The organism is Streptococcus equinus, assembly GCF_049393735.1.
Taxonomy (GTDB): Bacteria; Bacillota; Bacilli; order Lactobacillales; family Streptococcaceae; genus Streptococcus; species Streptococcus equinus_G.
Genome location: NZ_CP185946.1, coordinates 461,372 through 576,714 on the forward strand (window position 1 = coordinate 461,372; position 115,343 = coordinate 576,714).

109 protein-coding genes and 1 riboswitch (2 of these 110 running past the window's edge) are annotated in these 115,343 nt (G+C 37.0%); of the genes, 93 read left to right on the forward strand and 16 right to left on the reverse strand.

Annotated features, from left to right (window positions below):
• From ACNTMY_RS02440 to recX, 3 genes are all read right to left on the reverse strand, one after another.
• Positions 1 to 257, reverse strand: the 5' portion of a protein-coding gene (locus ACNTMY_RS02440; RefSeq protein WP_423216506.1) for a DUF960 domain-containing protein. 55 nt of this gene lie to the left of the window's left edge; the window shows 257 of its 312 coding nt (coding positions 1-257); it begins with the start codon at positions 255 to 257; its stop codon lies beyond the left edge, outside the window.
• A 55-nt stretch (positions 258 to 312) separates the two neighbouring features.
• Positions 313 to 846: a nucleoside tri-diphosphate phosphatase gene (gene ntdP, locus ACNTMY_RS02445; protein ID WP_021141809.1), complete on the reverse strand. Its 534-nt coding sequence runs from the start codon at positions 844 to 846 to the stop codon at positions 313 to 315.
• An 84-nt stretch (positions 847 to 930) separates the two neighbouring features.
• Entirely contained in the window at positions 931 to 1,707 is a 777-nt protein-coding gene (gene recX, locus ACNTMY_RS02450) for a recombination regulator RecX (RefSeq protein ID WP_423216507.1), read from the reverse strand.
• Positions 1,708 to 1,766: 59 nt separating this feature from the next.
• Here recX and ACNTMY_RS02455 point away from each other — a divergent pair, with 59 nt between their 5' ends.
• The 15 genes from ACNTMY_RS02455 to ACNTMY_RS02525 all read left to right on the forward strand — a co-directional run bounded on the left by ACNTMY_RS02455 (position 1,767) and on the right by ACNTMY_RS02525 (position 21,506).
• On the forward strand, positions 1,767 to 2,663 hold the full coding sequence (locus tag ACNTMY_RS02455; RefSeq protein WP_423216508.1) for a tetratricopeptide repeat protein: 897 nt from the start codon (positions 1,767 to 1,769) through the stop codon (positions 2,661 to 2,663).
• Positions 2,663 to 4,015 carry a 23S rRNA (uracil(1939)-C(5))-methyltransferase RlmD gene (rlmD, locus tag ACNTMY_RS02460; RefSeq protein WP_423216509.1) on the forward strand — a complete coding sequence of 451 codons (1,353 nt, stop codon included), beginning with the start codon at positions 2,663 to 2,665 and terminating at the stop codon, positions 4,013 to 4,015. Before ACNTMY_RS02455 ends, rlmD begins: the two co-directional genes overlap by 1 nt.
• A 135-nt stretch (positions 4,016 to 4,150) precedes the next feature.
• Complete coding sequence (locus ACNTMY_RS02465; RefSeq protein ID WP_423216510.1) at positions 4,151 to 4,714, forward strand: GNAT family N-acetyltransferase; 564 nt, start codon at positions 4,151 to 4,153, stop codon at positions 4,712 to 4,714.
• Between the two features lie 142 nt (positions 4,715 to 4,856).
• The gene (locus ACNTMY_RS02470) at positions 4,857 to 7,277 is read left to right on the forward strand and encodes a helix-turn-helix domain-containing protein (RefSeq protein ID WP_423216511.1); all 2,421 of its coding nucleotides are present in this window, start codon (positions 4,857 to 4,859) and stop codon (positions 7,275 to 7,277) included.
• Positions 7,278 to 7,505: 228 nt separating this feature from the next.
• Complete coding sequence (locus ACNTMY_RS02475; RefSeq protein ID WP_423216512.1) at positions 7,506 to 9,368, forward strand: glycoside-pentoside-hexuronide (GPH):cation symporter; 1,863 nt, start codon at positions 7,506 to 7,508, stop codon at positions 9,366 to 9,368.
• Positions 9,369 to 9,499: 131 nt separating this feature from the next.
• Positions 9,500 to 11,761 (forward strand): helix-turn-helix domain-containing protein, encoded by a 2,262-nt coding sequence (locus tag ACNTMY_RS02480; protein WP_423216513.1) that lies wholly within the window; start codon positions 9,500 to 9,502, stop codon positions 11,759 to 11,761.
• 153 nt (positions 11,762 to 11,914) lie between these two features.
• Positions 11,915 to 13,291: a PTS transporter subunit EIIC gene (locus ACNTMY_RS02485; RefSeq protein ID WP_423216514.1), complete on the forward strand. Its 1,377-nt coding sequence runs from the start codon at positions 11,915 to 11,917 to the stop codon at positions 13,289 to 13,291.
• A 39-nt stretch (positions 13,292 to 13,330) separates the two neighbouring features.
• Entirely contained in the window at positions 13,331 to 14,737 is a 1,407-nt protein-coding gene (locus tag ACNTMY_RS02490) for a glycoside hydrolase family 1 protein (RefSeq protein ID WP_423216515.1), read from the forward strand.
• A 253-nt stretch (positions 14,738 to 14,990) separates the two neighbouring features.
• Complete coding sequence (locus tag ACNTMY_RS02495; protein WP_423216516.1) at positions 14,991 to 16,091, forward strand: Gfo/Idh/MocA family protein; 1,101 nt, start codon at positions 14,991 to 14,993, stop codon at positions 16,089 to 16,091.
• Between the two features lie 50 nt (positions 16,092 to 16,141).
• Positions 16,142 to 17,212 (forward strand): Gfo/Idh/MocA family protein, encoded by a 1,071-nt coding sequence (locus tag ACNTMY_RS02500; RefSeq protein WP_423216517.1) that lies wholly within the window; start codon positions 16,142 to 16,144, stop codon positions 17,210 to 17,212.
• A 63-nt stretch (positions 17,213 to 17,275) separates the two neighbouring features.
• Positions 17,276 to 18,190: a sugar phosphate isomerase/epimerase family protein gene (locus tag ACNTMY_RS02505; RefSeq protein ID WP_423216518.1), complete on the forward strand. Its 915-nt coding sequence runs from the start codon at positions 17,276 to 17,278 to the stop codon at positions 18,188 to 18,190.
• A gap of 21 nt (positions 18,191 to 18,211) precedes the next feature.
• Positions 18,212 to 19,216, forward strand: coding sequence for a sugar phosphate isomerase/epimerase family protein (locus tag ACNTMY_RS02510; protein WP_423216519.1), 1,005 nt, complete (start codon positions 18,212 to 18,214; stop codon positions 19,214 to 19,216).
• A gap of 11 nt (positions 19,217 to 19,227) precedes the next feature.
• Positions 19,228 to 19,620: a C-glycoside deglycosidase beta subunit domain-containing protein gene (locus ACNTMY_RS02515; protein WP_423216520.1), complete on the forward strand. Its 393-nt coding sequence runs from the start codon at positions 19,228 to 19,230 to the stop codon at positions 19,618 to 19,620.
• 68 nt (positions 19,621 to 19,688) lie between these two features.
• On the forward strand, positions 19,689 to 20,498 hold the full coding sequence (locus ACNTMY_RS02520; protein ID WP_423216521.1) for a Cof-type HAD-IIB family hydrolase: 810 nt from the start codon (positions 19,689 to 19,691) through the stop codon (positions 20,496 to 20,498).
• A 39-nt stretch (positions 20,499 to 20,537) separates the two neighbouring features.
• A complete protein-coding gene (locus ACNTMY_RS02525; RefSeq protein WP_423216522.1) occupies positions 20,538 to 21,506 on the forward strand; it encodes an ROK family glucokinase in 969 nt (322 codons plus the stop codon).
• Positions 21,507 to 21,574: 68 nt separating this feature from the next.
• Here ACNTMY_RS02525 and ACNTMY_RS02530 read toward each other — a convergent pair whose 3' ends face one another.
• From ACNTMY_RS02530 to ACNTMY_RS02540, 3 genes are all read right to left on the reverse strand, one after another.
• A complete protein-coding gene (locus ACNTMY_RS02530; protein WP_423216523.1) occupies positions 21,575 to 22,306 on the reverse strand; it encodes a nicotinamide mononucleotide transporter family protein in 732 nt (243 codons plus the stop codon).
• Between the two features lie 6 nt (positions 22,307 to 22,312).
• Positions 22,313 to 22,951 (reverse strand): deoxynucleoside kinase, encoded by a 639-nt coding sequence (locus ACNTMY_RS02535; RefSeq protein ID WP_423216524.1) that lies wholly within the window; start codon positions 22,949 to 22,951, stop codon positions 22,313 to 22,315.
• A gap of 373 nt (positions 22,952 to 23,324) precedes the next feature.
• Complete coding sequence (locus ACNTMY_RS02540) at positions 23,325 to 24,092, reverse strand: nucleoside phosphorylase (RefSeq protein WP_423216525.1); 768 nt, start codon at positions 24,090 to 24,092, stop codon at positions 23,325 to 23,327.
• A 213-nt stretch (positions 24,093 to 24,305) separates the two neighbouring features.
• Between ACNTMY_RS02540 and ACNTMY_RS02545 the strand changes: the two genes are divergently transcribed.
• The 6 genes from ACNTMY_RS02545 (at position 24,306) to asnA (ending at position 31,774) form a co-directional block, all read left to right on the forward strand.
• Positions 24,306 to 24,560 carry a DUF1912 family protein gene (locus tag ACNTMY_RS02545; RefSeq protein ID WP_004230643.1) on the forward strand — a complete coding sequence of 85 codons (255 nt, stop codon included), beginning with the start codon at positions 24,306 to 24,308 and terminating at the stop codon, positions 24,558 to 24,560.
• Positions 24,561 to 24,562: 2 nt separating this feature from the next.
• On the forward strand, positions 24,563 to 24,880 hold the full coding sequence (locus tag ACNTMY_RS02550; protein ID WP_004230644.1) for a helix-hairpin-helix domain-containing protein: 318 nt from the start codon (positions 24,563 to 24,565) through the stop codon (positions 24,878 to 24,880).
• Between the two features lie 345 nt (positions 24,881 to 25,225).
• Complete coding sequence (locus ACNTMY_RS02555; RefSeq protein ID WP_423216526.1) at positions 25,226 to 27,877, forward strand: valine--tRNA ligase; 2,652 nt, start codon at positions 25,226 to 25,228, stop codon at positions 27,875 to 27,877.
• 185 nt (positions 27,878 to 28,062) lie between these two features.
• Positions 28,063 to 29,145, forward strand: coding sequence for an MmcQ/YjbR family DNA-binding protein (locus tag ACNTMY_RS02560; protein WP_423216527.1), 1,083 nt, complete (start codon positions 28,063 to 28,065; stop codon positions 29,143 to 29,145).
• A gap of 104 nt (positions 29,146 to 29,249) precedes the next feature.
• Positions 29,250 to 30,464 (forward strand): MFS transporter, encoded by a 1,215-nt coding sequence (locus tag ACNTMY_RS02565; protein ID WP_423216528.1) that lies wholly within the window; start codon positions 29,250 to 29,252, stop codon positions 30,462 to 30,464.
• Positions 30,465 to 30,781: 317 nt separating this feature from the next.
• Positions 30,782 to 31,774 (forward strand): aspartate--ammonia ligase, encoded by a 993-nt coding sequence (gene asnA, locus ACNTMY_RS02570; RefSeq protein WP_021141821.1) that lies wholly within the window; start codon positions 30,782 to 30,784, stop codon positions 31,772 to 31,774.
• A gap of 108 nt (positions 31,775 to 31,882) precedes the next feature.
• On the opposite strand, the gene ACNTMY_RS02575 is transcribed toward asnA, so the two are convergent.
• Both ACNTMY_RS02575 and ACNTMY_RS02580 read right to left on the reverse strand, forming a co-directional pair.
• A complete protein-coding gene (locus ACNTMY_RS02575) occupies positions 31,883 to 32,611 on the reverse strand; it encodes a hypothetical protein (protein ID WP_423216529.1) in 729 nt (242 codons plus the stop codon).
• Between the two features lie 132 nt (positions 32,612 to 32,743).
• Positions 32,744 to 33,589 (reverse strand): hypothetical protein, encoded by an 846-nt coding sequence (locus tag ACNTMY_RS02580; protein WP_423216852.1) that lies wholly within the window; start codon positions 33,587 to 33,589, stop codon positions 32,744 to 32,746.
• A 132-nt stretch (positions 33,590 to 33,721) separates the two neighbouring features.
• On the opposite strand from ACNTMY_RS02580, the gene rsmD reads away from it, so the two are divergent.
• The 18 genes from rsmD to trpA all read left to right on the forward strand — a co-directional run bounded on the left by rsmD (position 33,722) and on the right by trpA (position 51,666).
• A complete protein-coding gene (rsmD, locus tag ACNTMY_RS02585) occupies positions 33,722 to 34,261 on the forward strand; it encodes a 16S rRNA (guanine(966)-N(2))-methyltransferase RsmD (protein ID WP_033153640.1) in 540 nt (179 codons plus the stop codon).
• Between the two features lie 31 nt (positions 34,262 to 34,292).
• On the forward strand, positions 34,293 to 34,790 hold the full coding sequence (coaD, locus tag ACNTMY_RS02590) for a pantetheine-phosphate adenylyltransferase (RefSeq protein ID WP_423216530.1): 498 nt from the start codon (positions 34,293 to 34,295) through the stop codon (positions 34,788 to 34,790).
• Positions 34,768 to 35,853, forward strand: coding sequence for a SepM family pheromone-processing serine protease (locus ACNTMY_RS02595; protein ID WP_423216531.1), 1,086 nt, complete (start codon positions 34,768 to 34,770; stop codon positions 35,851 to 35,853). Before coaD ends, ACNTMY_RS02595 begins: the two co-directional genes overlap by 23 nt.
• A 113-nt stretch (positions 35,854 to 35,966) precedes the next feature.
• Positions 35,967 to 36,212: a DUF3923 family protein gene (locus tag ACNTMY_RS02600; protein ID WP_423216532.1), complete on the forward strand. Its 246-nt coding sequence runs from the start codon at positions 35,967 to 35,969 to the stop codon at positions 36,210 to 36,212.
• Positions 36,213 to 36,297: 85 nt separating this feature from the next.
• Positions 36,298 to 37,629 (forward strand): bifunctional metallophosphatase/5'-nucleotidase, encoded by a 1,332-nt coding sequence (locus ACNTMY_RS02605; protein WP_423216533.1) that lies wholly within the window; start codon positions 36,298 to 36,300, stop codon positions 37,627 to 37,629.
• A 29-nt stretch (positions 37,630 to 37,658) separates the two neighbouring features.
• The gene (locus tag ACNTMY_RS02610; protein ID WP_423216534.1) at positions 37,659 to 38,219 is read left to right on the forward strand and encodes a YutD family protein; all 561 of its coding nucleotides are present in this window, start codon (positions 37,659 to 37,661) and stop codon (positions 38,217 to 38,219) included.
• Between the two features lie 20 nt (positions 38,220 to 38,239).
• Positions 38,240 to 39,340 carry a 23S rRNA (adenine(2503)-C(2))-methyltransferase RlmN gene (gene rlmN / locus ACNTMY_RS02615; RefSeq protein ID WP_021141827.1) on the forward strand — a complete coding sequence of 367 codons (1,101 nt, stop codon included), beginning with the start codon at positions 38,240 to 38,242 and terminating at the stop codon, positions 39,338 to 39,340.
• 10 nt (positions 39,341 to 39,350) lie between these two features.
• Complete coding sequence (locus ACNTMY_RS02620; protein WP_423216535.1) at positions 39,351 to 39,860, forward strand: VanZ family protein; 510 nt, start codon at positions 39,351 to 39,353, stop codon at positions 39,858 to 39,860.
• Positions 39,861 to 39,968: 108 nt separating this feature from the next.
• Positions 39,969 to 41,714, forward strand: coding sequence for an ABC transporter ATP-binding protein (locus ACNTMY_RS02625; RefSeq protein WP_423216536.1), 1,746 nt, complete (start codon positions 39,969 to 39,971; stop codon positions 41,712 to 41,714).
• Positions 41,704 to 43,449, forward strand: a complete 1,746-nt coding sequence (locus ACNTMY_RS02630; protein ID WP_423216537.1) for an ABC transporter ATP-binding protein — start codon at positions 41,704 to 41,706, stop codon at positions 43,447 to 43,449. The genes ACNTMY_RS02625 and ACNTMY_RS02630 overlap by 11 nt, the downstream gene beginning before the upstream one ends.
• 99 nt (positions 43,450 to 43,548) lie before the next feature.
• Positions 43,549 to 44,706, forward strand: a complete 1,158-nt coding sequence (locus ACNTMY_RS02635) for a permease (RefSeq protein WP_423216538.1) — start codon at positions 43,549 to 43,551, stop codon at positions 44,704 to 44,706.
• 699 nt (positions 44,707 to 45,405) lie between these two features.
• On the forward strand, positions 45,406 to 46,764 hold the full coding sequence (gene trpE, locus ACNTMY_RS02640; RefSeq protein WP_423216539.1) for an anthranilate synthase component I: 1,359 nt from the start codon (positions 45,406 to 45,408) through the stop codon (positions 46,762 to 46,764).
• The gene (locus tag ACNTMY_RS02645) at positions 46,761 to 47,330 is read left to right on the forward strand and encodes an aminodeoxychorismate/anthranilate synthase component II (RefSeq protein ID WP_423216540.1); all 570 of its coding nucleotides are present in this window, start codon (positions 46,761 to 46,763) and stop codon (positions 47,328 to 47,330) included. The genes trpE and ACNTMY_RS02645 overlap by 4 nt, the downstream gene beginning before the upstream one ends.
• Before the next feature lie 14 nt (positions 47,331 to 47,344).
• On the forward strand, positions 47,345 to 48,349 hold the full coding sequence (gene trpD / locus ACNTMY_RS02650; protein ID WP_423216541.1) for an anthranilate phosphoribosyltransferase: 1,005 nt from the start codon (positions 47,345 to 47,347) through the stop codon (positions 48,347 to 48,349).
• Complete coding sequence (gene trpC / locus ACNTMY_RS02655; RefSeq protein ID WP_423216542.1) at positions 48,346 to 49,113, forward strand: indole-3-glycerol phosphate synthase TrpC; 768 nt, start codon at positions 48,346 to 48,348, stop codon at positions 49,111 to 49,113. Before trpD ends, trpC begins: the two co-directional genes overlap by 4 nt.
• Positions 49,100 to 49,681: a phosphoribosylanthranilate isomerase gene (locus tag ACNTMY_RS02660; RefSeq protein ID WP_423216543.1), complete on the forward strand. Its 582-nt coding sequence runs from the start codon at positions 49,100 to 49,102 to the stop codon at positions 49,679 to 49,681. The genes trpC and ACNTMY_RS02660 overlap by 14 nt, the downstream gene beginning before the upstream one ends.
• Positions 49,678 to 50,880 carry a tryptophan synthase subunit beta gene (trpB, locus tag ACNTMY_RS02665; RefSeq protein WP_423216544.1) on the forward strand — a complete coding sequence of 401 codons (1,203 nt, stop codon included), beginning with the start codon at positions 49,678 to 49,680 and terminating at the stop codon, positions 50,878 to 50,880. The genes ACNTMY_RS02660 and trpB overlap by 4 nt, the downstream gene beginning before the upstream one ends.
• Before the next feature lie 3 nt (positions 50,881 to 50,883).
• Positions 50,884 to 51,666: a tryptophan synthase subunit alpha gene (trpA, locus tag ACNTMY_RS02670; RefSeq protein WP_423216545.1), complete on the forward strand. Its 783-nt coding sequence runs from the start codon at positions 50,884 to 50,886 to the stop codon at positions 51,664 to 51,666.
• Positions 51,667 to 51,702: 36 nt separating this feature from the next.
• On the opposite strand, the gene ACNTMY_RS02675 is transcribed toward trpA, so the two are convergent.
• The gene (locus ACNTMY_RS02675) at positions 51,703 to 53,043 is read right to left on the reverse strand and encodes an Nramp family divalent metal transporter (RefSeq protein ID WP_423216546.1); all 1,341 of its coding nucleotides are present in this window, start codon (positions 53,041 to 53,043) and stop codon (positions 51,703 to 51,705) included.
• Between the two features lie 94 nt (positions 53,044 to 53,137).
• Positions 53,138 to 53,788 (reverse strand): prepilin peptidase, encoded by a 651-nt coding sequence (locus ACNTMY_RS02680; protein WP_423216547.1) that lies wholly within the window; start codon positions 53,786 to 53,788, stop codon positions 53,138 to 53,140.
• A gap of 140 nt (positions 53,789 to 53,928) precedes the next feature.
• Here ACNTMY_RS02680 and ACNTMY_RS02685 point away from each other — a divergent pair, with 140 nt between their 5' ends.
• The 17 genes from ACNTMY_RS02685 to ileS all read left to right on the forward strand — a co-directional run bounded on the left by ACNTMY_RS02685 (position 53,929) and on the right by ileS (position 71,537).
• A complete protein-coding gene (locus tag ACNTMY_RS02685) occupies positions 53,929 to 54,453 on the forward strand; it encodes a Dps family protein (protein WP_423216548.1) in 525 nt (174 codons plus the stop codon).
• Between the two features lie 127 nt (positions 54,454 to 54,580).
• The gene (locus tag ACNTMY_RS02690; protein WP_024344227.1) at positions 54,581 to 54,790 is read left to right on the forward strand and encodes a YqgQ family protein; all 210 of its coding nucleotides are present in this window, start codon (positions 54,581 to 54,583) and stop codon (positions 54,788 to 54,790) included.
• A complete protein-coding gene (locus ACNTMY_RS02695; RefSeq protein ID WP_423216549.1) occupies positions 54,783 to 55,751 on the forward strand; it encodes an ROK family glucokinase in 969 nt (322 codons plus the stop codon). The genes ACNTMY_RS02690 and ACNTMY_RS02695 overlap by 8 nt, the downstream gene beginning before the upstream one ends.
• An 11-nt stretch (positions 55,752 to 55,762) precedes the next feature.
• Positions 55,763 to 56,143 carry a rhodanese-like domain-containing protein gene (locus ACNTMY_RS02700; RefSeq protein WP_021141851.1) on the forward strand — a complete coding sequence of 127 codons (381 nt, stop codon included), beginning with the start codon at positions 55,763 to 55,765 and terminating at the stop codon, positions 56,141 to 56,143.
• 185 nt (positions 56,144 to 56,328) lie between these two features.
• Entirely contained in the window at positions 56,329 to 58,173 is a 1,845-nt protein-coding gene (gene typA / locus ACNTMY_RS02705; RefSeq protein ID WP_004230714.1) for a translational GTPase TypA, read from the forward strand.
• Between the two features lie 198 nt (positions 58,174 to 58,371).
• Positions 58,372 to 58,644: a DUF3165 family protein gene (locus tag ACNTMY_RS02710; RefSeq protein ID WP_423215294.1), complete on the forward strand. Its 273-nt coding sequence runs from the start codon at positions 58,372 to 58,374 to the stop codon at positions 58,642 to 58,644.
• A gap of 142 nt (positions 58,645 to 58,786) precedes the next feature.
• Complete coding sequence (gene murD / locus ACNTMY_RS02715; RefSeq protein WP_423216550.1) at positions 58,787 to 60,142, forward strand: UDP-N-acetylmuramoyl-L-alanine--D-glutamate ligase; 1,356 nt, start codon at positions 58,787 to 58,789, stop codon at positions 60,140 to 60,142.
• A 2-nt stretch (positions 60,143 to 60,144) separates the two neighbouring features.
• The gene (locus ACNTMY_RS02720; protein WP_423216551.1) at positions 60,145 to 61,221 is read left to right on the forward strand and encodes a UDP-N-acetylglucosamine--N-acetylmuramyl-(pentapeptide) pyrophosphoryl-undecaprenol N-acetylglucosamine transferase; all 1,077 of its coding nucleotides are present in this window, start codon (positions 60,145 to 60,147) and stop codon (positions 61,219 to 61,221) included.
• Complete coding sequence (locus ACNTMY_RS02725) at positions 61,222 to 62,448, forward strand: cell division protein FtsQ/DivIB (protein WP_423216552.1); 1,227 nt, start codon at positions 61,222 to 61,224, stop codon at positions 62,446 to 62,448.
• Between the two features lie 135 nt (positions 62,449 to 62,583).
• Positions 62,584 to 63,951, forward strand: a complete 1,368-nt coding sequence (ftsA, locus tag ACNTMY_RS02730) for a cell division protein FtsA (RefSeq protein ID WP_423216553.1) — start codon at positions 62,584 to 62,586, stop codon at positions 63,949 to 63,951.
• 20 nt (positions 63,952 to 63,971) lie between these two features.
• Complete coding sequence (gene ftsZ, locus ACNTMY_RS02735; protein WP_024344231.1) at positions 63,972 to 65,297, forward strand: cell division protein FtsZ; 1,326 nt, start codon at positions 63,972 to 63,974, stop codon at positions 65,295 to 65,297.
• Entirely contained in the window at positions 65,297 to 65,971 is a 675-nt protein-coding gene (locus ACNTMY_RS02740; RefSeq protein WP_423216554.1) for a YggS family pyridoxal phosphate-dependent enzyme, read from the forward strand. The genes ftsZ and ACNTMY_RS02740 overlap by 1 nt, the downstream gene beginning before the upstream one ends.
• Positions 65,972 to 65,983: 12 nt before the next feature.
• Positions 65,984 to 66,589, forward strand: coding sequence for a cell division protein SepF (locus ACNTMY_RS02745; RefSeq protein WP_423216555.1), 606 nt, complete (start codon positions 65,984 to 65,986; stop codon positions 66,587 to 66,589).
• Between the two features lie 3 nt (positions 66,590 to 66,592).
• A complete protein-coding gene (locus tag ACNTMY_RS02750; RefSeq protein WP_423216556.1) occupies positions 66,593 to 66,850 on the forward strand; it encodes a YggT family protein in 258 nt (85 codons plus the stop codon).
• Positions 66,847 to 67,632, forward strand: a complete 786-nt coding sequence (locus tag ACNTMY_RS02755) for an RNA-binding protein (RefSeq protein ID WP_423216557.1) — start codon at positions 66,847 to 66,849, stop codon at positions 67,630 to 67,632. The genes ACNTMY_RS02750 and ACNTMY_RS02755 overlap by 4 nt, the downstream gene beginning before the upstream one ends.
• 10 nt (positions 67,633 to 67,642) lie before the next feature.
• Positions 67,643 to 68,407 carry a DivIVA domain-containing protein gene (locus ACNTMY_RS02760; protein WP_021141864.1) on the forward strand — a complete coding sequence of 255 codons (765 nt, stop codon included), beginning with the start codon at positions 67,643 to 67,645 and terminating at the stop codon, positions 68,405 to 68,407.
• A 331-nt stretch (positions 68,408 to 68,738) separates the two neighbouring features.
• On the forward strand, positions 68,739 to 71,537 hold the full coding sequence (gene ileS, locus ACNTMY_RS02765; protein ID WP_423216558.1) for an isoleucine--tRNA ligase: 2,799 nt from the start codon (positions 68,739 to 68,741) through the stop codon (positions 71,535 to 71,537).
• A gap of 88 nt (positions 71,538 to 71,625) precedes the next feature.
• Here ileS and ACNTMY_RS02770 read toward each other — a convergent pair whose 3' ends face one another.
• The 3 genes from ACNTMY_RS02770 to ACNTMY_RS02780 all read right to left on the reverse strand — a co-directional run bounded on the left by ACNTMY_RS02770 (position 71,626) and on the right by ACNTMY_RS02780 (position 74,907).
• Positions 71,626 to 71,928 carry a DUF1827 family protein gene (locus tag ACNTMY_RS02770; RefSeq protein WP_423216559.1) on the reverse strand — a complete coding sequence of 101 codons (303 nt, stop codon included), beginning with the start codon at positions 71,926 to 71,928 and terminating at the stop codon, positions 71,626 to 71,628.
• 72 nt (positions 71,929 to 72,000) lie between these two features.
• Positions 72,001 to 72,447 carry an NUDIX hydrolase gene (locus ACNTMY_RS02775; RefSeq protein ID WP_423216560.1) on the reverse strand — a complete coding sequence of 149 codons (447 nt, stop codon included), beginning with the start codon at positions 72,445 to 72,447 and terminating at the stop codon, positions 72,001 to 72,003.
• A gap of 174 nt (positions 72,448 to 72,621) precedes the next feature.
• Entirely contained in the window at positions 72,622 to 74,907 is a 2,286-nt protein-coding gene (locus ACNTMY_RS02780) for an AAA family ATPase (RefSeq protein WP_423216561.1), read from the reverse strand.
• Between the two features lie 372 nt (positions 74,908 to 75,279).
• Between ACNTMY_RS02780 and argF the strand changes: the two genes are divergently transcribed.
• The 23 genes from argF to ACNTMY_RS02895 all read left to right on the forward strand — a co-directional run bounded on the left by argF (position 75,280) and on the right by ACNTMY_RS02895 (position 95,306).
• Complete coding sequence (gene argF / locus ACNTMY_RS02785) at positions 75,280 to 76,254, forward strand: ornithine carbamoyltransferase (RefSeq protein WP_423216562.1); 975 nt, start codon at positions 75,280 to 75,282, stop codon at positions 76,252 to 76,254.
• 122 nt (positions 76,255 to 76,376) lie between these two features.
• The gene (locus ACNTMY_RS02790; RefSeq protein ID WP_004230761.1) at positions 76,377 to 76,607 is read left to right on the forward strand and encodes a DUF1797 family protein; all 231 of its coding nucleotides are present in this window, start codon (positions 76,377 to 76,379) and stop codon (positions 76,605 to 76,607) included.
• A gap of 229 nt (positions 76,608 to 76,836) precedes the next feature.
• Positions 76,837 to 77,523: an amino acid ABC transporter permease gene (locus ACNTMY_RS02795; RefSeq protein ID WP_423216563.1), complete on the forward strand. Its 687-nt coding sequence runs from the start codon at positions 76,837 to 76,839 to the stop codon at positions 77,521 to 77,523.
• On the forward strand, positions 77,523 to 78,257 hold the full coding sequence (locus tag ACNTMY_RS02800; RefSeq protein ID WP_004230766.1) for an amino acid ABC transporter ATP-binding protein: 735 nt from the start codon (positions 77,523 to 77,525) through the stop codon (positions 78,255 to 78,257). The genes ACNTMY_RS02795 and ACNTMY_RS02800 overlap by 1 nt, the downstream gene beginning before the upstream one ends.
• A 361-nt stretch (positions 78,258 to 78,618) precedes the next feature.
• Positions 78,619 to 79,095, forward strand: a complete 477-nt coding sequence (locus tag ACNTMY_RS02805) for a FeoA family protein (RefSeq protein WP_423216564.1) — start codon at positions 78,619 to 78,621, stop codon at positions 79,093 to 79,095.
• Entirely contained in the window at positions 79,092 to 81,230 is a 2,139-nt protein-coding gene (gene feoB, locus ACNTMY_RS02810; protein WP_423216565.1) for a ferrous iron transport protein B, read from the forward strand. The genes ACNTMY_RS02805 and feoB overlap by 4 nt, the downstream gene beginning before the upstream one ends.
• A gap of 4 nt (positions 81,231 to 81,234) precedes the next feature.
• Complete coding sequence (locus ACNTMY_RS02815) at positions 81,235 to 81,366, forward strand: FeoB-associated Cys-rich membrane protein (RefSeq protein ID WP_004230772.1); 132 nt, start codon at positions 81,235 to 81,237, stop codon at positions 81,364 to 81,366.
• A gap of 140 nt (positions 81,367 to 81,506) precedes the next feature.
• Positions 81,507 to 82,361: a bifunctional methylenetetrahydrofolate dehydrogenase/methenyltetrahydrofolate cyclohydrolase gene (locus tag ACNTMY_RS02820; protein ID WP_074863378.1), complete on the forward strand. Its 855-nt coding sequence runs from the start codon at positions 81,507 to 81,509 to the stop codon at positions 82,359 to 82,361.
• Positions 82,358 to 83,191, forward strand: a complete 834-nt coding sequence (locus ACNTMY_RS02825; RefSeq protein ID WP_423216566.1) for an NAD(P)H-hydrate dehydratase — start codon at positions 82,358 to 82,360, stop codon at positions 83,189 to 83,191. Before ACNTMY_RS02820 ends, ACNTMY_RS02825 begins: the two co-directional genes overlap by 4 nt.
• A 232-nt stretch (positions 83,192 to 83,423) precedes the next feature.
• Entirely contained in the window at positions 83,424 to 84,044 is a 621-nt protein-coding gene (locus ACNTMY_RS02830) for a DUF6287 domain-containing protein (protein WP_423216567.1), read from the forward strand.
• A 226-nt stretch (positions 84,045 to 84,270) separates the two neighbouring features.
• Positions 84,271 to 84,840: a L,D-transpeptidase gene (locus ACNTMY_RS02835; RefSeq protein WP_423216568.1), complete on the forward strand. Its 570-nt coding sequence runs from the start codon at positions 84,271 to 84,273 to the stop codon at positions 84,838 to 84,840.
• A 189-nt stretch (positions 84,841 to 85,029) separates the two neighbouring features.
• Positions 85,030 to 86,358, forward strand: coding sequence for an exodeoxyribonuclease VII large subunit (xseA, locus tag ACNTMY_RS02840; protein WP_423216569.1), 1,329 nt, complete (start codon positions 85,030 to 85,032; stop codon positions 86,356 to 86,358).
• Positions 86,348 to 86,563 (forward strand): exodeoxyribonuclease VII small subunit, encoded by a 216-nt coding sequence (locus ACNTMY_RS02845; RefSeq protein ID WP_021141880.1) that lies wholly within the window; start codon positions 86,348 to 86,350, stop codon positions 86,561 to 86,563. The genes xseA and ACNTMY_RS02845 overlap by 11 nt, the downstream gene beginning before the upstream one ends.
• Positions 86,563 to 87,432, forward strand: a complete 870-nt coding sequence (locus ACNTMY_RS02850) for a polyprenyl synthetase family protein (protein WP_423216570.1) — start codon at positions 86,563 to 86,565, stop codon at positions 87,430 to 87,432. The genes ACNTMY_RS02845 and ACNTMY_RS02850 overlap by 1 nt, the downstream gene beginning before the upstream one ends.
• Positions 87,425 to 88,249: a TlyA family RNA methyltransferase gene (locus ACNTMY_RS02855; RefSeq protein WP_423215318.1), complete on the forward strand. Its 825-nt coding sequence runs from the start codon at positions 87,425 to 87,427 to the stop codon at positions 88,247 to 88,249. Before ACNTMY_RS02850 ends, ACNTMY_RS02855 begins: the two co-directional genes overlap by 8 nt.
• On the forward strand, positions 88,236 to 88,706 hold the full coding sequence (locus ACNTMY_RS02860; RefSeq protein WP_021141884.1) for an arginine repressor: 471 nt from the start codon (positions 88,236 to 88,238) through the stop codon (positions 88,704 to 88,706). The genes ACNTMY_RS02855 and ACNTMY_RS02860 overlap by 14 nt, the downstream gene beginning before the upstream one ends.
• 12 nt (positions 88,707 to 88,718) lie before the next feature.
• Positions 88,719 to 90,377: a DNA repair protein RecN gene (gene recN, locus ACNTMY_RS02865; RefSeq protein WP_423216571.1), complete on the forward strand. Its 1,659-nt coding sequence runs from the start codon at positions 88,719 to 88,721 to the stop codon at positions 90,375 to 90,377.
• 124 nt (positions 90,378 to 90,501) lie between these two features.
• Entirely contained in the window at positions 90,502 to 91,344 is an 843-nt protein-coding gene (locus tag ACNTMY_RS02870) for a DegV family protein (RefSeq protein WP_423216572.1), read from the forward strand.
• Entirely contained in the window at positions 91,337 to 92,185 is an 849-nt protein-coding gene (locus ACNTMY_RS02875) for an SGNH/GDSL hydrolase family protein (RefSeq protein WP_423216573.1), read from the forward strand. The genes ACNTMY_RS02870 and ACNTMY_RS02875 overlap by 8 nt, the downstream gene beginning before the upstream one ends.
• The gene (locus ACNTMY_RS02880) at positions 92,154 to 92,756 is read left to right on the forward strand and encodes a YpmS family protein (protein WP_423216574.1); all 603 of its coding nucleotides are present in this window, start codon (positions 92,154 to 92,156) and stop codon (positions 92,754 to 92,756) included. The genes ACNTMY_RS02875 and ACNTMY_RS02880 overlap by 32 nt, the downstream gene beginning before the upstream one ends.
• 94 nt (positions 92,757 to 92,850) lie before the next feature.
• A complete protein-coding gene (locus tag ACNTMY_RS02885) occupies positions 92,851 to 93,126 on the forward strand; it encodes an HU family DNA-binding protein (RefSeq protein WP_009853724.1) in 276 nt (91 codons plus the stop codon).
• A gap of 145 nt (positions 93,127 to 93,271) precedes the next feature.
• On the forward strand, positions 93,272 to 93,472 hold the full coding sequence (locus ACNTMY_RS02890; protein ID WP_423216575.1) for a hypothetical protein: 201 nt from the start codon (positions 93,272 to 93,274) through the stop codon (positions 93,470 to 93,472).
• Positions 93,473 to 93,815: 343 nt separating this feature from the next.
• Positions 93,816 to 95,306 (forward strand): peptide MFS transporter, encoded by a 1,491-nt coding sequence (locus ACNTMY_RS02895; RefSeq protein WP_423216576.1) that lies wholly within the window; start codon positions 93,816 to 93,818, stop codon positions 95,304 to 95,306.
• 150 nt (positions 95,307 to 95,456) lie between these two features.
• On the opposite strand, the gene ACNTMY_RS02900 is transcribed toward ACNTMY_RS02895, so the two are convergent.
• A complete protein-coding gene (locus ACNTMY_RS02900; RefSeq protein ID WP_423216577.1) occupies positions 95,457 to 96,392 on the reverse strand; it encodes a dihydroorotate oxidase in 936 nt (311 codons plus the stop codon).
• 316 nt (positions 96,393 to 96,708) lie between these two features.
• On the opposite strand from ACNTMY_RS02900, the gene ACNTMY_RS02905 reads away from it, so the two are divergent.
• The 9 genes from ACNTMY_RS02905 (at position 96,709) to ACNTMY_RS02945 (ending at position 107,081) form a co-directional block, all read left to right on the forward strand.
• A complete protein-coding gene (locus ACNTMY_RS02905) occupies positions 96,709 to 97,023 on the forward strand; it encodes an ArsR/SmtB family transcription factor (RefSeq protein ID WP_423216578.1) in 315 nt (104 codons plus the stop codon).
• A gap of 2 nt (positions 97,024 to 97,025) precedes the next feature.
• Positions 97,026 to 98,909 (forward strand): heavy metal translocating P-type ATPase, encoded by a 1,884-nt coding sequence (locus ACNTMY_RS02910; protein ID WP_423216579.1) that lies wholly within the window; start codon positions 97,026 to 97,028, stop codon positions 98,907 to 98,909.
• A gap of 360 nt (positions 98,910 to 99,269) precedes the next feature.
• Entirely contained in the window at positions 99,270 to 99,962 is a 693-nt protein-coding gene (locus tag ACNTMY_RS02915; protein ID WP_020916409.1) for a phosphoglycerate mutase, read from the forward strand.
• 188 nt (positions 99,963 to 100,150) lie between these two features.
• The gene (locus ACNTMY_RS02920) at positions 100,151 to 100,672 is read left to right on the forward strand and encodes a transcription repressor NadR (protein ID WP_021141895.1); all 522 of its coding nucleotides are present in this window, start codon (positions 100,151 to 100,153) and stop codon (positions 100,670 to 100,672) included.
• 180 nt (positions 100,673 to 100,852) lie between these two features.
• Positions 100,853 to 101,401, forward strand: coding sequence for a hypothetical protein (locus ACNTMY_RS02925; protein ID WP_423216580.1), 549 nt, complete (start codon positions 100,853 to 100,855; stop codon positions 101,399 to 101,401).
• Positions 101,402 to 101,572: 171 nt separating this feature from the next.
• A complete protein-coding gene (gene pbp2b, locus ACNTMY_RS02930) occupies positions 101,573 to 103,648 on the forward strand; it encodes a penicillin-binding protein PBP2B (protein WP_423216581.1) in 2,076 nt (691 codons plus the stop codon).
• 60 nt (positions 103,649 to 103,708) lie between these two features.
• Complete coding sequence (gene recR, locus ACNTMY_RS02935) at positions 103,709 to 104,305, forward strand: recombination mediator RecR (protein WP_021141898.1); 597 nt, start codon at positions 103,709 to 103,711, stop codon at positions 104,303 to 104,305.
• Positions 104,306 to 104,420: 115 nt separating this feature from the next.
• Entirely contained in the window at positions 104,421 to 105,767 is a 1,347-nt protein-coding gene (locus tag ACNTMY_RS02940) for a DUF3329 domain-containing protein (protein WP_423216582.1), read from the forward strand.
• 267 nt (positions 105,768 to 106,034) lie between these two features.
• Positions 106,035 to 107,081 (forward strand): D-alanine--D-alanine ligase, encoded by a 1,047-nt coding sequence (locus ACNTMY_RS02945; RefSeq protein WP_423216583.1) that lies wholly within the window; start codon positions 106,035 to 106,037, stop codon positions 107,079 to 107,081.
• Between the two features lie 78 nt (positions 107,082 to 107,159).
• Here ACNTMY_RS02945 and ACNTMY_RS02950 read toward each other — a convergent pair whose 3' ends face one another.
• Positions 107,160 to 107,717: a folate family ECF transporter S component gene (locus ACNTMY_RS02950; RefSeq protein WP_423216584.1), complete on the reverse strand. Its 558-nt coding sequence runs from the start codon at positions 107,715 to 107,717 to the stop codon at positions 107,160 to 107,162.
• A 41-nt stretch (positions 107,718 to 107,758) separates the two neighbouring features.
• A riboswitch (THF riboswitch) is annotated at positions 107,759 to 107,849 on the reverse strand.
• Between the two features lie 114 nt (positions 107,850 to 107,963).
• On the opposite strand from ACNTMY_RS02950, the gene ACNTMY_RS02955 reads away from it, so the two are divergent.
• The 4 genes from ACNTMY_RS02955 to ACNTMY_RS02970 all read left to right on the forward strand — a co-directional run bounded on the left by ACNTMY_RS02955 (position 107,964) and on the right by ACNTMY_RS02970 (position 114,107).
• Entirely contained in the window at positions 107,964 to 109,331 is a 1,368-nt protein-coding gene (locus tag ACNTMY_RS02955; protein WP_423216585.1) for a UDP-N-acetylmuramoyl-tripeptide--D-alanyl-D-alanine ligase, read from the forward strand.
• Between the two features lie 6 nt (positions 109,332 to 109,337).
• The gene (locus ACNTMY_RS02960; RefSeq protein WP_423216586.1) at positions 109,338 to 110,486 is read left to right on the forward strand and encodes a polymerase; all 1,149 of its coding nucleotides are present in this window, start codon (positions 109,338 to 109,340) and stop codon (positions 110,484 to 110,486) included.
• Positions 110,487 to 110,634: 148 nt separating this feature from the next.
• The gene (locus ACNTMY_RS02965; protein ID WP_024344266.1) at positions 110,635 to 112,179 is read left to right on the forward strand and encodes a peptide chain release factor 3; all 1,545 of its coding nucleotides are present in this window, start codon (positions 110,635 to 110,637) and stop codon (positions 112,177 to 112,179) included.
• A gap of 353 nt (positions 112,180 to 112,532) precedes the next feature.
• Positions 112,533 to 114,107 (forward strand): DEAD/DEAH box helicase, encoded by a 1,575-nt coding sequence (locus ACNTMY_RS02970; protein WP_027967940.1) that lies wholly within the window; start codon positions 112,533 to 112,535, stop codon positions 114,105 to 114,107.
• A gap of 76 nt (positions 114,108 to 114,183) precedes the next feature.
• Here ACNTMY_RS02970 and ACNTMY_RS02975 read toward each other — a convergent pair whose 3' ends face one another.
• Positions 114,184 to 115,074 carry an alpha/beta hydrolase gene (locus tag ACNTMY_RS02975; RefSeq protein WP_423216587.1) on the reverse strand — a complete coding sequence of 297 codons (891 nt, stop codon included), beginning with the start codon at positions 115,072 to 115,074 and terminating at the stop codon, positions 114,184 to 114,186.
• Positions 115,075 to 115,333: 259 nt separating this feature from the next.
• On the opposite strand from ACNTMY_RS02975, the gene ACNTMY_RS02980 reads away from it, so the two are divergent.
• Positions 115,334 to 115,343: the 5' end (the start) of an MFS transporter gene (locus ACNTMY_RS02980; RefSeq protein WP_423216588.1), read on the forward strand. 1,190 nt of this gene lie beyond the right edge of the window; the window shows 10 of its 1,200 coding nt (coding positions 1-10); its start codon is at positions 115,334 to 115,336; its stop codon lies beyond the right edge, outside the window.

Below are 115,343 nucleotides of genomic sequence, written 5' to 3' on the forward strand. Positions count from 1 at the left end.
TAGACTATATTTGGAAAGAATGGATCAAATGGGTAGTCATAGTCAAATTCAATCCTAGTTTGTTGATTTTGGTTACTGTATAGAATTGTCAGTTTCTTATTTTTTTCGATTAGGTGGAAAGTTAAAATTGAGTCGAGTTCAAATACTCCTTTGAGATAATTGTCTAGAATATCCCAAAATGTGTCAATAATTTCATTTGGAAGGTTTGTTGCTGCTCCAAAACTTGCATATCTTTCTTTACTAAATTCAAATGCCATTAATTGTTCTCCTTTCTGTAGCGTAAAAGCACCCCAGTTGGAGTGCTTTGCAACTTTAACGATTCTTAAGTTCAAGATAACGTTTGTACCAAATATTAATATACGCTTCTGAGAATGGACCTTTGCCGTTGTTGATCCAGTCAACAAGTATTTTTACATTCTCTTTTAGAATAAAATCAATGTCTGGAGAGTAGCCCATTTCTTCTTTGTGTACTTCGTATTCATCGACGTCGAGTAGTCTTTTTTCGCCGTCTGCAAAGACTTTGACATCTAAATCATAATCAATGTACTTTAGAGCTTCCTCGTCCATGACGTATGGACTAGCAAGATTGCAGTAGTATGAAACACCGTTATCTCTTATCATCGCAATGATATTGAACCAGTATTTTTTATGGAAATAAACAATGGCTGGCTCACGCGTAACCCAACGTCGTCCGTCACTTTCCGTTACTAATGTATGGTCATTAACTCCTATGACAGCATTGTCTGTTGTTTTTAGTACCATAGTATCGCGCCATGTACGGTGCAAACTACCATCATGCTTATAACTTTGAATTGTAATAAAGTCGCCTTCCTTAGGTAATTTCATGCCTTACCAACTTTCTACAATTAAACTTATCTGTTATAGTTTATCATAATTTTCTGAAAAAAACACTTAGAAAAGTAAAATATTTCACAAATAATCTCGTAAAGCGCTATTAATATCGTCGTAAGAGAATCCTTTTCTTGCTAAATTTTGAGTTAGTCGTTGTTTTAGTTCATAGCCTGCGTATTTTTTACTAAATTTTCGATATTGCTTTTCAAGTTCTTTGTTCAAGAGATAAAGTTCTTGGTCTTCGTCTTTTTCAATTTCGAGTGTGTTGAAGGCATTTTGGGCTTCTGAATAAGAGAAGCCCTTAGTCATCATTGTTTGTATAATTTTGTCTTTGAGTGTTTTTGTTGATAATTTGTTCTGATATTTTCGTAAAAGTTTCTCCGCTACTTTTTCAGCAAGATTTGAAAAGTCAAGACTTGCTAATTTTTGGTCAATAAGCTCTGCATCGACACCTTTTTGTAGTAATTTTTGTTTTAGAACGTAGCCACCTTTATCACCTGATGTTAGGTTTTGTGACAAATATGTTTCAACATACTGAGCATCATTAATCCAATTTTCTTTTTTGAGGTTTTCAATGATTTCTGGGATGTATTTGTCTTCGATTTCGTGTTTTTCAAGATATTTTTTGACTTCATCAGCTGTTCGTTGTTTAAAAGAGATTTGATAAAGTGCTAGATTTTTTCCGTATGAAAACTGAGCGTACTTTTGGATTTTTTTTAAGGTTTTGTCATCAATTTCCATATTTTTACTTAACATGAAGTGCACAATTGTGTCTTCTGTTACGTAAAGTTTATCATTTTCATCGATTTCTAGAAGATAGAGTCTTTTTTTCTTTTCTATTTTAGTAATTTTCATATATTCATTATAACAAAAATGATAAAATAGAAGTGATTAAAGTATAGGGAGGTGAAGTGGTGAAAGATAGTAAAATTGTTGATTTGGCTGAATATCGTTATCTAAAAGAGTTAAGTGAACTTGAGTTAATTGGTGATACGGCAGATGATTTTTTTGATGATGTGGATGATGATTTTGAATCCATGAATTGGAATTTATTTGAAGATTTGTCAGAGTTAAAAAAGCGTGTTGACTATTATCAAGTGCTTTACGAAAAGAGTGAGATTTCTGATAAAGATTATTATTTTTCAAAGGTGAATCTTGGCATGCTTTACAAGCAAAATGGGCTTTATCAGAAGGCGCTTGAGCAGTTCAAAGAGGTTTATCAAATGGATACTGAGGATAAATTTTCTTGTCGGTATGAGATGTTGTCTCTTTATGTTTTGATGTCCCAGTATGACTGTGCTTTGGCATTTTTTAAAGAAATTTCTCTTGCCGGACACGATATTTTACTTGAAGTGCCTTTACTTGTCGGGGCAATTTTAAATGGTGATGATGAGATGGCGCATTATTTGTTAGAAATCCTGAATGCTGATATCAAGGATTTTACTGCTTTTTGCCAATCGCCTGAGTTTATGATGGATAAAATTGCTGCTGTTGGTGCAGCTGGCATTCATCGTCGAGAAGGTCTTGAAATAGTTTATAATGGCTTTTATTATGTCTTGCCCTTGCTAATGACGGCAGGAAATTATGTTCAAGCTTATCTGAATGATTATTTTTCTGAGCGTGATGAGGAAAATGAAATTGAGTCTTTACCATTTCTGTCAGAATATCAAATAGAAGTCTTAATGGCGCATGATATCTATGATTTACAGGATTTTCAACTTTGGACAGAATATGAGATTTTAGCTTTTCCTCAGTTTGGTAAAGATACTTTAGAGAAATTAAAAGAAGTAGGAGTTATATTTAGTCACTAATGAATTTGAAAGTAAAACAACGAATTCCTTTGAAAATTAAGCGAATGGGCATTAATGGTGAGGGAATTGGTTTTTATAAGAAAACTTTGGTTTTTGTGCCAGGTGCTTTGAAGGGTGAAGATATTTTTTGTCAGATTACTGCTGTTAAGCGTAATTTTGCTCAAGCGAGACTTTTGACAATTAACAAAAAATCAAAATTTCGTGTGGAGCCGAAGTGCCCGATTTATAAGAAGTGCGGCGGTTGTCAGATTATGCACTTGCGTTATGACAAGCAGTTAGAGTTTAAGGATGATTTGATTGCACAATCATTGAAGAAATTTAAACCAGCTGGTTATGAGAACTATGAGATTCGCCATACGCTTGGTATGGAAGTGCCTTATCATTACCGTGCAAAATTGCAATTCCAAACACGTTCATTTAAGGGAAGTGTAAAAGCTGGGCTTTTTGAGGAAGGTAGTCACCGCCTTGTAGATATTAAAGAATGCTTTGTTCAGGATGAATTAACGCAAAATATTATTAATCGTGTTGCAGAGCTTTTGGAAAAAAATCATGTACCAATTTATGATGAACGCAAGATTGCTGGAATTCGTACGGTTATGATTCGTAAAGCTAAGGCAACTGGAGAAGTTCAGATTATCTTTATTACAAGTCGTGACGTCTTTTTAGCACCAGTAATTAAGGCTTTAACGGCTGAATTTGAAGCTATTAAGGGAATTGCTCTAAACATCAATCGCTCAAAATCAAGTGAGATTTATGGTGAGAAAACAGAGGTTATCTGGGGAAATGCTGATATTTCAGAAGAAGTTTTGGATTATCAATTTTCTCTTTCTCCACGTGCATTCTATCAGCTAAATCCTGAGCAAACGCAAGTTCTATATAGTCAAGCTGTTGCTGCACTTGATGTGACTGAAAATGATAATATCATTGATGCCTATTGTGGTGTTGGAACGATTGGTTTTGCTTTTGCAGATAAGGTAAAAAGTGTTCGCGGAATGGATATTATTCCCGAAGCGATTGCTGACGCTAAGAAAAATGCACAGCGTATGGGATTTGATAACACCTATTATGAAGCAGGTCGTGCTGAGGACATTATTCCAAAATGGTATAAGGAAGGTTATCGTGCGGATGCTTTAATTGTTGATCCACCGCGTACAGGTCTCGATGATAAGCTTTTGGATACTATTTTGAAATATCAACCAGCTAAAATGGTTTACGTTTCATGTAACACAGCTACGCTGGCACGTGATTTAGTTAAATTGAGTAAAGTTTATGATGTAAATTACATTCAGTCAGTGGATATGTTTCCACATACAGCAAGAACAGAAGCAGTGGTTAAGTTGGTCAAAAAATAAATCATAAGCTTACTAGCGTAGGATGCTTGTCCTGCGCTTTTTTGCTTCTTAACAAGGAATGTGATTTAAGTTTTGACAGTTATGATTTTTATCGTTATACTAGCGATATTATTTCATTTTGGAGGAGTGTCGAGAATGACGGTTACTGTCCGTTTTGCAGAACTTGATGATGCAGAAAAATTGCTTGATATTTATACTTATTACGTTGAGGAGACAGCTATTACTTTTGAATATGATGTGCCATCTTTAGAGGAGTTTACTGAGCGTATGCGCTCAATTATGGCCTTTTTTCCGTATTTAGTAGCAGAAGAAGGTGGTAAGATTCTCGGCTATGCCTATGCTTCTAAGTTTCATCCTCGAGCAGCCTATGCTTGGTCAGCTGAAGCGACAGTTTACCTAGATAAAAATGTGCGTGGTAAAGGACTAGGCAGGATGATTTATACTGATTTAGAAGAGTATTTAAAGCAAATGGGAATTCTAAATCTCAATGCTTGTATCGCGTCAACTGATGTGGAAGATGTTTATTTGACTAATGGAAGTGAGAAATTTCATCGTGCTCTCGGTTATCAATTAGTTGGGAAATTCCACCATTCTGGTTATAAATTTAATCGCTGGTACGATATGATTTGGATGGAGAAAATGCTTGGAGACCATACTGAAAATGTTCAAGCAGTGAAATCAATTCATGAGATTAAGTAATTAGACTTTTCAGCAGGGTTGAATTTTAAAAGAACTGTAGTGGTTTACTATAGTTCTTATTTTTAGTTTATTTTGAAAACGTTTTAAAATATGATATAATATTTCTTTGTTGGAAAACGCATACAACAAAAGAGGTGATTAAATGGATTTTTTAAATCCTTGGGATAATATAAAAATTAGATTGTTAAATCATTCAGAGGAGATTCAGTATTTCGATTCAAGAATTCATATTATTTACGTTTTATTTGGTGAAGTGTCTATAAAAAATCAGTCTAATCAGTTAACTCTGGGCAAAGATGATTTTTTTATTTTATCAAAAACTGATAAATTTGAATGCCAAGTAAAGAATAATTCAAAAGTTTTTTACTTTACATTGGATTATTTTGCAAAAAATGCGAATGATAGTTATGTTCTTGCTTTTAAAGGCGACAGCATCAACAAGCCACGTGCCATGGACAATGATTTGGTTTATCAGCTGCGTCAGTTACTGTTAATGAAAATTTTAAAGGATAAGAGTGATTATTCAAAAATTTATAAACAGTATTTTTCTTTGATTACTTTACTTGAGGATTATTATCAAGTAAAACTTCGTAGTAACCAGCAAAAAAATATTCGTGGTCAAATTGAGGATTTAAAATTTTATATTGATAATAATTTTGAAAAAGATATTAGATTGTCGGACTTGGCTGAGCAACTTTATGTCACAGAGCAGTACTTGTCGCGTGTGTTTAAAGAGCAAAATGGCTTAGGGGTTTCTGAGTATCTTATCCGACGTAGGCTTGCTAAGGTACGTCAATTATTGTTAGAAAGTGATGACAGCATAACAGATATTGCTTATTTGGCAGGATTTTCAAATATTAATTCCTTTAACCGAATTTTTAAAAAGTATCAAGGGATGACTCCAAGTGAATATCGTTTGGAAATAAAAAATGATTTGAGGGTTGCTTCATCAAATCACGATGAAGATAACGACAATTATGATGATATTCAAGAGTATCTACAAGAAAGTGTTAGTCAAACTACTGATAAAGTGGTTGAATTTGATTTTGACAAGGCTTTATTTTTTGATAAAAATAAATTACTTTTAAATTTGGGTTATGCTGGTGATTTGTTACAGACATCATTGGTTAAAGAAATTGGTTTTACCATTGGTTACACGTCGTTTGGCTATGGCCGTATTTGGGGATTGTTAAGTGACAGGATTTTAAAGCAAAATGGTGATTATTTTGATTTTAGTAAGGTAGATGAAATCATTCAAAATATCTTGGATTTGAATTTGATTCCATTTTTAGATTTGGGATTTAAAGGAAAACAAATTCATGAATCAGTAGAGAAAATTATCAGTTGTGAAGAGTTTAGGCTTTCTTCAAATGATTTCTCTGAAGTGTTAAAAAGGTATAGAAACTTATTGAAGCATTGCCGAGATAGATTTGGTTATGATGAAGTTGCGAGATGGAAAATAGAGCTCTGGAAGCCAAATGCTCAAGTTTTAAAGACAATCGGGCAAGAAAATTTAGCTGTTATCAAATCTGACATGGATTCTTTAGATATTCGTAAAGATGATGATTATTTTACTTTCTTTAGTCAAGTAAAAAGAGAAATTCAAGATGTGATTCCAGATATTGAAGTGGGTGGAAGTGGGATTACTCTTAATCTTGAGAAGGAAAATTATAAAGAGTTTATTGAAAAATGGTCTATTCAGGAAGAAAAGCCTGATTTTATTACATTTACGGCGTATTCATTAGATATCTTGAAACAAAGTTTTGAAAAGGATAATAATCAAGCTTTGATTTCTTCGGACAGTAATTTTTTGAAGAGTAGTTTAAAGGTAGCTAAGCAAACTATTGAGCAATGTAAGCTTTGTTCACAAGTTATTGTTTCAGAGTTTAATTTAACGAACAGTGCGCGTGATATTATCAATGATTCTGCATTTAAAGGGCCATATATTATCAAAAATATTTTAGATCTTTTAGAAATCTGTGATTTAGTGGGATATTGGCAGCTTTCTGACCGTTCATTTACGAGTTTTGATGTTAATGATAGGGAAATTTTTGGAGGAAGTGGTCTTATTTCAAAAAGTGGTATAGCAAAGCCAAGTTTCTACGCTTTTGATTTTCTTAATAGTCTTGGAGATGAGTTACTTTATCTTTCAGAAGGAATTGTTGTGACGAAAAGACGACGTAAAGTTATTATTTTACTTTATCATTATTGTCATCTTAATAGTTTTTATTATTATTCTGATAATGAAAAAATTACGTCTAAAAATCTTTCTTCGATTTTTGAAAATGATGGAAATAGAAAATTCCAAATTAAAATGCCAAGCTATGGCGATAAGAAGGTTTACAAGTTGAAGACAAGACGAATTGGAAATAGTGAGGGTGCTTTTTTGCCAGAGGCTGAAAAAGTTAGCCTCGAGGACAATTATAATCGTGAAGAGATTAATTATCTCAGATATCGTTGTATTCCAAGTCTGAAGTCTGAGAAATTGACTGCAAGAAATGGCTTTTTAGAATTTCGAGCAGAATTGCATCCACATGATATGGTGGTTATTGAAATTAGTTAATCAGCGCTAAAAAATATTTTAAGCACTTCTAGTGAAATAGAGGTGCTTTTATGATTTAAAATCATATGGTATTTTTTTACACACAAACTAAAAAGACATTTGAAGAAGACAAAAAAGTGCCATCAGGAAAGCAAAACAGCATAAGTAAAACGTTTACATTTCTGATTAAATAGGAATTGTAAATAAGGTTGCAACACTTACAAGAAAGAATTTCTGGAGGCGAATCAAATGGATAATCAGAAACAAAAACTGAGTAAATTCAGCATCGTGATGTATGGGATGGGAGATTTGGCAAGTCAGTTTGTTTGGACTTTTGTAGGGACTTACTTGACGGTTTACTATACCGATATTGTTGGTTTAGTTCCTGCGGCAGTGTCAGCGATTATGCTGGGGGCTCGCTTATTTGATGCCTTTAATGATCCGATTATGGGGATGCTTGCTGAGCGTACTGATTCAAAATGGGGACGTTTTAGACCATATATTCTTTTTGGTTCACCATTTTTAGCTATTTTCAGTGTTTTAACCTTCACGGGTCCATTTGGAAATGGCTCTGCAGGAGTTATGTGGGCCGCATTTACTTATATCATAGCGGGGATGCTTTATACTTTGGTTAATATTCCGTATGGTGCAATGGCTGCCGTGATGACAAGTGATGAAAATGAACGTAATAGCTTAAATGCCTTTCGTTCAGTCGGTATGAATGTCGGTATGGTTATCGTCAACTCGCTATCAGCAGTTATCATGCTTGCCTTTTCGGGAGGCTCAAAAGTAGCCACTCAATCCGGTTATTTAACAACAGCTGCTATTTATGCAATTATTTCACTTCCAATTTTTTACGGCGTGTTTAAAACTTCACGAGAAGTTATCAAACCTATCCGTAGTGAGAAAGTGTCATTTGGAACTACCGTAAAAAATGTACTTGGTAACAAATATTTGATGATTTTGTTGGCCATCATGATTTTACAAATGACAGCTTTCATGGGTCGTATTGCTTTGACAACTTATTATGTTATTTATTGCTTAGGAGCATTTACTTTAATCGCTCTTTTAATGACGTTACCTTCTATTGGCGGGGCTATTGGCTCATTTTTGGTGGTACCATTGGTTAAGCGTTTTGGGAAACGCGCAGTACTAGCAACATCATTATTTATTCAAGGACTTGGATTGTTGCTTATTTATTTTACAGATTTTTCAAATATTCCTCAGGTTGTAGTTGGACATGTTATTTATGGCTTTTCTAGTATTGGTTTTCCGATTACATTGACAATGGTGGCAGATGCTGTTGACTATCAAGAATGGAAAACAGGTGTTCGTACAGATGGTACAGCTTATGCTACTTATGGTCTGGCAACTAAAATTGGTAATGCTGTTGGAGCGTCAGTTGGAGTCCTTGTTCTTGGTGCAATGGGCTACCAACCGAATGCACAACAAAGTGTAGCAGTGCAAAATGGAATCAATCTGGTTGTTAATTTAGCGCCAGCAGTTCTTTTCATTTTGGCAGCTCTTGTGACGTTTACATTCTGGAAACTTTCAGAGAAACGCATGGCTGAAATTCATTTTGAATTGGAAGATAAACGCATTATTCGTGCAAATCTCGACCAAGTAGCCGAAGATTCAAATGATGTTAAAGCCGAAAAACTCTACGCACCAGTACCTGGTCAAGTTATAGCTCTTGATGCTATTAATGATAATGTATTTGCCAGTGGAGCTTTAGGACTCGGTGTTGGTATTAAACCGACAGCTAATATGCTTGTGGCGCCCGCAGCAGGTGAGGTGACAACTATCGCACCGACTGGGCATGTTTATACCTTGAGGACAGAAAGTGGTGCTGAGATTTTACTTCATATTGGTATTAATACAGTTAATCTTGGCGGTAAAGGATTTGCTAAGATGGCAAAAATCGGTGACAAAGTCCAAGTTGGTGATCAATTAGGAGCTTTTGATCGTGATCTTATTTTAGAAGAAAATTTGGATGATACAGTTATGGTTCTTGTGACTAATACAGTAGATTATGCTGAAGTAAAAGACTTGGACCTTGGACAGGTTGCTTCAGGTGACGACCTTCTTCTTTTGAAGAGCAAAGAAAAGTAATCATTCAAAGCAAGTAAACTAAATTTAAATGGCTCATCTAGCTAGAAAGATGGGCTATTTTGGTGCTTTTGGAAATTCTAAAAAATGTTTCAAGTTTTCTGAAAGCCCTTTTTAAGCTATAATGAAATAAAATGAGTGCTTTTTGGAATGGAGAAATAATGCTTAGTGTACGTATTTTTGATAAGGGAGTGCAGATAAATAATCGAAAAATAAAAATTTTATATAATCTCTCATCACCATTGGAAGTTAATGGTCACACAATTGATAATATGGATATCATTTTAGTTAATGCTGCTGATACCTTAACTGTAAAAGAATTTAAGAATAGTTCGATATGTTACGCAATTTTTTGCATTGATGAATTGGGGATGACTAGACTTTTTCAAGACAAGCAGCTCCTTTTTTCATGCAATAGTAGTCAGGAATTAAATGATAATTTTACTCCATTGAGAGAGTGTTTGACGAAGCTTTTATTGGCTAATTCAGAAGAAGATGCTTTTGCTAAAGTCTCATTTCAAGAGTATACTTATAGACTCTATCTTTTGTTAATGAACCATTTTAGGATAAGTAAGTTGTCATTAGGAAATCTCTCTCTTCCTGAAAGATTTGAACAATATATAGCAGAACATTTTCAGTCTGATTTGAGTTTGGCAAAAATTAGTGAGGATTTTTATATGACTCCTCAGTATTTTTCAAAGTTATTCAAGGAACAAATGGGAGTAACTTTTTATAAATATTTAACTTCTGTGCGTTTGAAATATGCTCACGACTTATTAGATGATTCAGATAAGACAATCTTAGAAATAGCTTTAGATAGTGGCTTTGCAAATGTTAATGCATTTAATCGTGCCTACAAAGAGAAATACCAAGAATTACCAAGTGATTTTAAGAAAAGACAATCTAGCCAAGATGTAGATTATATAAAACCAGATTTTCTGGTATTGAGTCAGCTTTTAGGTGGTCAAATTAAAGATAGTAATCAAGAGAACAAACATAGTTTAGTCTTTGATGTTAGCAATAGAAAAACAACAGAAGCTTATTGGCAAAAGGTGATTAACATTGGTGATGTTGATAAACTCAATCAAAAGAAAGCAGAAGAGCAATTTTTAGAATTCCAGTCAGAAATGCATTTTGAATATGTTAGGCTTAAGTTGAATTTTCCTGATGATTATTCTCAGATGTATCCTTATTTTCTTGAGGAATCTTATATGGATTTTTTAGTGAAATTGGATCTTAAATTGCAAATTGTCATTGATTTTAGGGAATTCACCAGATATCCGAATTATATGGACTACTTGAAAGGTTTGATTTCTCATTTTTCAAATCGATATAGCATTGATCGATTAAGACAGTGGCGCTTTGAGCTTGATTATGTGACGATTTTTGATAATAATAAGTGCCAGCTCTATGCAACTGCTTATCAGATGATTTCAAATCTTTTGAAACAATATAGAGTTTCTGAGAGTTTGTATGGTCCAGGGTTTATTTTGGGGGATACAGCAAGTTTTCATTTATTCATGTCAATGACTAAAAAGCAGAAAAATGTAAAAATCGAACATATTACGTTTCATGCATTACCAAATATTACTAACAAAGATACTGAAGATAATCTTATTTTTCAAACTGTGACAGACGTTAACTATATTAAAAATCAGTTGGAAATGGTTCAAAATGAACTAGGAATGTCAGATTATTTCTATCACATTGTGGAGTGGCGAGATTATTTACCATATCACCTTTGGGTTAATGATTCGACTTTCAAAGCAGCATCAATCATTAAGAATACTTTGGCATGTATTGGAATATTAGAAGATTTAGCTTGGAGTCCGCCTTTGGATTTCTTACTTGAAAATAGAAATGGTGGATTAGTTTTTGGTGGTGAGGGCTACATGACTCAGCATGGCATTAAAAAGCCTTCTTATTTTGCTCATTCTTTCTTGGCACATCATGGTCGTGATATGATTGCACATGATGAACAATCACTTGTGACTGCTTCAGGTCATAATATCAGCATTGTTAGTCATAATTGTTGTCAATTGAATTATCGCTATTATTCTCAATCAGATGATAACCATAAATATCGTTATGAAGATTATTTTGATCATCTAGAAAAAGTGGTTTTGAATTTTGATATTCAAGGGATGAAACAGGGAACCTATCGTATTAAAACACGCGTTATAAATACAGAATCTGGTAGCGTTCAAGATTTAATGGCTAAGGTATTCCTGGATGGTGTGACTACCTTTGGAGAATCAGAAATTGAATATCTCAAATCTCAGGCTACTCCGAGCTTGACTTTATCTCAAGTGACTGTTAGTGATGGTCACTTGAATTTAAAAATTGAATTACAGCCTAATGAGATTTGCTATAGTCACATTATTTATTTATACTAGAAAAAATCTTAAAAATTATTTCAAATAATTAATCTGATAAGTTCTGTGCATTTGTCAGGTTAATTATTTTTATTTTTTCTCATAATAATTAGCAAGAAAGCCTTATCATTTTTTCGTAAAATTGACTTATCAAAAATAAAGAGGAGATAAGCCATGGATTACAATAAGCTTAGTCAAGAAATTCTTACTCATGTTGGAGGGGAATCAAACATTGAATCAGCTACACACTGTGTGACAAGATTACGTCTAAAATTAAAAGATGAATCTAAGGCAGATACGGCATTTATTGAGAAAATTGAAGGTGTTATTGGTGTAGCTAAAGCAAGTGGACAATATCAGATTATTATTGGAAATGAAGTAGCAAATGTCTATAAAGCATTTTCGGCTTTATTTGAACATTCAAAACTTCAAGGAAAAGTAGAAGAACATGATTCTGAAAATGTAAAAGGCTTCAAAGGACGTTTGAACAATGCTTTGGATGTTTTTATTAGCTGCTTTACACCTTTGATTCCAGTTATTGCTGGTAGTGGGATGATTAAAGTTGTTCTTTATTTATTATCAACATTTAATATTTTGTCAGCTGATAGCTCGACTTACAAGTTACTTTTTATGATAGCTGATACAGTCTTTTATTTCCTTCCTGTTATGGTTGGTTACACTGCTGCTAAACGTATGGAAGTAGATACGTTTATTGGTATGGTTTTAGGAGCCATTCTTCTTCATCCTACATTTTCAAATTTGGCAGGTGATGGAAATGCAGCATATACTAGTCTAGCTGGGCTTCCAGTAAAAATCGTTGATTATAGTGCACAGGCTCTTCCAGTTATTTTGACTGTTTGGTTAGCAAAATATGTAGATAAGTTTTCATCAAAAATTTCACCAAGTGTGGTTAAAATTTTCTTGCGTCCAATGCTAACTTTGTTGATTACGGCACCGGTTATGTTGGTTGTTATTGCACCTTTAGGTAGTCTTTTAGGAGATTATTTCCAAATCTTTGCTAATTTAATGAACCAATGGGGTTGGTTGGCAGTTGGGTTAAATGCTGCTTTATTCCCTTTGTTAGTTTTAACTGGTATGCACAATGCTCTAATTCCTTTGATTATTACGATGTTTGCTAGTAAAGGATTTGATGCTGTGTTAATTCCATCAGGTTTGGTCGCTAATATTGCTGAAGGCGGTGCAGCAGCAGGTGTAGCTGCGCGTGCTAAAAATAACTCAACTAAAAGTATTGCTGCCTCAGCTGCTATTTCTGCAGTACTTGGCATCACTGAGCCCGCACTTTACGGTGTTAATCTAAGATTTAAACGACCTTTTTATGCTATGTTATTAGGATCATTCATTTCAGGATGTATTGCTGGTCTTCTTCATTTAACTGCTTATAGCTTTGTCAGTCCTAGTTTGCTTTCATTACCAATTTTTATTGGTGAAAATAGTAACTTAATTTTAGCTTTGATGACATCGGCTATTTCATTCATCATTACATTTGTGATTACTTATATTATCGGTTTTGATGAAGAGCAAAATACTTAGAAAAAAGTCGAAAATCTTATGAAAGAAAGGAATTTGACTATGAAAAACGATTTTTTCTGGGGGGCTTCAACGGCAGCCAATCAAGTAGAAGGTGGTTGGAATCAAGATGGAAAAGGTGTTAGTGTAATTGATGTTTTAGCTCAAACAGAGCATTTTCGTCAAGAAACGGATGGAGTTAAAGCTGGTTACTATTATTCATCGCATCAAGCAGTGGATTTTTACCATCATTATGAGCAAGATATCGCGATGATGGCAGAAATGGGACTAAATTCTTATCGAATGTCGATTGCATGGACACGTATTTTTCCAAATGGTGTAGAAGATGAACCTAATAAAGCTGGTCTTGCTTTTTATGATAAGGTGTTTGATTTATTGGCAAAATATGGAATTGAGCCGATTGTTACGATTTCACACTACGAGCCACCTTTTGAATTAGCTAAAAGAGGTGGTTGGTCAAGACGTAATATGATTGATTCCTATTTAAAATATTGTCAAACGATTTTTGAACACTACAAAAATAAAGTCAAATATTGGATTACATTTAACGAGATTAATTGCCTACTGGTGCCATTTGGCATCATGACAGCTGGAGGAGTTTTCAGTTCTATAAAGTCACCTGAAAATACACTTCAGCTTCGTCTTCAATGTCTTCACCATCAATTTGTAGCAAGCGCAAAGGCTGTACAATTAGCTAAATCAATCAATCCTGATTTTCAAGTAGGTTGTATGATTGCTTCTATGCTAAACTACCCATTGACTCCAAATCCAGAAGATGTGCGTCTGGCTGATAAAGAAAATTTGATTAAAAATATGTTTTGCAGTGATGTCATGATTAGAGGCAGATATCCTTACTATATTAAGGAATATTTTGCTGAAAATCATATTCAGTTAGATATTTTAGAAGGTGACGAAAACATCTTAAAAAATGGAACAGTTGATTTTTATTCTTGTTCATACTATATGTCTTCTTGTATTGGTATTAATCCAAATGCTGAAACTGTGAGTGGTAATTTATTGTCTGGTCTTAAGAATCCCTACCTCACTGAGAGTGAATTTGGTTGGCAGATTGATCCAAAGGGAATGGAAATCTTCCTGCATCGTGTTTATGATCGTTACCAGCTTCCAATTATGATTGTGGAAAATGGTCTTGGGGCAAAAGATGAATTGGTTGATGGAAAAATTCATGATGATTATCGAATCGCTTATCTTAGAGAACATATTAAAAGTCTTAAGAAAATAATTTCTCAAGGAGTAGATGTGATTGGTTATCTTCCATGGAGTGCCATTGATTTGATGGCTTTATCTACTGGTACAATTGATAAGCGTTATGGCTTTATTTATGTTGATGTCGATAGTCAAGGAAATGGTAGCTTTAGACGTTATCGTAAAGATTCGTTCTTCTGGTATAAAAAGGTAATTGCCTCAAAAGGTGAGGATTTAGAGTAATTTTATTTTGAACAAAACATTAGTGCCTACAATTTTTGAGTGTAGGTGCTTTTTTTGTCAAGGTTTTAACTTTATGTAGCATTAATAAAAAAGTGTTATATCTGATAGTACTTTTTTGTTTTTGAAAAAAATTTTAAAAAAAAGTCTGCAAAAATGATGAATAAGAGAGGTTAAAAGTGACAAGTCTTTTTTTAACGTGAGTTCTATAATAATAAATGTAAACGATAACAAAACAAAAACGGAGGAAATCTCAATGACTAAACTAAAATTCGGTATCATCGGATGTGGTGGTATTGCTAACAGCAAACATTTTCCTGCTCTAGCTAAATTATCAGATAAACTTGAAATCGTTGCTTTTTGTGACATTATCGAAGAACGTGCACGAAAAGCTGCTGAAGAATATGGTGTAGAAGGTGCACTTGTAACAACAGATTATCATGACATTGCTAATCACCCTGATATCGATGTTATCCACGTCTTGACACCGAACGTTTCTCACTCAGAAATCACAGTAGCTTCACTTGAAGGTGGCAAACACGTAATGTGTGAAAAACCAATGGCTATCAATTATAAAGAAGCTAAAGCAATGCTTGATGCAGCAAAACGTACAGGTAAAAAATTGACTATTGGTTATCAAAATCGTTTCCGTGCAGACTCATTGGCGACTAAAGATGCTTGTGAAGCTGGTGAACTTGGTGATATTTACTTTGCAAAGGCTCATGCCATTCGTCGTAAAGGTGTTCCAACTTGGGGTGTATTCCCAGATAAATCTAAACAAGGTGGTGGACCACTTATTGATATCGGTACACACGCACTTGACCTCACTCTTTGGTACATGGATAATTACGAACCAGCAATGGTATTGGGATCTACTTACCAAAAATTAAAAGATAATCCAATGGGGAATATGTTTGGTCCATGGGATCCTGATACATTTGAAACTGAAGATTCAGCATTTGGTTTAATCAAAATGAAAAATGGTGCAACTATCTTCCTTGAAGCAGCGTGGGCTCTTAATATGATTAATCCAAAAGAAGCACAAGTGACACTTTGTGGTGACAAAGGTGGTGCCGAAATGTTTGGCGCAGCCTTCATGGATCAAGGTTATGTAGTCTTTAATAGAGCCGCTCATGGTCAATTGGAGGAAACAAAACCTTCTGAAGCAGGTGGTGTTTTTGGATTTGCAGGCGAAAGTCTTGAACAACGTGATGCAGAAGCGCAACAATGGGTGGATGCCATTATCAATGACAAAGAACCATTGGTTAAACCAGAACAAGCTATTGTAGTTACACGCATTCTTGAAGCTATTTACAAATCAGCTGAAACTGGTGAAGTTGTTGTATTTGACGATTAATTGCTAATTTAAGAAGATATCTGAATGAAAATTGGCATGAGGTAAAGAACATGACAGAAAAGAAATTACATTTTGGAATTATCGGTTTTGGTTTTATGGGGCAAACTCATGCCAAAATGATTACAGAAGAATTAGATTATGCTGACTTGATTGCGGTTTGTGATATTAATAAAATGCAATTGGAAAATGCAGTTGAAGGATATGATACTTATCTAAAAGCAGATGATCTATTAAAAGACGATCGTATTGACACAGTGATTATTGCAGTCCCTAATCATCTTCATTTAGAAATGGTTAAAAAAGTTGCAGCAGCGGGTAAAGATGTCATTTGTGAAAAACCAGCAGCACTGAACGCCAAAGAATTTGAAGAGATGCAAAAAGCTGTCGCGGCAGCGGGTGTGCGTTTTACTATTCATCATCAACGTCGTTGGGATAAAGATTATCGAATTGCGCGTGAGGTTTATCAAAGTGGTACATTAGGTGACACTTACACTATTCAAAATAGTTTATATGGATTTAACGGAAACATGCATGACTGGCACATTTACCCAGAATTCGGTGGTGGTATGTTGTACGACTGGGGAATTCACTTGCTAGACCAAATGCTATTTATGGTCGATAGTGAAATTGAAACAGTTTATGCGACCGTTAAAAATGTCATTAACAAAGAGGTGGACGATTACTTCAATATTCAATTGCAGTTTAAAAATGGTGTGACTGGTCAAGTTGAATTGGGAACATATTTCTTAAGTGATGAAGATGGCTGGTTTGAACGCCATTGGTTCCTTGGTGGTAATGAAGGTAGTGCTAAAATTGATGGTTTCCATCCAGAAGGAAAAATCACTCGCACAACAGATTTATTGCGAAATGTTCCTGGGCAAATCACAATGACAGCAGCAGGTCCTACACGTTCATTTGGTCCTGCGCCAGCAGGTCGTATTGTAACAGAGCCTCTTCCAGTAGTAAGTACAGCTCACCGTAATTATTTTGATGAGTACTATGATTATGTCACTGGTAAAGGTGAACTTGTTGTTAAACCAGAAGAAATTCTTCGTTTGATGAAATTGATGGATGCTATTCGTATTTCTGCCAAAGAACATCGCAGCATTGCATTTGAATAATGAATTTTAACGTGAGGAGGGTTCACAAAATGTGAACTCTCAATTTTAGAAAGAGTGATAAGTATGAAACTAGGTTTGGTGTCAGCCATTTTGGATAAATCAGATTTTTATGAATTGATTGATGTTGTTGCTGAAAATGGATTGGAATGTGTCGAAGTGGCATGTTGGCCACAAGAAAAAGCGGCTCGTCGTTATGCTGGGGTTTCACATATTGATGTGGTAAATTTGACAGCAGAAAAAGCAGCTGACTTAAATGCTTATGCAGCAGATAAAGGTGTTGAAATATCATCTCTTGCTTACTATCCAAATCCACTTGATGAGGATTTAGAAAAACGTCAAACGGTGATTGACCATCTTTATAAAGTGATTGATGCGTCTGCTTTGATGGGAGTTAATATGGTGACAACTTTCATTGGACGTATGCCAAGTAAATCAGTTTCTGAAAACTTGGAAGAAGTGAAAAAAGTCTGGCCACCAATTATTGAATACGCAGCAACAAAAGGCGTAAAAATTGCTATTGAAAATTGTCCAATGCTCTTTACTGAAGATGAATGGCCTGGTGGGCAAAATCTTTTTACAACACCAGCTATCTGGCGACAAGTTTTTGACATTTTGCCATATGATAACTTTGGTATCAACTATGATCCATCGCATTTTGTTTGGCAACAAATTGATTACATTGCACCGCTTTATGAATTTAAAGATAAAATTTTCCACGTTCATTATAAAGATATCAAAGTTTTCGAAGATAAGCTAAAAGATGTCGGTGTGATGGCAACGCCACTTCAATACATGAGTCCAAAACTTCCAGGACTTGGCGATGTAGATTGGGGTAAATACGTTTCAGCGCTTACTGATATTGGTTTTGATGGTTATACTTGTATCGAAGTTGAAGATAAATCTTTTGAAAAAGACAATCAAGCCGTACGTGATTCAATCACACTAAGCACACGTTATTTGAGAAATTTTGTAATTTAAAAATGGAAATGGGAGAAAATCATGAGTATTAAAACTGCAGTCAGTCTTTATAGTTTACAAGATGAATTTATGAATGGTCGTATGTCACTTGAGGAAATCATGGAATACCTCGATGACAATCAAGTTCAAGGTATTGAAATGTTGCCAGACCAAAATCTACATGGCACACCACATCCTACTGAAGAAACGTTGACTGAGTGGGATCGTATCATGGCAAAAACAAAAGCAAAACCTGTTTGTGCCGATGTTTTCTTGAATACAAACCTCTATAATAACCGTACTTTAACTGAAAAAGAATGTGTTGATCTTTTAATTGACGAGATTAAATTGGCGCACCGACTTGGTTTCAAGTTGATTCGCTTAGTATCTATGGTTCCAAGTTTTGTGATTGAGCCACTTTTGCCATATGCTGAAAAATACGATGTTGCTTTTGCACTTGAAGTTCATGCAGGGATGAGTTTTGATGAACCAGCTACAGCCAAATTCATTGAAGAAATGAAACGTGTTAACTCTCCTTATTGCGGTCTTGTTATTGATACAGGCATTTTCTGTGATCGCATTCCACGTGTGTTTAATGATTTCAATGAAAAAGTTTTAGGTGTTGATCCAGAAGTTATTGCTTTGTTTAATGAGCAATTTGATAAAGGACTTGACGGTACTCATCTTATCTCTCGTGATCGCAAGATGGTTCCTGAATTAGAAAAATTTGCAACTCCTAAAAATATGCCTTACATCATGCTAGCTGATGGCTATGAAAACACACCTTTATCAGCACTTGATGATTTGATTCCTTATATCAAACATTTCCATTTCAAACTTTGGGAAATGACAGATGAAGGAGTAGAGTATTCAATTGATTATAAGAAAATTTTACAATACCTTCATGATAAAGGTTACGACGGCTATGTAGCAACAGAATACGAAGGAAATCGCTGGATTCTTCCTGGAAACCCAATGGTTGAAAAAGAACAAGTTGCTGCTCACCAAAAACTTTTGCGTGAAGCCATTGCAGAGATTGAAGGCTAGGAGGATAAGACATGTTTGATAATAACGTTTTTAAAAAAGATTCATGTAAAAATACAGTTGTAGATGACAAAGTTGTTGGATTTGAACTTGAGACATTTATTACTTACTATCGTGCGATTCCATTGTCAATGGTTAATGATATTGCTGTAAAAGTAGATGGTAAAGAAGTTCCACGTGAAGCGATTCGTTGCAGTGCAGAAGGCAAAGATTGGTTCACTCTTGATGAAATGACTACTGTTACAACTTATAAATGGGAATATGATGTGCCATTAAAAATTCGTGTGATTCAAGATGGTGGTTTACCTACAGGAGAACACGATGTTGAATTGACAGTTATTACACGTACAGCGTATATTCCAATTCCAATCAAAGGAGTAAATTCACGTAAAGTCGTGATTAGCTAGAACATTGTAACTAAAAAATCCTGCGGCAATCTCCTTGCAGGATTTTCTTGTATTTAGAAAGGAAGTTTATGATGACTAAAATCCAAATCGTTGCAACTGACTTGGACGGGACTTTGTTAAACAGCCACTTGGAGTTGACGGATAAGAACAAGCAGGCACTTCGTCGGTTGAAACAGTCAGGTGTGCATGTGGTACTTTGCACAGGACGTCCATTTAATGGAATGGCTCATTTGATTGATGAAATAGGTTTGGATGATAGTGATTACACAATTTCTTATAATGGCTCTTTGGTTCAAACGTGCGATGGTCAAGAGATTTTACATCGAGCTAATTTGAGTACATCGGATTTTAAATGCATTAGCGATTTTTTTGGTCAGTATGGCTTAGGTGTACATGCCATGACAATGACAAAAATGTTTACGTACAATAAAACCATACATCCATTGACTGTTCGAGAGGCCTATCTTGGTAATCTTGACTTGACAGTTTTACAAGCTGAAGAAGAGGTTCCTGATAATATTATCAAACTAATGGCTGTAGGTGATCCTTGGCAACTTGATCAAGCAATCAACGACTTTTCACATGCTTTTGGAGAAGCTTATTCGTTAAATAAAAGTGAAGCATTTTATCTTGAGATTATGCAAAAAGGGGACAATAAGGCTAGAGCACTTCAGATTCTGTTAGAAAAATTACGTTTGAGCTCAGATAATCTTATGGCTTTTGGCAATAACAACAATGACTTAGATATGATACGTTTAGCAAAAATTGGTGTGGCAGTTGACAATGCGTCTGCAAGTTTGAAACGAGAGAGCGACTATGTTACTGAAAGTAATGACAATGATGGCGTAGCTGTCTTTTTAGAGCATTATTGTGCTTGAAAACTGACATCAAAACTGTAACATTCGAAAGGAAATATAATGACACAAAAAATAATTGGTATTGATTTAGGAGGAACTAGTATCAAACTGGCCATTATTTCACAAGCAGGAGAAATCCTTGAAAAATGGTCTATCAAAACAAATGTTCTCGAAAATGGTAAACACATTGTGCCGGATATTATCGCATCCATTCAAGATAAATTGGCTTTATTTCAATTGACTACTGATGATTTTATTGGAATTGGTATGGGTTCACCTGGTAAAGTTGATAGTGATGCTGGTACGGTTGTGGGCGCATATAATCTTGGCTGGACTGATGTTCAAGAAATCAAAAAGGCATTCGAAGCTGCTTTTTCTCTTCCGTTTTTTATCGGAAATGATGCCAATGTTGCAGCTCTTGGTGAGCAGTGGCAAGGTGCTGGAAATGGAAATTCAGACGTTGTCATGATGACACTTGGAACTGGTGTTGGTGGCGGTATTGTAGCAAATGGTCAGCTCGTTACAGGTGAAGGTGGCGCGGCTGGAGAAATTGGGCATTTGACAGTTGATACAGAAAATGGCTTTGCTTGCACTTGTGGTAAAAATGGTTGCTTAGAAGCTGTAGCTTCAGCGACTGGAATTGTTAACCTGGCACAACGTTTCTCGAGTGAGTATGAAGGTGATTCAGCTATAAAAGCAGCGATTGATAATGGAGATGACGTTACTTCAAAAGAAATTTTTGCTGCAGCAAAATCGGGTGATGTTTTTGCTAATATGATTGTCGATAAGTTTGTCGCATATCTTGGACTGGCTGTTTCTCATATTGCAAATACTCTTAGCCCAAGTCGTATTGTCATTGGCGGCGGAGTATCAGCAGCTGGAGAATTTTTACGTAGTAAGATTGACGCACAAGCTAAAGAGTACATCTTCCCACAAATAAGAAAGACTTGCCAGATTGTTTTAGCGCAACTTGGAAACGATGCTGGAGTCATTGGAGCAGCTCGTTTAGTGATGCTGTCTTTATCGTAATCAATGAAGAACTCAGGTTGATATGATACAAAAAAAGTAGAGACTCTTGATAGAATCTCTACTTTTAATTATGCAAGTGTTTCTTGTCCCACTGTTTCTTCGCTTTGGCTTTTCTTCCAAATCATAATACCAACGAAACCTTGTGCAATCATACCAAGGTAACTAAAGGCAACGATTGGATTTCCGACTGATAAGAATAGCAAGAAGCTGAGGAAGTCAACGACTAGCCAGATGTAGTAACCATCTAGGTGTCCTTTGACTTGTCGTTGTTGGGCAGTAAATGAAAGACCATTTGTCATGGCGTCAAGGATGATTTTTTGTCCACCCATCCAGTATGAAAGGAAGCCAAGTCCGATTGTCCAAAAGAAGATAGCGATAAGGACGTCTTTTAGACTGAAGTTTTTATCAACGATTAATTGTCCGTCATCGCTACGACGTTTTTTCCAGTTATAGTGACCGATAAATTCGGTAGCAAGGTAATAACAACTTTTGAACATATCGCCGTAAACTCCTTGAATCCCAGCAACTAAAATCCCAGCGACGTTTTGAACACCATTGGCTTTAAAAGTGTGCTGCCACTGAATAGCTAATGTCCATGTCCCGATAAAACCAAAAACTGCCATGATGATTGACAAAATATTTAGTAGGTCAAAATCTCTTGAAGTCAGTGTCGGCAATATCCCATAAAGGTTAAATCCAAGAGAAACAAGAAATGCAAAGATAACAAAAATCTTTTCCTTTAAGTCAAAACGATTCCAAGCGATGTTAAATGATTCTTTAAGCGAAAGTTGTTTTTTCAAAAAATGTTAATCTCCAATTCCAATTAATTTCATTTCTTGACGGATCATTTGGTACACTTTATCCCAGTCCTCAGCTTTTGTAACGTCAAAGCTGTCTGTGTTAATTTTCATTTTAGGACTATATTGGTAATTTTCATACCATTTTGTATAGTGTTTGTGAAGGAGTTTGTAATAATCTGTGAGTCCATTTTCATTATCTGGTTGCTCAAAATCACGTCCACGTTTTTTGATGTTATTCATGATGTGGTCGAAACTACCTTCAAGGTAGATTAGCAAGTCAGGAGCTTTTTTAGGAAGTCCGTCAATTTCCTCCATCATGTTGTCTAGCAATTCCAAATAGATATTGTATTCTTGATCGCTGATACTTCCTTGAAGAGTGTTGATATAAGTAAATAGAGCATCTTCGTAGATTGAGCGGTCTAGGACATTGTTATCTGCTTCATAAGCTTCTTTGATAGATTTGAAGCGTTTGTTCAAGAAGTAAATTTGCAATGCAAACCCGTATTTTTCAGGGTCTTCATAATATTTATCTAAGATTGGGTTGTTGTCAACAGGTTCAAAGAAAGCTGTTGTGCCAAGTTCTTTGGCTAAAAGAGAAGTGTAGGTAGTTTTTCCGACTCCTATCATTCCTGCTAGAATAATCACGATGGTAATGCACCTCCAATATGCTAATTAAAAAATTTATGAAATGTGTAAATGTATAGTTGTGATAGCAAAGCTATCTGTCTAGAAATAGGCAAGTAAACAGATGTTTTATTTGAAAATAGTAGTGTCGTTTCTATCTTTTCAAAATAATATCTATATGTGACAAAGCTGAGGCCTCGACTTGTCATATTAAAAATAGTTAGGCACAATATCTTGTGCCCGGATAAAATAGTAGCACTATATTTTGTGTTTGACAAGAGATAAAAATTGACTTTTTTTGTCGAAAAAGTCAAAGATACCTTAATATCAGGGCTTGAGCAATGATAAAAAATTTTCAAAAAAACTCAGCTATTGTAGCTGAGTGAAAAAATTATTAATCAAATAATTCGGTAGCAAAATTTAAGGCAATATTTGCAATGCGGTCTTTGGTTTCTAGGTCAGCGTCGTTTGCTAGTGTACGTGGATCCCAACTTTCGGTATCTAGATTATCTGCCGAGTAGAAAAATTGAAAGTGATTAATGTTTCGAAAATCTGCTAGCGCAGCAATAGCAGAGCATTCCATATCAACAGCGATTGCTCCTTGAGCTTTTCGCTTAGCCATTTTTTGCTGCGTTTCACGATAAATGCCGTCAGTTGTCCAGACTTTTCCTTCAGTGTATGAGATATTTTTTTGTTTGAGAAATTCTTTGAAAAGATTGCGATGACTGACATTTAGTGATATTTCCTGACCAGCAGGAGCGTAGTGATAGCTAGTTCCTTCGTCACGAATAGCAGCGCTTGGAATGATGATTGAAGTTTCTTTGATATTGCTATCAAGGACGCCACAAGTTCCAAAAATAAGCAGATTTTCAGCGCCCATGGCAATGATGTCTTCTAAGATAGCAACACAGCCACTAGCACCTACATAAGAGTTGAAAAATCCAATTTTTTGTCCTTTAAACTCTAATTCATAAATTGGAATCTCGAGATTTGCAACGCTAGTTTTGGCAATTTGACGATGAGGGACGTCAGCTAAAATTCTTGCAAAAGTAGCTCTTGCAAAACAAGTGACGACCGTTTTTGGAAAATCAGGTAGACTTGCGACCACATCATTTGGATTGATTATGGCAGTTTTAGTTGGGTCGAATTGAGATAAAATCATATCAGCACCTCTTTCTCAAGTGATAATGTCAAAATATTTTTAATATTCTACCTTATATAGTAGAAGAAGGCAAGGTAATTTGTCATATTTTCAGAAAAAATCATTGCAAACGTCAATAATTCTCGGAAATCATGTTACAAATCCTTTACAAACTTCTCTTTTCACCATGGTTTGTGTTATAATATGAGCTAGGAAATCAGACGAGAGGTATTTATGACTTACGAACAAGAATTTTTAAAAGAATTTGAAGCTTGGGTAGATTCACAAATTACAGTTAATGAAATGGCTATGGAAGCCAGTCGTAAAATTGTGGAAGAAGATAAGGATGAACGAGCTGCTGATGCTTACATCCGCTATGAAAGCAAACTAGATGCTTACCGTTATATCCAAGGCAAATTTGCTAATTATAAAGCCGGAAAAGGTTTCCACGAATTACCAGATAATCTTTTAGGGGAGAGAAATTACTAAAAATGGCAAAGAAAAAGAATCGTAAAAAAGAGTATTTATTGAAATTAAAACGTGCAGGTATCATCAAAACAGCTGCCACTTCAACTGTTAAAGCTGCTGCTAACGTTGTTTCAAAAGCAACTCTTAGTTTGGAAGAATTTTCAGCGATTTCTGCCGTAGAAGGCATCCGACCAAAACTTGTTGAAACACTTTACAACGAAGGTATCAAATCAGTATCAGATTTCCAAAAATTCACTGAAAAAGAAGTTTTGGCCTTTAAAGGAATTGGCCCAGCAACTGTTAATAAACTTAAAGAAAATGGCGTAGCTTTCAAAGCCTAAACCATTTGCGTTAGCTGACCAAATCTGTTAAAATAAAAACATTCAGAGGTGTCTTGAAGACCATTTGTTACAGAAAGCGGTGGCGCTGAGAAATCCGCACAAATGTCAGGACTAGTTGCTGAGTGTTGTAACTAAATATCAAAGTCGCGAGTGCTAGTCACTCGAATGTGGGTGGTACCGCGGATTTATACAAGTTCGTCCCTGTCGAAAGACAGGGGCGATTTTTTGTTTGATATTGAATCATATGGTTACGATATTTATATTCACTAAATGCGCGTGAGTAGCAAGGCACCTGATAATTTGAATTAATTAACTTACTGAAAAAAATTGTAGAAAGGACACATTATGTCAAAAGAACTTTCACCAAAATATAACCCAGCTGAAGTTGAAGCTGGTCGTTATCAAAAATGGTTAGACGAAGATGTTTTCAAGCCTTCAGGCGATAAGAAAGCACATCCGTATTCAATCGTTATTCCACCACCAAACGTTACAGGTAAACTTCACCTTGGTCACGCTTGGGATACAACTTTGCAAGATATTATCATCCGTCAAAAACGTATGCAAGGTTTTGATACTTTATGGCTTCCGGGTATGGACCACGCTGGTATCGCAACACAAGCAAAAGTTGAAGCACGTCTTGCTGAAGATGGTATCTCACGTTACGACCTTGGTCGTGAAAAATTCCTTGATAAAGTTTGGGAATGGAAAGATGAATACGCATCAACAATCAAACAACAATGGGGTAAAATGGGTATCTCTGTAGATTACTCACGTGAACGTTTCACCCTTGATGAAGGTTTGTCAAAAGCAGTTCGTAAAGTCTTTGTTCAACTTTACAAAAAAGGTTGGATTTACCGTGGTGAATTTATCATCAACTGGGATCCAAAAGCTCGTACAGCTCTTTCTGATATCGAAGTTATCCACAAAGATGTTGAAGGTGCATTCTACCACATGAACTACATGTTGGAAGATGGTTCACGTAGCCTTGAAGTGGCAACAACTCGTCCAGAAACAATGTTTGGTGATGTTGCCGTTGCGGTTAACCCAAATGATGACCGTTACAAAGATTTGATTGGTAAAAATGTTATCCTTCCAATCGTTAACAAAGCTATTCCAATCGTTGGTGACGAACACGCTGACCCAGAATTTGGTACTGGTGTGGTTAAAATCACTCCAGCACATGACCCTAACGACTTCCTAGTTGGTCAACGTCACAACTTGCCACAAATCAACGTTATGAACGACGATGGTACAATGAACGAACTTGCTGGTGAATTTGCTGGTATGGATCGTTTTGAAGCACGTAAAGCTGTCGTTAAAAAATTGGAAGAAATCGGTGCGCTTGTTGAAATCGAAAAAATGGTTCACAGCGTTGGTCACTCAGAACGTACTGGTGTACCAGTTGAACCTCGCTTGTCAACACAATGGTTCGTTAAAATGGATCAATTGGCTAAAAATGCCATTGCTAACCAAGACACTGATGACGAAGTGAAATTCTACCCACCACGTTTCAACGATACTTTCCTTCAATGGATGGAAAATGTTCACGACTGGGTTATTTCTCGTCAATTATGGTGGGGTCACCAAATCCCAGCATGGTACAATGCTGAAGGTGAAATGTACGTCGGTGAAGAAGCTCCAGAAGGTGACGGATGGACTCAAGACGAAGACGTGCTTGATACTTGGTTTAGTTCAGCTCTATGGCCATTCTCAACAATGGGTTGGCCTGATACAGAAGCAGAAGACTTCAAACGTTACTTCCCAACTTCAACATTGGTAACTGGTTATGATATCATCTTCTTCTGGGTATCACGTATGATTTTCCAATCATTGGAATTCACAGGACGCCGTCCATTTGAAAACGTGCTTATCCATGGTCTTATCCGTGATGAACAAGGACGTAAAATGTCTAAATCACTTGGTAACGGTATTGACCCAATGGACGTTATCGAAAAATATGGTGCCGATGCCCTTCGTTGGTTCTTGTCAAACGGTTCTGCACCAGGTCAAGACGTTCGTTTCTCTTACGAAAAAATGGATGCTGCTTGGAACTTCATTAACAAAATCTGGAACATTTCTCGTTACATCTTGATGAACAATGAAGAACTTACACTTGAACAAGCTAGCGCTAACGTTGAAAAAGTTGCTGCTGGTACAGCTGGTAACGTTACTGACCGTTGGATCCTTCACAACTTGAACGAAACAATCGCTAAAGTCACTGAAAACTTTGATAAATTTGAATTTGGTGTAGCTGGTCACATTCTTTATAACTTCATCTGGGATGAATTTGCTGACTGGTACGTTGAGTTGACTAAAGAAGTTCTTTACAGCGACAACGAAGACGAAAAAGTTATCACTCGTTCAGTTCTTCTTTACACACTTGATAAAATCCTTCGTTTGCTTCACCCAATCATGCCATTCGTAACTGAAGAAATCTTTGAACAAATTTCTGAAGGTTCAATCGTAACAGCTGAGTACCCAACTGTTAACCCAGCATTTGAAAATGAAGCTGCACACAAAGGTGTTGAAAGTCTTAAAGACCTTATCCGTGCTGTCCGTAACGCACGTAGCGAAGTGAATGTTGCTCCAAGTAAACCAATCACACTTCTTGTTAAGACAAGCGACAAAGAATTGGAAGACTTCTTCAACAGCAATGTGAACTACATCAAACGTTTCACTAACCCTGAAAAACTTGAAATTTCTTCTGATATTGAAGCTCCAGAATTGGCAATGTCTAGCGTTATCACTGGTGCTGAAATCTTCTTGCCACTTGCTGACCTTCTTAACGTTGAAGAAGAATTGGCACGTCTTGACAAAGAACTTGCTAAATGGCAAAAAGAATTGGACATGGTTGCTCGTAAACTTGGTAACGAAAAATTCGTCGCTAACGCTAAACCAGAAGTTGTCCAAAAAGAACGTGATAAACAAGTTGACTACCAAGCCAAATACGACGCAACAGTTGCTCGTATCGAAGATATGAAAAAATTGGTGAAATAAGTTAAGGTTTCTTCAAGAAAAAATTAAGATTGCCTTAAGTAAGGACAACTATACTATAAACAATCCTAGTTAACTTTCTTTTTCATAGATACCTACTTTTCAAAGAGTATCACAATTAAAACCACCTCAACTAATAGGTTGAGGTGGTTTTTTGTTATAATTAAACTGAAACGAAAGGAGTTCCTATGTCATTTGAATCGGATATTTTTAGAAAAAAGCGCGTGATATTTGAACGCTTGGTGGCGTTTGGATTTGTGAAATCTCAGGCTGGTTATGACTATACGGAGCTGATTTTGAATGGCGATTTTGAGGTGCGAGTTCATGTTTCATTGGCTGGTCAGGTGTCAGCAAGGGTGATTGATACCGATTTAAATGAAGAGTATCTTGCTCTTCATGTGGCTGGTGTGAGTGGCAATTTTGTTGGGAAGGTTCGTGAAGCTTATCAAGAGGTTCTTGAAAGAGTGGCTGAAGCTTGCTTTGAAGCTCTGCCATTTGCCAGTGACCAAATGAATCGTCTTGCAACTCACCTAAAGGATACTTATGGCGATGATTTTGATCATCCTTTTGAGAAATATCCTGAGTTCTCTTCTTTTCGCTATCCTGAAAATCAGAAGTGGTATGGTCTTGTGATGACGCTTGAGCGTGGCAAATTAGACCTTGGTGAGGAGCAGTGGTCGCAAGAAGAGCTAGACGAAAAAGTTGAAATCATTAACATCAAGGTTGACAAAGAAGCTCTGCCAGAACTGCTTGCGACAAAAGGGATCTATCCCTCATATCATATGAATAAAAAATCTTGGGTGACACTGGTTTTCGATGACGCTTTATCTGATGAGCAGTTATTTTCTTTGGTGGAAAATAGCAGAGCTTTGGTCGCTGGAAAGCAATTAGGGAGCTCATCCGGACCTGATTATTGGTTAATTCCAGCCAACCCTAAGTACTATGATATTGATGCTGAGTTTGCAGAAAGTAAGACTATTTTATGGACGCAGAAAGCGAGCCTTAAAAAAGGTGATTTTGTGGCGATTTATATCACTGCACCGACGAAAGCAGTTCGTTATTTTTGTCAGGTCTTAGAAGTTGATTTGCCAAATGATGCTTATCGAGATGAACCCTCCATCAAAAAATTAATGAAGATTCAGCTACTCCACACTTTTTCTGATGAGCAAGTGACGTTTGATATCTTAAAATCCTGTGGTGTCAGAGCAGTTCGTGGCCCACGTCGTATGACAAAAGAATTAATTGAAAAAATTGATTCACTCAGAAACTAATAGATAAGCCGTGCCGTTAGGTGCGGTTTTTTGAAAATAAAATTGAAAGAATATTGCAAAAATAGTTTTTGAAGAGTATACTATCTAACAATCGGGAGGTGCTTATGAGAAAAATTGAGCGGAAAAACACAAATTTTCTAGTAGCGAGTAGTACGATTTCAAGAATCGGTGATACCTTATTTGATTATGTCAATAATTCTTTTCTTGTAAGTATGAACATGAAATCCATGGTTTTGGTAGGAATTTATCAGGCACTTGAAAATATCATCGGAGCAGTATTTAACTTATTTGGAGGAGTGATAGCAGACCGTTTTCGTCGCAAGAAAATTATCATTTTGACTGATTTTTTGAGTGGTGTTATTTGCATTTTTCTTTCTTTTGTGACCAGTCAAGCTTGGTTGATGTATGCCATCATTCTTGCTAATGCGGTCTTGGCGCTTTTGTCAGCATTTGCAACACCAGCTTACAATGCATTTACTAAAGAGATTGTAGAAAAAGATGAGATTACTTTGGTGAATTCGTATCTTCAAACATCGACGACTCTTGTAAAAATCATTGTTCCTGTACTTTCAGTAGCTATTTATAAATGGATTGGCATTCACGGTGCACTTCTGTTAGATGGTGTTTCATTTTTATTTTCAGCTATTATTATTGTATTGATTCAGCCGATTTTAGAAGAGACACGGAAAAATGATAATTTTTCGGCTAAGTCAGTCATCGATGATTTGATTAGTGGTTTTGGGTATGTGGCTAAAAATCGTCAGATTTATCTGCTGATTGCTCTTTCTGCAGGGGTTAATTTTTTCATGGCTGGCTACAGTTTGTTGTTGCCTTATAGTAATCAAATGTTCCCTAAAATTGCTGAAAATGTTTATGCAACTTTTTTGACTGCAGAAGCACTTGGAGGTCTTATCGGTGCTGTGATTAGTGGAAGGATTTCCCGCAAACTCTCAACTACTCAGTTGATGCTTTTGCTAGTAACTTTTGGGTGTTTTGTTGCAGTTGCTCCTATTTTTTACATTATCAGACCGAGCATTTTTCTTTTAGCTTTGTCTCCAATTGGTTCAGGAATTTTTATGACCTTATTTAACATTCATTCGTTTTCCTTAATTCAAAGAGAAGTGGCAAGTGATTATTTAGGGCGCGTACTTGGCATTATTTTTACGGTAGCCATTTTATTTATGCCGTTAGGAACAGCTCTTTTTACGATTTTATTGCAGCCTGATAATTCTTTTAATTTTTTATTTATCGGAGTTGCTGTTATTGTACTAGCTCTTATTTTCTTGCAGATTTTACGCAGTGAAAAACAAGCATCATAAATTGTCTTTATCGATAAAAAATTTTAAAAAGATTAAAAAATATTTTTTCATTTTTGTGTATTTGTAAAGTGAAATCTCATTTTTGAAAATAAATGTTCTAATATGAAAACTTTATTTCATTGAATAATCGTGATGCTGTCAGCTTTTCTAACATAAAATTCAAAAATATTGCGAAAATTTGCAAAAAAGTGTTTATTTTTTCAAGGCATAGGTGTATAATATCTCTATCGTTGCAAAGCGATCATGAAATACAAAGTTTTATTATTGTTCGTTATGATTTTGGTATTTCAATTAAAAATTTTTTAAAGGAGGAGCATATGAAGAAAAGCTTTATTCATCAACAGCAGGAGATTTCTTTTGTCAAGAATACTTTTACTCAATATTTGATTGATAAACTTGACATTGTTGAAGTGCAAGGACCTATTCTTAGCCAGGTCGGGGATGGTATGCAAGATAATTTGAACGGCGTTGAACACCCTGTATCTGTGCACGTCAAACGTATTCCTGATGCTGAATATGAAGTTGTTCATTCACTTGCTAAGTGGAAACGTCATACCTTAGCACGTTTCGGCTTTAATGAAGGAGAAGGGCTTTTCGTACATATGAAAGCTCTTCGCCCCGATGAAGATGATTTGGATCCTATTCATTCTATTTATGTTGACCAATGGGATTGGGAAAAAGTTATTCCAAATGGTCGTCGTAATATTGAATACTTGAAAGAAACAGTTGAACAGGTTTACAAAGCTATCCGCTTGACTGAATTAGCAGTTGAAGCTCGCTTTGATATTGAAGCTGTTTTGCCTAAGAAAATCACTTTTATCCACACTGAAGAATTGGTAGAACGTTATCCAGATTTGACACCAAAAGAACGTGAAAATGCAGTAGCCAAAGAATTTGGTGCAGTGTTCTTGATTGGTATTGGTGGTATTTTGCCAAATGGTGAACGTCATGATGGCCGTGCACCGGACTACGATGACTGGACTTCTGAATCTGAAAATGGTTACCATGGTCTAAATGGTGATATCATTGTTTGGAATGATGTTCTTGGCTCTGCTTTCGAATTGTCTTCAATGGGGATCCGTGTTGATGAAGAAGCTCTTAAACGCCAAGTCAAAATTACAGGCGATGAAGATCGTTTGCAATTAGAATGGCATAAAGCTCTTCTTAATGGACTCTTCCCACTTACAATTGGTGGTGGTATTGGTCAATCACGTATGGCAATGTTCTTACTTCGTAAAAAACATATCGGAGAAGTTCAATCAAGCGTTTGGCCAAAAGAAGTTCGTGATTCTTACGAAAACATTCTTTAATGAAAGAAGCTTTGTTTTAAGGACAAAAAAGTCGACTGGAGTTCAGTCGGCTTTTTAAATATAAAAAACTGAGATAACGTTATCTCAGTTTGCCATTACTTACTTAAATTACCATTGTAATCCAGCTTCGGCTATTTCAGCCTTAGAAGCATATTGACCGTTAGATCTATGCCATCTACCACGATAGTCTTTGGTATAACCACCGGCAGCTTGTTGATTTGCTTGTTCTTGGGCTTGTCTAGCAGCCTCTTCAGCAGCAGCTTGCTCTTGAGCTTGACGTGCCGCTTCGGCTTCCTGTGCTTTTCTAGCTTCTTCAGCTTGACGTGCCGCTTCAGCTTCCCTTGCTTCGATAGCTGAAACAACGGCATTGATACGGTTATTAAAGGCATCTTTCTTACTTGAATCAGAAACAGCGTTGACTTTATTTTTAGCATCGTCAACATTTTCGCGAGTTTGATTTGCTTCTAAGTTTGCAACAGCCGCCTCAGCAGTAGCTTGCGCTGCTTGTTCCTGTTTTTTAGCCTCTATTGCAACTTTAACAGATGTGATACGTTTTTTTAGTTGTTTTTTAACTTTTTTGTTTTTGACCGCACTGACTTTTTTGATAGCTGCGTCAAGATTTTCTTGGGTTTGGTTGTTTTCGAGTTTTTTAACTGCTTTTTTAGCAGTTATTGTCAATTTATCTTCTTTTTTGGAAGTCTTGGCTTTTGACTTGGTATCAGCTAAGACAATATGGCTATTTCCAAAAGTTGTAGGTGCAAAGATTCCTTGATCTTGAGATGTTCCAATAAGAATAGCTGACATCAACAGTAGGGCAAGTTTTAACTTCTTTTTCATAGTATCCTCCATAATGCTTTAAATTATAAAATAATTTTATATTAGAAGAATACCATTTTAAAACCATCTTGTAAACGCTTCCTATATATTGGAAATAAAAAATGCTAGAAAAATTCTAGCAAATTAGATGAATTATTCAAATTTACAGCGTGTATATCCTGCTGCAATAGCATTTGATAATGTTGTTGGGGTAGTACTGTTTGAACGATTAAGACCACGGCAATAAGGGTTTAGGTGATAGCGATGACCGGTATTTGTGATATAAACAGTAGTTGCATCACCTTGTTGTGCAGCGGCTGCAGCTTGTTCTTGAGCTTGACGTGCCGCTTCGGCTTCCTGGGCTTTTCTAGCTTCTTCAGCTTGACGTGCCGCCTCAGCTTCCTTTGCGTCAATAGCTGAGACTACAGCATTGATACGGTTATTAAAGGCATCTTTCTTATTTGAATCAGAAACAGCGTTAACTTTATTTTTAGCATCATCAACATTTTCTCGTTTTTGATCGGTTTCAAGTTTTTTAACAGCAGTTTCGGCTGCATTGATAGCTTCTTGCTGTTTTTTAGCTTCGATAGCTGTTTTTACAGTAGTGATTCGTTTTTGAAATTTTTCTTTAACTTTTGAATCGCTAACAGCATTGACTTTCTTTGTCGCTGCGTCAAGATTTTCTTGAGTTTGGTTGCTTTCCAGTTTTACGACAGCAGCTTCAGCTTCGTCTTCGATAGCTTTTACTTTTTGATATTCTTTTTTACCAAGCTCAATGTATTTAGCATTTTCTTCTTTGAAATCGCTAAGCTCATCTTGGCTATCAATTAAATCTGATTTTGTGTCGTCAATTTCTTTGTTTAACTGCTCAATTTTTGATTCAGCTTTGGCAAGTTCATGATTTTTAGTTCCTTGTGCAGTGAAACTACCAATCAACAAGATTGACAAGACAGTGAGGGCAATATTTTTCTTGTCTTTAAAGAATTTTTTAAAATCCATCATAACTCCTTTATCCTAAAAAACTTTGATAGTTAAAATTATCTTAACTATCATATCAAATCTCATTTTTTGTGTAAACCTAATCGATAATTTTTTAAGGCAATTTACTTGAAATTTGCTATAATGGTTGTTATGAGAGTTGTAGCAGGAAAATTTGGTGGGCGTCCTTTGAAGACGCTCGATGGTAAGATTACTCGCCCAACAACTGATAAGGTTAAGGGTGCTATTTTTAGTATGATTGGTCCATTTTTTGATGGTGGACGTGTTTTGGATTTGTTTTCTGGTAGCGGTAGCTTAGCTATTGAAGCTGTCTCACGTGGGATGGATGAAGCGGTTATGGTTGAACGTAATCGTCAAGCGCAAGCTATTATTACAGAAAATATCAAAATGACCAAGTCTGAAAAACAGTTTCACTTGATGAAAATGGATGCCAATAAAGCTTTAGGTGTCGTTAGTGGCAAATTCGACTTGGTGCTTTTGGATCCGCCTTATGCTAAGGAAGAAATCGTAAAAAACATCACGACAATGGAAGAAAAAGGACTTTTGTCTGAGGATGTTATCATTGTCTGTGAGACAGATAAATCAGTGGATTTGCCTGAAGAAATTTTAAGCTTTGGTATTTGGAAGCAGAAGACATATGGAATCAGTAAGGTGACGGTTTACATCAGATAGAAAGTATCATGATATCCTTGATGGAGGTAATATGGCAAAAATTGGTTTGGTGACAGGGTCTTTTGATCCGGTGACAAATGGGCATCTTGATATTATCGCTCGCGCAAGTAAACTTTTTGACACGCTCTATGTGGGGATTTTGTACAATCAAAATAAATCAGGCTTGTTTACGATTGCTGAGAGAAAGTTGATGGTAGAAGAGGCAGTCGCGGCTTTTCCAAATGTGAAAGTGGTAACGGCGCAAGATTCTTTGGCTGTTGATGTGGCAAGAGAACTTCATGCTGGGTACTTAGTTCGCGGAATTCGTGATGCTAAAGATTTTGAGTATGAGGCTAGCATGGACTTTTTTAATCATCACTTGGCTAATGATATCGAGAGTGTTTATTTACTTACCACACCGAAATGGCGTTATGTTTCATCAAGTCGTGTGCGTGAATTGATGCATTTTCATTCTGATATTTCAGCTTTTGTTCCAGAAAGTGTTGTCAAAAAAGTGGAGGAAAAATATGACAATCTTAAACGCATTTAAAGGGATTTTGAAAAAGATAGGTCGTATTTTGTATCGCTTAAAATGGTGGATTTTAGGCATTGCTGGCACTGCTTTTATCATTTTCAGTCTTTTTTGCCCACTTGGTTATTATGTTGAAATGCCTGGCGGTGCTTATGATGTTCGCAGTGTTTTAACGGTTAATGACAAAGCTGATAAAGAAGATGGTTCTTATAATTTCGTAGCTGTTGGGGTTAGTCAAGCAACGCTTGCTCAGTTGGTTTATGCTTGGTTGACGCCGCACACTGAAATTACAACTGAGGCAGCGACAACTGGTGGCTATAGCAATGCAGACTACATGCGTATTAATCAGTATTACATGGAAACATCACAAAATACAGCGACCTATCAAGCTTTAACTTTAGCAGGAAAAAATGTTAATCTAGATTATCAAGGTGTCTATGTCTTGAATGTTGATAAGCATTCTACTTTTAAAGGGCAGTTGCATCTTGCTGATACTGTGACAGGCGTTAATGGTAAAACTTTCAATAGTTCTGCAGAGTTAATGGCTTATGTTGCTGATTTAGATTTGGGTTCTGATGTCACTGTTCAAGAGACTTCTGATGGTAAAAGTAAAGAAGTTTCTGGGAAAATCATTGAATTGCCAAATGGTAAAAATGGAATTGGTATTGGACTAGTTGACCACACTGAAGTTTCGTCAGATGTTAAGGTTGATTTTGAAACGAGTGGTTTCGGTGGACCAAGTGCTGGTTTGATGTTTACCTTGGATATTTATGACCAAGTCAATAACGAAGACTTGAGAAAAGGTCGTAAAATTGCAGGAACTGGTACGATTAATTCGGATGGTTCAGTTGGTGATATCGGCGGCGCTGGGCTAAAAGTAGTGTCAGCTGCTAAGGCTGGTGCGGATATTTTCTTTGTGCCAAATAATCCTGTTGATGAGGAAACGAAAAAAGAAAATCCAGATGCCAAGACTAATTATCAAGAAGCAAAAGAGGCTGCTAAAGATTTAGATACTGATATGAAGATTGTCCCTGTGACAACCGTTCAGGAAGCAATTGATTATTTGCGTAGTACAGATTAAAATATCATCCCTACAACTTAGTAGGGGTGTTTTTTTTATGCTAATTAACTTTTTCTTAAGATTTATTCGCTACAATGTTCTAAAATAGAGTAAGAGATAGATTGGAGGAGCACATGACAAACTGGCAGAAACGATTGATTATTGGACTCAATCTTGCGGTACTGTTCATTTTTTTAGATGTTAGTTTGCTGATTTTTGTTAGGTCTGTTAATAGTCACGGTGTTTACCAGACTGTAGAAATGAAGTGGCTGACATTTTCAGTTTGGGTGCTCTGTTATTTTTTGTTCTGGGTGATTCAAGGAATGCTATACTTAGTAGTAAAGCAAATGCTGTTTGCGCGAAGACACCAAAAAAGTTAGATGACCAATCTAGCTTTTTTTGTTAGGAAAATTTGTAAAATGACTGAAATATCATTATTTATGGGGAAAATGCTATAATAATCCTATGACAGAAAAGCTAACGATTTTGCACTTAAATGACTTGCATTCTCACTTTGAGAGCTATCCAAAAATTAAGCGATATTTTCAAGAATTTCCTAAGTCTGACGAAGAAGTGATTCGGGTTGATATTGGAGATAATATTGACCGCTGGCATCCGATGACTGATACTAGCAAAGGTTGCTTTAATGTTCAATTATTGAATGAACTTAAAATTGATTTTGCGACGATTGGCAATAATGAAGGAATTGGTTTGGCTAAAAATTGGTTAAATCAAGTTTATCAAGATGCTGATTTTAAGGTTATTTTGGGAAATTTAGAAGATGAAAATGGACGTCCAAATTGGGCTGATCCATATCAGATTTATGAGACAAAAGCTGGGACGAGGATTGCTTTTTTAGCCTACACGTTTCCTTATTATTTGACTTATAAACCTGGTGGATGGAAGGTGCTTGATCCGATGGCATGCTTGAAACGTGATGTTGAGATTCCAGAGGTGAAAAATGCAGACTTTCGCATTTTGTTGAGCCATCTTGGATTACCAGTAGATGAGAAGATTACTGCAGCTGTTCCAGAGATTGATTTAATTATTGGAGCACATACGCATCATGTTTTGGAGGATGGCGCGTGTCTTAATGGAACTTATATGGCTGCCGCAGGAAAATATGGACAGTTTGTCGGTGAGATTAATCTGACTTTTGAAAATCATGAGTTGGAAGATATTACGATTCATGCTCATGAAACGAGTCATATGGCAAGTAAACCTGGCGATAAAGAATGGATAGAAAAAGTCGTTTCAGATGGCCGCAGTCTTTTAAGAAAAGAGAGCGTCAAGGAATTTGATACTGAGTTGACTTTGGAGCAATCTTGTCAACTAGTCATGGATGCTATGAAAGACTATGCAAGGGCTGATGTTGCTATGATTAACTCTGGTTTAGTGGTTGAGGCATTCGGAAGAGAAGTGACAAAGGATACGCTTCATCATTCTCTTCCACACCAAATGCGTTTGGCAAGGCTAGAAGTAACAACATCTGAGCTTGAGGAGATTTGTCAGGATGTTTATTCACAAGCAGAATTGTTAGCAAAACAGCAGATACGCGGAATGGGATTCCGTGGGAAAGAATTTGGGACCGTTTTAACGAGCAGCTTTGATTACAAAAATGGAAAAATAGTGTATAATGAAAAGGTTACGAATAAAAAGGATACTGTCAGTCTCATCTTGGTTGATCAATATTACTTTGCACGCTATTTTGAAAGTATCAAATCACATCAAGCAGAGCTGCTTTTTCCTGAATTGCTTCGAGAACTGGTAGAAGACTACCTCAAACATAAAGAATAAGTTTTAAGATGAATGAAGAGAGGAGACCGATGAGAAAAGATATCTCTCCTGAAATGTTTAATTACAATAAATTCCCTGGTCCACAGTTTGTGGCATTTTCTGACCGAGTTAAAAGTGATGATATTGAATTTTTGATTTTAGAAAATAAAAAAGGTGCTTTTGATGCGACTGTTTTCAGTCAACGTTTTTCTGATATTCTACTAAAATATGATTACATCGTCGGAGATTGGGGAAATGAGCAATTACGTCTAAAAGGTTTTTACAAAGATGACCGAGATGTTAAAAAAGCTAATCGTATCTCACGTCTAGATGATTATCTTAAAGAATATTGTAACTTTGGCTGTGCTTATTTTGTGCTTGAAAATCAAGAACCTCGACCAGTTAAGTCTGAAGAGGAAAAGCAGTCAAGACGTCACAAATCGCAAAAACGTTCATCTGGTAAGAAAAAATCAGACCGCTCAGCTAATCAGCATTTTACCAGCCAAAAACGCAAAGAAAGCAAAGGTCGTAGCGAGCGTCATCAAAAACGTGAACAACAAAAAGAAATACAAACGGCAAAACAATTTGTCATTCGCCGCAAAGAGAAATAGGAAGGAACTAATTTTACAGAATGCAAACAGAAACTAAGGACATTAAGCCCTCTATTTATGGATTAACACGTGATGAATTGATTGAGTGGGCAATCGAACACGGTGAAAAGAAATTCCGTGCAACACAAATTTGGGATTGGCTTTACCGTAAACGTGTCCAATCTTTTGAAGAAATGACAAACATTTCAAAAGACTTCATCGCTATTTTGAATGAAAATTTCTGCGTCAATCCATTGAAACAACGTGTTGTCCAAGAAGCATCAGATGGTACTGTCAAATATTTGTTTGAATTGCCTGATGGTATGTTGATTGAAACAGTTTTGATGCGTCAACACTACGGCTTGTCAGTCTGTGTAACATCACAAGTTGGTTGTAACATGGGATGTTCATTCTGTGCCAGTGGTTTGATTAAAAAACAACGTGATTTGACAAGTGGTGAAATTACTTCACAAATCATGATGGTACAAAAATATTTCGACGAACGTGGTCAAGATGAGCGCGTGAGTCACGTCGTTGTTATGGGGATTGGTGAACCATTTGATAACTACGACAACGTTCTTCGTTTCGTACGTACAATCAATAATGATAATGGTCTTGCTATCGGTGCACGCCATATCACTATTTCAACATCAGGTTTGGCACACAAAATCCGTGAATTTGCTCACGAAAGCTTGCAAGTTAACCTTGCGGTATCACTTCACGCGCCAAACAACGAACTTCGTTCACAAATCATGCGTGTTAACCGTTCATTCCCACTTGAAAAACTTTTTGCTGCGATTGAATATTACGTTGAAACAACTAACCGTCGTGTGACATTTGAGTATATCATGTTAAATGATGTCAACGATTCGCCAGAAAATGCACAAGAATTAGCTGATTTAACGAAAAAAATTCGCAAATTGTCATATATCAACTTGATTCCATACAACCCAGTTTCTGAGCACGACCAATACAGCCGTTCAAGTAAAGAACACGTTGCTGCTTTCTACGATGTTCTTAAGAAAAATGGTGTAAACTGTGTGGTTCGTCAAGAGCACGGAACTGATATTGATGCGGCTTGTGGTCAATTGCGTTCAAACACAATGAAGCGTGATCGCCAAAAAGCAGCAAAAGCAAAATAAAAAGAGAAAAATGAAAAAGCTATTTGATGAAGAGTTTGAATTAACAAGTTTTGGGCGTAAGGTGACAAAAGTTTTGGTAACAATGTACATCATTGCTATCTGTTTCTTGTGCTTTAGCCCACAGCCTTTCAAGATTGAAGGGGTTGAGACGCCAAATATTATCTCTTATGGTCGCTTGCGTCTCTTACTGGTTCCTTTTAATAGTTTTATTGGGATTGGAAAGTTGGATAGTGGCTTAGAAGTCTTTTGGGTCTTCGCGCAAAACGTCACTAACATGTTTCTTATTTTTCCATTGATGTTTGGACTTATTTGCCTTTGTCCTAGTCTTCGCAATTGGAAAAAAGCTTGGCTTGTAGCATTTGGAGTAAGCTTAACCATTGAAACAACTCAGTTGATTGTTGACTTGCTTTATAATGCTAATCGGGTCTTTGAAATTGATGACCTTTGGACCAACTCATTGGGTGGCTTGCTAGCTCTTTGGCTGTATAGCGTTTTTCGTAAAAAATATCTAAAACAATAAAAAGAGGTTGGGTAAATTCCCAGCCTTTTGTTTTTTTCTAGATAAGACGTTTAACTTGACTTAGAGTTTACTTTAAGGTATATAATATCAGCTAGAAAGTAGGTTTTCATGAAAATTATAAAAGAACTCTGGTGGTTTTTTAAGCTGGAGAAAAAACGATACATTGTAGGGATTCTGTCTCTTATTTTAGTAGCCGTTTTAAATCTTATCCCTCCAAAAGTCATGGGGAATGTGATTGACCATGTGACAAGTGGTGAGCTGACGCAGCATGAGCTTCTTTTGAGTTTATTTTATTTGATTTTGTCAGCTCTTGCTATGTATGCTTTGCGTTATATTTGGCGTATGTACATCTTAGGGACATCTTACAGACTTGGTCAGATTATGCGTTTTCGACTTTTTGAGCATTTTACAAAAATGTCGCCTAGTTTTTATCAAAAACACCGTACAGGTGATTTGATGGCGCACGCTACAAATGATATTAACTCACTAACGCGTCTTGCGGGTGGTGGTGTGATGTCTGCTGTTGATGCTTCTATTACAGCTTTGGTGACATTGGTGACAATGGCTTTTAGCATTTCATGGCAGATGACTTTGATTGCTGTGATTCCCTTACCATTTATGGCGTACGCTACAAGCCGTCTTGGTCGCAAAACTCATCAGGCATTTGGAAAATCTCAAGCAGCCTTTTCAGAATTGAACAACAAAGTTCAAGAATCAGTGTCTGGTATTAAGGTCATCAAATCTTTTGGTTACCAAGAAGATGAACTTCAATCTTTTCAAGATATTAATAACATGACTTTTAAGAAAAATATGACAACAATGAAGTATGATGTCATGTTTGACCCATTGGTTTTGTTATTTATCGGAGCTAGTTATGTTTTGTCTCTTTTGATGGGAGCTGTCATGGTGTCTGCTGGTCAGGTGACTGTCGGAAATTTGGTAACTTTTATCACTTATCTTGATATGTTGGTTTGGCCATTGATGGCGATTGGATTTCTTTTTAACATGATCCAACGTGGGACAGTTTCTTATGAGCGAATCAGTCATTTGTTAAAAGAAAAATCTGATGTCAAAGAATCTGAAAATCCTCTTTCAGAAATAAAAAATGGCACATTAGTTTATGATATCGATGCTTTCCATTATGATAATGAACAAACTTTATCTGATATTCACTTTGCATTGAAACAAGGTCAAACCTTGGGCTTAGTTGGTCAGACTGGTTCTGGTAAGACGACTTTACTTCGTTTGCTTTTACGTGAATATGATTTGCAAGATGGTCAGATTACCCTTGATGGTCATGACATCAAAGATTATAAGTTGTCCGATTTACGTCAGTTGATTGGTTATGTGCCACAAGACCAGTTTTTATTTGCAACAAGTATTTTAGATAACATTCGTTTTGGAAATCCTGAGGCTAAGTTAGAAGAAGTTGAAGCAGCGACTAAGCTCTCTCGAGTATATGATGATATCGTAGCCATGCCAGATGGGTTTAAGACCTTGATTGGTGAGAAGGGTGTGAGTCTTTCTGGTGGGCAAAAACAAAGGATTGCGATGAGTCGAGCTATGATTTTAAATCCTGAGATTTTGATTTTGGATGATTCTTTGTCAGCTGTGGATGCAAAGACTGAGCATGCTATTATTGAAAATCTGAAAGAAACTCGAAAAGAGAAATCAACGATTATTACAGCTCACCGTTTGAGTGCAGTTGTGCATGCGGATTTGATTTTGGTTATGCAAGATGGAAAAATTATTGAACGTGGTCGTCATGAGGACTTGATTGAACAGGGTGGATGGTATGCTGACACCTATGAAGCTCAGCAATTAGAAATGGAAGGAGATAGTGATGAAGAATAATGCAAATCAGTGGCGTGTTTTTAAACGTCTTATGAGCTATCTCAAGCCATATAAGTTTTTAACCGCACTTGCTCTGGGGCTTTTGCTTTTGACGACGGTCGTTAAAAGTTTGATTCCTTTGGTAGCATCTTACTTTATTGACCACTTTTTGACAGATATAAACCAAACGGCTATGTTAATTCTGCTTGGCTATTATCTGATGTATGTCGTGCAGACAATTATCCAATATTTTGGAAATTTCTTTTTTGCGCGTGTGTCGTACAGCATTGTCAGAGATATTAGGCGTGATGCTTTTGCCAACATGGAAAAACTAGGAATGTCTTATTTTGATAAGACTCCAGCAGGTTCTATCGTATCTCGTATTACAAATGATACCGAAGCGATTAGCGACATGTTTTCTGGTCTTTTGTCTAGTTTCATTTCAGCTATTTTTGTCTTTACCGTGACGCTTTTTACGATGCTAAAACTAAATGCTGTGCTGACAGCTTGGGTGGCTCTCTTTTTGCCATTTATCTTTATTTTAGTCAACCTTTATCGTAAAAAATCAGTTAAAGTTATTGCAAAGACGCGTGCACTTTTATCTGACATTAACAGCAAGTTGTCTGAAAGTATTGAAGGGATTCGCATTATTCAAGCTTTTGGACAAGAAGAACGTTTGAAAGGTGAATTTGAAGAGATTAACCAAGAGCATGTTCAGTATGCCAATCGTTCGATTGCTTTGGATAGTATTTTCCTACGTCCAGCTATGTCACTGTTGAAGTTGCTAGCTTATGCGATTTTGATGGCTTATTTTGGATTTCGTGGCATGGAAGTTGGCATTTCAGCAGGGCTAATGTACGCTTTCATCCAATACGTCAATCGTTTGTTTGACCCACTTATCGAGGTAACACAGAATTTTTCAACTTTGCAAACCTCAATGGTTTCAGCTGGTCGTGTTTTTGATTTGATTGATGAGAAGCAATACGAGCCTGAACAAGTCGGTGTCCAAGAAGAAGTGACGTTTGGTAATATTGAATTTAAAAATGTGAGTTTTTCTTATGACGGCAAACGTCAGATTTTAGATGATATTTCATTTAAAGTAAATCAAGGTGAAACGATTGCTTTTGTTGGGTCGACTGGTTCTGGAAAATCATCAATCATTAACGTCTTCATGCGTTTTTATGAGTTTCAGTCAGGGCAAGTGCTGTTGGACGGTGTGGATATTCGCAAGTATTCTAAGGAAGCTTTGCGTAAGCATATCGGTCTTGTCTTGCAAGAACCTTTCTTATATCATGGTACGATTAAATCAAATATTAAAATGTATCAAGATATTTCTGATGAAACTGTTCAGTCAGCAGCTAAGTTCGTTGACGCGGATCAATTTATCCAAAAACTGCCTGAAAAATACGATACCAAAGTTACTGAGCGTGGCTCAAGTTTCTCAACAGGACAACGTCAATTGCTTGCTTTTGCGCGAACTGTAGCGAGTCAGCCGAAGATTCTGATTCTTGATGAAGCAACAGCAAATATCGATTCTGAGACAGAAAATATTGTCCAAGAATCGTTGAAAAAAATGCGCCAAGGTCGAACAACTATCGCGATTGCTCACCGCTTATCAACTATTCAAGATGCTGATTGCATTTATGTTTTGGACAAAGGTAAGATTATTGAGTCAGGTAATCACGAGAAATTGCTCAGCCAAAAGGGTACGTACTATCGCATGTATCAATTACAAGCTGGTATGATGGAAAATTAATAAAAGTAACAAACCAATCTGTGAAAATAGGTTGGTTTTTTGTTATTTTACTTACGGTTCTTGTTTTACAACTTCTGATTGTCATATTATAATGATGATATGGAAAATAAAAAAGTAAGTATTGTGTTAGATCAGGCGATAGTTGATCAGCTTGCTTTATCGAAAGGACAGCAATTAAAGGCAGAATTGTACGAGAATAAGTTGGTTCTGCAAAAAGATGAGCCACCTAAGCAAGGTCGACTAGCCAGTTGGGTTTTGATTGCAGCTACAGTTTTGCTGTGTATCCTTTTTTATGCTGTGAGCTCGATTGAAAAAAGGGATCAGATTTTATTGGTTGGTGATTATTCTATCATCACTTTCTTGGTTGGTTTTGGTGGTATTTTGGGGATGACCATCTTTACGACAACATTGATTAGTAACCGGAAGTTATTTCTTGGTGGCATCAAAGCGCGTGTTTTTTGGCGGATGCTTCCAGTTATTGTCGCATCGTTTGCTGTTATTTTATTGCTTGCTCTTCTTGGTTTTGGCTGGCTTTTAGAGCAGATATTTACAGGCGCATCTTTTGATAAGCTGACGTCGACTTTAATCTTAGGTGCATCGATTTATGCGGTCAGTCTTTTCTTAGGGCAAATAGCAGAGCAGATTAGAGCTTCTTGGTTGACAACTGTTTTTACGGTGATTATGGTCAGTGGCGTTTTTGTTTCAATGGCAACCAACCGTTCTTTGCAGTGGTGGCATTTTAATCTTAGCTTTTTAGGAACGCAAGCGGCTAAGGAGAGTTGGCAATTTAACCTAACATTGATGCTATCAGCTTTGATTTTGGTTGCTTTGGTTGATTATTTATTTGTCGCCCTCGGTGAGAAATATGGTAAAAACTGGAAATTAATGGCCATGCGTGTCATGTTGACATTACTTGGGCTAGATTTGGGAGCTGTTGGGTATTTCCCAAATAATGCTAGCTCGCACTTCTTGCATACAAGAGTAGCAGGCTATCTGGTTTTAATTATCATTGTACTCATTATCAGTGTAAAATGGCTTTTGCCAGAAGTAACAAAAGATTTTTTGATTATGTCTTATGCTATTGGCGGCATGCTGGTCGGTTTAGAAATTGCGTTTCAAGGCATTCATTATTTATCGCTAACAGCTTTTGAGCTAAGTGCTTTCTTGTTAGCATTTGCTTGGTTAATCCGTTTAATCACTCATTTAGAGGGATTGTTGTTACCTGATACAAAAGAACTGACATTGACAATTGAATAAAAAAGAATCTCTGATTTCACTTTGCGTCGGCATGGTAAATTCAGAGTTTTTTTGAATTCAAAAAGAAAATAAATAATTTTTAGAAAATTCGCAAAAATACTTGACAAGAAAGAAATTGGTGTTTATAATGATAATCAATCAGAAAGTAGCAAGGATTTGCTTACAGGGAGCTCGTGGTTACTGTGAACGAGTAGCAGGTGGTTGTGAAAATTGGGCTGATGGTATTATTGAAGATAAGAAATATTTTTCAGGTAGGCACCCCTTATCGTGCAGCTCCTTGTTAGAGGAGATTGAGATGGCGAAAGTAAATTGAATTTCGTTAAATGAGGTGGCACCACGCTATACAATAGACGTCCTCACACAGATTTTTCTGTGTGAGGTTTTTTGTTTAGTTTATGCTTGAAAGAGTTTCAAGAGACGTTTGAGACAAACGTTAGTCATGGAAGTGATTAACGGTAAGTTTCAGGTAAGCACCCCTTATCGTGCAACTCCTTGTTAGAGGAGATTGAGATGGCGAAAGCAAAATGAATTTCGTTAAATGAGGTGGCACCGCGCTATGATTAGACGCCCTCGCACAGATGTTTTTTTCTGTGTGGGGCTTTTTGTTTTGGTGAAAAGGAGATAATCATGAAAAGACGAGATAAAGGCTGGCAAAGCAGTTATGAATTAAAAGCATAAACAAAAAAGAGAGGTTATGATATGCAAAAAATTCTAACTGCTGATACTTTGACTCCCATCCTTGCTTATATGCGAGTTCAAGGGGAACACAAAGTTATTCTTGAATCGATTCCACGTGAGAAAGAAAATGCACGATTTTCAATTGTGGCTTACAATCCAGTTTTTGAGATTAAGTACGAAGATGGCAAGTTAACTGAAAATGGCAAAGAAGTCGCAGGTAATCCCTTGGATTATCTCAATCAAGTGACGGTAAACGGAAAATCAAGCGCGAATCTTCCGTTTGGTGGCGGTGCTATTGGATTTGTTGGTTACGATATGATTGGTCTTTATGAAAATATCGGAGATATTCCTGAGGATACTATCGGAACGCCAGACATGCATTTCTTTGTTTATGAATCTTATCTGATTTTTGACCATAAGACAGAAAAAGTTTATGTGGTTGAAGATAATATTTACAGTCATCGTGATAACGATATAGTGAGACAAGCGCTTGGCAAGGTTGTTAAGGATTTACAGACACAAGCACCAAATGAATTTTCGCCACAAGAATTGCAACCACTGCAGTTTAAACATCATATCGAAAAAGATGCTTTTGTGAAGATGGTTGATAGGGCTAAAACGTTGATTCGTCAGGGTGATATGTTTCAGTGTGTGTTAAGTCAGCGTTTCTCAAGTGATTTTAGTGGGGATCCGCTTGATTATTATCGAAATTTGCGCGTGACAAATCCATCTAATTATCTTTATTTTTATGATTTTGGGGATTATCAGATTATTGGAGCAAGCCCAGAAAGTTTGGTTTCTGTGAAAAATGGAGAAGTGACAACGAATCCAATTGCAGGTACTCGTCCGCGTGGAGCTAGCGATGCTGAGGATGCCGCGTTAGCCAAAGGCTTGCAAGCTGATATCAAAGAAACAGCTGAGCACCGCATGCTTGTAGATTTAGGTCGAAACGATATTGGAAGAATTTCCAAAAATGGGACGGTCAAGGTAACGAAATATATGGAAGTTGAGCATTTCCGTTACGTCATGCATTTGACTAGTGTTGTTAAAGGGCAGTTGTTGCCAGATGTGGCAAGTATTGATGCTTTAAAGACAACTTTACCAGCTGGTACCGTATCAGGCGCGCCGAAAATTCGTGCTATGAAGCGCATTTATGAAATGGAAGAAGAGAAACGCGGCGTCTACGCTGGAGCGATTGGCTATCTTTCGGCGACTGGTGACATGGATTTTGCCATTGCTATTCGGACAATGATTTTGAAAAATCAAAAAGCTTACGTGCAAGCAGGAGCTGGGATTGTTTATGACAGTGTTGCTGAAAATGAATTTTACGAAACAATCAATAAAGCTAAAGCCATGACACGGATTGGAGAGTGCAAATGATTTTATTAATTGATAATTATGACTCTTTTACCTATAACTTAGCGCAGTATCTCGGGACATTTACAGAAGTTGAGGTTTTGAGAAATGATGTCGGCAATTTGGAAGAAGTTGCCAAAAAAGCAGATGCATTAGTCCTATCTCCAGGGCCTGGTTGGCCTTCTGATGCTGGAAAATTAGAAGAAATGATTCAGAAATTTGCTGGGAAAAAGCCGATTTTAGGAATTTGTCTAGGACATCAAGCGATTGCTGAAATATTTGGGGGAAAGCTTGGCCTAGCAAAAAATGTCATGCATGGCAAGCAGAGCGACATCGAGCTTCTTTTGAAATCACCAATTTTTGCAGGGCTTGATAATATCATGCCAATCATGCGCTATCATTCTATCGTGATAACAGAGATGCCAAAGGATTTTGAGGTAGTAGCTGTAACGACTGATGACAAAGAAATCATGGCAATTCAACACAAACATTTGCCGATTTACGGACTTCAATTTCACCCAGAAAGTATTGGCTCGCCTGATGGGCTTAAGATGATTGAAAACTTTGTGCGACTAATTGTTGAAAAGTAAAGTGAGGAAAAACAATGAAAGAACTATTTAATCACATTGCAAACCGAGAAGATTTATCAGAAGAGGAAGTAGAGCATCTCTTTGATGAGATTTTAAACAATGATATTTCAGAAAGTGAGATTGCAGCTTTTCTGATGGGATTAAAAGTTAAAGGAGAAACACCTTCTGAGATTACGGGGATTGTACGTGCACTGAAAAATCACGCGGTGCTTTTGCCAAGAGAATTTGATGACGCTATGTGTAATTGTGGCACTGGTGGTGACCAATCTTACAGTTTTAATATTTCAACGACAGCAAGTTTTGTTTTAGCAGCTGGTGGTATTCGTGTGGCAAAAGCAGGCAATCGCTCGGTTTCTTCAAAATCTGGTTCGGCTGATGTCCTTGAAGCGCTGGGCATTAACATCTCAGCAGCTCCAGCAACTCTTTCAAAAGCACTTGATGAGGTTGGACTTGCCTTTATCTTTGCCCAAAGCATGCACCCTGCTATGCGATTTATCGGTCCAGCACGAAAAGTTTTAGGGATTCCAACCATTATGAATATCGTTGGACCACTTGCAAATCCAGTTGACCTTGAAACTCAACTCATGGGGCTTTATCGTGTAGATTTACAAGAAACAGCAGCAAAAGTTATGCAAAAACTTGGTCGTAAGCGTGCACTTATTATTACTGGTCCAAATAACATGGATGAAGCAGCGCTTTATGGTGAAAATACCTATACTTTACTTGAAAATGACAGAATCAGCCAGCACAGCTTTACTTACCAAGACTTAGGGATGCAAAGAGTGGAATTGTCAGATATTGTCGGTGGAGATGCCAAACAAAATGCGGAGATTCTATTAAGTGTACTTGAAAATCAAGCAAGTCCCTATCTTGAAACAACGGTTCTAAATGCTGGGCTTGGGTTTTATGCAAATGGAAAAGTTGATAACTTAGCAGCTGGTGTTGAGCTTGCTCGTCAATTAATTGCGGATGGTTCTGCTCTTGCTAAACTTCGTCAACTACAAGAGGTACAAGTATGAGTGAGACATTTTTATCAAGCATTTTAAATCAAAAAGCTAGAGAAGTTGAGAGTATGGAGTTTGAACCATTGTTGCCACTTCGCGAGACTTACAAACTTTATGATTATCTTAAGAATAACACTCAAAAGCTTCAAGTCATAGCTGAAGTGAAAAAGGCAAGCCCGAGTCTTGGTGACATTAATCTTGAAGTTGATATTGTCAAACAAGCCAAAAATTATCAAGACAGTGGCGCGTGTATGATATCTGTTTTGACAGACCCATTTTTCTTCAAAGGTAATATTGATTATCTACGTCAGATTTCAAGTCAAGTGAAGATTCCAACCTTGGCAAAAGATTTTATTATTGATGAAAAGCAAATCATTCGTAGCCGTAATGCAGGGGCAACCGTGATTTTGTTAATTGTCGCTGCGCTTTCTGAGAAACGATTGAAAGAACTTTATGACTTTGCGACGGGATTAGGGTTAGAAGTTTTACTTGAAACGCATCATTTATCAGAATTAGAAGTAGCTCATCGCATTGGTGCTAAAATCATCGGCGTTAATAATCGCAATTTGGTGACCTTTGAAACAGATATTAATTCTAGCTTAGCGATGTCAACGCATTTCAAAGGAGGTCCTGTTTACATTTCGGAATCAGCTATTTTTACCAAAGAAGATGCTGCCTTGGTTGCCCCATTTTTCAATGGCATTTTGGTTGGCACAGCATTGATGAAAGCAGATAATGTGTCTGAAAAAGTGAAGGAGTTGCAAATTGACAAAGGTTAAAATTTGCGGGCTCACAACAAAAGAAGCTATAGAAGCAGCGGTTAACAGCGGAGCTGATTACATTGGCTTCGTCTTTGCCAAAAGTAAACGACAAGTCGGCATAAAACAAGCTAGCCATTTAGCTCAGTTTATTCCAGAAACTGTCCAGAAAGTGGGTGTTTTTGTAAGTCCGACTCTCATGGAACTTCAAGAAGCCATTGTCAAAGTTCCTCTTGATCTTGTGCAAATTCACGGAGAATTTCCTGATGAGGACTTTGAAAAGCTTGATGTTCCAAGTATTCTTGCCATTCCTGTCGAAAAAACACTGGAAGAAATTGAAACTAAAGCAGATTTTATATTATTTGACGCCCCCTTGGCTGGCTCGGGCAAGACATTTGATTGGGAATTGTTAAAAAATCAAGCCATTGAAAAGCCATATTTTTTAGCAGGTGGATTAAGTGTCGATAATGTCAAGCAAGCCATAACTTTCTTTCGCCCCTACGCTGTTGACGTTTCTTCTGGTGTTGAGACGGATGGTAAAAAAGATTTATTGAAGATTATGAGATTTATAGAAAGTGTGAAAAAATGAGTTATAATCAACCTGATATTCATGGATTTTATGGAAAATTCGGTGGTCAATTTGTCCCTGAAACGCTGATGACTGCAGTTATTGAACTTGATAAAGCTTACCGTAAAGCAAAAGCTGACCCAAGCTTTCAAGCAGAACTTGATGAATTGCTTAAAAATTATGTTGGTCGTGAAACACCGCTATATTATGCGGAGCGTTTAACGAAACACATCGGTGGTGCCAAGATTTACCTTAAACGTGAAGACCTCAATCACACAGGTGCTCACAAAATCAATAACGCTCTTGGTCAGGTTCTCCTTGCTAAACGCATGGGCAAAAAGAAAATTATTGCCGAAACAGGTGCAGGTCAACACGGAGTTGCTACTGCAACAGCGGCTGCGCTTTTTGATATGGAATGTACGATTTACATGGGTGAAGAAGATGTGAAGCGTCAAGCACTTAATGTATTTCGTATGGAGTTGCTTGGTGCTAAAGTGCATGCGGTGACGGATGGTTCACGTGTTTTGAAAGATGCTGTGAATGCCGCCCTTCGCGCGTGGGTGGCTAACATCGAAGATACTCACTACATCATGGGGTCGGCACTTGGACCTGCTCCATTTCCTGAAATCGTGCGTGACTTTCAATCAGTTATTGGTAAAGAAGCTAAGAGACAGTACGCAGAAATATCTGGTGGAAAGCTGCCTGATGCGGTTCTAGCATGTATCGGTGGCGGCTCAAATGCAATTGGTCTTTTTTATCCATTTGTCGAAGATGAATCTGTTGCACTTTACGGTGCTGAAGCAGCTGGGCACGGACTTGATACGGAAGAACACGCGGCTACATTTGCAAAAGGTCGTCCAGGTATTTTGCACGGCGCATTGATGAATGTTCTTCAAGACCGCCACGGACAAATTATGGAAGCTTTCTCTATTTCAGCTGGTCTTGATTATCCTGGGGTTGGTCCTGAACACTGTCACTTCAAAGATATTGGGCGTGCAACATATGATTCGATTACAGACGATGAAGCACTTGAAGCTTTCATGCTTTTGTCGCGACTTGAAGGGATTATCCCAGCGCTTGAATCAAGTCACGCTGTTGCGCTTACCCAAAAAGTTGCTAAGGAGCTTGGGCCAGATAAATCAATCATCGTTTGTCTCTCAGGACGTGGGGATAAGGATGTTGTGCAAGTAAAAGAACGTTTAGAAGCAGAGGGAAAATAGATTATGACTAAGACACTCACCAAACATTTAAAAGGCATTAAAGCAAGTGGCAAAGGACTTTTTATTCCATATATCATGGCTGGCGACCATAAGCAAGGTCTTGATGGCTTATTTGATACCATTTCTCTTTTGGAAAATAGCGGAGCTTCTGCCATTGAAGTGGGCATTCCTTGGTCAGATCCCGTAGCTGATGGCCCCGTCATCGAATTAGCTGGACAAAGAAGTCTTGCTAAAGGCGTTAATTTGCAAGCAATCATTGAGAAATTGCAAGAAAAAAACGTTGACGTTCCTTTAGTCATCATGACTTACATCAATCCTATTTATCAATATGGTGTTGAAAAGTTAGTCACTGATTTGGCAAAGACATCTGTTAAAGGGCTGATTATTCCTGATTTGCCATACGAACACGAAAATCTCATTAAACCATATCTTGAAAATACAGACATTGCGCTTGTGCCACTCGTTAGTCTGACAACTGGCATTGAACGTCAAAAAGTACTTTGCAAAGATGCTGAAGGGTTCATCTATGCGGTTGCCATTAACGGCGTTACTGGTAAGACTGGTGGCTATCGTGCTGATTTAGATAAGCATTTGGAAAATCTAAAAGCAGTTGCTGACATTCCTGTTTTGACAGGATTTGGTGTGTCGACTAAAAACGATATCGAGCGTTTTAATAAGGTGTCAGACGGTGTTATTGTCGGGACAAAAATTGTTCGTGACTTACATGAAGGAAAAATAGAAGACCTTGTCGATTTCGTCAAGTTCGGTTCAAATTACCAAAAATAAATAAAGCCACTCTGAAAGAGTGGCTTTTTGCTTGCGCTAAAATAAATCAACGATAAGCTTGATATTTAAAATGGTCAAAATACTTGCCACCAAGTAGCCTAAAATAGTATTCCATTTAGCATTGACAAAATCTCCCATAAGTTTGCGGTTTGACGTGAAATAAACCAAAGGGAAAATGGAGAATGGCAAAGCTGCAGACAGAAAAACTTGTGAATAGACAATGAGCTGGTCAAGGACACTTTCTCGACTACCATAGAGAACAGCAATGATGAGGACAGGAAGAAGAGCAGCAAGTCGAGTTACAAGCCGAATCAACCATTGCGGTAAGCGTAATTTTAAAAATCCTTCCATGACAATTTGTCCAGTCAAAGTACCTGTGATAGTTGAATTTTGCCCACTAGCAAGTAGAGCAATCGCAAATAAAGTTGATAAAGCAGAGCTTGCCACTGCGCCAGCGATAGTGGAGTCTTGTAAAGCATTATACATCTGTGAAAAGGCGCTAATCTCACTAGCGTGGCCATAAAACAGCGATGCTCCTAAAATGAGTAGCAGTGAATTGACCACGAAAGCCACTGTAAGCTGAAGATTAGAATCCCAAGTCATGAAACGCACTGCTTGCTTGATTGAAGCGGGATTTTGATAGTCAACTTTTCGAGTTTGTGAAATCGAAGAATGAAGATAAAGATTGTGTGGCATAACTGTCGCACCGATAATCCCCAAAGCTAGCGTCAATTTGCTATTAACACCACTTTGATGTAAATCGATGATTTGAGCATTTGGAATATAGCCTTGTAAAATTCCTGAAAGACTTGGTTTTGACAAGATGACCAAGTAAAGGAAAATAATCAAAATTGTTGCAATCAAAGTGGAGACTATAGCTTCGATTTTACGAAAACCTAATCTCATTAACGATAGTAGGATGAAAACATCTAAAATGGTAATCAAAATTGAAAATAACAAAGACCAGCCAAAGAGTAAATGAAGTGCAATCCCTGAGCCGATAACCTCAGCAAGATCTGTTGCCATTAGGGCTAATTCAATGATAATAAATAGAAGAAAACGTAACTTTTTTGGCAAATGTGCAGCTGTTGCTTGCGCCAAATCTTTACGCGTTACAATGCCAAGTTTTCCAGCCATCTGCTGAAGTTGCATAGCTATTAATGATGACACAAGAATAACTGATAGCAGTAAGTATTTATAAGTAGCCCCACCGACAACACTAGTAATCCAATTACCAGGGTCCATGTAACCAACAGCAACTAAAGCTCCTGGTCCAATGAAGGCTCTAAGTGTTCGCCAAAATGAGGCATTCTTCGGAACAGCAACACTCTGATTAACCTCACTCAGCGATTTTTGAGAATTGACAATAGTTTCCAAAAGGCAGCCCTCTTTTCTAAAACTCTTATTTAAGGCCTATTATAGCAGAAGAATTTTAAAAATAAAGTATTTTTAATTATATTTAACAAAAAAATTAAGTATACTTAAAAAACGATACAAGAAGGTATCCAAAAAAGAGAAAAGGCACAAAAGGAATTCGCTTATTTTTGTACAACACACAAAAGATTATTCCTGTAAGTGAACCAATTTCTACAATCCATAAAATGTTTTGTAAATCTAGAAAAAGACTCAAAGTTGCTAGATAAAAACAATCTCCACTACCAAGTTTCACATCAATCAGCTCTGCAATGATTCCAAACAACAAAAGGATAATAGTGAGAGTTTTGATTGGTGTAACTGGGAGTAAACAGCAACTCGGGAGCAACCATATTAGTAAAGGAAATGATTGGTATTTTAAATCGTAGATACTGAGCGTGAGACTTAAAAAGATAATAAAGAGTGTCGAGAGTGGTAGCATTCCTTGATAGCAGACGGCAGTTAATATTCCGCAGATGAATTCAAAAATGCCATACCAAATTGGGAGTTTTGTGTGACAAAAACGGCAGCGTGACCGATTGATAATTTGTGAAAACACAGGAATTAAGTCACGAACCTCAAGTTGCATACCACAAGTCTCACAATGACTGGCTGGAAAAAGAATGGATTCGTTTGGAAAACGGTCAATTACTAAGCCGATGAAAGAAGCAAAGGATGCTCCAAGAAAAAAGAATAATAAAATGTCCATATCTTATTATTCGAAAAAATTTTTAAAAATTGCGAGCATATTGTTTGCTCTTTATTTAGAATCATTCTAAAATAGACTTACAAAAGAAAAGGATAACATTTCCTAAAAAATGTTGCATTTTTTTAAGAGGAGGTCTACTTATGACTCAAACAATGACTGAAACTATCTACGCATCTGTAACACACAACATTTCACAAAATACAAAAAATGCTAAAACAAAGGCAGTGCTAAATCAAGCAGTTGCTGACCTTTCAAAAGCAGCATCAATTGTCCACCAAATTCACTGGTACATGCGAGGAGCAGGGTTCTTCTATCTTCACCCAAAAATGGATGAATTGATGGACGGCCTTAACGCTAACTTGGATGAAATGAGTGAACGCTTGATTACAATCGGTGGCGCACCATTTTCAACACTTAAAGAATTTGATGACAATTCTAAATTAGAAGAAACAAAAGGTTCATTTGATAAATCAATGGATGAAAATCTTGCTCGCTTGGTTGAGGTTTACACATATCTTTCAGCGCTTTACCAAGTCGGTCTTGACGTGACTGATGAAGAAGGAGATGCTCCATCAAATGATATCTTCACAGCAGCAAAAGCTGACGCTGAAAAAACAATCTGGATGCTCCAAGCAGAGCGTGGACAAGCACCAGGGCTTAAATAATTTTTTGAACAATTTTGCGGGTTGAAAGACCCGCTTTTTTTATGAAAATATATGAAAATATCAAAATATCGAAACCGATTGCATACCCCTGTTGAAAAACACTATTATTTTTGATAAAATGCTTTGTATGAAAACTTTATTTGATGTGCAGCAATTGCTAAAGCGATTCGGCATCTTTGTCTATATCGGAAAACGTCTTTATGATATAGAGGTCATGAAACTCGAACTTGAGAAATTGTATGAAAATGGGTTGATTGACAAGGTTGACTACCTAAATGCTGAGTTAATTTTGCGACGCGAGCACCGTTTAGAAATGGAGAAAGAAAATAATGACTAAAAAACTTTTAGGGATTGACCTAGGTGGGACAACGATCAAATTCGGTATCCTAACTCTTGAAGGTGAAGTTCAAGAAAAATGGGCAATCGATACAAATACACTTGAAGATGGTAAACACATCGTTCCTGATATCGTAGAATCAATCAAACACCGTATGAGTCTTTATGGTTTGACAAAAGATGATTTTGCAGGTATTGGTATGGGTTCACCAGGTGCTGTTGACCGTGAAAACAAAACTGTTACAGGTGCCTTCAACTTGAACTGGGCTCACACTGAAGAAGTTGGTTCAGTAATCGAACGTGAATTAGGTATTCCATTTGCTATCGACAACGATGCTAACGTTGCTGCTCTTGGTGAACGTTGGACAGGTGCTGGTGCGAACAACCCAGACGTTGTCTTTGTAACACTTGGAACTGGTGTTGGTGGTGGTGTTATCGCTGACGGTAACCTTATCCACGGTGTTGCTGGTGCTGGTGGAGAAATCGGTCACATGAACGTTGAACCATTTGATGGTTTTGAATGTACATGTGGTAACAAAGGATGTCTTGAAACAGTTGCTTCAGCTACAGGTATTGTACGTGTAGCTCGTCATTTGGCAGAAGAATACGAAGGCGATTCTAAAATCAAAGCTTCTATCGACAATGGTGATGTAGTGACAAGTAAAGACATTTTCGAAGCTGCTGAAGCAGGTGATAAATTTGCTGATTCAGTTGTTGAAAAAGTTGGTTTCTACCTTGGACAAGCAGCCGCAAACATCTCAAATATTTTGAACCCAGACTCAGTTGTTATCGGTGGTGGTGTATCTGCAGCAGGTGAGTTCCTACGTAGCCGTGTTGAAAAATACTTTGTCAACTATGCTTTCCCACAAGTTCGTAACACAACTAAAGTTAAAATTGCTGAACTTGGTAACGACGCAGGTATCATCGGTGCAGCAAGTCTTGCAAGTAAATTTGTAGATTAAGAGGCAAAAAAATGAACTGGATTATTTTTCTAATTGTTTTAATTGCTATCATTGGATGGTTTGCTTGGTCTTATTTCAGCGTTCGTCGCGCAGCAAAATTCATTGATAATGCAGAATTTGAAAGCATGCTTCACACAAGTCAAGTGATTGATGTCCGCGAAGCAGCAGCATTCAAGGCAAAACACATCATGGGAGCACGTAATCTCCCAGCTAGCCAAATTCAAATGTCTTACACAGCTATTCGTAAAGACAAGCCAGTTCTTTTATACGACAGCAGCAGAAGCGCTGCCTTACCACGAGTTATCAAAATGCTCAAAAAAGCTGGTTACACAGACCTTTACGTTTTGAAAGACGGTTTTGATTACTGGACTGGTAAAATTAAAGAAGGTTAATAAAAAGAAAGCCATCGGGCTTTCTTTTTTTACACAAAAACAGGAACATTTATGAGCTTTAAATGAATATTATATAGTAAATTCACTGTCTGAAAACATTTACACAGCATTTGACGATGTTTTTTTATGGGAAATATGATATAATTCAAAAGTTAGAATAAATTTAAAAAATAAATCGAGGAATCATGACTAAATTAAGAGAAGATATTCGTAACGTGGCTATCATCGCCCACGTTGACCACGGGAAAACTACCCTTGTTGATGAATTGTTGAAACAATCACACACACTTGACGAACGTAAAGAATTGCAAGAACGTGCAATGGACTCAAACGATCTTGAAAAAGAACGTGGTATTACAATCCTTGCTAAAAACACTGCCGTTGCTTACAACGGTGTTCGTATCAATATCATGGACACACCAGGACACGCGGACTTCGGTGGAGAAGTTGAACGTATCATGAAAATGGTTGATGGTGTTGTTCTTGTTGTCGATGCTTACGAAGGTACTATGCCTCAAACACGTTTCGTGTTGAAAAAAGCTCTTGAACAAAACTTGACACCTATCGTTGTTGTTAACAAAATTGATAAACCATCAGCTCGTCCAGCAGAAGTTGTTGACGAAGTTCTTGAACTTTTCATCGAACTTGGTGCCGATGATGATCAATTAGAATTCCCAGTTGTTTACGCATCAGCTATCAACGGTACATCATCACTTTCTGATGATCCAGCTGATCAAGAACACACAATGGCTCCAGTCTTTGATACAATCATTGACCACATTCCAGCTCCAGTTGATAACTCAGAAGAACCACTTCAATTCCAAGTGTCACTTCTTGATTACAACGATTTCGTTGGACGTATCGGTATCGGACGTATCTTCCGTGGTACTGTTAAAGTTGGTGACCAAGTTACACTTTCAAAACTTGATGGTTCAACTAAAAACTTCCGCGTTACAAAACTATTTGGTTTCTTCGGACTTGAACGTCGTGAAATCCAAGAAGCAAAAGCTGGTGATTTGATTGCCATCTCAGGTATGGAAGATATCTTCGTTGGTGAAACAATCACTCCAACTGATTGTGTTGAACCACTTCCAATTCTTCACATTGATGAACCAACTCTTCAAATGACATTCTTGGCAAATAACTCACCATTTGCAGGTCGTGAAGGTAAATACGTAACATCTCGTAAAGTTGAAGAACGTTTGCTTGCTGAACTTCAAACTGACGTGTCACTTCGTGTTGAAGCAACTGACTCACCAGATAAATGGACTGTATCAGGTCGTGGTGAATTGCACTTGTCAATCCTTATCGAAACAATGCGTCGTGAAGGATACGAACTTCAAGTATCACGTCCAGAAGTTATCATCAAAGAAATTGATGGCGTGAAATGCGAACCATTCGAACGTGTTCAAATCGATACACCAGAAGAATACCAAGGTTCAGTTATCCAATCATTGTCAGAACGTAAAGGTGAAATGATTGATATGCAATCAACTGGTAACGGTCAAACACGTCTTGTCTTCTTGGCACCAGCTCGTGGACTTATCGGTTACCCAACTGAGTTCCTTTCAATGACTCACGGTTACGGTATCATGAACCACACATTCGACCAATACATGCCAGTTATCAACGCTGAAATCGGTGGACGTCGTCGTGGTGCCCTTGTATCTATCGATACTGGTAAAGCAACAACATACTCAATCATGTCTGTTGAAGAACGTGGTACAATCTTCGTTAACCCAGGTACTGAAGTATACGAAGGTATGATTATCGGTGAAAACTCACGTGAAAATGACTTGACAGTTAACATCACTAAAGCTAAACAAATGACTAACGTTCGTTCAGCTACTAAAGACCAAACTGCAGTTATCAAAACTCCACGTATCTTGACTCTTGAAGAATCACTTGAATTCTTGAACGATGATGAATACATGGAAGTAACACCAGAATCAATCCGCTTGCGTAAACAAATCCTTGATAAAAACTTGCGTGCTAAAGCGGCTAAAAAGAAAAAATCATCTGAAGAGTAGGGAGTGGGACAGAAATCGGTAATTTCGAAGAAATTCGATTTCGTCGTTTCACCCTGCAAGGTTGAGTAGGGTTGTAAAACCTGATTTATCAGCGTATTAGAACCCACTCAACTATATAATAACTATGTAAACAAAGAGCTGGGTACTATTCTCCCAGACTCTAAAACTGATAAAAGAATTGTAGAAAGGAATCATGAAATGTTTTATTTAATTATTGCAATCTTAATTGTTTCATACTATGTTTTCATGGCTCCTAAAACAATTCGTAATACGCTAGGAATGATTGGGTTTGTAGGATTAATTGCTTTATTACTTGTATTGGCAGGGATGAGCTTTATTAAAATCATGCAATCTCCACCAGAAATCTTTCTTGCACTTGCTATGGTTGCCTTGGGATTTTTCGCATTAAGAGATGTTTATCGCTTACCAGTTAAGAAAAATGAAGAAGAGCAATATAGCGACAGAGGCTGAGTATTTACTCAGCTTTTTTTGTCATAAACACTCTATCAGACATTGCGACATTAAGATTGTCTTAAATGCCATAGAATGATTGAAAAACGCTTTAAATAAAGGTAGAATAATATTATATTTGCAATGTTAGAATGGATATATCATGAAAAAAATTGAAACATTTGAAAATAAAAAAGTCTTAGTTCTTGGTTTAGCAAAATCTGGAGAAGCTGCAGCACGTCTCCTTGAAAAATTAGGTGCAATCGTCACTGTTAACGATGGTAAACCTTTTGATGAAAATCCAGCTGCACAATCTCTTCTTGAAGAAGGTATCAAAGTTGTCTGCGGTAGCCACCCATTGGAACTTTTGGATGAAAACTTCGAGTTAATGGTAAAAAATCCTGGTATTCGTTATGACAATCCAATGGTAGCACGTGCTATCGAAAAAAATATTCCTGTTATTACTGAAGTTGAATTGGCTTATATGATTTCTGATGCTCCAATTATTGGAATTACAGGATCAAACGGTAAAACAACTACGACAACAATGATTGCTGAAACACTTAATAACGGTGGTCAATCAGGTCTTCTTTCAGGAAATATTGGTTTTCCTGCTTCAGAAGTTGCACAAACTGCAACTAATAAAGACACATTGGTTATGGAATTATCATCATTCCAATTGATGGGAACAAATACTTTCCACCCACACATTGCTGTTATCACAAACCTTATGCCAACTCATATTGATTATCATGGGACATTTGAAAACTATGTTGCGGCTAAGTGGAATATCCAAAAAAATATGACAGCAGATGATTTTATCGTTCTTAATTTCAACCAAGATTTAGCAAAAGAATTAGCTGAAAAAACGGCAGCACAAGTTGTACCATTTTCTACAACAGAAAAAGTTGATGGTGCTTATCTTGATGGAGATACATTGTACTTCAAAGGTGAAGCAATCATGAAAGCATCTGAAATTGGTGTGCCTGGAAGTCACAATGTTGAGAATGCTTTGGCAACAATTGCTGTGGCGAAGTTATCTGGAATTGCAAATGAAGCAATTAAAGAAACATTGGCTCATTTCGGTGGTGTTAAACACCGTCTTCAAGCTCTTGGTGAAGTTAATGGCGTTAAATTCTACAATGACTCTAAATCAACTAACATTTTAGCAACACAAAAAGCTCTATCAGGATTTGATAATTCTAAAGTTATCTTGATTGCTGGTGGTCTTGACCGTGGTAACGAATTTGATGAACTTGTTCCTGATATTACAGGTGTTAAATTGATGGTCATTCTTGGAGAATCAGCTCCGCGAGTTAAACGTGCAGCTGACAAAGCAAATGTACCATATGTTGATGCCAAAGATGTTGCTGATGCAGCGCGCATCGCATACAGTAAAGCAGAAGCAGGCGAAGTTGTTCTTTTGAGCCCTGCAAATGCAAGTTGGGATATGTATAAGAGCTTTGAAGTTCGTGGTGATGAATTCATCGCAACATTTGAAGCTATTAAAGGAGAATAAGCATGACTAAAAAAATTGTCTTCACTGGTGGAGGTACTGTTGGTCATGTGACCTTAAACCTTATTCTGATTCCAAAATTCATCAAAGATGGCTGGGAAGTTCACTACATTGGTGATAAACATGGAATCGAACACGAACAGATTGAAAAGTCAGGCTTAGATGTTACTTTCCATTCAATTGCAACAGGAAAACTAAGACGCTATTTCTCATGGCAAAATATGCTTGATGTCTTCAAAGTTTCATTTGGTATTTTGCAATCTATCGCAATCATTGCGAAGATTCGCCCACAAGCACTCTTTTCAAAAGGTGGGTTTGTGTCTGTGCCACCGGTAATTGCTGCTAAGACATTAGGTGTTCCTGTTTTTGTTCATGAATCTGACCTATCAATGGGACTTGCCAATAAGATTGCTTACAAATTTGCAACAACGATGTATACTACATTTGAACAAGCTCATGGTTTGACAAAAGCAAAACATGTTGGAGCAATCACAAAAGTTGGCAGTAAAGTAGCATACGATGAAAGCCAGATTGAAGATGTTAAAAAGCACTTTAACCCTGATTTGAAGACTCTTCTCTTTATCGGTGGTTCAGCTGGTGCTCGTGTCTTCAACGACTTTATTACAAACACACCTGAATTAACTGAGCATTATAATGTAATCAATATTTCAGGAGATAAAAGCTTAAATGGATTGAGTCAAAATCTCTATCGAGTTGATTATGTCACAGACCTTTATCAGCCTTTGATGGATATGGCAGATGCTGTTGTGACACGTGGTGGTTCAAATACTATTTTTGAATTAGTTGCTATGGATAAATTGCATTTGATTGTGCCTCTTGGAAAAGAAGCAAGTCGTGGTGACCAATTGGAAAATGCAGCTTACTTTGAGAAAAAAGGCTATGCTCGCCAACTCTCTGAGGATAAGCTTACTTTTGCTCACTTGCAAGAAGAATTGACACAGCTCTTTAATCAAGAAAATAGCTATCATGAACAAATGAAAAATTCCACTGAAATCAAGTCACAAGAAGAATTTTATGATCTGCTTAAGCACGATATTTCTAAGACTGCAAAAGGAATTTAAATGACAAAAAAGAAAAAGTCACAAAAAAGTCAAAAAGATAAATCAGAAAAGAAATCAGTGATGACTGAGTGGCAAAAACGTAATATTGAGTTTTTGAAGAAAAAAGAAGCTGAAAAAGTTGAAAAGAAAAAACGTCAAGAAAAATTACGTTTAGAAAGAACTCACAAAAAAGAGGAAGCTGCTGAGGAAGGTAAGACTGATAAGAAATTAACTGCTGAAGAAAAGAAAAAAGCAAAAGAAGCCAAAAAAGAAGAGGCTAAAAAAGAAAAAGAAGCTAAGAAGTTACAAAAACTTGAAGCTAAAAAAGAAAAAACACCTCTTCAAAAAGCGATTCATCATGCGCTTCCAATTTTGATTACTTCAGGGTTAGTTCTTCTGATTTCAATCTTTTTAGTAACTCCATTTAGTAAGAGAAAAGTAGTCACTGTTTCAGGTGTTTCTGTCGCAAGTCAGGACGAAGTAATTAAAGATTCGGGTATTAAAGCTTCTGATTATGTCTTTTCTATGATTTTGCATCATTCAACTTATGAAAAGAATATTATTAGCAAAAACAAGCTTGTAAAAAGTGCTAGTTTAAAATATCGTTTTCCGAATAAATTTGACATTGTTGTCAAAGAATACAATATTGTAGCCTATGCCCAGACAGATGACGGTTATCAGCCAATTCTTGAAAATGGGACACGACTAAATGTTGTCGGCGCATCTGAGTTGCCAGATAGTTTCTTGACTATTAATTTGTCATCTGAAAAAGATATTAAAACACTTATCAAAGCATTCTCAAAATTAGATAAGGATTTGGTTAATCAGATTCAAATTATTAGTTCAGCGGACTCACCAACAACTTCAGATTTATTAAAAATCGAGATGCATGACGGCAATGTTGTTCGTGTGCCATTATCTGAGATAACTAAGAAGTTGCCTTATTATTTGAAAATAAAGGGTAGCCTACCTGAAAACAGTATTGTTGATATGGAAGTTGGTATTTTTACAACATCTGAATCAATTGAAGCATCAGTTGCAGAAGATAAAGAAAAGGCAAAAGAGCAAGCTGAAAATAAAGAATCAGCCGAATCTGAAAGTGGTGAAGAGTCTCAAACTGAGTCTGGTGACACTAATGTTTCTACTGAATCATCTGAAGCTGAAGGTGCTGAAAATCAACTAACAGAATCAGGAACAACAGAACAAACGAACAATGTTGTCGCTGAAGAACAATATGGTCAACAATAAAATTAAGTTTCAATAACAAAAAACGTAAAATGATAACATTTTACGTTTTTTTATGATATAATATTCTCTGAATAATTCTGATTTTATGCAGATTTTAGATTAGTAAATGATTGGAAAGATAGTGAGGTCGAGTGAATGGCTAGAAATGGCTTTTTTACAGGATTAGATATTGGAACAAGCTCGATAAAAGTTCTAGTAGCCGAATTTGTTTCTGGTGAAATGAACGTGATTGGTGTGAGTAACGTTCCCAGCACGGGAGTAAAAGACGGTATTATTATAGATATTGAAGCAGCTGCAGAATCAATCAAAAAAGCGGTTGAACAAGCAGAAGAAAAAGCTGGAATGACAATTGATAAGATTAATGTTGGCCTTCCTGCTAATCTCCTTCAAATCGAACCAACTCAAGGTATGATTCCTGTTCCTAGTGAATCAAAAGAAATCAAAGATGAAGATGTTGACAGTGTTGTTAAATCAGCCTTAACAAAAAGCATCACTCCAGAACGTGAAGTTATTTCTTTGATCCCAGAAGAATTTATTGTTGATGGTTTCCAAGGAATTCGTGATCCACGTGGTATGATGGGAATTCGTCTAGAGATGCGTGGCTTGATTTATACTGGCCCAACTACAATTCTTCATAATCTTCGTAAAACTGTTGAGCGTGCAGGCATCAGCGTTGAAAATGTAATTATTTCACCTCTTGCTTTGACAAAATCAGTTCTTAACGAAGGTGAACGTGAGTTCGGTGCTACAGTGATTGATATGGGTGGTGGTCAAACTACCGTTGCGTCAATGCGTGCCCAAGAATTGCAATACACAAATATCTACCCTGAAGGTGGCGAATACGTTACTAAGGACATTTCAAAAGTCTTGAAAACTTCTATGGAAATTGCTGAAGCACTCAAATTTAATTTTGGTCAAGCAAACTTAGAAGAAGCAAGTACTTCAGAAACTGTTCAAGTTGATGTTGTAGGAAGCGAGTCTCCAATTTCAGTTAGTGAACGTTACTTGTCAGAGATTATTTCTGCACGAGTTCGTCACATTTTGGATCGTGTAAAACAAGATTTAGAACGTGGTCGTTTACTTGACTTGCCAGGAGGAATTATTCTTGTTGGTGGTGGAGCAATCATGCCAGGTGTTGTTGAAGTTGCTCAAGAAATCTTTGGAACAACTGTTAAATTACATGTTCCAAATCAAGTCGGAATCCGTAACCCAATGTTTGCTAACGTTATTAGCCTAGTTGAATACGTTGGTACAATGAGTGAAGTTGATGTTATCGCTCAACGTGCGGTTTCTGGTGAAGAGTTACTTCGTCGTAAACCTGTTGATTTTGAACCACAACCACAAGTTCAACCACGAGTAGTTTATAACAATGAACCAGCTGTAACTGCTAACGAAAACATGGTTCCGCAGCCAGCTCCAGTTCAACCTGCTCAAAGACACGAAGAGCCAAAATCAAAATTGAGCGAACGTGTACGTGGTATTTTTGGAAGTATGTTTGACTAAACAATAAGTGAGGAATAAAAATGGCATTTTCATTTGACACAGCATCTGTACAAGGTGCAGTTATTAAAGTTATTGGTGTCGGTGGTGGCGGAGGTAACGCCATCAACCGCATGATTGATGAAGGAGTTGCTGGTGTTGAATTTATCGCAGCAAACACAGATATCCAAGCTTTGAGCTCATCAAAAGCTGAAACTGTTATCCAGTTAGGCCCTAAATTGACTCGTGGACTTGGTGCTGGAGGACAACCTGAGGTTGGTCGTAAAGCTGCTGAAGAAAGCGAAGAAGTATTGACAGAAGCTCTTACAGGAGCTGATATGGTCTTCATTACTGCTGGTATGGGTGGAGGATCTGGTACAGGTGCTGCACCAGTTATTGCGCGCATTGCTAAAAGCCTAGGTGCTCTTACAGTTGCAGTTGTAACACGTCCATTTGGTTTTGAAGGTAACAAACGTAGCAACTTTGCTGCAGAAGGTATTCAAGAACTTCGTGAACAAGTTGATACATTGCTTATCATCTCAAACAACAACCTTCTTGAAATTGTTGATAAGAAAACTCCACTTCTTGAAGCTCTTAGCGAAGCAGATAACGTTCTTCGTCAAGGTGTTCAAGGTATCACTGATTTGATTACAAATCCTGGTCTTATCAACCTTGACTTTGCCGATGTTAAAACAGTTATGGCTAATAAAGGTAACGCTCTTATGGGTATCGGTATCGGTACTGGTGAAGAACGCATCACTGAAGCTGCTCGCAAAGCAATCTTCTCACCACTTCTTGAAACTACAATCGATGGTGCTGAAGATGTTATCGTTAACGTAACAGGTGGTCTTGACATGACTCTTACTGAAGCAGAAGAAGCTTCTGAAATCATCAGTCAAGCAGCTGGTAAAGGTGTTAACATCTGGCTTGGTACATCTATTGATGACACAATGAAAGATGAAATCCGTGTAACAGTTGTTGCTACAGGTGTTCATCAAGATCGTGCAGAACAAGTTGCTGGTTTCCGTACTCAACCAACTACTCGTTCATTTACAAATAATAATGCACAACAAGCAGCAGGAGCACAATATGCATCAGAACGTTCACAACAACCTAGCCAAGCAGCATTTGAACGTCGTTCAAACTTTGACTACGATATGAGTGAAAATCATGCAATGCCAACTCCACAACAACCCGCTAACCAATCACAACAAAAAGAAAATTCATTTGGAAACTGGGATCTTCGTCGCGACAACATCGCACGCCCAACAGAAGGTGAATTAGATAGCAAATTAACAATGTCAACATTTACAGCAAATGAAGATGCTGATGATGAACTTGAAACACCACCATTCTTCAAAAATCGTTAATGACCGATTTTCAAAAGAATAAGGACCTTGTTTTTGAACAGGTTGCTAATGCAACTAAAGCAGCCAATCGTTCACAAGAAAGTGTCAAAGTTATTGCTGTGACGAAGTATGTTGATAGTGGTGTTGCTGCTCGTCTTATTGACACAGGTATTGAACATATTGGTGAAAATAGGGTCGATATGTTTTTGGATAAATACGAGGCACTTAAAGATAAGAATTTAACGTGGCATCTGATTGGGACACTTCAGCGACGCAAAGTTAAAAATGTTATTAACTATGTCGATTATTTCCATGCCTTAGATTCTGTTAAGTTAGCAGCTGAAATTCAGAAACGAGCAGAACATCCCATTAAATGCTTCTTGCAGATTAATATTTCTGAGGAAGAGAGTAAACATGGCTTTAAAGTCTCTGAGATTGATGAGGCTTTAGAGCAAATCTCTAACTTTGATAAAGTAGAAATTGTTGGATTGATGACGATGGCTCCTAAAAATGCTTCTGAGAGTGAAATTGATGACATTTTTAGAAAAGCTGACCAATTGAGACAAGAATTACAAAAACGACACTTACCTCATATGCCTTTTACTGAATTGAGTATGGGGATGAGCGGAGACTTTCCAATTGCGATTCGCAATGGAGCAACCTTTGTTCGAATTGGTTCATCATTCTTTAAGTAATGGGAGAAAAACATGGCATTTAAAGATAAATTTGACAAACTAATCTCTTATTTCGATACTGATGAGGTAAGTGATGTTGAAGAAACAGTTGAAGACGATGTGCAACAGCCTCGTGTTCAACCAAAAGTAGAGGTTAAACCGCAGCCAGCACAAAGACGAGTTGAGTCACAACCAGTTTCATCTATCCGTACTCAACAGTCTCAATCTGCTGCAGCACGTCAACGTGTACAGTCTCAACCTCGACGTGCTTTTGATGAAAATCAGCACGCTCATTTAAATCAACGTCGTGAAGAGCAATTACAAGCTCGTAACAGTCAAGCAACTACAACAATTGCTTTGAAATATCCTCGTAAATATGAGGATGCTCAAGAAATTGTTGATTTGTTGATTGTTAACGAATGTGTTCTAATTGATTTTCAATATATGCTTGATGCACAAGCTCGTCGTTGTTTAGATTTTATTGATGGTGCAAGTAAAGTTCTTTATGGAAGTCTTCAAAAAGTTGGCAGCTCAATGTATTTATTGACACCATCAAATGTCATTGTCAATCTTGAAGAACTTCCTATCCCAAATGCGGGACAAGATGTTGGTTTTGACTTTGACATGAAGAGACGCTAATATATGATTTTTGTATTAATTGTACTATTAAAAACCATTCAATTTTACTCTTATCTGCTAATTGCGTATGCGCTGCTATCTTGGTTTCCAGGTGCGTATGATACTGGTTTAGGTCGCTTATTGGTCCAAATTGTTGATCCAATAGTTAAACCATTTCGACGTTTAAATCTACAATTTATGGGACTTGATTTTACGATTTGGGCTGTGTTTATTGCCTTGAATATGCTAAGTCGATTGCTCGTAATGCTTTTACTCGGATGAAAAAAGATATTTATCAGCACTTTAGGCCAGATGAGTATGATTTCATTGAGAAAATTGATGATATCGCTCAGCGCGTCGAAGAAACATACGCTTACTCATTAACAGATTTTTTAAATCCTCGACAGGTTGAGATTGCTAGAAGCGTTCTTGGTAATAGGGGCTTGAGTTACTTTGTTTCAAGTGATTATTATCCAGCGGAGTATGCACGACTACTAGTTGCACCTGATTATTATGAGCTTAATCTTGATGACTTTGACTTGGCTTTGCTAGAAGTGAAGTACAATTCAAAGTTCAATCAATTAACTCATGCTCAAATAATGGGAACTTTGCTCAATAGACTTGGAATTAAGCGACATATCATCGGTGATATTTTGGTTGAATCTGGATATGCTCAGTTATTAGTGACTAGAAATATGGTTGATTATTTTAGAGCCAATGTTACTAAGATAGCTAAAGCTAGCGTAAGCTTAAAGGAGATTTCACTTGATGATTTAATTGTTGGTGAAAAGGAATCGCAACAATTAGATATTATGGTTTCAAGTATGCGATTGGATAAGGTTTTAGCAACAGTGTTAAAGCTTTCTAGAAGTCAAGCTATTCAGTTAGTAAACGCTGAAAAAGTAAAACTCAACTATCAGTCGATTGATAGGCCTTCGGAAATACTTCAGGTTGGAGATTTGATTAGTGTTAGAGGATTTGGTCGATTTTCTATTTTGAGCGAGAATGGGCTTACTAAAAATGGAAAATTCAAATTGACCGTAGATAAGATGATACATAAATAAGGAGAAATCAATGGCACTCACAGCACTTGATATTAAAGATAAAACATTTAAACTAAAATTTCGTGGATATGACGAAGAAGAAGTTAACGAATTTCTTGATATCGTTGTAGAAGACTACGAAGACTTGGTTCGTCGTAATCATGAACAAGAAAACAGAATTAAAGACTTAGAAGATAAACTTGCTTACTTCGATGAAATGAAAGAATCTTTGAGCCAATCTGTTATCCTTGCTCAAGAAACTGCTGAAAAAGTAAAAACTTCAGCTAACGATGAAGCTGCTAACCTTGTTAGCAAAGCAAACTACGATGCACAACATCTTATTGATGAAGCTAAATCAAAAGCTAATCAAATTTTGCGTGATGCAACTGATGAAGCTAAACGTGTTGCAGTTGAAACTGAAGACTTGAAACGTCAAACACGTGTCTTCCACCAACGTTTGGTTGCTGCTATCGAAGGTCAACTTGGTTTGACAAATTCACCAGAATGGACAGAATTGTTGCAACCAACTGCAGTTTACCTTCAAAATTCTGATGCAGCTTTCCGTGAAGTTGTTGAAAAAGTTTTGGAAGAAGAAATGCCTGAAACTGACGATGAAATGTCAATGGATGCTACTCGTCAATTTACTCCAGAAGAAATGGAAGAATTGCAACGTCGTGTTGAAGCAGGGAACAAACACCTTGAAGAAACACAAAAACTTCCAGTAATTGATGATAGCGAGGCAGACGACATCAATCTTAACGAAACTCAAACATTTAAATTAAATATTGAAGAATAAGAAAAACGCGATTGATATTCTACATTTACAGCGAGCAGGCGATGGTGCGAGGCCAGCAATCTCTGGGATATCAGTTATCCTTTTCTAAGATTTTATCTGAATTGAGTAAGATAAAAGGGACAAACTCACCTTACGGGTTTAAAGAGGGAAATTTAGATTTTCACTCCATTATTTGGTGTGTCTAAATTTCTAAACTAAGGTGGTACCACGAGCTTTCGTCCTTATTGAGACGAAGGCTCTTTTGTTTTATCACCTGAGAAACATTGTCATTTTTCTGTCGTTGGTTAACGATCCTTTGACAGTTGAATATTATTTATTATAAGGAGTAGTCATGAAATTAAAAGAAACGCTTAATCTTGGAAAAACTGCTTTTCCAATGCGTGCTGGACTCCCAAACAAAGAGCCTAAATGGCAAAAAGAATGGGAAGAAGCTGACATCTACGCAAAACGTCAACAATTAAACGAAGGTAAACCTTCATTCAACCTCCACGATGGACCTCCATACGCTAACGGAAACATCCACGTTGGTCACGCCATGAATAAAATTTCTAAAGATATTATTGTGCGTTCTAAATCAATGTCTGGTTTCCGTGCTCCTTATATTCCTGGTTGGGACACACATGGACTTCCAATTGAACAAGTTTTGGCTAAAAAAGGTGTAAAACGTAAAGAAATTCCGTTGACTGAATACCTTGCAATGTGCCGCGAATACGCACTTAGCCAAGTAGATAAACAACGTGAAGATTTCAAACGTCTTGGTGTATCTGCTGACTGGGAAAATCCATACGTGACTCTTATTCCTGCGTATGAAGCAGCTCAAATTCGTGTATTTGGTGCGATGGCTGATAAAGGTTACATCTACCGTGGTGCTAAACCAGTTTACTGGTCATGGTCATCAGAATCTGCTCTTGCAGAAGCTGAAATTGAATATCACGATATTGACTCAACATCACTTTACTACGCTAACAAAGTTAAAGATGGTAAAGGTGTTCTTGATACTGATACTTACATCGTTGTTTGGACAACAACTCCATTTACAGTAACAGCTTCACGTGGTTTGACAGTTGGTCCTGATATGGATTATGTTGTTGTAAAACCTGCTAACGATAACCGTAAATTTGTTGTTGCAGAAGCACTTCTTGATAGCCTTGCTGGAAAATTTGGTTGGGAATCATTTGAAGTTCTTGCAAAACACAAAGGTACTGAACTTGAATACATTGTTACTGAACACCCATGGGATACAGAAGTAGACGAACTTGTTATCCTTGGTGACCACGTCACACTTGACTCAGGTACTGGTGTTGTCCACACTGCTCCTGGTTTTGGTGAAGATGACTACAATGTTGGTGTTAAATACAACCTTGAAGTTGCTGTTACAGTTGACGAACGTGGTATCATGATGGAAAATGCTGGCCCTGAATTCCAAGGCCAATTCTACGATAAAGTTGTTCCAACTGTTAAAGAAAAACTTGGTGATCTTTTGCTTGCTAGCGAAGTTATCACTCACTCATACCCATTTGACTGGCGTACTAAAAAACCTATCATCTGGCGTGCAGTACCACAATGGTTTGCATCTGTTTCTAAATTCCGTCAAGATATTCTTGATGAAATTGACCGCACAACATTCTATCCAGAATGGGGTCGCACTCGTCTTTACAACATGATTCGTGACCGTGGTGACTGGGTTATCTCACGTCAACGTGCGTGGGGTGTTCCACTTCCAATCTTCTACGCTGAAGATGGTACAGCTATCATGACAAAAGAAGTAACTGACCACGTTGCTGACTTGTTTGAAGAATTTGGTTCAATCGTATGGTGGGAACGTGATGCTAAAGACCTTCTTCCAGAAGGATTCACACACCCAGGTTCACCAAATGGTGAATTCACTAAAGAAACTGATATCATGGACGTATGGTTCGATTCAGGTTCTTCATGGAATGGTGTTATGAACGCTCGCGAAGGTTTGGAATATCCAGCTGACCTTTACCTTGAAGGTTCTGACCAATACCGTGGTTGGTTCAACTCATCATTGATTACATCTGTTGCCGTTAATGGACATGCTCCATATAAAGCAGTCCTTTCTCAAGGATTCGTTCTTGACGGTAAAGGTGAAAAAATGTCTAAATCTAAAGGTAACATCATTTCACCAAACGACGTTGCTAAACAATACGGTGCTGAAATTCTTCGTTTGTGGGTTGCTTCAGTAGATACAGATGCTGACGTACGTGTTTCTATGGAAATTCTTGGTCAAGTTTCTGAAACTTATCGTAAAATCCGTAACACACTTCGTTTCTTGATTGCTAACACAACTGACTTCAATCCAAATACAGATGCGGTAGCTTACGAAGACTTGCGTTCAGTTGACAAATACATGACTGTTAAATTCAACCAATTGGTAGCAACAATCCGTAAAGCTTATGAAGACTATGACTTCATGACAATTTACAAAGCTGTTGTTAACTTCATCACAGTTGATTTGTCAGCCTTCTACCTTGATTTTGCCAAAGATGTTGTTTACATTGAAGCAGCAGATAACATTGCTCGTCGTCAAATGCAAACAGTCTTCTACGACATTTTGGTTAAAATCACTAAATTGTTGACACCAATTCTTCCTCACACTGCTGAAGAAATCTGGTCATACCTTGAATTCGAACCAGAAGAATTCGTTCAATTGTCTGAATTACCAGATGCTGAAGTCTTCGAAGGTCAAGAAAACATTCTTGAAGAATGGGATGCCTTCATGACACTTCGTAACCAAGCTCAAAAAGCTTTGGAAGAAGCTCGTAACGCTAAAGTTATCGGTAAATCATTGGAAGCTCACTTGACTATCTATGCTGGTGAAGAAGTTAAAACTCTTCTTGCTGCCCTTGATAGTGATATTGCTCAATTGCTTATCGTATCACAATTGACAGTTACTGATGAAGCTGCTCCAGCAGATGCTATTGCCTTTGATGGTGTTGCATTTACAGTTGCTCACGCTGAAGGTGAAGTTTGTGATCGTTGCCGTCGCGTAGACTCAACATCTAAAGAACGTTCATACGGTGTTACAGTTTGTGATCACTGTGCTGAAATCGTTGAAGCTAACTTCCCAGAAGCAGTAGCAGAAGGTTTTGAAGTAAAAGCAAAATAATAACATTATAGTTATCAGAAAAACGAACTCAATTTGAGTTCGTTTTTTTTGTTTTATGAAAATAAAAAATCAGGTTAGAAAAACCTGATTAAAGAGCTGTTGGGAAGGAAATTTCAATTAGATTTGAAGTATGTAGTGTTTTCAATTGATCTAATTGAACGGTTGACTTGTCAATTTTGCGCTTGAGGAAAAATTCTCGGATGGCTTCGATTTCACTGTCTTTAATAGCACGATACTTGTTTGAAATCAACAGCTCGTAGTGACTAGGTGCTTGTGTGAAAACCACATCAGTATTTCCTGCTGAGTATGTTTCAACGAGTTTTGCGTCCGTATTGCGAAGCTGATTGCGGACCAACTCTGAATGACTACTTGTTGTGTTGATTAACCTCATAAATTTCCTCCTATGGACTTTTCTATCATTATTATAACACTATTTTGGGCGAAAAACTTATAATATGAGAGATTAATGATGATTTTTTTTCCAAGCAACAACACCCCACTTGTGGCTACCACGTTTTAATTTTAAAATAGCCTCATCAATTGGGAACCAAGCAAGGTTGTTAAAGTCTTCAAGCGGAGCTCCAAGTTGTTCGTAGTGAGTTACTTCGTAGATATAAGCTGGATTATAAAAATAAGTATCACGGTGGCGAGAGTAGAAGTATTCATCAGCTTGTCCGTAATAATAACCAAGTTCAGCTGAAAATCCTAGTTCTTCGATGAGCTCGCGTTTTAAAGCTGAAAAATGATCTTCACCAGCTTCGATTTCGCCGCCTGGAAGAAACCATGAGCCGTTTGGGGCTTGGACTAAAATAATCTGATCCTTAGTAGCATTTGGGATGACTGCATACACTCCATAACGTGCTTTGTAGTCAACGTTGTCAAGTTTTTCACCAAAAGTTGGGTTTGTCATAATATTCTCCTCTGACAGAAATAACGGAGGTAACAAGTTTTTGTTAGCGTTATCTTTTTAGCCTATTAGATTTATTATACTAAAATTTTCTTTCTTTTGCTAGAAAATTGTCGGAATATTTTGATTTTGAAGCGGCAAAAAAGTCTAGAAAGTTTTTACTTTCTAGACTCATTATTATTCTGCTGAAACAGCTTCTTCGGTTTCAACTTTTTTAGCTGATTTAATGATAATCTTGCCATTACTTGTCATCACAGCTTTCAAATCTTTTTCGGTTGGGTGTTCGAGATAAAAGTCAGTGATAGCATCTTCAATATAATCTTGAATAGTTCGACGAAGTGGTCTTGCTCCCATCTTAGGATCATATCCAAGATCAACAAGTTTTTCTTTAACCTTATCAGTAACATCAAGATGAATATCATTTGTAGCTAAACGTTTATTAACATCATCAAGCATGATGTTTACGATTTGAAGAAGATTGTCCTTGCTGAGGGCTTTGAATTCGATAATACCGTCAAAACGGTTCATAAATTCTGGGCTGAAGAAATCTCCAAGTTGACCAAGAACAGAATTAGTTCGACCTTCACGAGCAGCACCAAAACCAACAGAAGCTTCAGCTTTACCAGTGCCAGCATTTGAAGTCATGATGATAATAGTATCTTTAAAGCTTACTGTACGACCTTGACCGTCAGTCAAACGACCATCGTCAAGCACTTGCAAGAACATGTGCATAACGTCAGGGTGTGCTTTTTCAACTTCATCAAGAAGAATGAGTGAGTATGGATTACGACGAACTTTTTCAGTTAATTGACCGGCTTCTTCGTAACCAACATATCCCGGAGGAGCTCCGACAAGTTTAGCGACAGCGTGTTTTTCCATGTATTCAGACATGTCAAAGCGAATCATGCTGTCAGCTGAGCCAAAGAGTTCAATTGCTAGTTGTTTTGAGAGCTCTGTTTTACCAACACCAGTTGGTCCGACAAAGAGGAATGAACCAATTGGTCGATTTGGTGTACCAAGTCCAACACGGTTACGACGGATGGCTTTAGCAATCTTATCAACGGCTTCATCTTGACCGATAACGTGTTCTTTCAAGTCATCAGCAAGGTGAATTAATTGTGATTGTTCTTTTTCTTTCAAATCGCCAACAGGGATATTTGTTTTTTCTTCAACGATGGCTTCGATTGTCTTTTCAGTAATCACTGGGATGTCATCTTCGTCAATCGTTTGTTTTTGCATTTCTTTGTATTTTGCGATCTGATCACGGAAATAAGCTGCGCGTTCATAGTCTTCATCGCGAGTAGCTTGTGTTTTTAGATTTTCAGCTTGAATCAAACGCTTGTCAATCTCTTTTGGATCAACAAAGTTGAGTGTCAAGTTCATCTTAGAACCAGCTTCATCAAGCAAGTCAATTGCCTTATCTGGAAGGAAACGATCTTGGATGTAGCGATTTGAGAGGTTGGCAGCAGCTTCGATAGCATCATCGCTATATTTAACATGGTGATAGTCTTCGTATTTCTTTTGAATACCACGAAGAATTGTAATAGTTTCTTCAACACTTGGTTCGTCAACTTTTACAGGTTGCATACGACGTTCAAGTGCTGCATCTTTTTCGATAATACGGTATTCGTTAAGAGTAGTAGCACCAACTAATTGTAATTCACCACGTGCAAGAGCTGGTTTTAAAATGTTACCAGCATCCATATTACCGTCGCCAGCATTACCAGCACCAACAATTTCATGGATTTCATCGATAAACAAAATTACATCTTTGCGTTCACGGATTTCTTCCATGAGTTTTTGCATGCGTTCTTCAAATTGTCCACGGATACCAGTCCCTTGAACAAGGCTTACGACATCGAGACGAATGACTTGTTTGTTTTGGAGTTTTTGAGGAACGTTACCATCAACGATTTTTTGGGCGAGCCCTTCAACAACAGCTGTTTTACCAACACCAGGTTCACCAATCAAAACTGGGTTGTTTTTTGTACGGCGGTTAAGAATTTCGATAACTCGAATGATTTCAGAATCACGGCCCACAACAGGGTCGATATCACCACGTCGTGCGATATCAGTGACGTTGATACCGAATTCTTCTAACAAACCTTTAGGTTCTTGTTGCTGAGCTTGAGCGCCTTGACGGAAGTTGCCATTTCCGTTGCCACCACGTCCATTATTTCCTCCACCAGGTTGTGTTGGAGGGGTATTTTGAAATCCTTGACCTCCAAATGCAGGGAAGCCACCGAGATTGCTAAAGAAATCATCGAAAGGATTTGTTGATTGATTAGTTGCGTTAGAGGTTGGTTGAGAATTTCCACCCAAACCTCCTAGGATAGCGTTATTTGGGTCAGTTTTCATGATTTGATAGCAGTTCTGGCACAAATCAATTTGTCTTTGCTGACCATTAACATTTGTATACAGGTGAATTGTTGATTCGTTTAAATGACAATTCTGACAGAGCATATAAAATACCCTCCTTTCGTAATGGTCTGACTAATGTCCTAAAGGTCAAAGATAGTCAGATTTCATACTTACATTATAGCACTAGCGATTAGGAAATCAAGTAAAAAGCATCAAAAATTAGCACTCTTATAAAAAGAGTGCTAATCCCTAAGGGCTAACTGAGAAAGCCCTAATGTGGTACGATATTCTTTGACTCGGTTCATTTTTTCTCCATATTAACAATCACTAGCATAGTAAATTATATGTGATATATCAATTATAAATGACACAAAGGTGAATAATTATTTTATTTTTATTCAGAAATCACTTGACAAGGTGTATAATTATGCTAGAATTAGGTATATTATTCAAATAAAAAAGGTGGAAAGATGTATGGTATACCAAGATTCATTTTTGAAAGAGATAGATTTTACTAAGGAAGAGCTGCTTAATCTTATTAATTTAGGGTTGAAATTTAAATCATTAAAAAAAGAAAAAATTCCTCATAAATATTTAGAAGGATTGAATATTGCTCTGATTTTTGAAAAAACAAGCACACGAACACGTTCTGCGTTTACAGTGGCTGGGCAAGACCTCGGAATGAATGTGACTTATCTTGGTAGCAGTGAAATTCAACTTGGAAAAAAAGAATCAGTCATTGATACCGCAAAGGTACTAGGGTCAATATTTGATGGTATTGAGTACCGCGGGTTTAAGCAAGAAGATGTTGAAACCTTGGCAGAATATTCAGGAGTGCCTGTCTGGAATGGTTTGACTGATACTTGGCATCCAACTCAGATGATTGCTGATTTTATGACATTAAAAGAAGTTTTTGGAAAGCTAGAAGGGCTTACGATTGCTTATGTTGGAGATGGACGTAATAACATGGCGAATTCCTTGCTTGTTACCTCAGCTATTTTAGGTGTCAATGTCAAAATTATTGCTCCAGCTAGTTTGCAGCCGGAAGCTGAGATTGTCGAGCTTGCAAAACAGCATAATACTGGTGCAGAATTGACGATTACAGACGATCTTGATGCTGTCAAAGGTGTTGATATGCTTTATACTGACGTTTGGGTTTCAATGGGAGAGAAAGTTGATTTTAAAGAACGTATCGATCTTTTACTTCCTTATCAAATTAATGCCGAGTTGGTAGAAAAAACAGAAAATCCTGATGTGGTTGTTATGCACTGCCTTCCAGCTTTTCATGATTTAAATACTGAAATTGGAAAAGAAGTCTTTGAAAAATATGGTTTGTCTGAGTTAGAAATTACTGATGAAGTCTTTCAAAAATACAGTTCAGTCATCTTTAGAGAAGCTGAAAATCGTATGCATTCAATCAAAGCAATCATCTATAATTCATTTAAATAGACGCAAAGCGTTAGAATTTGACAAGAAATTGTTATAAATGTGAGAAAATGCACTCCTTTGTTGTTTGTTTAGTAGAATTTATGTTAAAATAGATAAGACAATAAACGAAGAGGAGAATAGTCATGGAATCACATTTGGTGAGAATTATCAATCGTCTTGAATTGATGACGACTGATGGTAGCAATCTTAAACGTAATTTTGAACGTGATGGTGTCGTTGTGGCAGAAGTGTCTTTCAGCAATGACCCTGAAAATGGTCCAGTTTTCACTTTGCGTGATGTTGAAGCTCGTGAGTCATACTCATTTGATAGCATCGACTTGATCGCAATGGAAATTTACGATCTTCTTTACTAAGATAAAGAAAAATTCAGGACAGAGTATAAGGGCAAAGGGTGTATTTTTTCACCCTTTCCATCCTATTTAGTGTGGTTTCTATGCTTTCTTATATTGCTATTTTGAATTGATAATGGTCCGCAAGTGCGGGCTTTTTATTTTTAATAAAGTTCTTTAATACTTATGAATTATTGGTATTTTTATTCAATGTGTGCTATAATTAATTGATTATTGCATATAGGAGACATAAATGGATTTTTCATTTTTACCAAAGTATTGGGCTTATTTTAACTATGGTGTCCTTGTTACTATCATGATTTCAGCATGTGTTGTCTTTTTTGGGACAATCATTGGTATCTTGGTTGCTTTAGTTAAGCGTACGAATATTAAAATTTTAAATTGGATTGCTAGTTTTTATGTTTGGGTTTTCCGTGGAACACCGATGGTCGTTCAGATTATGATTGCTTTTGCATGGATGCATTTTAGCAACGCCCCAATCGTAGGATTTGGTGTCTTGGACCTTGACTTTTCACGTTTGCTTCCAGGTATCATTATTATTTCGCTAAATAGCGGAGCTTATATTTCTGAAATTGTCAGAGCAGGTATTGAAGCAGTGCCAAAAGGTCAACTTGAAGCAGCTTATTCATTAGGAATTCGTCCTGTGAATGCTATGCGCTATGTCATTTTGCCACAAGCACTTAAAAATATCTTGCCAGCTCTTGGGAATGAATTTATCACAATTATCAAAGATAGCTCACTTCTTCAAACAATTGGTGTTATGGAATTGTGGAATGGCGCTCAATCAGTTGTAACAGCAACTTACCTACCAATCACACCATTACTATTTGCAGCTTTCTATTACTTAATGGTTACTACTGTTTTGTCATTTTTACTTAAAAAACTTGAAAATCGTATGGGAAATGGAGGCAATAACTAATGTCAGAAACACTAATTTCAATTAAAGGCCTTCATAAGTATTTTGGGAAAAATGAAGTTCTAAAAGGTATTGATCTTGATATTAAAGCAGGAGAGGTGGTTGTTATTATTGGACCTTCTGGTTCAGGAAAATCAACATTCCTTCGTACAATGAACTTGCTTGAAACACCAACAAAAGGTGTGATTACTTTTGAAGGTGTCGACATTACTGATAAGAAAAATGATATTTTCAAAATGCGTGAAAAAATGGGAATGGTTTTCCAACAATTTAACCTTTTCCCTAATATGACAGTTCTTGAAAATATTACCCTATCACCGATTAAGACTAAAGGTGTTCCAAAAGCAGAAGCAGAAGCTAAGGCTTATGATTTGCTTGATAAAGTAGGTCTTCGTGATAAAGCTAATGCCTATCCAACAAGTCTTTCTGGTGGTCAGCAACAACGTATTGCTATTGCGCGTGGACTTGCTATGGATCCAGATGTTCTTCTCTTTGATGAACCAACATCAGCTCTTGACCCAGAAATGGTTGGAGAAGTTCTTGGCGTTATGCAAGATTTGGCGAAATCAGGTATGACAATGGCTATTGTAACTCACGAAATGGGATTTGCGCGAGAAGTCGCTGACCGTGTTATTTTCATGGATGGTGGTGTCATTGTTGAACAAGGTTCACCAAAAGATGTTTTTGAAAATACCAAAGAAGCTCGTACAAAAGATTTCTTGAGTAAGGTATTGTAATATTAAAAAATCTCGGTTGATTTTGACTTCAACTGAGATTTTTTATATATAGTAGAAAAGTTAAATGTACTTAAAAATAATAGTTATATTAGTAAAAAATGAGTTTATTTTATACATTAAGCACACTTAATTATTATGGTTTAGTCATTTTTTTAAGGATGAAAAATATTGAAATCAGAGTGAAAACAGCTAAATTATAACGATTCTAAAATTAAGTACACTTTATTTAGAATGATTACAATCAATGTATAAATAGAGAAAAAAATTAATTTTTATGGCTTTCTTTGCTCATTTTTATGATATAATGAATCGGACGGAAGGTCAAATATTTTACCAAAAAAATTTGAGGAGGTCAAGAAATTTGATTTTGCAGAATGCTAAAGTTGGTATGCCTTATACTATCGTCAGTGTTGACTTGCCTGATGAGAGTGCTAGACACCTATCTGATTTAGGATTAAAAGTCGGTGCCTCAGTTAAAGTTGTTTCAAAAACGCCAACTAGTGCGATTGTCATGCTGAAATCAAGTCGTTTGGCATTTGATCAGTCGATTTTAAGCCAAATTGATGTCACAGAAGAAGAAGGTGCTCTTGTATCACTTCCTCTTTCAGAATTAAAAGTAGGTGATTACGCTTATGTAGATAGCATTTATGCTGTCAATGAAGCAAAACGTCGTCTCATGGATATGGGACTAACTCGCCATACTAAAGTTTACCTACGAAAAGTTGCTCCTTTGGGAGACCCAATTGAAATTAGCTTACGCGGTTACGAATTGACACTTCGTAAGTCTGAAGCGCAAATGATTAGTGTCGTAAAAGTAGATAATGAGGAGGAAAAATGACAGAGATAGCCTTAATCGGTAATCCGAATAGTGGTAAAACAAGTCTTTTTAACTTATTGACTGGTACAAGTCAGCGTGTCGGTAACTGGCCAGGGGTTACAGTTGAGCGTAAAAGTGGTACGGTAAAAAAACATGCTGACTGGAAAGTTCAGGATTTACCAGGTATTTATTCAATGTCACCTTACACGCCTGAAGAAAAAGTTGCGCGTGATTATTTATTGAGTAATGACGCCGACAGCATTCTTAATGTTGTTGATGCGACAAACTTGGAACGTAACCTTTACTTGACAACTCAATTGATTGAAACTGGTATTCCAGTAACGGTTGCGCTTAACATGAGTGATGCGCTCAAAGCCCAAGGAAAAACAATTAATATTGATAAATTATCTTATCAATTAGGTGTTCCAGTTATTTCAACAAGTGCTGTTAAAAATACTGGTGTTGATAAAGCTATCAAAAAAGCTGCTAACACAACAAAAGCTAGTGTCGACTTGATTCAATACCCAACATATAGCGATCAATTTGAAGCAGCGATTAAACAAATCATCGATATCTTGGGTGATGTTGTTCCAGAACGTTCAGCACGTTTTTATGCGATTAAACTCTTTGAACGTGATGCTCTTGTTAAAGAAGAACTTGATTTGTCTGATTTCCAAAAAGGTGAAATTAATCAAGTTATTAAAATTACTGAAGAGATTTTCACAGAAGATTCAGAGTCAATTGTTATTAATGAACGTTATGCTTTCATTGAAAAAGTCGCTAAGATGGCTCAAAATCAAACTGACGACTTCAAGATGACAGTTTCTGATAAGATTGACCGAATTGTTACAAACCGTATTTTAGCTTTGCCAATTTTTGCTTTGGCAATGTTCTTGGTTTACTATCTTTCAATTCAAACTGTTGGGACAATGGGTACTGACTGGGTTAACGATGTGCTCTTTGGTGAATTGGTACCTGGTCGGGTTCAATCTGGACTTGATGCTCTTCATGTTTCTGGTTGGCTCGAATCTCTTATCATTGATGGTATCGTAGCTGGTGTTGGTACGGTTCTTGGATTCTTGCCACAAATCTTTGTCCTATTTATCTGTTTAGGTATTTTGGAAGATGTTGGCTACATGAGTCGTATCGCTTTTGTTATGGACCGTGTCTTTAGACGTTTTGGTTTATCAGGTAAATCATTCATTCCAATGTTGATTGCTACTGGATGTGGTGTGCCAGCGGTTATGGCGAGTCGTACCATTGAAAATGAACGTGACCGTCGTATCACAATCATGACAGCGACATTCATGCCATGTTCTGCTAAATTAGCTATTATCGCCTTGATTGCAGGTGCTTTCTTCCCAGATAATCCATTTGTTGCGCCATCAACATACTTCATCGGCGTTATTACTATTATTCTTTCAGGTATTGCTCTTAAGAAAACAAAATTACTTGGAAGTTATGTTAGTCCGTTTATCATGGAATTACCAGCTTATCACATGCCAAAAATTGCAAGTGTTCTTCGCTACGCTTTTGGTAAAGCCCTTAGCTTTGTGAAACGTGCTGGTACAGTTATCTTTAGCTTGACAGTTATCATTTGGTTCATGTCAACTTATAATTTTGCTTTCCAAGCGGTTGATACAGACAATTCAATCTTGGCTTCACTTGGTAAATTGATTTCTTGGATTTTTGCACCACTTGGATTTGGTAACTGGAAGGCGACTGTGGCTGCTGCAACAGGTCTTGCTGCCAAAGAAGCTGTTGTCGGAACATTTGGTATCTTGTACAATGACAGTACAACACGTGGCTTGTATCACGCATTGCAACTTGATTATTCAGCTCTTGCAGGATATTCATTCTTAATCTTTAACCTTCTTTGTGCACCATGTTTTGCAGCTATGGGAGCTATTAAACGTGAAATGGGTGATGCTAAGTGGACATTTGGTACTATTGGATTCCAAACAGGTCTTGCTTACGTCGTTAGTCTGATTATTTATCAATTAGGTCTTGTTGTTTTATACGGTAAAGGTATTACTTTCTGGACAATTGTTGCAGTAGCGCTATTGATTGTAATTATTTACTTTATCGTTAGAAAACCAGCTCAAGAACCTGAAAAAGTGATTACTTTAGATAATCTAGGAGAAGTTGGAGAATAAGCCTATGGCTACAATTATAATTGCATTGTTGATTGCGGTTGGCGTTGTTATGGGATTGCGCAGTTATATCAAGGGTAAAGGCTCTTGTGGCGACTGCAATTGCTCATGCCCAGTCAAAGACAATCAACGTAAATAACAGTTTTCCCTTGCTTATGTGAGCAAGGGATTTTTTAAAAGACAATTTTACAGAATATTCAGAAACTTACTTTAAAAATATTTTATTATGGAGTCGCTTTCTGATATAATAAAAGAAATAAATTTTTTTTGGAGAGTAATATGGCAACACTTATAGATGGAAAAGCTTTAGCTGCTAAAATGCAAAATCAACTAGTTGAGAAGGTTGAAAAATTAAAAGCTGAAGCTGGTATTGTGCCTGGACTTGTGGTGATTTTAGTTGGTGATGATCCAGCAAGCCAAGTCTATGTAAGAAATAAGGAACGCTCTGCTAAGAAAGCTGGTTTCTTGAGTGAAACAGTTCGTTTGTCAGAGTCTACAAGTGAAGAAGAGTTGATTCAAGTGATTGAACAATATAATAACGATGACCGTTTCCACGGTATTTTGGTGCAATTGCCACTACCATCTCATATCAATGACAAACGTGTCATTTTGGCAATTGATCCTAAGAAAGACGTCGATGGTTTCCACCCAATCAACACAGGACATTTGTGGAATGGTCGACCTGTTATGGTGCCATGTACACCAGCTGGTATCATGGAGTTGTTGGCTGAATATGACATTGAGCTAGAAGGGAAAACTGCGGTTATCATTGGTCGTTCAAATATTGTCGGAAAACCAATGGCGCAATTGTTGCTTGATAAAAATGCTACAGTGACTTTGGCACACTCACGTACCCGTGATTTGGCGCGCGTGACAAAACAAGCAGACGTTTTGATTGTTGCAATCGGACAAGGTCACTTTGTAACCAAAGAATTCGTCAAAGAAGGCGCTGTGGTTATTGATGTTGGTATGAACCGTGACGAAAATGGCAAACTTATCGGAGATGTCAAGTTTGATGAAGTTGAACCATTAGCAAGTTATATCACACCGGTTCCTGGTGGTGTTGGTCCAATGACAATTACGATGCTTTTGGAACAAACTTATCAATCTGCACTTAGAAGCGTGAAAGCATGATTATCGACGATAAATTAGCCAGAAAAGTTGTGACAAAGCGCAAGGCAGATTCTCATAAAGGAACCTACGGACGTGTGCTTTTGATTGGAGGATTTTATCCTTATGGAGGAGCAATCATCATGTCAGCTCTAGCAACAGTAAAAAGCGGTGCTGGTTTGGTGACGGTGGCGACAGAGCGTGACAATATCCCTGCCCTTCATGCACATCTCCCAGAAGCTATGGCGTTTGACTATGAGGATGAAGAATTACTGGCAGAAAATCTGGCTAAAGCAGATGTAGTTTTGATTGGCCCTGGTTTAGGGGAAAATAGCAAAGCTAAACATGTGTTTGATTTTGTTCTTTCAGAAGTAGCTGAAAAGCAGACTTTGATTGTTGATGGCTCAGCTTTAAATTTACTTGCAAAAGTTATGCCGATTTCTATTAAGGCACGTCACCTTATTTTGACACCACACCAGAAAGAGTGGGAACGATTGTCTGGACTAGCAATTGCTGATCAAAGCCTAGAGAAAACTCAAACGGCGCTTGAAAAATTTTTAAACGGGACAATTTTAGTGGCTAAAAGTTATCACACAAAAATTTTACAAGGTAGCCAAGTTGCTGAACTAGCAGTTGGAGGTCCTTATCAAGCAACTGGTGGCATGGGAGATACTCTTTGTGGTATGATTGCAGGATTTGTCGCTCAGTTCAAGGATAATCTTTTTGATACGGTTGCTGTAGCCACTTATTTGCACTCAGCAATTGCAGAGAAACTTAGCCAAGAGGCTTATGTTGTTTTGCCAACGACCATTAGTGCAGAATTGCCAAAAGTCATGAAACAATTATCAGAATAATGTCGTAAGGTACACTTTTCTTCTGGAAAAGTGTACTTTTTTAGTTCAAAAAACACGTATAAAGCAAAATATTTCAAAAATGTTACAAATATTACATTTTTGTGTTGACTCAACTGAAAAACTGCTCTATAATATTTTCAGAATTGGCCGATTCTAAAAAAATAAAGTCAAATAAACGTTGAAATATAAACGTTTATCTGATGAATAACTTTAATTGTCTGGGAGATTTTTTATGAAAAAGGGATGTAAAACAACTGTAATATTACTATCTTCACTCTTTTTACTAGGAGCATGTTCAAAAACCGAAAAAGGAACATCAGCAAGTAGTAGCCATGCTAAGGTGATTCAAACAAGTAATAGTACTGCTGCAAAGAAAGTTGTAAAATCTAGTACTTCAAGCTATCAAGAATCAGTAGCCTCATCATCTTCTGTTACAGAAATCGAGCCTACAGTAGATGTATCTGAAGTGGCAGAGACTGCACAAACATTGCCTAGTCAAAGTCAGTCAAACTCAAATGAAGATAGGTTTGATTTAGAACAAATTGCATATGGTGATTTTTCTAACCTTTCAGGTACTTGGACAAACGATTTGGGAGAATCAATGACACTAACACAAGATGGGCAAGTAAGTCTTTCGCAAAGTCAAGCGCTATATCAAACCACGACAAATATCGTTAAAGATGACGTTTATTTTGGAACTATCTATAATCCTGACTCGATGACTGATAGCGCAGCATTTATTGTGGTTCCAAAGGGAGTTGCTGATCCGTTTCTAGGTGAAGTTGGAACGAATGATAGACTTATTATTGGACAATGTGGGTCTGCATCTGAGCATCCATTTTTCAAACATTAAATTGGGATTTTGAGAGATTTTAGGGGAGAGAAATTATGAAAAAAAGTATATTAAATTTGGGAGATTGCTAACTAAAATGACATTCGTGAAGTTTATCAAGTTCACAATAACATGAATAAATTTCGTATATTAGTTATGGTGGCATAAGACGTTATGTATTGCTAGATTAAAAGGAGAAGGGGGCTTCTGCCATTAAACTGGCAGAGGTAGAGTTTAGAAAAGGGAAATGCGAAAGAAGCTTTCAAAAAAAGTTCTTATCTTACTTTTGACTTTTGCTAACCTAGTGGTTGGCTATAGTCTTTGTCAACAATTAATGGTTATTCGTCACGAATCAGAGGTTAAAATTGATGCGTATGCTTTTGATAAAAATGTTAAAAAATCTCAAAAGAAAATTTATCCTGATTTGTCACAGCTTGATCGTTTGAGTATCTTGGTGTCTATTTCTCAGCAAAAAATGATTGTTTATTCAGGTAATAAAGTGATTTTTAAAACCAAGGTTTCGACTGGAGCAAAAGCTACGCCGACACCGACAGGAAAATTTGCGATTGAGGCAGAACGTGGTGAATTTTTGTATGATGATAGTTTGAATCGAGGTGCCTGCAATTGGGTATCGTTTAAAGATCATGGTGGTTATCGATTTGAAAGTCTCCCAACAGATTGGAAAGGGAAAATCTTAAAGGGAGAGGCTAAAAAACTCGGTACGGCTTGTACAGATGGCAATGTCAGACTTTCAAAAGAAGATGCAAAATGGCTTTTTGAAAACATGCCAGGGGGAGTGATTGTGAGCATTCACTAAAACAATCCACTGGACGTAACTCGCTTTTAGATTTCTGTGCTCGTGAAAAAACTGTCCACTGGACGTAACTCGCTTTTAGATTTTTGTGCTCGTGAAAAAACTGTCCACTGGACAGTTTTTTTCTGTTATAATAATAAGTGATATGCAAAATTTGTGTAAGGCAAGAAAAAACAAGGAAAGGGGCCTGTGATGTCAGATTATTTAAGTGTGTCAACCTTGACAAAATACCTTAAATTGAAGTTTGATCGCGATCCTTATTTGGAGCGGGTTTATTTGACTGGTCAGGTTTCTAATTTTCGTCGTCGTCCGACGCATCAATATTTTTCTTTAAAAGATGAAAATGCGGTAATTCAGGCGACTATGTGGGCTGGAACGTTTAAAAAACTTGGTTTCGAGCTAGAAGAAGGCATGAAAATCAATGTCGTGGGACGTGTCCAACTCTATGAGCCTAGTGGGTCATATTCAATTATTATTGAAAAAGCGGAGCCAGACGGTATTGGGGCTTTAGCGGTTCAATTTGAACAGTTGAAGAAAAAACTATCTGAGGCTGGGTATTTTGATGAACGTCATAAACGTCAATTGCCGCAATTTGTTAAGAAAATTGGTGTGGTAACGAGCCCAAGTGGAGCGGTTATTCGAGATATTATCACAACCGTATCGCGTCGTTTCCCAGGTGTCGAGATTCTGCTTTTCCCAACTAAGGTTCAGGGTGAAGGTGCTAGTCAAGAAGTAGTAGATAATATTGCGAAGGCAAATGAACGTGATGATTTAGACCTTCTGATTGTTGGTCGTGGTGGTGGTTCTATTGAAGACCTTTGGGCATTTAATGAAGAGATTGTTGTCCAAGCAATCTTTGAATCACGTTTGCCAGTTATTTCTAGTGTCGGACATGAGACGGATACGACTTTAGCAGATTATGTTGCTGACCGCAGAGCTGCAACTCCTACAGCAGCGGCTGAACTTGCAACGCCTGTAACAAAAGCTGATATTATTTCTTGGATTTCTGAGCGTGAAAATCGTATGTATCAAGCGAGTCTTCGTCGCATTAAACAAAATCAAGAACGCCTTGATAAGTTGTCGAATTCAGTTATTTTTAGACAGCCAGAACGTTTGTATGATGGTTATGTTCAGAAGTTAGATCGCTTGACGATGTCTTTGACAAATACGATGCAAAATCAGTTTAGCCAAGCTAAGCAAAGTCATGCACTCTTGCATCAACGTTTGCTTGCGTTGGATTTTGAAAGTCAGATTAAGTATTATCGAGATAAATTACAAAGTTTAGAACGTTTGCTACTTTCAAATATGACTAGTCAGTATGACAGCAAGTTAGCACGATTTGAAAAAGCACAAGATGCATTGCTTTCTCTTGATACGAGTCGAATTATTGCTAGGGGTTATGCCATGGTACAAAAAAATGAAAAAGTCATCTCAAGTGTGAGTGATGTAAAAGTTGGAGACCAGTTAACAATCCAATTGAAAGATGGTCAACTTGAAGCGGAGGTAAAAGATGCCAAGTAAGAAAACATTTGAAGAAAATTTACAAGATTTAGAAGCGATTGTGACTAAACTTGAAAACGGAGACGTGGCTTTAGAAGATGCTATCTCTGAGTTTCAAAAGGGAATGGTTTTGTCAAAAGAATTGCAAAAAACATTAGATCAAGCAGAAAAAACACTTGTTAAAGTAATGCAAGATGATGGAGTAGAAACGGAATTAGATGCTTAATGGATAAAGTAAAAAAAATTGGTCAAGCTATTCATCGTTATTATGAACAAAAAGATATTGTGTCACCAGATTTAATTGAAGCTATTTTGTATTCAGTTGATGCAGGTGGTAAACGTGTTCGTCCTTTGATTTTCTTAGAATTGCTTGAAGGATTTGGAGTAGCTCTAACAGATGCTCACTATGATGTGGCTGCTGCCCTTGAGATGATTCACACAGGAAGCTTGATTCACGATGATTTACCAGCTATGGATAATGATGATTATCGTCGTGGACGTTTGACAAACCACAAAAAATTTAATGAAGCGACAGCCATTTTAGCTGGGGATAGCCTCTTTTTAGACCCTTATGATTTGGTGGCAAATGCTGCGCTGCCAGCTGATGTGAAAGTTTCTTTAATTGCTGAATTGGCACATGCTTCAGGGACATACGGTATGGTCGGTGGGCAGATGCTTGATATGGAAGGTGAAGAGCGCAAGCTCAGCCTCTCAGAGTTACAATTGATTCATGCTAATAAAACAGGAAAATTACTGACCTTCCCTGTAGTTGCAGCTGGCATTGTTGCTGGGCTAGCAGATGAGGATATTAAGAATTTACGTAAAGCAGGTAGTTTGATTGGACTTGCTTTCCAAGTGCGTGATGACATTTTAGATGTGACAGCAAGCTTTGAAGAAATCGGAAAAACACCGAAAAAAGACTTGTTAGCTGATAAAGCAACCTATCCAAGTTTGCTTGGCTTAGATAAATCTTATGATATTTTAAATGAATCATTGGATGAAGCGCTAGCTATTTTCCAAAAACTCTCAGAGACTCAAGGGTTACAGACAGAAAAAATTGCAGAAATGATAGAAAGGTTACGACTAAATGCCTAAGGAAAGAGTTGATGTACTTGCCTATAAACAAGGGCTTTTTGAAACACGTGAACAGGCAAAACGTGGTGTCATGGCAGGCTTAGTGGTTAACGTGATTAACGGTGAACGCTATGATAAACCAGGTGAAAAGATTGATGATGGAACAGAATTAAAACTAAAAGGTGAAAAATTGAAGTATGTTAGCCGTGGAGGGCTAAAACTTGAAAAAGCCTTGCAAGTTTTCGAGATTTCTGTTGATGGACAAACAACAATTGACATCGGTGCTTCAACAGGTGGATTTACAGATGTTATGCTACAAAACGGTGCCAAATTGGTTTATGCAGTTGATGTTGGTACAAATCAATTGGTCTGGAAACTTCGCCAAGACGAACGTGTCCGTAGCATGGAACAATATAATTTCCGTTATGCTGAACTGGCTGATTTTACAGAAGGTCAACCAACTTTTGCTAGTATTGATGTGAGCTTTATTTCATTGAATCTCATTTTGCCAGCCCTTCATAATATTTTGGCTGAAAATGGTCAGGTCGTAGCTCTTATCAAACCGCAATTTGAAGCTGGTCGTGACCAAATTGGTAAAAATGGAATTATTCGAGATAAAGCTGTTCACCAAAAAGTTTTGGAAACTGTGACAAGTTTTGCTGTCGATTACGGATTTACAGTTAAGGGGCTTGATTTTTCACCAATTCAAGGTGGACATGGTAACATTGAGTTTTTAGCACACTTGGAAAAATCAGCTGACGCTCAGAATTTGGTAGCGACTCTTATCCCAGAAATTGTAGAAAAAGCGCATAAGGAATTTAAAGATGAAAAAGAGTGAACGTTTAGAATTAATTAAAAAAATTGTTGCTGAAAATGCTGTAGAAACTCAGCATGATTTGTTAAAATTACTCGAAGCTGAAGGTTTGACTTTGACACAAGCTACCATTTCACGTGATATGAATGAAATTGGTATCATCAAAGTTCCATCAGTTGATGGTCCGTATATTTACGGTCTTTCAAAAGATAAAACTAAAAAAGTGGGACAAGTTTCTGTTCCGATTAAAAGCACAGTTCTTGCGATTTCAGAAGAGACAGCAGGACTTGAAAATATGATTAATCTTGATGTTATTCCAGGAAATAGTCGCTTGATTAAACGTTATTTGCTAGAAGATTTTAAAGATAGTCTCTTTAGTGTTATTGCTGATGATGATAGTTTGTTAGTGGTCGCAAAAACAGCTGAAGCTGCGAATGCCATTCGCCAAGAAGTTCGTAAATGGATGACAGACCACAAATAAGAAAGGTCGCCTATGCTTTTAGAAATTTCCATTAAAAATTTTGCTATTATTGAGGAAATCTCTCTAACTTTTGAAAATGGTATGACTGTTTTGACTGGTGAAACAGGTGCCGGAAAATCGATTATTATTGATGCTATGAACCTTATGTTAGGAGCGCGCGCTAGTCTCGATGTTATTCGACATGGTGCCAAAAAAGCTGAGATTGAAGGACTTTTTTCGGTCGGAGAAAATGCTGCGCTGACACACATTTTAGAAGAAAATGGCATTGATATTTCTGATGAATTGATTATTCGTCGTGAGATTTTGCAAAATGGTCGTTCTATTAGCCGTATTAACGGTCAAATGGTTAATCTGACAACCCTTCGTGCGGTTGGACAGTACTTGGTTGATATTCATGGTCAACATGACCAGGAAGAATTAATGAAACCAAACATGCACATTCGTATGCTGGATGAATTTGGGGATGAACATTTTTTAGCTGTCAAAAAACATTATCGAGAAATTTTTGAAAGTTATCGTACGTTGCGCAAGCGTGTTTTGACTAAACAAAAAAATGAGCAAGAGCATAAAGCGCGTATCGAAATGCTTGAGTTTCAAATTGCTGAAATTGAGGCAGCGGCTCTAAAATCAGGCGAAGACCAAGCACTCAATCAAAAACGTGATAAGTTACTTAATCACAAACATATTGCTGACACTTTAACAAATGCTTACGTTATGCTTGATGATGAAGAGTTTTCTAGTCTGTCAAATATCCGCTCAGCTATGAATGATTTGATGAGTCTCGAAGAATTTGATCAAGATTATAAAGAAATGTCTGCAAATGTTTCGGAAGCTTATTACATTTTAGAGGAAGTTACTAAACATTTGGGTGATGTTATTGATGATCTTGATTTTGATGCGGGTAGTCTTCAACAAATTGAAGCTCGTTTGGAAGTGATTTACAGCATCACTCGTAAATATGGTGGCAGTGTCGATGACGTATTAGACTACTATGAAAACATTACGAAAGAATATAATCTTTTAACTGGTAGTGATGAGTCATCTGACGATATGGAAAAAGAGCTTAAACATCTGGAAAAAGAATTAATTTTAGCTGCAGATGAACTTGCTCAAGAACGTCACAAACTTGCCAAAGATTTAGAAGCAGAAATCAAGCAAGAATTAGCTGATTTGTATATGGAAAAAGCAGACTTCCAAGTGCAATTCACCAAAGGAAAATTCAATCGAGATGGAAATGAAGGTGTTGAATTTTACATTTCAACAAACCCTGGTGAAGGCTTTAAACCACTTGTTAAAGTAGCATCTGGTGGTGAAATCTCACGTCTTATGCTTGCCATTAAATCAGCCTTTTCACGCAAGGAAGATAAGACAAGTATCGTCTTTGACGAGGTTGATACAGGGGTTTCTGGTCGTGTAGCGCAAGCTATTGCCCAAAAAATCTACAAAATTGGAAGTCACGGACAAGTTCTTGCAATTTCACACTTGCCTCAAGTCATTGCGATCGCTGATTATCAATTCTTTATTGAAAAACGCAGTGACGAAAATACGACCGTGTCAACAGTCCGTCTCTTGACTGAAGAAGAACGTGTTGAGGAAATTGCTAAAATGCTTGCAGGTAGTGATATTACTGAGATGGCGCGTGAACAAGCGCGTGAACTTTTGAAAAAATAAGAAGAAGCCAAAGTGGCTTCTTTTTGCTTGTTTAAGAAAATATCCCCGAACTGCTAAAAATTTGGTATAATGAATGTTAGAATAAAATTTGAAATAAAGTTTTGAAAGTATGATAGGATAAAAAATGAGTAAAATTAAAATTGTTACAGATTCATCTTTAACGATTGAACCAGAATTAGTTGAAAAATATGATATTACAGTAGTGCCATTGTCAGTTATGATTGACGGTGTCGTTTATTCCGATAACGACATGAAAGAAGAAGGTAAATTCCTTAATTTGATGCGTAACAGTAAGGAACTACCAAAAACAAGTCAACCACCTGTAGGTGTTTTTGCAGAAGTTTATGAAAACTTGATGAAAGATGGTGCTGAGCATATTGTTTCTATCCATATCACTCACACCCTTTCAGGAACTGTTGAAGCAGCTCGCCAAGGTGCAAATCTTGCTGGTGCTGACGTGACTGTCATTGATTCAACATTCACTGACCAATGTCAAAAATTCCAAGTTGTTCAAGCTGCAAAATTGGCACAAGAAGGTGCTAGTCTTGAGGAAGTTATCGCTAAAGTAGAAGAAGTTCGTCAAAAATCTGAACTTTATATTGGTGTGTCTACGCTTGAAAATCTTGTTAAGGGCGGTCGTATTGGGCGTGTAACGGGTCTTCTTAGCTCATTACTTAATATTCGAGTAGTGATGGAAATGATTGATTGTGAGCTTAATACAGTTATCAAAGGTCGCGGTGTTAAGACATTTAACAAGTGGCTTGACAGCTTTATCGAGCACGCTCAAGCTTCAGGTAAAAAAGTTGCTGAAATCGGTATTTCATACTGCGGAACTGCTGACATGGCAAATGGCTTTAAAGAAAAATTGGAAGTTTTGGGTGCTCCAATTGCTGTTTTAGAGACAGGTTCAATCATCCAAACGCATACTGGAGAAGACGCTTTTGCGGTTATGGTACGCTATGAGTAATAAAAAGAATTTTTTAACTGGGTTTGCTTTCTTTTTAGCAAGCCTTCTTCTGTTTATCGTCGTTTTTAATATCTTAATTCCAAAATCAAATCAAGAATTAACTAAAAAAGATTTTCTAGCGCAAGAAGCTAGACATTTCAATTATGTAGCTGTTGGGGATTCTTTGACAGAAGGTGTTGGAGATACAACTAATCAAGGTGGTTTTGTTCCACTTTTGTCTCAAGCTTTGACAGACACCTATAATTACCAGGTAACCTACAGCAACTACGGAATTTCTGGTAATACCAGTCAGCAAATTTTGTCACGTATGACAAAACAAGAATCTATTCAAAAGTCTCTTGCTAAAGCTGATATGATGACGCTTACTGTCGGTGGTAACGATGTTATGGCGGTGATTCGAAAACATTTAACAAAACTATCTGTTTCAACTTTTAAAAAGCCAGCAACGTCTTATCAGAAACGCCTACGTCAGATTATTGAATTAGCTCGCTCAGAAAATGAAGATTTGCCAATTTATGTCTTGGGAATTTACAACCCTTTCTACTTGAACTTTCCAGAAATGACTGAAATGCAGGAAATCATTGACAATTGGAATGAATCGACTGAAAGTGTCACAGATGAGTATGACAATGTTTACTTTGTGCCAATTAATGATCAACTTTACAAAGGAATTGATGGCGAAGAAGGAATAGTGTCAACGTCTGGTGACCAAACGACAGTCATCAACGATGCTTTATTCAGTGGAGACCATTTTCACCCAAATAATATTGGCTATCAAATTATGTCAGATGTAACAATGGAGAAAATTAATGAAACTAAACAAGAATGGAACAAAGACTAATTGGTGGAAGTGGGGATTCCTTCTCATTTTAGCCATTAATGTCGCTTTTGTGGGAGTAATTGCCAGTCGCTTGATTCAAGTCAGAGAGCCGGCAGCCCAAAGTATTAGCTCTAAAAAAGTTGATAATGTTAAAGTTGGTACCATCTCAACCACGCGTGAGCAATTAAACGATACGGTGGCATCGTACTTGAAGGAGTACCAGACTAAAAAAACGTCTTACAGTGTTTATGCGACTTCATCAGCGATTATGTTTGAAGGAACGTATACATTTTTAGGGTATGAAGTGCCCTTGTACATTTATTTCCAACCAAGTCGTTTGGAATCAGGTGCTATTCAGTTGAAGATTACGTCATTTTCAGTTGGAACTCTTACATTACCAGAATCTGAAGTTTTGAAGTATCTAAAATCAAGTATCAACCTGCCAGATTTTGTGGAAGTTTTGCCAAAAGAATCTGTCATTAACATCAATATTCAGGACATAAAAAACGATGCAGACATCTTTATGAAAGCGACAACAATCGACCTTGTTGGGGACCAATTTAACTTTGATATTTACAAGAAAAACAGCTAAAAAAACGTTTAATACTTGACCAGAATAGTATTTTTGGGTATCATAGAATTTGTTAAAGTGTTAACGCTTAGAAATTAATTGGAGGATTTGTTAAATGGCTAACAAACAAGATTTAATCGCTAAAGTTGCAGAAGCAACTGAGCTTACTAAAAAAGATTCAGCAGCAGCTGTAGATGCAGTATTCTCAGCAATCGAAAGCTTCCTTTCTGAAGGCGAAAAAGTTCAATTAATCGGTTTTGGTAACTTTGAAGTTCGCGAACGCGCAGCTCGTAAAGGTCGTAACCCACAAACTGGTGAAGAAATTGAAATTGCAGCTTCAAAAGTACCTGCATTCAAAGCTGGTAAAGCACTTAAAGACGCTGTAAAATAATTAAATAGAAAGGAACCTTGTCCATCAACTCCTGTTGGGCAGGGTTCTTTTTGCCATATACGACAAATTTCGAGTGCTGACAAAAGTGTTTTAATGATTTATGTTATAATCAATTTACTGATGAAAAATAGAAAGAATTATAATTATGGATAAATCACTTTTGCTTGTTGTTATTTTTTTAGGAGCTTTTTCTTTGTTCAAAGCCGCCATGTTAATTATGGTTGGCATGGCAATGAAACCAAAAGTTGATGAAGATGGCAACATTGTGAAACCAGTTGATGAAGAAGACGAAGAGAAGCAACCTCCAATTAACGAGGATGATAGCGATTTTTGGGATAATTGGTGATGAAAAAAAACGTCCAGTGGACGTTTTTTTCACGAGCCAAGAAATAGGAAAGCGAGTTAAGTCCAGTGGACGTTTTTTTCATATGCTTAGAAAACAAGAAAGTGAGTTTTGCCCCAAATTTTTTCGCAATCTGAAGATAATTAAGGGAAGTTAGTGATAAGATGCACGTTTGTGAAATTTTTCAAAACATGTTTAATTATGCAGTAAGAAAAAATTGAATAGTTGATAATACTGGCAAAAAGGGCGAAAAATTGGGATTTTCAGACCTTATTAATATAAAAATTTCAAATTATGTGAAAATTTTGTATTGCTAAACTAAACAAAGACCATTATAATGGATAGTATGGAAAATAATAAAATAGAACAAACTTTTTTTGGACAGCCTAAAGCTTTGTTTACTCTATTCCAAACAGAACTTTGGGAACGTTTTTCTTACTATGGCATGCGTGCCATCTTGATTTACTACTTGTATGCATCAGTTACTGCGCCGAATGCAGGTTTGGGACTTCCTAAACCACAAGCGATGGCGATTGTTAGTATCTATGGTGCATTAGTATATCTCTCAGGTATTATTGGAGGATGGTTCGCAGACCGTGTTCTGGGAGCATCTCAAACAATCTTCATCGGTGGTATTCTTATCACTCTTGGTCACATTGTTTTAGCGGTTCCTTTTGGATTAACATCTCTCTTTATTTCCCTATTCTTCATCATCTTGGGAACTGGGATGTTGAAACCTAACATCTCAAATATGGTCGGTCACTTGTATGAAGCAGATGACCCACGTCGCGATACAGGATTTAATATCTTTGTTATTGGTATTAACATTGGTTCATTGCTAGCTCCGATTGTGGTAGGTACAGTTGGTCAAAGTATCAACTACCATTTAGGTTTCTCACTTGCTGCTATTGGTATGGTGCTTGCATTGTTCGTTTATTGGTTTGGTCGTATGAAACAATTCCCAGAATTGGGAAATAAACCATCAAACCCAATGACTTCAGCAGAAAAACGAGGCTTATTAGTAAAATTAGCTATCGGTCTTGTTATCTGTGCTGTTGGTGGAACTTTCCTTTACCGAGCAAACCCATCTAATTTTGTTAATAATCTAGTTAACATTCTTTCAATGGCTGGTATCTTCATTCCATTCATTTACTTCGTTATGATGTTTGCTTCTAAGAAAGTATCAAGCACTGAACGTAAACAATTGTTGGCATACCTTCCATTGTTCTTGTCATCAATCATCTTCTGGTTGGTCGAAGAACAAAGTGCGACAGTTATCGCTGTTTGGGGTGAAACTCGTTCAAACTTACATCCAACTATTTTTGGAATGAACTTGTACATTGATCCATCATGGTACCAATTGCTTAACCCATTGTTCATCGTTGCTTTAACACCTGCCTTTGTATGGCTTTGGAACAAAATGGGTGACCGTCAACCTTCTCCAGTAACTAAATTTGGACTTGGTCTTTTGTTAACTGGTGTTTCATACTTGATTATGACGTTGCCAGGTATCTTATATGGAACTGATAAACGTGTAAGCTTCATGTGGTTAGTTATCATGTTTGCTGTTCAAATGGCTGGTGAATTGCTTGTTTCTCCAGTTGGTCTATCTGTTTCAACTCGTCTTGCACCACTTGCCTTCCAATCTCAAATGGTTGCTCTTTGGTTCTTGGCAGATTCAACTTCACAAGCTGTGAATGCTTTGATTACACCATACTTTGCTAAAGAAACAGAAGTTGCATTCTTCGGTATCCTAGGTTTGGTTTGTCTTGCTGTAGGTGTTATGCTACTCTTCATCAACAAACCTGTATTGAAATTAATGCGTAACGATAAATAATAAAATAAAACGAAGAGGTTTTTGTCAATTAATAGGAGGTGACAATCAAAACCTCGAGCGAGAACATTTGTTCTCGCTTTTTTTATTGCTCGAAGTTAAGAATGTTCACTAAAACAGGTAGTACAAAATCTTTGTGACCTGTTTTTTTAATTAATCAATGTACTGTAATTTTCCACGGAAGTCATCTAGTGTTTTATAGCCTTTTTCTTCCATGATAGCTTTCAATTCGTCAGTGATACGTGCAAAAGCAGTAGGACCTTCTTGGTGTAGAATTGTTCCGAGTTGAACCATGCTTGCTCCGCAAAGAATATGTTCAAATGCATCACGACCAGATTTAACACCACCAGTTCCGATAATTTGGATAGATGGATTTAAACGTTTGTAAAATGCGTGAACGTTAGCTAGTGCAGTTGGTTTAACATAATCACCACCGATACCACCAAAACCATTTTTAGGTTTGATAACGACAGTCTCGTCGTCAATGACTAAGCCATTTCCAACTGAGTTAATGCAGTTAACAAAAGTAAGTGGGAATTTGTTAAAAATGGCAGCTGCTCGGTCAAAATGAGCAATGTCAAAATAAGGAGGTAGTTTGACTCCAAGTGGTTTTGTAAAGTAGGTGAAGATATTTTTTAAAATTCTTTCAGTTGTTTCAAAGTCGTAAGCAATTTGTGGTTTACCCGGGACGTTTGGACAAGAAAGATTCAATTCAACTAGTCCTTGATAATCAGAAGCTTGGACGGCTTTTAAAATAGTATAAGTTTCTTCTTCAGACATACCAACAAGTGATAGGAAATGATTTTTACTTTCTGGGTTATTTTGGAGTTCTGTGACATAATCAAGATAATATTGATAGCCATGGTTTGGTAAGCCCATAGAATTAATTGAACCAAGAGCGGTATCAGCATAACGTGGTTCAGGATTACCTGGTCGTGCAACGAGCGTTCCTGTTTTTGTCACAAAAGAACCAGCAGCTGAATCTTCAATCTCAGCCAATTCTTCGCGTGTCATACAGTAAACGCCAGCGGCATTCATAAGGCAGTTATCAAAATCGAACGCACCGATTTTAGTAGCAGTTGAAACCATAAAGTCCTCCAAGATATAATTAATAAAAGTGACAAATGTCCTAAATTATTACTGCTTTCATTGTACTATTTTATAGATATGAATTCAAGTGCTTTCCGAACGATATTTTAAAATATAAGCGAAAACAGAAAGAAATAGCGAATTCAACAGAACAAAAGATACTTTTATAGCAAAAAAATGGCATAAAAAAGGAATAAGACAAATTTTAGCTGACATGAATGTAAAGACTTGCTAGCATTTTATAAAAGTGGTATATTTAATTTGTTAGAACATTTGAACAAATATTCAAATGTTCTAGTGTTAGAGGAGAAGAATAATGAAAGATAATAATGAATCACAAAACTTGCTGCAGGGTGATTTGTTAAACAATGTTTCTAGTTTTTTTAAAGCACTTGGAAACACCACGCGTTTGCAAATCATTTGTTGTTTAAGTAAGGGAGAGTTGAAATCGAGTGAATTGGCAGAGATTCTTGAAATGACACCATCAGCTGTTTCACATCAGTTGACTCTGCTTAAAAATCTTAAGATTGTTTCTGCCCGCCGTGATGGAAAGAATCAGATTTATGCCCTTGCTGATAAGCACATCAGTCAAGTTTTGGAGTCTGTTGTAGAGCACTATCAGGAGGACTAAAAATGTCAGGTAAACATAAAAAATCCCTTTATCGGATTTTGCTAGCAACATTAGCTTTTATTGCTGTTTTTATAATTGTGAAGATTAGCCATGCTAATCTCGTGCTGCAGGCTTTGCTGTATGCTATCCCGTTTTTGATGGCAGGCTACGATGTTTTGAAAAAAGCTGCGCTGAAAATCAGTCAAGGTAAAGTCTTTAGTGAGCATTTTTTGATGTCTCTAGCGACGCTTGGAGCATTTGCGCTAAGTTTTATGACTGGCGAGTCTGAATTTGCAGAAGCAGTTTTTGTTATGATTTTCTATCAAGTCGGTGAATTCTTTGAGCACATCGCTGAAGGAAGTAGCGAGAAATCTATTTCAGAATTGCTAAACTTGCGACCTGATTTGGTTCATTTAGAAGTGGATGGCAATATCAGTGATGTTGAACCAAAAGATTTGCAAGAAGGTCAAGTGATCGTCATTAGACCTGGTGAAAAGGTGGCAATTGATGGAATTTTGATTTCTGGTGAATCATCTGTTGATACTGCAGCTTTGACTGGCGAAAGTTTACCTCAAAGTGTTCAAGTTGGCGACCAAGTCCTTTCAGGAATGATTAATATGACTGGAGTTATTCGGGTCAAAGTTCTTCATACTGTTCAAAATTCAACCTTGAGCAAAATTTTGGACTTACTTGAAAATTCATCTGCCAATAAGTCAAAAAGTGAACGTTTCATGAGCAAGTTCGCAGCGATTTATACACCGACTGTCGTGATTGCAGCTCTTGTTTTGGCATTTTTGCCACCATTATTGTCAGGAAATTTCATGGCTAATTTTCCAGAATGGCTAAGTCGTGCATTGACTTTCCTTGTAATTTCTTGCCCATGTGCTTTGGTGATTTCGATTCCACTAAGTTTCTTTGGAGGACTCGGAGCAAGTTCGAAGGCTGGCGTTTTAATCAAGGGATCAAATTATCTTGAAAGTTTGGCTAATCTTGAAACTTTGTTGCTTGATAAAACAGGAACATTGACAGAAGGTGTTTTTGAAGTGACTGCCCTTCACCCAAATGACATCAAGAAAGAACATTTGTTGCATCTTGCAAGCCATGTTGAACGTTTTTCAAGTCATCCGATTGCTCAATCATTGCGTGAAGCTTATGAGAAAGAAGCAGATGATTGTTCGATTACTGATGTGGTTGAAAAATCTGGCTACGGCATTACTGCCAAAGTTAACGGGCATGATGTTGCAGTTGGTAATACTAAGTTTATGGATAGTTTAGGAGCTGGTTGGAAGACTTGTCATAAAGTAGGGACAATTGTTCATGTTGCTATTGATGGTAAATACGCTGGGCACATTGTTATTTCAGATTGCATCAAATCAGATACGAAAGAAGCCTTAGAGCAGCTTCGAAAAGCTGGTATTAAAAATTTAGTCATGTTGACTGGAGATCGTCACGAAGTTGCTGAGAAAGTGGCTGGTGAACTTTCTATGACTGACTACAAAGCTGAGCTATTGCCAGCAGATAAAGTGACTGAGCTTGAAAATTACTTAGCTCAAAAGCATCCACGTTCGTCAGTAGGTTTTGTTGGTGATGGGATTAATGATGCTCCAGTTTTAGCGCGTGCTGATGTCGGTATTGCAATGGGAGGACTCGGTAGTGATGTTGCTATTGAGGCAGCAGATGTTGTTGTGATGAATGACCATTTATCAAAAATCGCACAAGCTATTAAAATTGCACGAAAAACAATCACTATTGCCCGAGAAAATATTCTCTTTTCGATTGGAATTAAAGTTCTTGTCTTAATTCTAGCAAGTCTTGGCTTGGCTAATATGTGGCTTGCCATCTTTGCAGATGTTGGTGTAACAGTACTTGCTACGCTTAATGCCATGCGAACAATGAAATTGACATAAAAAATAATTTGAACTATAATAGCTTTAATCATATAGAAAGCTACACTTTCTTTTGAAAGTGGGAATGGCGATAACATCTTTTTCAGAATATCCTTTTGGGGATGAGAAATTGATGCTATCGTCGTTTTTTATTTAAAAGTAGTAGGACTCTTTTAGAGAAAATTAGCAATTATACTAGCTTTTTTACAGCTTTTTGGGTAGAATAGTAAAGGTAAACGACTTATCGGTCGTAATAAAAACTGGTTAAAATGCTGAGCCAAAAATAGTTTAATTGTATATCTGTTTTCAGAAAAAAGGTTAATATCTATTTTTCGCTGTGTATTTATAGCCTTTGGACTATTTTAAAGGAGACTTTATCTAATGGTAAAATTAGTGTTTGCACGCCACGGTCAATCTGAATGGAACAAAGCTAACCTTTTCACTGGTTGGGCTGATGTTGACCTTACAGAAGAAGGAACTAAACAAGCTACTGAAGCTGGTAAATTGATCAAAGAAGCAGGAATCGAATTCGATGTTGCTTTCACTTCAGTTCTTAAACGTGCTATCAAAACAACTAACCTTGCTCTTGAAGCTTCTGACCAACTTTGGGTTCCAGTTGAAAAATCATGGCGCTTGAACGAACGTCACTACGGTGGTTTGACTGGTCAAAACAAAGCTGAAGCAGCTGAAAAATGGGGTGACGAACAAGTTCACATCTGGCGTCGTTCTTACGATGTATTGCCACCAGCTATGGCTAAAGATGACCAATACTCAGCACACACTGACCGTCGTTACGCTAACCTTGACGACAAAGTTGTTCCAGATGCTGAAAACTTGAAAGTTACTTTGGAACGCGCTCTTCCATTCTGGGAAGATAAAATCGCTCCAGCTCTTAAAGATGGTAAAAACGTCTTTGTAGGTGCTCACGGTAACTCAATCCGCGCTCTTGTAAAACACATCAAACAATTGTCAGATGACGAAATTATGGATGTTGAAATCCCTAACTTCCCACCACTTGTATTCGAATTTGACGAAAAATTGAACGTTACTGACGAATACTTCTTGGGTAAATAATCTGATACAAGATTATAAGGCTTAAAACCCTTGATATGAAAGCATTCTAGGCTAGTCCCTAGGGTGCTTTTTTTGAATTTGTTTAGATTTTTATTACGAAAATATTTTATTAAGTCATACCTCTTCTATATTTTCAAGGTTTTATGGTATGATTAGTAGTAAGTATTAAATTATTAAAGGGGGCTTTTATGAAAGCAGCAGAGCGCCGTCAAAAAATTATTGATATTTTAAGTCAGACACAAGTTCCCATTTCAGCCAGTACTTTAGCAAGCCAGCTTGGTGTTAGTCGTCAAATCATCGTTGGAGACGTTGCTTTACTTCGAGCAGCCAACCATGATGTGATTTCAACACCTAAAGGATATGTTTTGTCACAAGCACTTTACTCGCATCAATTTATTGGGAAGATTGCTTGTCAACACGGCCCAGAAAGAACGAAAGAAGAATTGGACTGTGTGGTTTCTAAAGGTGGTATTATGGTTGATGTGGAGGTTGAACATCCGGTTTACGGGATGTTAACGGCACCACTTAATATTAAGAGCAAAGAGGATATTGATAATTTTGTAGACAAGGTTGAGCATTCTAATGCGACACTTTTATCATCTTTAACAGAAGGTATTCATACACATACATTGTCATGTCATTCAAAAGATGAATTTGAAGAAATCAAAGCACTTTTATCTGACAAAGGCATTCTTTTAAAATCAAATTAGAGCAACTACAGGTGTCTTGACACCTGTTCTTTTTTTATTTATAATAGGCAAGGTCAATTAACTAATTTCAAAAAAACGTCAAATTGCCTTTGGTTAATTGATTAAAGCTATCTTCAGTACCTGGGTGATAATTGAGGATCATACCAGGTATTATCATATATAAATAAAAGGAGTTTCCATATGAGACGTCATCAAACTAAGTCTCTTGCTTTTACAGCAATTTTAGTTGCTTTTGGAATTTTGATTCCAATGATTATGCCTGTTAAGGTTGTTATTGGTCCAGCATCGTTTACTTTGGCTAGTCATGTTCCAGTGTTTATGGCTATGTTTATTTCACCACAAGTGGCAGCACTGGTTGCGCTTGGAACAAGTCTTGGATTCTTGTTAGCTGGCTTTCCGATTGTCATTGTTTTACGAGCAGTATCGCACTTACTTTTTGCATTAGTTGGTGCTATTTTGGTCAAAAAACGTCCAGCTTTGCTTGAAAAACCAGCCTTGACATTTGGTTTAGTTTTGTTTCTAAATATTTTACACGGTTTAGCTGAATTTATTGTTGTTTTGGTCTTGACTGCTGGCGCACATACAGGAGCAGCATATGTTTGGTCATTAGTTGGATTGATTGGTGTTGGGTCTCTTGTTCACGGGGCGATTGATTTTTATATTGCATATTTCCTTTGGAAATTCTTGCGTGATAAAGTTGGCGTTGATTTTTCAGTTGACGCAAAATAATTTTAAGTTAGTGAGGAATGGAATAATTCCTCGCTTTTTTATATCTAAAATGAGCTGATTTTTTCTTGAAAAAAGGATATGTAAAAAAGTGAAACTTTTACATTCTGAGCCACTCTCTTTTAGGCAAATTGTGATAAAATATAAAACGAAGCTTTTAATTGTGAGGAAAGAATGTCAGTTAAGAAGAGATTGGGCAAGATTAAAATTGTCAAAAAAACAACTAGTATCACAAAACGCATTTATTTGATTTTTGCGGTTATCGTCGTCTTATTTTCAATTATTGTTTTAAGATTAGCGCAGATGCAGATTTTAAATAAATCTTTTTACGATGATAAGCTAAATTCATCAACTACCTACAAGGTGACTTCATCAAGTCCACGTGGTCAGATTTTTGATGCGGCGGGAAACCTATTGGTTTCTAATAATGTTAAGCAGGTTGTTGCTTTTACACGTAGCAATACCATTACCGCTGAAGAAATGAAAAAACTTGCTAAGACTTTGTCAACTTTGGTAGATTTTACAGAGACAAACGTAACTACTCGTCAGAAAAAAGACTATTATCTAGCTGATTCTGATACTTATGCTAAAGTGGTTAAACGTTTGCCGGACAAAGAAAAATATGATAACTACGGTAATAATTTAACGGAATCTAAGGTTTATGCAAATGCTGTAAAATCAGTGACTGATGATGAGATTAATTATTCTGAAGATGAATTGAAACTGGTCTACATTTTTAGTCAAATGAACGCTGCTTCAACATTTAGTACAGTTAATTTGACAACTGGGGATTTAACAGACGAGCAAATTGCTTATATCACAGCTAACCGTTCAAAATTGTCAGGTATTTCAATCGCGACTGATTGGGATCGTGAGACATCAGAAAGTTCATTGTCATCTGTTATCGGTACGGTTTCTTCAAAACAAGCAGGTTTGCCAGCTGAAGAAGCAGAAGAATATCTTGCTAAAGGTTACTCTATGAATGACCGTGTTGGAACATCTTATCTTGAAAAAGCCTATGAAGACGAGCTCCAAGGAACACACACTGTCCGTAAAATTATAACAGACAAGACTGGTAGCGTGGTTTCAGATGAGGTAACCAGCGAGGGGAAAGCTGGTAAGAACTTGAAATTAACAGTTAATTCAGAGTTCCAATCTGGTGTTGAAAATATTTTAAATCAATATTACAGTGCTGAAATTGCGGCTGGCTATGCGACTTATTCAGAAGGAGCGTATGCGGTTGCCTTGAATCCACAAACAGGTGCTATTCTAGCTATGGCTGGTCTTTCTCATGAGACTGGGGATGCGACAACTACTCTGGATGCACTAGGTGCTATTAATGATATTTTTGTACCAGGATCTGTTGTCAAAGCTGCGACAATTAGTTCTGGTTGGGAAAATAATGCTATTTCTGGCAACCAAGTCATTGCTGACCAATCAATCAACCTGGCTGGTTCTCCAGCAATCAAATCTTGGTTTACTGGTAGCGGTGCAACTAATATTACAGCTGTTCAAGCACTTGAGTATTCTTCAAACACCTACATGGTTCAAGTTGCTCTTAAAATGATGGGACAAGATTATTATTCTGGCATGGCGCTTTCGACTGATGGTATGAAAGAAGCGATGGAAGAACTTCGTGCAACATATGCTGAGTATGGTCTTGGTACAAGTACTGGTATTGACCTTCCTGAAACAACAGGTTACATTTCAGATGATTACTCGGCAGGTAATGTTTTGACAGAAGCTTTTGGTCAGTATGATTCATATACACCAATGCAATTGGCTCAGTATGCTGCAACAGTAGCTAATGGTGGTAAACGTGTTGCTCCACACTTGGTTGATAGTGTTTATGATAATGATGGAACAACAGGAATTGGAACATTGTCTAAAACTATTGAGACTAATGTATTGAACCAGGTCAATATTTCAAATAGTGAAATGGCGCTACTTCAACAAGGTTTCTACCAAGTAGTTAATAGTACAAGTGGTTATGCAACTGGTACTCACATGAGAGGAAATGTTACTATCGCTGGTAAAACAGGTACTGCCGAAACTTATGCGGTTGATAATGGTAACGTCATTACAACTGTTAACTTAAGTGTCCTTGCTTACGATTATTCAACAAGTGATGATTCTAAAATTGCAGTAGCAGTAATTATTCCTCACTTGACAAGTGATGAAAGTCACCCTAACCAATTAATCGCGCGTGACATTATTAATCTGTATATGTCAACTTACGCAAATCAATAATAAAATGAGTGCGAGTCGGCCTATGTCGGTCGGCTCGTGACTTTATCGAAAGGAGAAGTTATGCTTTATCCAGCACCTATTGCAAAATTAATTGATAGTTTTACAAAACTACCTGGAATCGGGATTAAAACAGCGACTCGCTTAGCTTTCTATACCATTGGAATGTCTGACGAAGATGTGAATGAATTTGCTAAAAATTTGTTATCAGCTAAGCGTGAATTGACATATTGTTCTGTCTGTGGCAATCTAACTGATGATGACCCTTGCAGTATCTGTACTGATAAAACTCGAAAACGTTCAGTGATTTTGGTCGTTGAAGATTCAAAAGATGTTTCTGCCATGGAAAAAATTCAAGAATATCATGGGCTTTATCACGTTTTGCATGGATTGATTTCACCGATGAATGGCGTTGGACCTGATGATATTAATTTGAAATCATTAATCACACGTTTGATGGATAGTGAAGTGAGCGAAGTCATCATTGCAACTAATGCAACAGCAGACGGAGAAGCAACGGCTATGTATATTTCACGTGTCTTAAAACCAGCGGGAATCAAAGTAACACGCTTAGCGCGAGGGCTAGCTGTTGGCTCAGACATCGAATATGCTGACGAAGTGACCCTACTTCGTGCCATTGAAAATCGAACAGAATTATAAACTAAGAAAGCAGCGATTTGCTGCTTTTTTGTTATGCCTTATTTTAACTTTGAAAGAATGTGCTATAATAAAAATGCGATAATTTGTTATATTAGAGAGGTATTGGATTGCAATTTTGAAAAATGATGATAAACAGATAAAGTTGAACTCTAGAATGACTCGATATCTTTACTTTTTAGGGATGAGTATTATTTTTGCATCACTAATTTTTCACTTAAATCGTCTGACATTATTTACATCAGATGATTATACTTATCATTTTGTGTATCAGGGATATATGCCAAACCCTCATCCTGAACGCATTAATGGTTTGTTTTCAATTGTGAAATCTCAAATCAATCATTGGAAATTATGGAATGGTCGCTTTGTGGCTCATTCAATAGTACAATTCTTTTTACAATTTAAAAAGATATATTTTGATATTTTTAACACACTTGTTTATTTAATATTAATGTTGCTTCTGCTTTCTATCAGCAAGGTAAAAGAAGTTGTTAAAATTACCCCAATCACTTATTTATTATTATTTATTTTTTTATGGTTTTATCTTCCAGAAATAGGAAAATCTGTTTTGTGGGTTTCTGGTTCAGGAAATTATTTATGGACTAGTGTGATTTATCTTGCATATTTTCAATGTATTATATTAATAGCTAATAAAGAAATTTCGGTTTTGAAGGGAATCGGAATTATGTTTTTGGGCTTTTTAGCTGGAGCGTGCAATGAAAATTCATCGCCGGCAATTTTATTAATGGCATTTCTGTACTTGATTATTCACTATCCTTATAAAAGTAAAGGAACAATATTTGGATTAGGAAGTTTAGTTACTGGTGGATTAGGATTCTTATTGATGATAAAATCTCCAGGGTCACAAAAACGTGGTGAGATGGCACTGAATTTTGATGTCTTAAAAAATAATTTTAGACTGATTTTAGATAGCTTAATTCAGAATTACTGGTTAATTTATATTTTAATAATTATTTTACTTATTATATTAGTTATTAAAAAAATACAGCTGTCTAAAGAAACAATCAGCTTGCTAAGCGTATTAGCTATTGGGCATTTCACATCGATTTTTGCATTAGTTTTATCTCCAGAAACCCCAAAAAGAACTTTTTTTGGTGCGGTATTATTTATTGGAATTGTTTTATTTAGCTTAATAAATATTTTAAATCAGAGAATTAGGAAATCTGTATTTGTTGTTTCACTACTTTTAACGATTCTATTTGTTCAAAGTTACTTGAGTGTGAATAATGATTTAACAAAATCATTTAAGGAAGTATCCTATCAGTATAGTATATTATATAATGCTCCCCAAAATAGTGATGTAACGCTGCCATTGTTAAGTACTCCTAAAACAGATTATAATGCTTATCAATTAACGTCCAATGTAAAAACAGATCCAAATGATTGGTTCAATAGATGGATGGCGGTTTATTTTGAGAAAAAGACTATTACTGGATATTGATGATTCAGAGTATACATTGGTCAATAATTAAGGTTTAGAAAGCAGCGATTTGCTGCTTTTTTGTTTGTCAAATTTTCTATCATCAAAACACTTAAGGTGATTTGAAAGGTGGCTTTATTTGTGGTATCATAAGTAGGAAATTGTAATAGAAAAGGAATTGAACTTGAACCGAGTTTTAGCTTATTTGGTGGAGTTGCTCGGTTCGATGAGAAATGTATTGAGCGTTGGTCAAGCTTGGTATGTTTTCTGTTCAGGTAGTTAAAGTTTATGGCAAAAGAAACGCTTGTTTTACTTTATGGTGGACGTTCTGCAGAACGTGAAGTATCTGTTTTATCAGCTGAAAGCGTCATGCGTGCGATTAATTATGACAAATTTTTTGTGAAAACTTATTTCATCACAAAATCTGGTGATTTTATCAAAACACAAGAATTTTCAAGCAAACCTGCTGACGATGAAAAATTGATGACTAACGACACTGTTGTTGAAAGTCAAAAAATTAAACCAAGTGATATTTATGAAGAAGGGGCAGTTGTTTTCCCTGTTCTTCACGGTCCAATGGGAGAAGATGGTTCTGTTCAAGGTTTCTTAGAAGTTCTTAAAATGCCTTATGTCGGAACTAACATTTTGTCATCAAGTATTGCAATGGATAAGATTGCTACAAAACACGTTCTTGAATCTGCTGGTGTGCCACTTGTTCCTTACGTGACATATGTTGAAGGTTCTGACCTTGATGCAGCTGTAGCAGAAGTAAATGACAAATTAACTTACCCAGTCTTTGTTAAACCAGCTAACATGGGTTCTTCAGTAGGTATTTCAAAAGCTGAAGATGAAGCAGCACTTCGCTCTGCAATTGACTTTGCCCTTAAATATGATAGCCGTATTCTTATTGAAACTGGTGTCAATGCCCGTGAAATCGAAGTTGGTATTTTAGGAAATACTGATGTGAAAACAACTCTTCCAGGTGAAGTTGTTAAAGACGTTGCTTTCTACGATTACGACGCTAAATACATCGATAACAAAATTACTATGGATATTCCAGCGCATATTGATAGTAAAATTATGGAAGAAATGCGTGGCTACGCTGAAACAGCTTTCCGTGCTATTGGTGGCTGTGGTTTGTCACGTTGTGATTTCTTCTTGACAGAAGATGGACATGTTTACCTCAACGAATTGAATACAATGCCTGGTTTCACACAATGGTCAATGTATCCACTTCTTTGGGAAAACATGGGGCTTGCTTACACAGATTTAGTTGAGAAACTAGTTGAGCTTGCTAAAGAAATGTTTGAAAAACGTGAAAGTCATTTGATTTAAAATAAAAGCACCCTTGAGGTGCTTTTTTACTGTACAAAAATAACCTCAGAGATGGGATAACTCTCTGAGATTTTTTGTTTATAGATTTGCAAGCTTGCGTAGTTCTGGGATGCGCTGCAGTCTCGGAACAACAAGCATTGTAATGATAATACGAAGTGGAATTTCAAAGATTTTTAACCAACGTCCAGCAACATACTGTGCCCAAAATGGAACACCAAAATAAATCTGAATGAGCAGTGGTGTAAAGATAAAGGTTCCAATTAGCATGGTTACAAGTGTCGCAAGTGTGACATGAATCCAATCTTTTTTGCTTGACCAGCGTAATTCTCTACCATAAAAGAAAAATCCATAGAAAAAGCCCTGTACAGCTTCCATCAATGTCCACCAAATGATGAAGTTTCCTTCGCCACTTGAGAGATTATCAACGACATCAAGAATTGCCAAACTGATAAATCCCCAAATAGGACCTGCAATCATTCCGATAATGGTATTGACGATAAATGTCAAACTAACCACTAATTGTTGTGGAATGATAGGAATTGAAAATTTCCCGACGATGAAAGCAAGCGCAATCAGCATAGCTAAGCTGACTAAACGCTTAGGGGTAGGTTTAGGGGTTTGAAAAAAGTTTTTCATGATTGCTCCTTTTAAACATAAAACTGGAGCTGTTAAAAAATAACAGCGGATGCAACGATTCACCGCGCAAATTGCTTCGTTGTGTGACGACATCCCATTCACACACACTTAACGCGAATCATCTACTCTGTGCAAAACAAGCTTTGCAGTTACATTGTACCATAAAAATCGCTGCATGATTAATAAAATATGGTATAATAAAAAGCGTTAACACTAGATTTTTTAAAAAATTAAAAAGGATTGAAAATGAAATTAACATTGCATGAAGTCGCCAAAGTTGTTGGCGCTAAAAATACTATTTCGGAGTTTGATGACGTTCCCCTGCGACAAATTGAATTTGACAGTCGCAAGATTGAAAAAGGCGATTTGTTCTTACCTCTAAAGGGTGCGCGTGATGGACATGACTTTATTGAAACAGCTTTTGAAAATGGAGCTGTCGCTACTTTCTCAGAACGCAAAGTAGAAGGTCATCCTTATATTTTAGTTGATGATTGTTTGCAGGCTTTCCAAGAGTTAGCAAGCTATTATCTTGAAAAACAACGTGTTGATGTCATCGCAGTTACTGGTTCAAATGGTAAAACAACAACAAAAGATATGATTGCGGCTGTTTTATCAACAGAATACAAAACTTACAAGACTCAAGGAAACTATAACAATGAAATTGGTTTGCCTTACACAGCTCTTCACATGCCTGACGATACTGAGAAGATTGTCCTTGAAATGGGACAAGATCACATGGGTGATATTCATCTTCTATCAGAACTTGCTAAACCACATATCGGTGTTGTGACATTGATTGGTGAAGCTCACTTAGAGTTTTTTGGTAGTCGTGATAGGATTGCAAAAGGTAAACTTCAAATCGTCGACGGTATGGATTCAGATGGTATTTTGATTGCACCAGCAGATTCAATTGTTGATCCTTACTTACCAGAAGGTCAAATGGTTATTCGATTTGGTGATGGCGCAGAGATTTCTGTGAATGACTTGCAAGAAAGCAAGGATTCTTTGACTTTTACAACAAATGTCATTGATCGACCAATTACGCTTCCTGTACCAGGAAAATACAACGCTACAAATGCAATGGTAGCAGCCTATGTTGGTAAATTGCTCGCGATTTCTGATGATGATATCGTAGAGGCTCTTGAAAATATTGAATTGACTCGTAATCGTACGGAATGGAAAAAAGCAGCAAATGGTGCAGATATCTTATCAGATGTGTACAATGCTAACCCAACAGCAATGCGTTTGATTTTAGAAACATTCTCTAAAATTCCAGCTAACGAAGGTGGTAAAAAAATTGCTGTACTTGCTGATATGAAAGAACTTGGTGAACAATCTGTCGAACTTCATAAGCGTATGATTATGAGTTTGTCACCAGATGTACTTGATACACTTGTTTTTTACGGGGAAGATATTGCAGAGCTTGCTCAACTAGCTAGTCAAATGTTCCCACTTGGAAAAGTATATTACTTCAAGAAAACAGCTGATGAGGACCAATTTGACGACATGTTAAAAACAGTTCAAGCAGTTTTGCAACCAGCTGACCAAATTTTGCTAAAAGGAAGTAATTCAATGCATCTTGCTAAAGTAGTAGAAGCATTGGAAGGAAAATAGTAGTAGATGGTAAAGAAAGTATTTAGGGATAAAAATGAAGAGTGGCTTCTCGCTTATCGAGTGTTGTACTTCATCGAATATTGTATCTTATTTCTAGCGTGGTTTTTAAAACGCTATCCGTTTCCACAACCGTTTTTCTTGTTTATGTCTAGCGTGTCAATCATTGGTGGTTTTGCAATTTATTTGTGGAACTTACGTCGAACAGGCTTTTCAATTGAGAAAATCTTAGCTGGAATTTTTGCACTTGTTTTTCTGATTTTATTGCCAACATCAGACTATCTCGACACGGCAGTAGATGATTTGAATATGATTCTCTTCTTTTTACTGTCCGTAAGTGTTGATAAAGATGACGATAAGCTAATTAAAGCACTGCTCTATTTCAAGATGATTGTAGGAATCTTGGTATTATTTGCTTATAATGGGCATGTTATAGATGATATGATAATGTATCGAGGTCATAAGGATTTAGTAAGACATTCTTATGGATTTATGCATCCGAATTCGCTTGGCATGTTTTTCATTAGCTTAGTTTTTGATTTTTCATTGATTAAGAAATCTTATAACTTTACTGGTGGATTAGTCATGTTGCTAGCGGCTTTGCTAGTTTTTGCGGTCACTGATTCAAGAACTTCATTCTTTATTGCTCTAGCAATTATTTTATGCTATTTCTTGAAGCCAATTTTATCAAAGGTCAAGGTCTCAGGATACGCTATTATGCCATTTTTAGTTGGAATGTTTGCACTCGGTCTTGCTTTGCCACGATATTTTACACCTGATAATCCTATCTTTGTTACATTAAATCACTTATTTACCGGACGAGTTGGAATTGGACATGCTTATTTGGAACAATTCGGCCTGAATTGGATGCCAAGAAATATTCCAACTTTTACAGAAATTAATGGTATTCCAATGTATGACGATAGTTTCTATGTCGACTCGCTTTTGCGTCAAGGTATTATACTGTTTTGTTTGTATCCAATCTTTTTACTGGTCCAGTTGAAAGGAAAAAAATTCACGCTTTTCCATAGCTTACTTTTCTTGTTAACGTTCTCTATCAATACGATGGAACATTATGGTGCAACTGTTCAAATTTGTAGCATTTTATTGCTAAATTATTTTGCGCTTTCTGAAGATAAGCTAGAGGACAAATATTGAAATAGCGACTAATTTTAGTTATAATAATAGAGTTATGGAGTCCCATGACTCTATTTTTCTATTGCAAAAAGGAGTGGACCAATGTAGCCACTAATTAAAACTGTGATATCGTAATTTAAGAATTTACTAAAAGTGATAAGGAAATAAAATGACAATTCAAGATGACATTAAAAAACGTCGTACATTTGCCATCATCAGTCACCCGGATGCTGGTAAAACGACAATTACAGAACAATTACTTTATTTTGGTGGAGAAATCCGTGAAGCTGGTACTGTTAAAGGTAAAAAAACAGGGAACTTCGCAAAATCTGACTGGATGGATATCGAAAAACAACGTGGTATCTCTGTAACATCATCAGTGATGCAATTTGACTACGCTGGTAAACGTGTTAATATCCTTGATACACCAGGGCACGAGGACTTCTCTGAAGATACTTACCGTACACTTATGGCCGTCGATGCCGCAGTCATGGTTGTTGACTCTGCCAAAGGTATCGAAGCACAAACGAAAAAACTTTTCGAAGTTGTAAAACACCGCAATATTCCAGTTTTCACTTTCATCAACAAACTTGACCGTGATGGTCGTGAACCACTTGATCTTTTGGAAGAATTGGAAGAAGTACTTGGTATTGCAAGTTATCCAATGAACTGGCCAATCGGTATGGGGAAATCATTTGAGGGGCTTTATGATTTGTACAACAAACGTTTGGAACTTTACAAAGGTGATGAACGTTTTGCCGCGCTTGAAGATGGTGATAAATTATTTGCTAACAACCCATTCTACCAACAAGTTTTAGAAGATGTTGAGTTGTTAGAAGAAGCAGGAAATGAATTTTCAGAAGAAGCTATCTTATCAGGTGATTTGACACCAGTCTTCTTTGGTTCTGCCCTTACAAACTTTGGTGTGCAAACTTTCCTTGATACATTCTTGCAATTTGCTCCAGAACCTCATGGTCACAAAACAACTGAAGGTAATGAAATCGATCCTTACGATAAAGATTTCTCAGGATTTGTCTTCAAAATCCAAGCTAACATGGACCCACGTCACCGTGACCGCATTGCTTTTGTGCGTATCGTCTCAGGTGAATTTGAACGTGGTATGAGCGTGAATCTTGCTCGTACGAAAAAATCAGTGAAATTGTCAAATGTGACACAGTTCATGGCAGAATCACGTGAAAATGTTGAAAATGCCGTTGCTGGTGATATTATCGGTGTTTACGATACAGGAACTTACCAAGTTGGTGATACATTGACAGTTGGTAAAAATAAATTTGAATTTGAACCACTACCAACCTTCACACCAGAATTGTTCATGAAAGTTGCTGCTAAAAACGTTATGAAGCAAAAATCATTCCACAAAGGTATCGAACAGTTGGTACAAGAAGGAGCAATCCAATTGTACAAAAACTATCAAACTGGTGATTACATGCTTGGTGCCGTTGGTCAATTGCAGTTTGAAGTGTTCAAACACCGTATGGAAAATGAATACAATTCTGAAGTTATCATGACACCAATGGGTAAAAAGACTGTTCGCTGGATTAAACCAGAAGATCTTGACGAACGCATGTCATCTAGCCGAAATATTTTGGCTAAAGACCGCTTTGATCAACCAGTTTTCCTTTTCGAAAATGATTTTGCACTTCGTTGGTTCGCAGATAAATACCCAGAAGTTGAACTAGAAGAAAAAATGTAATAAATAAAAAGTCTGAGTTTAGCTCAGGCTTTTTTTTACTTAAGATTTGGCATAAAAAAACAGCCCTGACGAATCAGAGCTGTTTTCTTGAGATTATGAAAAAGAAAAGTTTTAGGATGTTTATATTATATGTATCAATCCTTAAAGAAACCTTAAAATTCTTTCAAAAACTGTCAAAAACATTTTTTACAGAAAATTTAAAATTATTAGATTTATGAAAGCGTGTTAATGATATAAATGGACCTGTTTCCTATCTTTTTGTTCTAGAATATGTTACACTAGAAAAGTTGTTAAACAACGAAATTAAAGTTTAATAAGGCAGCTTCGCACTGCCTTTTAGAAAAGAGAAAAATTTGAAATTTACAGAACTTAACTTATCGGAAGCAATCCTTGCTGCTGTTGAAAAAGCAGGCTTTGTTGAGCCATCACCAATCCAAGAGTTGACAATTCCTTTGGCATTGGAAGGTAAGGATGTTATCGGACAAGCGCAAACTGGTACTGGGAAGACAGCTGCTTTTGGTCTTCCAACTTTAGATAAAATCGATACAAGTCGCAATCTTGTTCAAGCTTTGGTGATTGCGCCAACACGTGAATTAGCGGTCCAAGGTCAAGAAGAATTGTTCCGCTTTGGTCGTGAAAAAGGAGTTAAAGTCCGTTCAGTTTACGGTGGCTCAAGTATCGAAAAACAAATCAAAGCTCTTCGCTCAGGTGCACATATCGTTGTTGGTACACCAGGACGTTTGCTTGATTTGATTAAACGCAAAGCTTTAAAACTTGAACATGTTGAAACATTGATTCTTGATGAAGCAGATGAAATGCTTAACATGGGATTTTTAGAAGACATTGAAGCTATTATCAGTCGTGTACCAGAAACACGTCAAACGCTTCTTTTCTCAGCTACAATGCCAGAAGCAATCAAACGTATCGGGGTTAAATTCATGCAAAATCCTGAACACGTTAAAGTAGCTGCTAAAGAATTAACAACTGATCTTGTTGATCAATACTATATTCGTGTTAAAGAACAAGATAAATTTGATACTATGACTCGTCTTATGGACGTTGACCAACCAGAATTGTCAATTGTCTTTGGACGTACAAAACGTCGTGTTGATGAATTGACACGTGGTTTGAAATTGCGTGGCTACCGAGCTGAAGGAATCCACGGTGACCTTGATCAAGGTAAACGTCTTCGTGTCCTTCGTGATTTTAAAAACGATAATATTGACATCTTGGTTGCGACTGACGTTGCAGCACGAGGACTTGATATTTCAGGTGTGACACACGTTTATAACTACGATATTCCACAAGATCCAGAAAGCTACGTTCACCGTATTGGTCGTACAGGTCGTGCAGGTAAACATGGTCAATCTATCACTTTTGTAGCACCAAACGAAATGGGTTACTTGTCAATTATTGAAAAATTGACGAAAAAACGCATGAAAGGTTTGAAACCAGCTACAGCTGATGAAGCCTTTAAAGCTAAGAAAAAAGTTGCTCTTAAGAAAATTGAACGTGATTTTGCTGATGAAAAAATCCGCAACAGCTTTGATAAATTCAAGGGTGATGCGGTTAAATTGGCAGCAGAATTCACACCTGAAGAGTTGGCTCTTTACATTTTGAGCTTAACAGTGAAAGACCCTGAAACTCTTCCAAAAGTTGAAATTGCGCGTGAAAAACCATTACCATTTAAACCTTCAGGTGGTGGATTCAACAACCGTAAAGGTGGACGCAATAACGGTCGTGGTCGTGATAATCGTCGTGGTGGACGTGACCGTAAACGTGATGACCGTGATAATGGCTACCGAGATTTCAAACGTACATCATCTAAGAACAAACGTGATTTCCAAAATAAAGATAACAAACGCCCACACCGCACTTCAAGTGAAAAGAAACCTGGATTTGTTATCCGAAATAAAGGTGAAAGATAATAACTGAGGCACTCTGCTTGCGCAGGGTGTTTTTTTGCATAAAAAAGCCTCTGCAAAATAGCAGAGGCACCGAAAATTAAGCAAGATATTGCTTGAAGAAGTCTAAAATTTCTAAGTTGCATTTTGTTGCTATAGGGTCTTTGACATTGTAGTTAAAGACATGAGCTTTAGGTTCTTCGGGTGTACCATAACTACGAAAAACATGGTCGATGTGTTTAGCAGTTAAGAAACCATCTAGTCGAACAGTACAGTCACGAATGAAATCTTGGTTTGCTGTTGTGAGCAGAAGCGGTGGAATATCTTGTGTGATATATTCTTCAGTTTCAAGCATATCCTTTTTAGTTTCTAACACATTGTCTGTAAAGTAAGCTTGCGGTGCTCCTTCAATCATACTTGGAAGATTAAGGAATGCTGCGCCGCAATTGATTGCAGCAGCTCGAACAGTAAAATCAGGCTTTTCATATCCGAATTTTTGTCGGAATTCATCATTTGTAAGAATAGTTAGATATTGCACAGCCATTTGCCCACCAGCGCTGTCACCAATGATAAAAACATTATCTAAATCTAAATGATACTCACTGCCATGTTTTGCTACCCAGTGCATGGCACGGTTGACGTCATCAAGTTCACCAGGAAATTCAACTTCGGGGGCTAGTTGATAGTTAAAGTTGACAAAAGCAAAACCGTTTTTAGCTAAACTGAGTCCAAAGAATTGGTAGGTTTCTTTTGTTCCATAAATCCAACCCCCACCGTGGATGCTGATAATGGTTGGAACTTTTTCACCTCGATTTTTAGGAAGGTAAATGTCTAGGAGGTTCCATTTTTCCTTTGGTCCATAAGCGATGTCATCAAAGCGTTCTACCTCAGGAATGTCGTGTGGCAATCCTGCGTCACGTTTGTCATCATTTTCTTTACAAATTGCATTCATAGCTTTAGCAGCTTTTAAAATCTCTTCTTTAACTACCATTTTGAGGCCTCATTTCTATTTTTTATAATTTGATTTTAAGTTAAAAAAAGTGGAAAATCTAGTATTATCTTATCTAAAAATAGGCGTCTAGTGACCTAATCACTTAGTGAAATTATCTAAAAAGGTTACTGAGCGCCTTTTTCTGGTAAATATCATCATTTTAAAAAGAATCTAAGTGACTATAATAGAAATTGTTAATAATTTAATAGCGCTTGCAAGGCTTTTGATTAGTAGTTACATGTTTTAGGAGGATTCAGCTATGAAACCAG

Bases quoted from the DNA above. Each gene is read 5' to 3' on its own strand.
- ACNTMY_RS02550 (WP_004230644.1), top strand. From the start codon at position 24,563: ATGGCAAAGAAAAAGAATCGTAAAAAAGAGTATTTATTGAAATTAAAA.
- ftsA (WP_423216553.1), top strand. From the start codon at position 62,584: ATGGCTAGAAATGGCTTTTTTACAGGATTAGATATTGGAACAAGCTCG.
- ACNTMY_RS02745 (WP_423216555.1), top strand. From the start codon at position 65,984: ATGGCATTTAAAGATAAATTTGACAAACTAATCTCTTATTTCGATACT.
- ACNTMY_RS02955 (WP_423216585.1), top strand. From the start codon at position 107,964: ATGAAATTAACATTGCATGAAGTCGCCAAAGTTGTTGGCGCTAAAAAT.
- recN (WP_423216571.1), top strand. From the start codon at position 88,719: ATGCTTTTAGAAATTTCCATTAAAAATTTTGCTATTATTGAGGAAATC.
- ACNTMY_RS02830 (WP_423216567.1), top strand. From the start codon at position 83,424: ATGAAAAAGGGATGTAAAACAACTGTAATATTACTATCTTCACTCTTT.
- ACNTMY_RS02565 (WP_423216528.1), top strand. From the start codon at position 29,250: ATGAGAAAAATTGAGCGGAAAAACACAAATTTTCTAGTAGCGAGTAGT.
- ACNTMY_RS02870 (WP_423216572.1), top strand. From the start codon at position 90,502: ATGAGTAAAATTAAAATTGTTACAGATTCATCTTTAACGATTGAACCA.
- pbp2b (WP_423216581.1), top strand. From the start codon at position 101,573: ATGTCAGTTAAGAAGAGATTGGGCAAGATTAAAATTGTCAAAAAAACA.
- ACNTMY_RS02470 (WP_423216511.1), top strand. From the start codon at position 4,857: ATGGATTTTTTAAATCCTTGGGATAATATAAAAATTAGATTGTTAAAT.
- trpD (WP_423216541.1), top strand. From the start codon at position 47,345: ATGAAAGAACTATTTAATCACATTGCAAACCGAGAAGATTTATCAGAA.
- ACNTMY_RS02505 (WP_423216518.1), top strand. From the start codon at position 17,276: ATGAAACTAGGTTTGGTGTCAGCCATTTTGGATAAATCAGATTTTTAT.
- ACNTMY_RS02645 (WP_423216540.1), top strand. From the start codon at position 46,761: ATGATTTTATTAATTGATAATTATGACTCTTTTACCTATAACTTAGCG.
- ntdP (WP_021141809.1), bottom strand. From the start codon at position 846: ATGAAATTACCTAAGGAAGGCGACTTTATTACAATTCAAAGTTATAAG.
- ACNTMY_RS02610 (WP_423216534.1), top strand. From the start codon at position 37,659: ATGAGAAAAGATATCTCTCCTGAAATGTTTAATTACAATAAATTCCCT.
- ACNTMY_RS02750 (WP_423216556.1), top strand. From the start codon at position 66,593: ATGATTTTTGTATTAATTGTACTATTAAAAACCATTCAATTTTACTCT.
- ACNTMY_RS02755 (WP_423216557.1), top strand. From the start codon at position 66,847: ATGAAAAAAGATATTTATCAGCACTTTAGGCCAGATGAGTATGATTTC.
- ACNTMY_RS02495 (WP_423216516.1), top strand. From the start codon at position 14,991: ATGACTAAACTAAAATTCGGTATCATCGGATGTGGTGGTATTGCTAAC.
- rlmN (WP_021141827.1), top strand. From the start codon at position 38,240: ATGCAAACAGAAACTAAGGACATTAAGCCCTCTATTTATGGATTAACA.
- ACNTMY_RS02500 (WP_423216517.1), top strand. From the start codon at position 16,142: ATGACAGAAAAGAAATTACATTTTGGAATTATCGGTTTTGGTTTTATG.
- ACNTMY_RS02595 (WP_423216531.1), top strand. From the start codon at position 34,768: ATGACAATCTTAAACGCATTTAAAGGGATTTTGAAAAAGATAGGTCGT.
- trpA (WP_423216545.1), top strand. From the start codon at position 50,884: ATGACTAAGACACTCACCAAACATTTAAAAGGCATTAAAGCAAGTGGC.
- ACNTMY_RS02875 (WP_423216573.1), top strand. From the start codon at position 91,337: ATGAGTAATAAAAAGAATTTTTTAACTGGGTTTGCTTTCTTTTTAGCA.
- ACNTMY_RS02950 (WP_423216584.1), bottom strand. From the start codon at position 107,717: ATGAAAAACTTTTTTCAAACCCCTAAACCTACCCCTAAGCGTTTAGTC.
- ACNTMY_RS02850 (WP_423216570.1), top strand. From the start codon at position 86,563: ATGGATAAAGTAAAAAAAATTGGTCAAGCTATTCATCGTTATTATGAA.
- coaD (WP_423216530.1), top strand. From the start codon at position 34,293: ATGGCAAAAATTGGTTTGGTGACAGGGTCTTTTGATCCGGTGACAAAT.
- ftsZ (WP_024344231.1), top strand. From the start codon at position 63,972: ATGGCATTTTCATTTGACACAGCATCTGTACAAGGTGCAGTTATTAAA.
- ACNTMY_RS02700 (WP_021141851.1), top strand. From the start codon at position 55,763: ATGAACTGGATTATTTTTCTAATTGTTTTAATTGCTATCATTGGATGG.
- ACNTMY_RS02575 (WP_423216529.1), bottom strand. From the start codon at position 32,611: ATGAAAAAGAAGTTAAAACTTGCCCTACTGTTGATGTCAGCTATTCTT.
- ACNTMY_RS02880 (WP_423216574.1), top strand. From the start codon at position 92,154: ATGAAACTAAACAAGAATGGAACAAAGACTAATTGGTGGAAGTGGGGA.
- ACNTMY_RS02710 (WP_423215294.1), top strand. From the start codon at position 58,372: ATGTTTTATTTAATTATTGCAATCTTAATTGTTTCATACTATGTTTTC.
- feoB (WP_423216565.1), top strand. From the start codon at position 79,092: ATGACAGAGATAGCCTTAATCGGTAATCCGAATAGTGGTAAAACAAGT.
- murD (WP_423216550.1), top strand. From the start codon at position 58,787: ATGAAAAAAATTGAAACATTTGAAAATAAAAAAGTCTTAGTTCTTGGT.
- ACNTMY_RS02895 (WP_423216576.1), top strand. From the start codon at position 93,816: ATGGAAAATAATAAAATAGAACAAACTTTTTTTGGACAGCCTAAAGCT.
- ACNTMY_RS02780 (WP_423216561.1), bottom strand. From the start codon at position 74,907: ATGCTCTGTCAGAATTGTCATTTAAACGAATCAACAATTCACCTGTAT.
- ACNTMY_RS02925 (WP_423216580.1), top strand. From the start codon at position 100,853: ATGAGACGTCATCAAACTAAGTCTCTTGCTTTTACAGCAATTTTAGTT.
- ACNTMY_RS02525 (WP_423216522.1), top strand. From the start codon at position 20,538: ATGACACAAAAAATAATTGGTATTGATTTAGGAGGAACTAGTATCAAA.
- ACNTMY_RS02740 (WP_423216554.1), top strand. From the start codon at position 65,297: ATGACCGATTTTCAAAAGAATAAGGACCTTGTTTTTGAACAGGTTGCT.
- trpE (WP_423216539.1), top strand. From the start codon at position 45,406: ATGCAAAAAATTCTAACTGCTGATACTTTGACTCCCATCCTTGCTTAT.
- ACNTMY_RS02600 (WP_423216532.1), top strand. From the start codon at position 35,967: ATGACAAACTGGCAGAAACGATTGATTATTGGACTCAATCTTGCGGTA.
- recR (WP_021141898.1), top strand. From the start codon at position 103,709: ATGCTTTATCCAGCACCTATTGCAAAATTAATTGATAGTTTTACAAAA.
- ACNTMY_RS02960 (WP_423216586.1), top strand. From the start codon at position 109,338: ATGGTAAAGAAAGTATTTAGGGATAAAAATGAAGAGTGGCTTCTCGCT.
- ACNTMY_RS02965 (WP_024344266.1), top strand. From the start codon at position 110,635: ATGACAATTCAAGATGACATTAAAAAACGTCGTACATTTGCCATCATC.
- asnA (WP_021141821.1), top strand. From the start codon at position 30,782: ATGAAGAAAAGCTTTATTCATCAACAGCAGGAGATTTCTTTTGTCAAG.
- ACNTMY_RS02605 (WP_423216533.1), top strand. From the start codon at position 36,298: ATGACAGAAAAGCTAACGATTTTGCACTTAAATGACTTGCATTCTCAC.
- ACNTMY_RS02490 (WP_423216515.1), top strand. From the start codon at position 13,331: ATGAAAAACGATTTTTTCTGGGGGGCTTCAACGGCAGCCAATCAAGTA.
- ACNTMY_RS02620 (WP_423216535.1), top strand. From the start codon at position 39,351: ATGAAAAAGCTATTTGATGAAGAGTTTGAATTAACAAGTTTTGGGCGT.
- ACNTMY_RS02795 (WP_423216563.1), top strand. From the start codon at position 76,837: ATGGATTTTTCATTTTTACCAAAGTATTGGGCTTATTTTAACTATGGT.
- ACNTMY_RS02820 (WP_074863378.1), top strand. From the start codon at position 81,507: ATGGCAACACTTATAGATGGAAAAGCTTTAGCTGCTAAAATGCAAAAT.
- ACNTMY_RS02815 (WP_004230772.1), top strand. From the start codon at position 81,235: ATGGCTACAATTATAATTGCATTGTTGATTGCGGTTGGCGTTGTTATG.
- ACNTMY_RS02885 (WP_009853724.1), top strand. From the start codon at position 92,851: ATGGCTAACAAACAAGATTTAATCGCTAAAGTTGCAGAAGCAACTGAG.
- ACNTMY_RS02695 (WP_423216549.1), top strand. From the start codon at position 54,783: ATGACTAAAAAACTTTTAGGGATTGACCTAGGTGGGACAACGATCAAA.
- ACNTMY_RS02915 (WP_020916409.1), top strand. From the start codon at position 99,270: ATGGTAAAATTAGTGTTTGCACGCCACGGTCAATCTGAATGGAACAAA.
- ACNTMY_RS02480 (WP_423216513.1), top strand. From the start codon at position 9,500: ATGAGTGCTTTTTGGAATGGAGAAATAATGCTTAGTGTACGTATTTTT.
- recX (WP_423216507.1), bottom strand. From the start codon at position 1,707: ATGAAAATTACTAAAATAGAAAAGAAAAAAAGACTCTATCTTCTAGAA.
- ACNTMY_RS02680 (WP_423216547.1), bottom strand. From the start codon at position 53,788: ATGGACATTTTATTATTCTTTTTTCTTGGAGCATCCTTTGCTTCTTTC.
- ACNTMY_RS02630 (WP_423216537.1), top strand. From the start codon at position 41,704: ATGAAGAATAATGCAAATCAGTGGCGTGTTTTTAAACGTCTTATGAGC.
- ACNTMY_RS02515 (WP_423216520.1), top strand. From the start codon at position 19,228: ATGTTTGATAATAACGTTTTTAAAAAAGATTCATGTAAAAATACAGTT.
- ACNTMY_RS02560 (WP_423216527.1), top strand. From the start codon at position 28,063: ATGTCATTTGAATCGGATATTTTTAGAAAAAAGCGCGTGATATTTGAA.
- ACNTMY_RS02720 (WP_423216551.1), top strand. From the start codon at position 60,145: ATGACTAAAAAAATTGTCTTCACTGGTGGAGGTACTGTTGGTCATGTG.
- ACNTMY_RS02890 (WP_423216575.1), top strand. From the start codon at position 93,272: ATGGATAAATCACTTTTGCTTGTTGTTATTTTTTTAGGAGCTTTTTCT.
- rsmD (WP_033153640.1), top strand. From the start codon at position 33,722: ATGAGAGTTGTAGCAGGAAAATTTGGTGGGCGTCCTTTGAAGACGCTC.
- ACNTMY_RS02540 (WP_423216525.1), bottom strand. From the start codon at position 24,092: ATGATTTTATCTCAATTCGACCCAACTAAAACTGCCATAATCAATCCA.
- ACNTMY_RS02725 (WP_423216552.1), top strand. From the start codon at position 61,222: ATGACAAAAAAGAAAAAGTCACAAAAAAGTCAAAAAGATAAATCAGAA.
- ACNTMY_RS02475 (WP_423216512.1), top strand. From the start codon at position 7,506: ATGGATAATCAGAAACAAAAACTGAGTAAATTCAGCATCGTGATGTAT.
- ACNTMY_RS02905 (WP_423216578.1), top strand. From the start codon at position 96,709: ATGAAAGATAATAATGAATCACAAAACTTGCTGCAGGGTGATTTGTTA.
- ACNTMY_RS02790 (WP_004230761.1), top strand. From the start codon at position 76,377: ATGGAATCACATTTGGTGAGAATTATCAATCGTCTTGAATTGATGACG.
- xseA (WP_423216569.1), top strand. From the start codon at position 85,030: ATGTCAGATTATTTAAGTGTGTCAACCTTGACAAAATACCTTAAATTG.
- ACNTMY_RS02485 (WP_423216514.1), top strand. From the start codon at position 11,915: ATGGATTACAATAAGCTTAGTCAAGAAATTCTTACTCATGTTGGAGGG.
- ACNTMY_RS02945 (WP_423216583.1), top strand. From the start codon at position 106,035: ATGGCAAAAGAAACGCTTGTTTTACTTTATGGTGGACGTTCTGCAGAA.
- ACNTMY_RS02800 (WP_004230766.1), top strand. From the start codon at position 77,523: ATGTCAGAAACACTAATTTCAATTAAAGGCCTTCATAAGTATTTTGGG.
- ACNTMY_RS02545 (WP_004230643.1), top strand. From the start codon at position 24,306: ATGACTTACGAACAAGAATTTTTAAAAGAATTTGAAGCTTGGGTAGAT.
- ACNTMY_RS02510 (WP_423216519.1), top strand. From the start codon at position 18,212: ATGAGTATTAAAACTGCAGTCAGTCTTTATAGTTTACAAGATGAATTT.
- ileS (WP_423216558.1), top strand. From the start codon at position 68,739: ATGAAATTAAAAGAAACGCTTAATCTTGGAAAAACTGCTTTTCCAATG.
- ACNTMY_RS02685 (WP_423216548.1), top strand. From the start codon at position 53,929: ATGACTCAAACAATGACTGAAACTATCTACGCATCTGTAACACACAAC.
- ACNTMY_RS02860 (WP_021141884.1), top strand. From the start codon at position 88,236: ATGAAAAAGAGTGAACGTTTAGAATTAATTAAAAAAATTGTTGCTGAA.
- ACNTMY_RS02900 (WP_423216577.1), bottom strand. From the start codon at position 96,392: ATGGTTTCAACTGCTACTAAAATCGGTGCGTTCGATTTTGATAACTGC.
- ACNTMY_RS02635 (WP_423216538.1), top strand. From the start codon at position 43,549: ATGGAAAATAAAAAAGTAAGTATTGTGTTAGATCAGGCGATAGTTGAT.
- ACNTMY_RS02975 (WP_423216587.1), bottom strand. From the start codon at position 115,074: ATGGTAGTTAAAGAAGAGATTTTAAAAGCTGCTAAAGCTATGAATGCA.
- ACNTMY_RS02825 (WP_423216566.1), top strand. From the start codon at position 82,358: ATGATTATCGACGATAAATTAGCCAGAAAAGTTGTGACAAAGCGCAAG.
- ACNTMY_RS02775 (WP_423216560.1), bottom strand. From the start codon at position 72,447: ATGACAAACCCAACTTTTGGTGAAAAACTTGACAACGTTGACTACAAA.
- ACNTMY_RS02625 (WP_423216536.1), top strand. From the start codon at position 39,969: ATGAAAATTATAAAAGAACTCTGGTGGTTTTTTAAGCTGGAGAAAAAA.
- ACNTMY_RS02920 (WP_021141895.1), top strand. From the start codon at position 100,151: ATGAAAGCAGCAGAGCGCCGTCAAAAAATTATTGATATTTTAAGTCAG.
- ACNTMY_RS02835 (WP_423216568.1), top strand. From the start codon at position 84,271: ATGCGAAAGAAGCTTTCAAAAAAAGTTCTTATCTTACTTTTGACTTTT.
- ACNTMY_RS02910 (WP_423216579.1), top strand. From the start codon at position 97,026: ATGTCAGGTAAACATAAAAAATCCCTTTATCGGATTTTGCTAGCAACA.
- ACNTMY_RS02555 (WP_423216526.1), top strand. From the start codon at position 25,226: ATGTCAAAAGAACTTTCACCAAAATATAACCCAGCTGAAGTTGAAGCT.
- argF (WP_423216562.1), top strand. From the start codon at position 75,280: ATGGTATACCAAGATTCATTTTTGAAAGAGATAGATTTTACTAAGGAA.
- ACNTMY_RS02760 (WP_021141864.1), top strand. From the start codon at position 67,643: ATGGCACTCACAGCACTTGATATTAAAGATAAAACATTTAAACTAAAA.
- trpC (WP_423216542.1), top strand. From the start codon at position 48,346: ATGAGTGAGACATTTTTATCAAGCATTTTAAATCAAAAAGCTAGAGAA.
- trpB (WP_423216544.1), top strand. From the start codon at position 49,678: ATGAGTTATAATCAACCTGATATTCATGGATTTTATGGAAAATTCGGT.
- ACNTMY_RS02580 (WP_423216852.1), bottom strand. From the start codon at position 33,589: ATGGATTTTAAAAAATTCTTTAAAGACAAGAAAAATATTGCCCTCACT.
- ACNTMY_RS02845 (WP_021141880.1), top strand. From the start codon at position 86,348: ATGCCAAGTAAGAAAACATTTGAAGAAAATTTACAAGATTTAGAAGCG.
- typA (WP_004230714.1), top strand. From the start codon at position 56,329: ATGACTAAATTAAGAGAAGATATTCGTAACGTGGCTATCATCGCCCAC.
- ACNTMY_RS02770 (WP_423216559.1), bottom strand. From the start codon at position 71,928: ATGAGGTTAATCAACACAACAAGTAGTCATTCAGAGTTGGTCCGCAAT.
- ACNTMY_RS02690 (WP_024344227.1), top strand. From the start codon at position 54,581: ATGAAAACTTTATTTGATGTGCAGCAATTGCTAAAGCGATTCGGCATC.
- ACNTMY_RS02855 (WP_423215318.1), top strand. From the start codon at position 87,425: ATGCCTAAGGAAAGAGTTGATGTACTTGCCTATAAACAAGGGCTTTTT.
- rlmD (WP_423216509.1), top strand. From the start codon at position 2,663: ATGAATTTGAAAGTAAAACAACGAATTCCTTTGAAAATTAAGCGAATG.
- ACNTMY_RS02465 (WP_423216510.1), top strand. From the start codon at position 4,151: ATGACGGTTACTGTCCGTTTTGCAGAACTTGATGATGCAGAAAAATTG.
- ACNTMY_RS02520 (WP_423216521.1), top strand. From the start codon at position 19,689: ATGATGACTAAAATCCAAATCGTTGCAACTGACTTGGACGGGACTTTG.